We start from the raw sequence: 112204 nt of genomic DNA, 5'->3' as shown, positions 1-112204 counted from the left end.
CGGCGGCCTGGTTGGCATCGCCACCGAAGAGCCAGTCGTGATCGCTCGCCGAGCGTTGCCACTTGTGATCCCAGTTGCCGGCGGCGATCACCGCCGCGCCGGCCACCGGGGCCCAGACATCCGGGCTGACCAGTGCACGCTGCGCGGAGTCGCCCGCGCGCGACCAACTCATCTGAGGTGTGCCCGCACAACCAAGCAGGCCAGTGGTGACGGCCAGCGCCAGGGCCGTCAGCAGGGTAGGTTTCATCTTTCCCCCATGGCGCCCACTTCGTCCTGGAATGGACGCGTCAATGCATGAGCCTGGGACTATAGACACTGAGCATCTGGCAGACGTTGCCTTCAGTCAGGCTTGGTCGACTTACCGCTGGACTCAAACAGGCCCTTGAGCAACTCGATGGGCATGGGGAAAACGATGGTGGAGTTCTTGTCGCTGGCAATCGCACTCAACGTCTGCATGTAGCGCAACTGCATGGCGCCGGACTGGCGGCCGAGCATCTCGGCGGCCTGCATCAGCTTCTCGGACGCCTGCAACTCGCCCTCGGCATGGATGACCTTGGCCCGGCGCTCCCGCTCCGCCTCGGCCTGGCGCGCAATGGCGCGAATCATCGACTCGTTGAGGTCGACATGCTTGATCTCGACGTTGGCGACCTTGATGCCCCAGGCGTCGGTCTGCGCATCGAGGACCTTCTGGATGTCCAGGTTGAGGCGCTCGCGCTCGGCCAGCATCTCGTCCAGCTCATGCTTGCCCAGCACCGCGCGCAGGGTTGTCTGCGCCAACTGGCTGGTGGCGGCGAGGAAGTTCTCGACCTGGATGATCGCCTTCTGCGGATCGAGCACGCGGAAGTACACCACCGCATTGACCTTCACCGAGACGTTGTCGCGGGAGATCACGTCCTGCGGCGGCACATCGAGCACCACCGTACGCAGATCGACCCGGACCATCTGCTGCACCACCGGAATCACCAGCACCAGCCCCGGCCCTTTCACCTTCCAGAAGCGACCCAGCTGGAACACCACCCCGCGCTCGTACTCGCGCAGGATTCGCAGTGCGCTGAGCACCAGCAACAGCAGCAGGATCAGCGCCACCAAAAGTCCGAAGGGAAAGCCCATCACACACCTCCTGAATCGTCGTTGGCCGCCACTTCAAGGCTCAGGCCGTTGCGCGCCATTACCCGTACTCGCTGGCCGTCGTGCAGCGGTCGGTTGGCGTGGACCTGCCATTGCTCGCCCTGCAGCAATACCCAGCCGGCGCAGGGATCGTCATCGGCCACCCACTGGATGGTCGCAAGGCTGCCCACCAGGCCCGCCGAACCGCTGACCACGACGCGGCGCCGGGCCTTGAGCGCAATGCCGAGAACACCGGCGATGAACAGTGCGCTGACGGTCGCCAATGCCGCCACCAGCCCCAGGGGAATGCCGTAGCCGGGGGCGTCGGTGTCGACCAGGATCAGCGCCCCGACCACGAAGGCGGCGATACCTCCCAGCCCGAGCACACCGAAGCTGGGCATGAAGGCTTCGCCGACCATGAAGGCCAGGCCGAGCAGGATCAGCGCCGCCCCGGCGTAACTCACCGGCAGCATCTGCAACGCGTACAGCCCCAGCAGCAGGCAGATCGCACCCAGCACGCCGGGCAGCGCCATGCCGGGGTTGGCGAACTCGAAGATCAGCCCATAGATACCGATCATCATCAGGATCAGCGCCACACTGGGATCGGTAATCACCACCAGCAGCTGCGTCCGCCAGTCCGCCTGGCGCTCCACCAGCGCCGCGCCAGCCACCTGCAGGCGCACGTCGTGCCCCTCGACGCTGACACGGCGCCCATCGATCATCGTCAGCAGCTTGGGCAGGTCAGGCGCGATGACATCCACCACGTTCTGCTTCAGCGCCTCATCGGCCGACAGGCTGACCGCCTCGCGCACCGCGCGCTCAGCCCACTCCGCATTGCGCCCGCGCAACTGCGCCAGGCCACGGATATAGGCCGACGCATCGTTGATCTGCTTGCGTTCGAGAGTGCCAGCAGTGGCATCGGGCTTGTCGGCAGGCTTGCCCTGCGCGGGCTCGGGATTGGGCATACCGACCTGGATCGGCGTCGCAGCGCCCAGGTTGGTGCCCGCCGCCATCGCCGCGATGTGGCAGGCATAGAGAATGTAGGTGCCGGCGCTGGCGGCCCGCGCACCACCAGGAGCGACATAGCCGGCTACCGGCACCGGGCTGACCAGGATCGCCTTGACGATAGTGCGCATGGCGCTGTCCAGCCCGCCGGGGGTGTCCATGCGCAGCACCACCAGCACCGCGCCCTCATCGGCGGCGCGGCTGAGGCCGCGCACCACGTAGTCGGCGGTCGCCGGCCCGATGGCACCCTCCACCTCCAGCACCACCGCCGTGGGAGCCGCCAGTGCCCCACCTGCGCCAAGCAGCAGGAAACAGGCGAATAGACGAAGCAGCCTCGACATGGTGCCTCCCCGGTCGCAGCCGGCAGGCGTCACGGCGAATGAATGGACGACGCCCTTCCCTAAGCATAGCCCTCGGTGCCCCGCGCCCCGCCAGAAACGAAAAACCCCGCCGAAGCGGGGTTTCTCGTGAGCCGACGCGAATCAGCCGTTGAAGACGTCTTCGACGGACTTCAGCGGGTAGTGCTTCGGATACGGCAGGGTTGCCACGCCGGTCTCGATGGCGGCCTTGGCCACGGCATCGGAAACGACGGTGATCAGGCGCTTGTCCATCGGCTTCGGAATGATGTACTCGCGGCCAAACTCCAGCGCGCTCACGCCGTAGGCGTCGCATACGTCCTTGGGTACCGGCTGCTTGGCCAGGTCACGCAGAGCCAGGGCGGCGGCGATCTTCATCTCTTCGTTGATGCGGGTGGCGCGTACGTCCAGGGCACCGCGGAAGATGAAGGGGAAGCCCAGCACGTTGTTCACCTGGTTCGGGTAGTCCGAACGGCCGGTGGCCATGATCACGTCGTTGCGGGTGGCGTGGGCCAGTTCCGGCTGGATCTCCGGGTCCGGGTTGGAGCAGGCGAAGACGATCGGGTTCGGCGCCATGCGGGCGAGGTCTTCAGCGCTCAACAGGTTGGCGCCGGACAGGCCGACGAACACATCGGCGCCATTCAGGGCGTCGGACAGGGTGCGCTTGTCGGTCTCGGTGGCGAACACCGCCTTGTACTGGTTCAGATCGGTGCGGCCAGCGTGGATCACGCCCTGGCGGTCGATCATGTAGATGTTCTCGACCTTGCCACCCATGCTGACCAGCAGCTTCATGCAGGAGATGGCGGCAGCGCCGGCGCCCAGGCAGACGATCTTCGCGGTTTCCAGCTTCTTGCCGGCGATTTCCAGGGCGTTGAGCATGCCGGCGGCGGTCACGATGGCGGTGCCATGCTGGTCATCGTGGAACACCGGGATGTCGCACTGTTCGATCAGCGCGCGCTCGATCTCGAAGCACTCGGGTGCCTTGATGTCTTCCAGGTTGATACCGCCGAAGGTGATGGAGATGCGCTTGACGGTATCGATGAAGGCCTGCGGGCTTTCGGCGTCGACTTCGATGTCGAACACGTCGACACCGGCGAAGCGCTTGAACAGCACACCCTTGCCTTCCATGACCGGCTTGGAGGCCAGCGGGCCGAGGTTGCCCAGACCGAGGATGGCGGTGCCGTCGGAAATGACCGCGACCAGGTTGCCCTTGCCGGTGTACTTGAAGGCCAGTTCCGGATCACGCGCGATTTCGCGGACCGGCTCGGCGACACCCGGGCTGTACGCCAGCGACAGGTCGCGAGCGGTGGCGGTCGGCTTGGTCAGCTCGACGCTCAGTTTACCGGGGCGGGGTTGGGCGTGATATTCGAGGGCAGCGGTCTTCAGATCAGACATTTGGGCACTTCCGCTTTTGTTGCTTGTTGGACAGACGGGGGTCCGAGCATACGCACAAACCCCGCACCTGCCAAGGTAGCCCAAGCCCCTGCTGTCAAGACCTCTAGCGTACGACTTTCAGCCAGTCTCCAGCTTTTGGCTGACCAGTTGGATACAAGTCATTCAATAAACGTATACGATTTATCGAGTCAGTTTCCGGACCGGATTCAGCCTTCGCGAACTGCTCGACAGTCTGCCCGGATTTGACCTGAACGACGGCGATCCGGCGCGGTTGTGCGTACTTCTGCTCGTCCGCGCGCATGGGTCGGAAGCTGCGAATGACCTGCATGAACTGGTCGTCGACGCTTTCCAGGGAGGCGCGGCCTTTGACCGCACCGACGAAGAGGTAGGCGCGGTCTTTCTGGTAGACCACTGCCACCCGCCGCGCCGGCGAGCCGGGTACCACGCCGGTGGCAACCTGAAGGCCGGCTTGCTGGAAGCTTTCTTCGTTCGATAGCCGCCCACCGGTGCCCTTGCGCAGGTATTCCGCCGGGGTCAGCTGGCCCTCGCGCTGCACCAGCTTCATGCCGATATAGGCCTGCTGGTCGGCAGTAAAGCCCACCAGGGCGCTCGGCTGGTTGAGGATGCCCCAGCCGGCCGGGTAGGTCAGGGTGAAATCCAGTTCCGAGTGGTAGAAGCTCTGCCCACGGCGCACGCCACTGGAGGCGGAGTCGCCAAAGGGCATGCCGTCGATGGCCTTCAGGTAGCGCTCGGCGCCGACTTCCTGCTGGCCGTTGCCGGCCAGGGCCTGGGCAGGGCCGACCACCTGTTTCAGGCGCTGATCGTTGTCCGGGTGGGTGTCGAACAGCCCGTGGTAGCCGACCGGCTGGGCCGCCTGTCCCTTGCGCGCCGCTTCATCACGGGCGAAGTCTTCCTGGTTCTTCAGCACCCGCACCACCTGGATCATCGCAGTGGGGTCGTAACCGGCGCGGGCCAGGTACTTGGCGCCCAGGCCGTCGGCTTCCAGCTCCATGTCGCGACCGTAGCCACGCACGAAGGCGGTGCCGAGCACATTGGTGAGGTCGGCGGCGGCGCCGACGCCGGTGCCGATGGCCACGGCCTGGCCGAGAATGCCCCAGGCGCTGGACTGGCTCTGCTGCCGAACACTGTGCCGCGCCGTGACGTGGCCAACCTCGTGACCGAGTACGGCGGCGAGCTCGGCTTCCGAGCCCAGATACGCCATCAGCCCGCGGTGGATATAGATGTAGCCGCCAGGCAGGGCGAAGGCGTTGATGTCGGGGGTATCGATGACGGTGAAGTGGTATTGCAGGTTGGGCCGGTCGCTGGCGCGAGCAACCCGCTCGCCCACCTGTTGCACATAGGCCTGCAGCTTGCCGTCTGCGTAGCGTGGATACTGCTGGGCGATTTCCTGGCTGTACTTCTGCCCCATCTCCAGCTCGCTCTGCTCGCTCATCATTACGAAGTCAGACTTGCCGGTGGCGGGGTTGGTGGCGCAGCCGCCGAGCGCGCTCAAGAGCGCCAGCAGGGCCAGAATTCCGATCGAGCGCAAGCTCATGGCAATACCTCCATCATCGCCGGGTCGGTCACGGGCAGCATCCAGCGCGCCTGTCCGGGTTTCACGCTACCGCGCTCGGCACGGTCGATGACCCAACCGCGCGCCTCCACCTGTCGACCCTTGAGGTCGCGCAGGGTTGCATCATCGAAGTGCTTCACGAGTTTCGCCTCGATCCGCAGCACCAGCGGGCCGTCGAGATCGATCCACAGGCCGCCGCGATTGCGTTGTACCTGTTCGACCCGCCCCCGCACCACCGCAAAACCGCTTTCGTGAAGCTGTTCCGCCGTCTGCACCGGAGCGCGCTTCCACAGGCCGAGCTTGGCGCTGCGTGCTCCGCGCTCGGCGGCCTGCTGGCAGGCGGTGAGGTCGGTATTCGGCGCAATAGCTACAAGGTAGCCCAGGCCTTCGGCGAGCAACCGGGATTCGAGGTTATCGCCGCGCGCGCCGTAGGCGTGGGCCAGGGTGCGGCCGTACCTGTCCTTGGCCTGCCGGCCCAGGACCAAGCCGACTTCACCGTCATTGGCCGCCACCAGGGCCTGCAAGCGGCGCTGGGCGGCGACGGCAAAAGCCTCTTCGGAGCGCCCGTGATGGGCCAGTTCCGGGGCGTTCACACCGATCAGGCGGACGCTGCGGCCATCGGCCAGCTTGAGGGTGTCACCGTCCACCACCCGCGCCACGCGCACGGTTTCCGCCGCAGAAGGCTCCGGGCAAGCCGCGGCGCTGGCGTCCAGGGAAAAAAGGACAGCCATAAAAAAGGCGCCCACAAGGGGCGCCTTTTTCGAGATGCCGTGAAAAACCATCGCAGGCCTTTCCCGGAAATCGCTCTTACTTCTTGACGCCGAACTGGGCGAAGCGCTGGTTGAAGCGGTCGATACGGCCGCCGGTGTCCAGAACCTTTTGCTTACCGGTGTAGAAGGGGTGGCACTCGGAGCAGACGTCCAGGTGAATGCCCTTGCACAGGGTGGAACGGGTCTTGATCACGTTGCCACAGCTGCAGGTAGCTTCGATGTCTTCGTACGCGGGATGGATTTCCGGTTTCATGGTCTCTTCCTCTCGGTGGTGTGCCGCCACCCAGTCTCTGGCAGAAGCCGAGCCACGGCCATCGAGGACCGCGGGCGGGATCTTTTACCGGGCACCGCACGCAAATTAAGGGCGTGGATCATACCAGAGAACGTTTTCAACGCAAGATCAGGCATGACCGACCGTCGCATCGCCCATGCTACCATCCGACGCTCCTCGCCGCCCCGGAATCCGTCGCGTGCCCGCACCCTCCATCCTTCGTCTCGCCCTGCCCTCGCCGCTGCGCCGCCTGTTCGATTACCTGCCTCCGCGCGGGGTCGACGTGTCACACCTGCAGCCGGGCGTGCGCCTGCGCGTACCGTTCGGTCGTCGCGAAATGGTCGGCGTGCTGGTGGACAAGGTAGAGACCTCCGAGGTTCCGGCGGACAAGCTGCGCCCCGCACTGGCCGTGCTCGACCGCGAGCCGCCAATGCCGGCACACCTGCTCGAGCTGTGCCGCTGGACGGCGCAGTACTACCAGCACAGCCTGGGCGACACCTTTTCCTGGGCGTTGCCCAACCTGCTGCGCCAGGGCGATCCCGCCGAGGCGCGCCAGCAGCGTTTCTGGCATGCCGAACCCGGCGCCCGCGAGGACGACCCACGCCTGGCCCGCGCGCCGCGCCAGCGCGAGACGCTGAAAATAATCAAGCAGCATCCCCACGGCGTCGCCCACGAATTACTCAGCCAGTTGCAGATCAACAAGGACAGCCTCGACCTGCTGCAGGAAAAGGGTCTGGTCTCGCTGGAGGTCCGCGTCCACAACGTGCAGCCGCACCACGGCCCCTGGCTGGCGCAGGCGGAGCTGCCATTGAACGCCGAGCAGCGCGCGGCTTTCGAATCCGTGCGCGCCGGCTTCGGCAGCTTCCACAGCTTCCTCCTGGCGGGCGTCACCGGCAGCGGCAAGACCGAGGTCTACCTGCAGCTGATCCGTGAAACCCTCGAAGCCGGCAAGCAGGCGCTGGTGCTGATCCCCGAGATCAACCTCGGCCCGCAGACCCTGAGCCGCTTCGAGCGCCGCTTCAACGCGCGCATCGCCCTGCTGCACTCGGCGCTGACCGACCGCGAGCGCCTCGACGCCTGGCTGGCGGCCCGCGATGGCGAGGCGGACATCATCATCGGCACCCGTTCGGCGCTGTTCACCCCGCTGAAGCATCCGGGCCTGATCATCATCGACGAGGAACACGACGCCTCCTATAAACAGCAGGAAGGCCTGCGCTACCACGCCCGCGACCTGGCCATGGTGCGCGCGCGGCTAGAGAATGTGCCGATCCTGCTGGGCTCGGCCACACCGGCGCTGGAAAGCCTGCACAACGCCCAGAGCGGCCGCTACGGCCTGCTGCGCCTGACCCAGCGCGCCGGCGGCGCGCACCAGCCGAAATTCCACCGGCTGGATGTGAAAAGCCTGCCGCTGGACTCGGGCATTTCCATGCCGCTGCAACGCTCGATCAAGGAAACCCTGGCCGCCGGCCAGCAGGTGCTGGTCTACCTGAACCGCCGCGGCTTCGCCCCGACCCTGCTGTGCCACGACTGCGGCTGGATCAGCCAGTGCCCGCGCTGCGATGCGCGGATGACCGTGCACCAGGGCAGCGGCGAGCTGCGCTGCCACCACTGCGACCACCGTGAGCGGCCGCCGCGCAACTGCCCGAAATGCGGCACGGTGGACCTGCGCCCGGTCGGCGCCGGCACCGAGCGCGCCGAGGAGCGCCTGCGCATCCTCTTCCCGGATTACCCGGTGCTGCGCATCGACCGCGACAGTACTTCGCGCAAGCACGCCATGCGCGACCTGTTCGCCACTATCAACAAAGGCGAGCCGTGCATCCTGGTCGGCACGCAGATGCTCGCCAAGGGGCACCACTTTCCGCGCGTCACCCTGGTGGCGATCCTCGATGCCGACGGCGGGCTGTTCTCCGCCGACTTCCGCGCCAGCGAGCGCATGGCCCAGCAGATCGTCCAGGTCGCCGGCCGTGCCGGGCGTGCCGAGGAACCGGGCCGTGTACTGATCCAGACCCACCTGGCCGACCACCCGCTGCTGGTGCAGCTCACCGAGCAGGGCTACTTCGCCTTCGCCGACCAGGCCCTCACCGAGCGCCGCTCCGCCGGCCTGCCGCCGTTCTCGCACCTGGCGCTGCTGCGTGCCGAGGCGCACAAGCCAGGGCAGGCCGAAGGCTTCCTCGATGAGGCCTGCGCCGAGGCCGAGCGACTGCAAGCGACCCTCGGCCACGACGTCGAGCTCCTCGGCCCGGTGCCGGCTCCCATGGAGCGCCGCGCCGGTCGCTACCGTGCCCAGTTGCTACTGATGAGTACGGCCCGCGCACCGCTGCACCGTCTTCTCACGCCCTGGCTGCTGACACTCGAAGGCATGCCCAGCGGGCGCCAGGTGCGCTGGTCACTGGACGTGGACCCCATCGACCTGTTTTGACGAACCACCCCGACAAATCCAGCGGAGCGTCTGTTCTGACAGGCGATCCGTACGAACAAAACCGACCAGTCTTGCGCATCCGTCCTACATTGACTTCCATCAGTCGCGACAGACGGCGCAGCGGCGAGACTGAACAAGGAGCGCTCCGCGGTTGGCAAGCCATGCCCGGCCACGGATAATGCGCGGTTCTGAGCCCGATAACCGGTCGCGCGCGCCGGATGCACGCGAGCACGGAGAAAACCATGAAAGACACGATTCGCCACCTGATCCAGCAAGCCCTTGTCAGCCTCACCGAAGACGGCACCCTGCCGGCCGGCCTGACGCCTGACATCCAGGTGGAGAACACCAAGGACCGAACCCACGGGGACTTCGCCAGCAACATCGCCATGATGCTGGCCAAGCCGGCCGGCATGAAGCCGCGCGACCTGGCGACCAAGCTGGTCGCCGCGCTGCCGCAGAGCCCGGAAGTGGCCAAGGTCGAGATCGCCGGCCCCGGCTTCCTGAACTTCTTCCAGGATCAGGCCTGGCTCGCCGCCAGCCTCGACAAGGCCCTGGCCGACGGCCACATCGGCGTGCGCAAGGCCGGTGCCGCGCAACGCGTGGTGGTGGACCTGTCCTCGCCGAACCTGGCCAAGGAAATGCACGTTGGCCACCTGCGCTCGACCATCATCGGCGACGCCGTCAGCCGCGTACTGGAATTCCTCGGCGACACCGTGATTCGCCAGAACCACGTGGGCGACTGGGGCACCCAGTTCGGCATGCTGCTGGCCTACCTGGAAGAGCAACCGGTGGACGCCCAGGCCGAACTGCACGACCTGGAAGTCTTCTACCGCGCCGCCAAGAAGCGCTTCGACGAGTCCGCCGAGTTCGCCGACCGTGCCCGTGAGCTGGTGGTGAAGCTGCAGGCCAACGATCCCAAGTGCATCGCCCTGTGGACCCGCTTCAACGACATTTCCCTGTCGCACTGCCAGAAGGTCTACGACCTGCTGGGCGTGAAGCTGACCATGGCCGACGTCAAGGGCGAGAGCGCCTACAACGACGACCTCGCGCAGGTAGTGACCGACCTCACCGCCAAGGGCCTGCTGGTCGAGAGCGACGGCGCCCTGTGCGTGTTCCTCGACGAATTCAAGAACGCCGAAGGCGAGCCACTGCCGGTGATCGTGCAGAAGGCCGGCGGCGGTTACCTCTACGCCACCACCGACCTCGCCGCCATGCGCTACCGGCACAAGGTGCTGCACGCCGACCGCGTGCTGTACTTCGTCGACCAGCGCCAGGCCCTGCACTTCCAGCAGGTGTTCGAAGTCGCCCGCCGCGCCGGTTTCGTCCCGGCCAGCATGGAGCTGGAGCACATGGGCTTCGGCACCATGAACGGCGCCGACGGCAAGCCGTTCAAGACCCGCGACGGCGGCACCGTGAAGCTGATCGACCTGCTGATCGAGGCCGAGGAGCGCGCCTACACCCTGGTGAAGGGCAAGAACCCCGACTTCAGCGAGCAGGACCTGCACCAGATCGCCCACGCCGTCGGCATCGGCGCGGTGAAGTACGCCGACCTGTCCAAGCACCGCACCAGCGACTACAGCTTCAACTTCGAGCAGATGCTCAGCTTCGAGGGCAACACCGCGCCGTACCTGCTGTATGCGTACACCCGCGTGGCGAGCATCTTCCGCAAGTTGGGCAAGACCTATGACGAAGTGGGTGGCAAGATCGTCCTCCAGCAGCCGCAGGAAATCGCCCTGGCCGCGCAGCTGGCGCAGTTCACCGACCTGCTCAACAACGTCGCCGTGAAGGGTGTCCCGCACATCCTCTGCGCCTACCTGTACGAGCTCGCCGGCCTGTTCTCCAGCTTCTACGAGCACTGCCCGATCCTCACCGCCGAAGACCCGGCGCAACAGGAAAGCCGCCTGCGCCTCGCCGCGCTGACCGGCCGCACCCTCAAGCAGGGCCTGGAGCTGCTGGGCCTGGAAACCCTGGAGCGCATGTAAGCACCCATGGCGAAGAAGAAACCCGCTCCCAAGCGCGGCGCCAGCCGCTACCAGGCCCCGGCCAAGAAGACTTCGGTCCCCGGCTGGGTCTGGCTGGTCGCCGGCCTGGCCATCGGCGGCTTCATCATGTTCCTGATGAAGCTGGAGCCGGGTCGCAACGACGTCAAACGCGAGAAGCCAGAGGCGGCCAAGACCGTGGTTGGCTCCAACAAGCCCTCCGGCACCGTGCAGCCGCAACAACCGGCCGCGCCAACCGGGGTGAAGCCCAAGTACGACTTCTATACCCTGCTGCCGGGTTCGGAAGTCGCCGTGCCGCCGGAAGCCGTGCCGCCGCCGGCCAAGCCGCAGCCGCCAGCGACCGTGGTCGCGACCAAGGAAGAAGCCGAGAAGATCGACACCCAGCGCGCCCTGGCCGCCCTGAGCGGGCAGAACCCGCCGCCGCCCGCGGTGGTCAAGCCGGCGACCCAGGTGGCCAGTGCGCAGAAGCCGGCCCTGCCGCAAGCACCGGCCGCCGACGCCGCCAAGCCGACGCCGCCGCCGGCCGTGGCCGCGACCCAGTACTACCTGCAGGCCGGTTCGTTCCGCAAACAGACCGACGCCGACCACCTGCGCGCGCAGATCATCATGATGGGCCAGAACGCCCGCGTGGAGTCCGGCACCGTCCGCGACGAAACCTGGTACCGCGTCATGGTCGGCCCCTATGGCGACCGCGCCAAGGCCTCCGCCGCGCAGAAACAACTCGCCGGCAACGGTTTCAGCAACCTGCTGTTACAGCAGCGCCAGACCCGCTGAACCCCAGCTGCTCCAAGGCTTGCGCCGACGGGCGGCGCGCGAAATGCGCGCTACTCGTCCGGCGCAGGACTTGAACCCCGCCTTCCTAGTCCCCATCTGACTCTGCATTCGGGCACATCGCCCCGCTAGTGTGGAGTAAGACCCTTGACCACCATCGTATCTGTCCGCCGTAACGGCAAAGTCGTCATGGGCGGCGACGGCCAGGTTTCCCTGGGCAACACCGTGATGAAAGGCAACGCGAAGAAAGTCCGCCGCCTGTACCACGGTGAAGTGCTGGCCGGCTTCGCCGGCGCCACCGCCGATGCCTTCACCCTCTTCGAACGCTTCGAGCAGCAGCTGGAAAAACACCAGGGCCACCTGGTGCGCGCCGCTGTCGAGCTGGCCAAGGACTGGCGTACCGACCGCTCCCTGAGCCGCCTGGAAGCCATGCTGGCGGTGGCCAACAAGGACGCATCCCTGATCATCACCGGCAACGGTGACGTGGTCGAACCCGAGCACGGCCTGATCGCCATGGGCTCGGGCGGCGGCTTCGCCCAGGCAGCGGCCCTGGCCCTGCTGCAGAAAGGCAGCGACGACATGAGCGCCCGCGAGATCGCCGAGACCGCACTGAACATCGCCGGCTCCATCTGCGTGTTCACCAACCAGAACCTGACCCTTGAGGAGCTCGACAGCGCCATCTAAGCGCTGTCGTTCCGGAGTAGCACGTCAAATGTCCATGACTCCCCGCGAGATCGTCCACGAACTCAACCGTCACATCATCGGCCAGGACGACGCCAAGCGCGCCGTCGCCATCGCCCTGCGCAACCGCTGGCGGCGCATGCAGCTGCCCGCCGAGCTGCGCGCCGAAGTGACGCCGAAGAACATTCTGATGATCGGCCCGACCGGCGTCGGCAAGACCGAAATCGCCCGTCGCCTGGCCAAGCTGGCCAACGCGCCGTTCATCAAGGTGGAAGCGACCAAGTTCACCGAAGTCGGCTACGTCGGCCGTGACGTCGAGTCGATCATCCGCGACCTCGCCGATGCCGCGATCAAGATGCTCCGCGAGCAGGAAGTGCAGAAGGTGAAGTACCGCGCCGAAGACGCCGCCGAAGAGCGCATCCTCGACGCCCTGCTGCCGCCGGCGCGCACTGCCGGCTTCGGTGACGAGCCGGCGCGCGAGGACTCCAACACCCGCCAGCTGTTCCGCAAGCGCCTGCGCGAAGGCCAGCTGGACGACAAGGAAATCGACATCGAGGTCGCCGACATTCCTTCGGGCGTGGAAATCATGGCCCCGCCCGGCATGGAAGAGATGACCAACCAGTTGCAGAACCTGTTCTCCAACATGGGCAAGGGCAAGCGCAAGAGCCGCAAGCTGAAGGTCGCCGAGGCCATGAAGCTGATCCGCGACGAGGAAGCCCAGCGCCTGGTCAATGAAGAAGACCTCAAGGCCCGCGCCCTGGAAGCCGTGGAGCAGAACGGCATCGTCTTCATCGACGAGATCGACAAGATCGCCAAGCGCGGCAACGTCGGCGGTGCCGACGTTTCCCGCGAGGGCGTGCAGCGTGACCTGCTGCCGCTGATCGAAGGCTGCACGGTGAACACCAAGCTGGGCATGGTGAAGACCGACCACATCCTGTTCATCGCCTCGGGCGCGTTCCACCTGTCCAAGCCCAGCGACCTGGTGCCGGAACTGCAGGGCCGCCTGCCGATCCGCGTCGAGCTCAAAGCCCTGAGCCCGAGCGACTTCGAGCGCATCCTCAGCGAGCCGCACGCGTCGCTGACCGAGCAGTACACCGCTCTGCTGAAGACCGAAGGCCTGGACATCGAGTTCGCCGCCGACGGTATCAAGCGCCTGGCGGAGATCGCCTTCCAGGTCAACGAGAAGACCGAGAACATCGGTGCCCGTCGCCTGCACACCCTGCTCGAGCGCCTGCTCGAAGAGGTGTCTTTCGATGCTGCCGACCTTGCCAGCGAGCACAGCGACAAGCCGATCGTGATCGATGCGAGCTACGTCAACGGCCACCTGGGCGAGCTGGCCCAGGACGAAGACCTGTCCCGCTACATCCTGTAAGCGATCCACATCGCTGCGACGGGGCGCCTCAGGGCGCCCCGTTGTTTTTCCGCCGGCGCTACAATGCCGGGATCGCCGTTCAGGAGCCGTCCATGCGCATTCCTTCCGCCATCAAGCTGCACAAGGCCTCGAAAAAGCTTTCGCTGACCTATGGGGATCAGTCCTACGAGCTGCCCGCCGAATTCCTGCGCGTGCATTCGCCGTCGGCGGAAGTCCAGGGTCACGGCAACCCGGTGCTGCAGGTGGGCAAGCTGAATGTCGGCCTGAGCAACCTGGAGCCGGCCGGGCAGTACGCACTCAAGCTGACCTTCGACGACGGCCACGACAGCGGCCTGTTCACCTGGGACTACCTTTACGAGCTGTGCGTGCGCCATGACGAGCTGTGGGCCGACTACCTGGCGCAGCTGGAGAAAGCCGGCAAGTCGCGCGACCCGTCGGAGTCCGTCGTTAAACTCATGCTGTAGGCTTCCTCTGTAGGAGCGAGCAAGCTCGCGCCTACAAGATCAACACCCCTATCGCCTCGCCCCTCCAACTCGTTCGATCTTTCCTCCCCGTTTCACCCTCCGCACCAACCTTCGTCGGGCAATCGCTCCAGGGCACGCCATTTGCAACATTCCCGTTGCAGACTGCTGCGTGCGTGGACGCCACCACGGGATTGGCGAGACGCCCCCGCTCTAGGGCGCGTTTTCTAACTTTTCCCGACATACTCCTAGGAGATGGCCCACGCCGCACTAGCTTGCGCGGCGAAGGAAACTCGGGTAACCAAGGCAGTGCGTGCACGGAGCTTTTAGTGCGCAGAACTTGGGTCTCCCTGATTGACCAGTGATGCCGCCAAGTGATGAATCGCGTGGAGCCCTCTCCACGTTCCGCAACCTCGAGCAGTACTTGGCCCCCGTCACGAAAGGTGAGCCCCGCCAGTATGCGTCTCAGGACAATGGAGCGTCGCCGATGACCCAGAAGAACAATAGCGATCTACCCCAACAAGCCGCGGAAAACACCCTCAACCTCAGCCCGGTGATCGGCATTCAGGGCAAGGACCTGCTCACCTCTGCCCGCATGGTGCTGCTGCAAGCGATCAAGCAGCCGCTCCACAGCGCCAAGCACGTGACTCACTTCGGCCTGGAGCTGAAGAACGTCCTGCTCGGCCGATCCGAACTCAAGCCCTCGGACGACGACCGCCGCTTCAATGATCCGGCCTGGAGCCAGAACCCGCTGTACCGCCGCTACCTGCAGTCCTACCTGGCCTGGCGCAAGGAACTCCACACCTGGATCGGCGACAGCAACCTGTCCGCCCTGGACATCAGCCGCGGTCAGTTCGTCATCAACCTGATGACCGAGGCCATGGCGCCGACCAACACACTGTCCAACCCGGCAGCGGTCAAGCGCTTCTTCGAGACCGGCGGCAAGAGCCTGCTCGACGGACTCACCCATCTGGCCAAGGACCTGGTGAACAACGGCGGCATGCCCAGCCAGGTCAACATGGAAGCCTTCGAGGTCGGCAAGAACCTGGCCGTGACCGAAGGCGCGGTGGTGTTCCGCAACGACGTGCTGGAAGTCATCCAGTACAAGCCGATCACCGAGAGCGTGCACGAGCGCCCGCTACTGGTGGTGCCGCCGCAGATCAACAAGTTCTACGTGTTCGACCTGTCGCCGGAGAAGAGCCTGGCGCGCTTTTGCCTGCGCAACCAGGTGCAGACCTTCATCGTCAGCTGGCGCAACCCGACCAAGGCGCAGCGCGAGTGGGGCCTGACCACCTACATCGAAGCGCTGAAGGAAGCCATCGATGCGGTCCTGGCCATCACCGGCGCCAAGGACCTGAACATGCTCGGCGCCTGCTCCGGCGGCATCACCACCGTCACCCTGCTCGGCCACTACGCCGCGCTGGGCGAGAAGAAGGTCAACGCCTTCACCCAGATGGTCAGCGTGCTGGACTTCGAGCTGAACACCCAGATCGCCCTGTTCGCCGACGAGAAGACCCTGGAGGCCGCCAAGCGCCGCTCGTACCAGTCCGGCGTCCTCGAAGGCAAGGACATGGCCAAGGTGTTCGCCTGGATGCGCCCCAACGACCTGATCTGGAACTACTGGGTCAACAACTACCTGCTGGGCAACCAGCCGCCGGCCTTCGACATCCTGTTCTGGAACAACGACACCACGCGCCTGCCGGCCGCACTGCACGGCGAGCTGGTGGAGATGTTCAAGACCAACCCGCTGACCCGCGCCGGCGCGCTGGAAGTGGGCGGTACGCCGATCGACCTCAAGCAGATCACCTGCGACTTCTACTGCGTGGCCGGCTTGTCCGACCACATCACGCCCTGGGAAGCCTGCTACCGCTCCGCCCGTCTGCTGGGCGGCAAGTGTGAATTCATCCTCTCCAACAGCGGGCACATCCAGAGCATCCTCAACCCGCCCGGCAACCCCAAGGCCCGCTTCATGACCGGCCCCGAGCTGTCGGCCGATCCGAAGACCTGGCAGGAAAACGCCAGCAAGCACGCCGACTCCTGGTGGCTGCACTGGCAGAACTGGCTCGCCGAGCGTTCGGGCAAGACGCGCAAGGCACCGACCGCGCTGGGCAACAAGGCCCACCCGGCTGGCGAAGCCGCCCCTGGAACCTACGTACACGAACGATGAAAACAGAACTTCTCCCGCAGGCCGGCGCCGAGGACGACGCCAACACCCCAGAATCGTCGCAGGCCGTGGAAGCGGCCGCGCCGACGAGCCGGCGCGCGCGCAGCAAACGCAGCAGCGAGGAGATACTGCCGAGCAAGGCGCCGGCAGCGCAGCCCTTCGAGTTCCGCACCATCGAGCTCGACGGGCAGACCATCCGCACCGCCGTGCGCCCCGGCAAGAGGCACATGACGCCGCTGCTGATCTTCAACGGCATCGGCGCCAACCTGGAACTGGTCTTCCCCTTCGTCGCCGCGCTGGACCCGGACCTGGAAGTCATCGCCTTCGACGTCCCCGGCGTCGGCGGCTCGTCCACACCCAGCAAGCCATACCGCTTCCCCGGTCTGGCGAAGCTGGCGGCGCGCATGCTTGATTACCTGGACTATGGGCAGGTCACGGCGATTGGCGTGTCCTGGGGGGGCGCCCTGGCGCAGCAGTTCGCCCATGACTACCCCGAGCGCTGCAAGAAGCTGATCCTCGCCGCTACCGCCGCCGGGGCGGTGATGGTGCCAGGCAAGCCACGGGTGCTCTGGCGCATGGCCAGCCCGCGGCGCTACATCCAGCCGTCCTACGGCGTGCACATCGCCCCGGACATCTACGGCGGCGCCTTCCGCCGCGACCCGAAGCTGGCCATGGCCTTCGCCAGCAAGGTGCGTTCCTCCGGCAAGATGGGCTACTACTGGCAGTTGTTCGCGGGCCTGGGCTGGACCAGCATCCACTGGCTGCACAAGATCCGTCAGCCGACGCTGATCCTGGCCGGCGACGACGACCCGATCATCCCGCTGATCAACATGCGCATGATCGCGTGGCGTATTCCCAACTCCGAACTGCACGTGATCGACGACGGCCACCTGTTCCTGGTGACCCGCGCGGAAACCGTGGCGCCGATCATCATGAAATTCCTCCAGGAAGAACGGCAGCGCGCGGTCATTCACCCCCGCCCGTTCGCGCCAAAGGCCAGCTGAGGCCGGCGGGAGCATCACAGCATCGTCACAGTCGGCGGGCATCCTGCCTTGACCGATCGCTGCGCAGGCACTTTTTTTAAAGAGCCGAACAACAAACAGGCGTGTTCACGGGTATCGACACGTAGCGCCTGAATCGGGACCAGTGCTGCGGTCACCTTCCAGGGTGCCCGCAGGGCAACCCGGCTGCTGATCCACTGCCCTGTTTTCGGGCAGTCGCCCTCTCGCGTCGATACCCGTGCACACCCCTCGAACTGGCGGCAGGCGTCTGGCTCGGGGTCTTCCCGACTCCGGTACAGCCCTTGCTTCGCCTTTGGCAGGTCGGACCCTTTACGGAGTGCTGTTCATGCGAGAGAAAGCTGAGCCGGGTAGCGTCCCCGCCCCTACCGAATACATGAATGCGCAGAGCGCGATGGTCGGCCTGCGCGGCAAGGACATGCTGTCCACCCTGCGCCTGCTGGCGATGCAGGGAGTACGCCAGCCGATGCATTCGGCGAAACACCTGGCGGCCTTCGGCAAGCAGGTGGGCAAGGTGCTGATCGGCGATTCGCCGTTGCAGCCCAGCCCGCAGGATGCGCGCTTCCAGGACCCGTCCTGGCGCCTGAACCCGTTCTACCGGCGCACCGTGCAGACCTACCTGGCCTGGCAGAAACAACTGCTGGCCTGGGTCGACGAGAGCGACCTGAACCACGATGACCGCTCCCGCGCGCGCTTCCTGCTGTCGATCCTCTCCGACGCCGCCTCGCCGTCGAACACCCTGCTCAACCCGCTGGCTGTGAAGGAGCTGTTCAACACCGGTGGGCAGAGCCTGGTGAAGGGTGTGCAACACCTGCTCGACGACCTGATGCACAACGGCGGCATGCCCAGCCAGGTCAGCCGCAGCGCCTTCGAGATCGGCCAGAACCTGGCCACCACGCCGGGAGCCGTGGTGTTCCGCAACGAAGTGCTGGAGCTGATCCAGTACAAGCCGATGGGCGAGCACCTGCACGCCAAACCCCTGATGATCGTGCCGCCGCAGATCAACAAGTTCTACATCTTCGATCTCAGCCCGGAAAAAAGCTTCGTCCAGTACGCGCTGAAGAACAATCTGCAGCTGTTCATGGTCAGTTGGCGAAACCCCGACGCGCGCCACCGCGAGTGGGGTCTGTCGACCTACGTCAAGGCGCTGGATGAAGCCATCGAGGCCTGCCGCTCGATCAGCGGCAGCCGCAGCGTCAACCTGATGGGCGCCTGCTCCGGCGGGCTGACCATCGCCGCACTGCAGGGCCATCTACAGGCGCGCCGGCAACTGCGCAAGATCGCCAGCGCCACCTACCTGGTGAGCCTGCTGGACAGCCAGGTGGAAACCCCCGCCGCACTGTTCGCCGACGAGCAAACCCTGGAGAGCAGCAAGCGCCGCTCCTACCAGCACGGCGTACTGGATGGCCGCGACATGGCGAAGATCTTTGCCTGGATGCGCCCCAACGACCTGATCTGGAACTACTGGGTCAACAACTACCTGCTGGGCAAGCAGCCGCCGGCCTTCGACATCCTTTACTGGAACAACGACAACACCCGCCTGCCCGCCGCATTGCACGGGGACTTCCTCGACTTCTTCAAGCACAACCCGCTGGCCCGCCCTGGCGCCATGGAGGTCAATGGCACCGCCGTCGACCTGAAGAAAGTGGCCGTGGACAACTTCCACGTCGCCGGCATCACCGACCACATCACGCCATGGGATGCGGTCTATCGCTCGGCCCAGTTGCTGGGTGGCGACAGCCGCTTCGTGTTGTCCAACAGCGGGCACATCCAGAGCATCCTCAACCCTCCGGGCAACCCCAAGGCCTGCTATTTCGAGAACGGCAAGATCAGCTCCGATCCGCGCGCCTGGTACTACGACACCCAACGCCAGGAGGGCAGTTGGTGGCCGCTATGGCTGGAGTGGATCCAGCAGCGCTCGGGCGAGCGCCGGCCGGTGAACTTCGAGCTGGGCAACGCCGAGTACCCGCCCAAGGAAGCGGCGCCGGGGACTTACGTGCACGTGCGTTGATGCAACTATGGAACGGGCAACCCGTTGCGGGTTGTTCGCTGCGCGCCCACCACTGGTACTGTTCTGATCTTCGTAGGAGCGAGCTTGCTCGCGAACCGCTTGATGCCATGCACTCCCGGCGAGGTTCGCGAGCAAGCTCGCTCCTACAGGTCGGCCAACACCTCGAAAGTTTGCGCGTCGGCAATTGCGGGCCACGGCTCACCGAGGCTATCGTCGGGCCCACTGCGGCTGGAACCTGAACACGGATGAAAACGCGCGACCGGATTCTCGAATGCGCCCTGCAGCTGTTCAACGAGCAGGGCGAGCCCAACGTATCCACCTTGCAGATCGCCACCGAACTGGGCATCAGCCCCGGCAATCTCTACTACCACTTCCACGGCAAGGAGCCGCTGGTGCTGGTGCTGTTCGAGCGCTTCCAGGACGAATTGGCGCCACTGCTCGACCCGCCCGCCGACGTGCAGTTGGGTGCCGAGGACTACTGGCTGTTCCTGCACCTGATCGTCGAACGCCTGGCGCACTACCGCTTCCTCTTCCAGGACCTCTCCAACCTCGCCGGGCGCCTGCCCAAGCTCGCCCGTGGCGTACGCGCCTGGCTCAACCAGCTCAAGCGCACCCTGGCTATTCTGCTGGCACAGCTCAAGGCGCAGGATGAACTGGCCAGCGATACCGACGCACTCGGCCAGCTGGTGGAGCAGATCACCCTGACCCTGCTGTTCTCCCTCGACTACCAGCGCATCCTCGGCCACCAGGCCGACATCCGCCACGTGGTGTTCCAGGTGATGATGCTGGTGGCGCCGCACCTGCGCCCGGACTCGCAGTTGATCGCCGAGCGGCTCGCCAAACGCTACCTCGCGCCCTGACCCACCCCTTGGTTCACCCTTGATGGAATGAAAACGCCCGGCACGAGGCCGGGCGTGGGTGTTGCAGCAGACCGATCAGGCCTGGGACGACGGCGCGGCCGGAGCGGCGGCGGACGGCGTCACGGCCGGCGCAGCGGCAGGAGCCGACGGTGCCGGGGTGGCAGCCGGAGCAGCGGCCGGTTTGGCGGCAGCCTTGGGCGCAGCAGGCTTCTTCACGGCCGGCTTCTTCGCCGCGGCGGGCTTGGCTGCAGGTTTCGCAGCGGCAGGCTTGGCGGCAGCAGCCGGTTTTGCAGCGGGCTTGGCCGCGGCTTTGGCGGCCGGCTTCGCAGCGGCTTTCGCAGCAGCGGGTTTGGCAGCCGGTTTCGCGGCGGGCTTGGCCGCAGCCTTGGCAGCCGGCTTCGCAGCAGGCTTGGCGGCTGCTTTGGCTACCGGCTTGGCTGCAGGCTTCGCCGCAGGTTTGGCGGCCGCGGTCTTCGCAGCGGGCTTCGCAGCCGGTTTCGCGGCGGCTTTCGCTGCAGGTTTGGCGGCGGCCTTGGCAGCCGGTTTGGCGACGCTGACGCCGGTGAGTTTCTCGATCTGCTTGGTGAGGCTGTCGACCTTGCTGTGCAGGTCTTTCACTTCACGGCTGCTCGGTACGCCCAGGCGCGAGATCGCGCTGTTCAGACGCTTGTCGAAGGCCTCTTCGAGCTCGCCCCACTTGCCGATCGCGGCGCCCTTGACGGCATCGACGCGCGACTTCGCGGAACGGGCGGAGGTCTTCACCGCGCCCTCGACTTCGGTCTTGGCCAGCTTCTCAGCCTTCTCGCCGTCCTTGACCAGGGTCTCGAACACCTTGCTGCCATCCTTGCTGACCTTCGAGTAGGCCCCCAAGCCAGCCAGCCAGATCTGCCGCGAGTATTTCTCGACCTCGCCGATCCAGCCGGACTCTTTTTTATCGGTAGTTTTTTTGCCAGCCATCCCGCTCTCCTTATTGGATTTTCGCGACTCGCTCGAGCACTGCGCTCAGCTCATCCAGCTTAGCAGAGAGCGCCTCCACATCACGCCTGGAGGGAATGCCGATGCGATTGAGGGCGGAGGAGACGCGGGCGTCGAACGCCTCTTCGATCTTGTCGAAGTTGAGCTTGGCCTTGACGCTGTGCAGACGACCCTTGACGGTGTCATTGGCGGCATCGATCTGGGTGCTCACCAGGTCGCGGCCCTTCTTCTCCACGGACTCGCCAGCCTTCACCAGATCCCTGAAGTACTCGCTGCCTTCGACGCCCACGCGAGCATAGGTGCCCAGGCCTGCCAGCCAGATCTGCCGGGCGTAGTGCTTGGCATCGGTGTAGAGGGAGGATTCGAGTTCTACGACTTTCTTCTTGCTGACGGCCTTGGTCATGGTGATACCTCACAGGGTTCAGATTCGATGATGTCGAATAGCGGCCCGCATCAGGCGGGACTGTGAGCCAAGGTATCGGGGAAAATTAGAAAACACATACCAGGCTTTGTAGGAAAGCCTGCGCCGCTCGGAAAGCGGTAGGGCCCCACGGGGAGCGGGGCCGGAGGAAATCAGGCCAGGGCCTTGTCCAGCGCGCGTTCGATCTCGCCCTTGAGCAGGCCGCCCATGGCCGAGAGCATCAGGCCCAGCTTCACGTCCACCGCAACCTTGTCCGCACCCACTTCGATGCGCCCGTCCACGCCGCTGCGCTTGAACAGCAGGGTATCGCCCTGCCATTCGCTGCTCACGCCATGTTCGCGGGTGAGCTTGTCGGCGAGTTTTTCCGCCTTGGCGCGGGCAGCTTCAAGCCCGAGGGCGTGGGAACGTTCGACGTGGATACGGGACATGCTGGAACTCCGCGAATGACTGACTTTGCCGATCATACGCGCCGCGCCGTATCGCCGCACCCCGCCAGGGGCGTGACCGGGGCGGCGTTTTCCGTGCTTCCTGTTAGAATGCCCGCCACTGACTTCCAGGGTAGAAATGCCATGAGCGAACCGCGCAAGCCCCAAGCCGGCCAGGACAGCGCCGATCCCACCACGCACTTCGGCTACAAGACCGTGCGCGAGAGCGAGAAGGCCGAGAAGGTCGCCGAGGTGTTTCACTCGGTCGCCGCCAAGTACGACCTGATGAACGACCTGATGTCCGGCGGCGTCCACCGTCTGTGGAAGCGCTTCACCATCGAGCTGTCCGGCGTGCGCGCCGGCAACCGGGTGCTGGACATCGCCGGCGGCACCGGTGACCTGACCCGCCAGTTCTCCCGCCTGGTCGGCCCGACCGGCGAAGTGGTGCTGGCCGACATCAACGCCTCGATGCTCAAGGTCGGCCGCGACAAGCTGCTCGACAGCGGCGTCGCCGGCAACGTCAACTTCGTCCAGGCCGACGCCGAGAAGCTGCCGTTCCCCGACAACTACTTCGACGCGGTGACCATCGCCTTCGGCCTGCGCAACGTCACCCACAAGGACGAAGCCATCCGCTCCATGCTGCGAGTGCTCAAGCCCGGCGGTCGCCTGCTGGTGCTGGAGTTCTCCAAGCCCACCAGCAGCCTGCTGTCCAAGGCCTACGACGCCTACTCCTTCACCCTGCTGCCGCTGATGGGCAAGCTGGTGACCAACGATTCCGAGAGCTACCGCTACCTCGCCGAATCGATCCGCATGCACCCCGACCAGGAAACGCTGAAGTCGATGATGGTGGAGGCCGGTTTCGACCGTGTCACCTACCACAACATGACCGGCGGCGTGGTCGCCCTGCACCGCGGCATCAAGCCCTGATGACCCTGCTCCTGCAGGCCGCCCTGGCCAGCGCCGAAGCCACCGTCAACCGCGTGCTGCGGCTCGACGGCGTGGCGCTGCGGCGTCTTGGCCGGCTCGCCGGCAAGGTGCTGGAAGTGGACTGCCAGGCGCCTGCGCTCAGGCTGTTCATCCTGCCCGACGCCGACGGCCTGCACCTGGCCGCGCACCACGAGGCGCCGGCCGACTGCACCCTCGTCGCGCCGGCCGGCAGCCTGCTGCAACTGGCGCTGGCCAAGGACAAGACCCGCGTCCTGCACAGCCCTGAAGTGACCATGGGCGGCGACAGCGCGATGCTGCTGGAGCTGGCCGACATCCTCCAGAGCCTGGAGCTGGACTGGGAGTACGAAGTCTCCCGCTGGCTCGGCCCGGTGCCTGCGAGCCTGCTTGGCGCGCGTCTGCGCGGCGGCATGGCCTGGGCCGGCGACAGCCTGGAGAGCCTGCGCCTGAGCCTCGCCGATTATCTCGCCGAGGAAAGCCGCACCCTGGTCGGCCAGCATGAAGCCGAAGCACGCTTCGCCGAGCTGGACCAGTTGAAGATATCCCTCGACCGCCTCGACGCGCGGATCACCCGCCTGACCCAGAAGATCAAGCCCGACGCATGAAGCTGCTCGCCATCCGCCGTCTGCTGCGCATCCAGCGCGTAGCCATCCGCTACCGCCTGGACGACATGGTCCTCGAACTGCCCTTCCTGCCCTGGTGGCTGCGTTTGCTGGGCGGCCTGCTGCCGTGGCGCTGGCTGCCGCGCAAGCCGCTTGAACTCAGCCGTGGCGCGCGCATCCGGCTGGCGCTGGAAGACCTCGGGCCGATCTTCATCAAGTTCGGCCAGATTCTCTCTACCCGCCGTGACCTGCTGCCCGACGACATCGCCCTGGAGCTGGCCTTCCTCCAGGACAAGGTACCGCCCTTCCCGCCGGAACAGGCCGTGGCGCTCATCGAGCAGCAACTGGGGGCAAAGATCGAGCAGGTGTTCGCCCGCTTCGAGCGTGAGCCGCTGGCCTCCGCCTCGGTAGCGCAGGTGCACACCGCACAGTTGAAGACTGGCGAGGACGTGGTGGTGAAGGTCATCCGCCCGAACCTGGAGCCGGTGATCCGTTCCGACATCGCCTGGCTGCATATCCTCGCCCGCACCGCCGAGCGCATCTCCGCCGACGCCCGCCGCCTGCACCCGGCCGAAGTGGTCAGCGACTACGAGAAGACCATCTACGACGAGCTGGACCTGCTGCGCGAAGCGGCCAACTCCTCGCAACTGCGGCGCAACTTCGAAGGCTCGCCGCTGCTCTACGTGCCTCAGGTCTACTGGGACTGGTGCCGCCCCAAGGTGCTGGTGATGGAGCGCATCTACGGCATCCCGGTCACCGACCTGGACACCCTGCGCGACCAGCGCACCGACTTCAAGGCGCTGGCCGAACGCGGCGTGGAGATCTTCTTCACCCAGGTATTCCGCGACAGCTTCTTCCACGCCGACATGCACCCCGGCAACATCTTCGTCAGCACCCGCACGCCGTGGAGCCCGCAATACATCGCGGTGGACTGCGGCATCGTCGGCAGCCTCACCGACGAGGACCAGGACTACCTGGCGCGCAACCTGATCGCCTTCTTCAAGCGCGACTACCGCAAGGTCGCCCAGTTGCACATCGACTCGGGCTGGGTGCCGGCGGAAACCAAGGTCAACGACTTCGAAGCGGCCATCCGTACCGTCTGCGAGCCGATCTTCGAGAAGCCGCTCAAGGACATCTCCTTCGGCCAGGTGCTGCTGCGCCTGTTCCAGACCGCGCGGCGCTTCAACATGGAAGTGCAGCCGCAACTGGTGCTGCTGCAGAAGACCCTGCTGAACATCGAAGGCCTCGGCCGCCAGCTCTACCCGGAGCTGGACCTGTGGACCACCGCGCAGCCGTTCCTGGAGCGCTGGATGCGCGAGCGCGTCAGCCCCGGCACCCTGCTGCGCAACGCCCAGCAACACATCGAACAGATTCCCCACCTGGCGCAGATGACCCGCGACACGCTGGAGCGCCTGTCCCGCGAACCACAGCCCGAAGCGCGCCTGAACGGCGTCCAGGTCGGCATGGCCAACGCCTGGCCGGCGCGGCTGATTGGCGCAGTGCTGGTTGCCGGCGCCGCCGAAACCGGGCTGGCGACCCACAGTCTCGCGGCCTGGCCGGCCTGGGCGATGCTGGCCGGTGGTCTGTATCTGATTCTGCGCCGATAGCCAGTGGCCGCACCGGCTGGCACACTTAACCACTAGAGAAAAGTGGCTCCGGGCCCTGCATAGGCCCGCTGTACGGAACCCGAGATGAAAGACTGGCTGGACGAAATCAACTGGAATGCCGATGGACTGGTACCGGCGATCGCCCAGGACCATCGCACCGGCCGCGTGCTGATGATGGCCTGGATGAACCGTGAGGCCCTCACCCTCACCGCCGCCGAGCACCGCGCCATCTACTGGTCGCGCTCGCGCGGCAAGCTCTGGCGCAAGGGCGAAGAGTCCGGCCATGTGCAGAAGCTGCACGAACTGCGCCTGGACTGCGACGCCGACGTGGTGATCCTGATGGTCGAACAGCTGGGCGGCATCGCCTGCCACACCGGCCGCGAGAGCTGCTTCTACCGCGTGTTCGAGAACGGTACCTGGCAGACCGTCGACCCGGTCCTCAAGGACCCGGATGCCATTTACTCCCACGTAGGTACAGGAAAACCCCATGAGCACTGATACCCTCGCCCGTCTGGCGGAAGTCCTCGAAGCGCGCAAGAATGCCGCAGCGGACAGTTCCTACGTGGCCAGCCTGTATCACAAGGGCCTGAACAAGATTCTGGAGAAGGTGGGCGAGGAGTCGGTGGAAACCATTCTCGCCGCCAAGGATGCCGCCATCAGTGGCGACTGCTCGGACCTGATCTACGAAACGGCCGACCTCTGGTTCCACTCCCTGGTGATGCTCGCCTCCCTCGGCCAGCACCCACAGGCGGTACTGGACGAGCTGGACCGCCGCTTCGGCCTTTCCGGGCACGACGAGAAGGCGGCACGCCAGCCGTCGGCCTGAACGCTATTACTTCAAGGAGAACAACATGGGCATCTTTGACTGGAAACACTGGGTCGTCATCCTGATCGTCGTGGTCCTGGTCTTCGGCACCAAGCGCCTGAAGAACCTGGGTTCGGACGTCGGCGAAGCCATCAAGGGCTTCAAGAAGGCGATGAACACCGAGGAAGAAGAGAAGAAGGACCCGAACGCCGCCACCGGCAACCCGTCGCTGAACCAGCCGCACACCATCGACGCCCAGGCGCAGAAGGTCGAAGAGCCGGCGCGCAAGGACTGATTCATGTTCGGTATCAGCTTCAGCGAACTGCTGCTGGTGGGGCTCGTCGCCCTGCTGGTGCTCGGCCCCGATCGCCTGCCGGGTGCCGCGCGCACCGCCGGCCTGTGGATCGGCCGGCTCAAGCGCAGCTTCAACGCCATCAAGATGGAAGTGGAGCGTGAGCTGGGCGCGGATGAAATTCGCCGCCAGCTGCACAACGAGCACATCCTGCAGATGGAGCAGGACGCCAAGAAGCTGATGGCGCCGCTGACCGACCTGCAATCCCAGGTCGAGGAAAGCCTCAGCCCGCTGTCGCAGGCGCCGTCGGAGGGCCAGAGCCCGCCCGCCGCGCCCGCTGCAGCGCCGAGCATCGCGCCCAATAGCCGCCTGAACAGCCTGCCGGGAGCGGGCCTCGCGCCTGCCACCCCGCAAGCGCCCCCCGCCGCACCGGCCGAGCCCACTGCTGCGCCGCAAACGCAGGAGCCGAGCCAGCCGCCCGCATCGCCCGAGACGCCGCGTACCCCATGAGCGCCGAAAAGCCCGACCAGCCCGAACAAGACCAGGAAATGCCCCTGGTCTCGCACCTGACCGAACTGCGCAATCGCCTGCTGCGCTGCGTGATCGCGATCTTCGTGATCTTCATCGGCCTGCTGTACTTCTCGCAGAAGATCTACTCGCTGGCTTCCGAGCCGCTGCGGCGCTTCCTGCCCGAAGGCGCGACGATGATCGCCATCGACCCGGCGTCGGCCTTCCTCGCACCGCTCAAGCTGACCATGATCGTCGCCGTGCTGTTCGCCATGCCGGTGATCCTCGGCCAGGTCTGGGGCTTCATCGCGCCAGGGCTGTACAAGCACGAGAAGCGCGTCGCCCTGCCGCTGCTGGCCTCCAGCATCGTGCTGTTCTACGCCGGCATGGCCTTCGCCTACTTCCTGGTGTTCCCGTTGATGTTCCACTTCTTCCTCGGCTCGGCCCCGGAAGGGGTGACACCGATGACCGACATCAACAGCTACCTGGACTTCCTTACCCTGTTGTTCGCCTTCGGCCTCGCCTTCGAGATTCCCGTGGCCACCGTGCTGCTGGTATGGATCGGGGTGGTCAACGTGGCCTACCTGAAGAAGATCCGCCCGTACGTGATCATCGGCTGCTTTGTCGTCGGCATGATCCTCACCCCGCCGGACCCGCTGTCGCAGACCCTGCTGGCGGTGCCAATGTGGTTGCTGTTCGAGGCCGGCGTGCTGTTCAGCCACCTGATCCGCAAGCGCGGCCCGGAAGAAGACGAAGAAGAGTCCAAGGGCGACCAGCCTCCGGCCACTCGCCCGTGAACCTGCTGCTGCTCGACGACGCCGACTTCGTGGCGGCGGACCGCGTGATCCTGCGCGACCGCCGCCTGATCCATATGCAGGAAGTCCATCGCGCCGAAAGCGGCGACCGGATGCGTGTCGGCCGCCTCGGCGGCCTGATGGGCGAAGGCCACCTGCTGCGCCTGGAAGCCAACGAAGCCGAGTTGCAGGTCAACTTCGAGCAGCCCCCGCCGGCCAAGCTGCCGCTCACCCTGCTGCTCGCCCTTCCCCGCCCGAAGATGCTCCGCCGCGTGCTGCAGACCGTTGCTGCCATGGGCGTGCCGCGCCTGGTGCTGCTCAACAGCTACCGGGTGGAGAAAAGCTTCTGGCAAACCCCCTTCCTCGACCCCGAGGCCGTGCGCGAGCAACTGGTCCTTGGCCTGGAACAGGCCCGCGACACCGTGCTGCCCGAGGTGATCATCGAGAAGCGCTTCAAGCCCTTCGTCGAGGACCGCCTGCCTGCGCTGGCCGCCGGCAGCCTCGGCCTGATCGGCCATCCCGGCCCCTGGCCCGAGTGCCCGCGCGCGCTGAGCGAGCCGGTGACCCTGGCCATCGGCCCCGAAGGCGGCTGGATTCCCTACGAGGTCGACAAGCTGCGGGAAGCCGGGCTGAACCCCGTGCAACTGGGCGAACGCATTCTGCGCGTCGAGACTGCCGTGACCGCTCTCCTGGCACGACTGTTCTAACTCAAACCGACTACAGGCCAGTAACCACGCGGCCTCCAGCGTGAACCACCGGTCAAAAAAACAAAGTGCCACCACTCTAGTTCCGGGCAGAAACGCCGATATCGGCACTACCGGTCGTCCCCACTCTGCGCATTTCCTGCTCAGCCCTGCGTACCGGCCCTGTTCATCGCTGGAGCGCCCCTCATGTTTCGCTGGTTCAACAACCTGACTGTCAAACTCAAACTCGCCTCCGGCTTCGGCCTGGTGCTGCTGCTCACCCTGTTGATCGCCCTCACCGGCTGGATCAACCTGGGCAACGTGATCAGCCGTGGCGACAAGCTCGGCGAGATTTCCGAGCTGATCGCGATCGCCAAGGACCTGCGCATCGCCCGCCTGAAATTCCAGTCCACCCGCGCACCGGAAGACGCCAAGGCGGTGGTCGATACGCTGGACAAGCTCGACGCGCGCCACCGTTCGTTGAACGAGCGCTTCACCGAGCCCGAGGACCGTCGCGTCATCGACCAGCAGCATGAGCTGAGCGTGGAATACCGCCGCCTTTACGCCCAGTTGCTGAAGTCCTTCGAACTTCGCGATGCCGCCAAGCAGACCCTGATCCGCTCCGCTGGCGCCGTCAGCGAAGGCCTGGAGAAGGCCGAGAAGAAGCTGGTCAGCGGCGGCAGCCCGGAGAACCTGCAACACCTGCAGGACCTCGCCAACCTGGGTCGCCAGGTGATGCAGGCACGCCTGCAGGTCATGGCCTACACCAGCACCGACGCGCAGAACCTCGAACAGGGTGCTCTGGAGGCCATGCAGAAAGTCATTCAGGCCGTGCAGAGCGATATGAGCAGCTCGCCCGCCGAACTCAACGGCGAGTTCCGCAGCACCCTCGACGCACTGGAAAGCTACCGTAACGCGCTGACCGCCTACCGCAACGAAGTCAACGACAGCCAGGCCGCCCGCGACCGTATGCGCGACGCTGGCCAGCAGATCGAGAAGCTGAGCAACGAGCTGACGACCACCCAGACCGCCAAGCGCGACGCTGGCGTCGCCCAGGCCAAATCCCTCTTGGGCCTGGCCGCGCTGATCGCCCTGGTACTGGGTAGCATTGCCGCCTGGATCATCACCGGGCAGATCGTCAATCCGCTGCGCGACGTGCTGGGCCATGCCGAGCGCATTGCCGACGGCGACCTCAGCCGCGACATCCCGACCAATCGCCACGACGAGCTGGGCCAGCTGCAAAAGAGCATGCAACGCATGAACTTGTCCCTGCGCGAGCTGATCAGCCGCATCCATGATGGCGTGACGCAGATCGCCAGCGCCGCAGAAGAGCTGTCCGCAGTGACCGAGCAGACCAGCGCCGGGGTGAACAACCAGAAGACCGAGACCGACCAGGTCGCCACCGCCATGAACGAGATGGCCGCCACCGTGCAGGAAGTCGCGCGCAACGCCGAGGAAGCCTCCGAGGCTGCCTCCGCCGCCGACCGCGAAGCCCGTGAAGGCGAAGGGGCGGTGAATGAAGCCGTCGGCCAGATGGACCGCCTGGCTGGCGAAGTCGGCCGCACTAACGAGTCGGTGCTCAAGCTCAAGCGCGAAAGCGAGAAGATCGGCAGCGTGCTGGACGTGATCAAGGCCGTGGCCGAGCAGACCAACCTGCTGGCTCTCAACGCCGCCATCGAAGCGGCCCGCGCGGGCGATGCCGGGCGCGGTTTCGCCGTGGTCGCCGACGAGGTGCGCGGCCTGGCGCAGCGCACGCAGTCCTCCACCGAGGAGATCGAGGAACTGATCGCCGGCCTGCAAAGCGGCACCCAGCAAGCCGTGCAGATGATGGAAACCAGCCGCGACCTGACCGTCAGCACCGTCGACCTGACCCGCCGCGCCGGCGAGCGCCTGGGCGCCATTACCCGCACGGTGTCGACCATCCAGTCGATGAACCAGCAGATCGCCGCCGCTTCCGAGCAGCAGAGCGCCGTGGCCGAGGAGATCAACCGCAGCGTCATGAACGTCCGTGACATCTCCGAACAGACCGCTGCCGCCAGCGAGGAAACCGCCGCCTCCAGCGTGGAGCTGGCGCGCCTGGGCAACGAGCTGCAGGTGCTGGTCAGCCGCTTCCGCGTTTGAGCCACCCTGCAAGGAACAAGGCCCGCGCAATGCGGGCCTTTTCTTTGCCCTCACACGGACCTGTAGGAGCGAGCTTGCTCGCGAACCGATTCTGCTGCGGGGCCTGTTCGCGAGCAAGCTCGCTCCTACAAGAGCCCGCGCGCCGGAAACATCGCGACAAATTCGCGGCTTCAGTTTCGCTTTTCGCGGCCGATAGCCTCTGACGCACGAAGATGCGTCCCGACAATTCCGCCTCGCCTCTGCACCTTTCGCTGTTGCCAGCCACGGGCCGTCGATCCCGCGGCGACGCCTGCCTGGAGTATTCGACATGTACGATTGGTTAGTAGTACAGCTGGGACGCCTGAACGTCAGCCTGAAGCTGGTGGTGGGCTTCGGCATCCTCCTCTTCCTCACACTGCTGGTGCTGCTCAGTGGCCTGAACAGCCTGGAGAGCCAGGCCAGGCGCGGCGAGCAGATGGCGGCCATCACCGAGCTCAACGGCCTCAGCCAGCAGGCCAACCTGGCCCGACTGCAGTTCGAGCTGGGCGGCGACCGCAGCCAGGCCGAGCGCGTCGAACAGCACAGCAGCAGGATGCTCGAGCTGATCGAGCAGCGCCTCAAAGGCAGCGATATCGATGCCGCCCAACTGAACGCGGCACGCCAGGCCGTCAGCGAATACCGCGCAGCCTTTGCCGCCCTCACCCGCGCGGTGGACCAGCGCACCCAGGCCCGCAGCACCCTGGTGGGCAGCGCGCAGAGTGCCCTGCAGGCCTTCGAGGCGCTGGATAAGCAGCTCTTCGACCTGCTCGCCGAGCAGCCTGGCGACGCCCCGTTGCTGCACAGCGCCCAGGCCGTCGGCCAGTTGCACCAGCAATTGCTGGTGGTGCGCTATCAGGTGCGCGGTTATGTCTTCGAACAATCCGCCAGCGCCGAGCAGACTGCCTTCGCCGCCTTCGACAAGCTGCGTGATACCGGCAGCGCACTGCAGAACCAATTGCCTGGGATTGCAGCCGACGGACTGAGCAGCGCGCTCAAGGATCTGCAGAACTACCGTAGCGGCATCGAGCACTTCCGCGACGGCGTCAACGCCACCCAGCAGGCACGCAAGGGCCTGAACGGCGCCAGTGAAGCGCTGCTTGCGGCCGCCACTCGCCTTTACGATGACACCCTGGCACGCAACGAGGCAGAGACCGCTGCCGCCAAGACCCGGCAGATCCTCATCGCCGTGCTGGCCCTGGCCTTCGGCTTCCTTTCCGGATGGGCCATCAACCGTCAGATCGTCCGCCCGCTGCACGAGGCGCTGGAGCTGGCCGAGCGTATCGCCAGGGGCGACCTGTCCCAAGGGTTGTCGCGTGACCTCAACTTGCAGCGCAGCGACGAGCTGGGCCAGTTGCAGCGCGTGATGATGCGCATGCGCGAAAGCCTGGCGCAGTTGCTCAGCCACATAGGCGGCAGCGTCAATCAGTTGGCCACGGCTGCCGACGAGCTCTCCGCCGTCACCGAGCAGACCCGCGCCGGGGTCAACAGCCAGCGCGTGGAGACCGAGCAGGTCGCCAGCGCCATCCATGAAATGGCCGCCACCGTGCAGGAAGTCGCGCGCAATGCCGAGCAGGCCTCCGCTGCCGCCCAGCAGGCCGACCAGCAGGCCCGCGAGGGCGACCAGGTGGTGCAGGATGCGGTGAACCAGATCGACCGCCTGGCCACCGAGGTGGATCGCTCCGCCGAGGCCATGGAGCTGCTGCACAAGGAGAGCGAGAAAATCGGTAGCGTGCTCGACGTGATCAAGTCGGTGGCCGAGCAGACCAACCTGCTGGCGCTCAACGCCGCCATCGAGGCCGCCCGCGCGGGCGAGGCCGGGCGCGGTTTCGCCGTGGTCGCCGACGAGGTGCGTGGCCTGGCCCAGCGCACCCAGCAGTCCACCGCCGAGATCGAGGGCCTGATCGCCGGCCTGCAGCGCGGCGCCCAGGAAGCGGTGACGCGCATGGACGACAGCCGTCGCCTGACCGGCAGCTCGGTGCAGCTGACCCGCCGCGCCGGCGAGGCGCTGGGGGTGATCGCCCGTACCGTGGCCGACATCCAGGGCATGAACCTGCAGATCGCCTCGGCCGCCGAGGAGCAGAGCAGCGTCGCCGAGGAGATCAACCGCAGCGTGGTGCAGGTGCGCGAGATCGCCGACCAGTCCGCCGCCGCCAGCGAACAGACCGCCAGTTCCAGCACCGAGCTGGCGCGCCTGGGCAACGAGCTGCAGCAGCAGGTGGGCCGCTTCCGCCTGTGATCCGAGGACCGGTCGGCGCGCCCGCGCCGACCGGTATCGGCAGGACAGTTGTCATGCGCATGGCGTAGGATCGGTGGCTCGCCCTCTAGGGAAAGTGACCATGCGCCCACTGACCATCGACCTCGACGAACTGGCCTTCGCACTCGACACCCAGGGTATCGATCACTACCTCGACCTGTTCAGCGGCCAGGTGCTGCTGATTGCCGAAGAAGACCCCGACCCCGAACTGGCAGAACTGCTGCACCGCGAGCCGGAGCGCCTGCTGCCCATCGAGCCGCTGAGCAGCGGCCAGTCGCTGGAGCTGATGCGCGACTTCCTGCGCGAAGTGCCCGAACCCCACGCCTATTCCGCCCTGGCCAACGCCATCGAGGGGCGCAAGCCGTTCAAGGCCTTCCGCCATGTGCTGATGGGGTATCCGGAGCTGCTGCAGGCCTGGTACGTCTATCAGGGTGAGCGCCTGCGCGAGTGCGCGCTGGACTGGCTGGCGGATAACCAGATCCAGCCGGCGGGGCGTAGTGCGATGCTTTAGTCCGTGGGTTCGCGAGCAAGCTCGCTCCTACAAGGAACACACCGAGCGAGTCGGACATCTGTAGGAGCGAGCTTGCTCGCGAACCGTCCCAGACACTGCCCTACATTGTTGCCAACACAACACAAACAACAACGCCGCCCTTCGGGCGGCGTTGTTGTTTCCAGCCAGTGAAGATCAGCCTTTCGGCGCCTCGCTGGAGATCGGCTTGGCTTCTGCTGCGCTCGCCTGCCAGCCGCCGCCGAGGGCCTTGTACAGGTTGACCTCGCTGATCAGCTGGTTGAGGCGGTCGGTGATCAGCTGCTGCTGGGCACTGAACAGCGAGCGCTGCGCGTCGAGCACGGTGAGGTAGTTATCCACACCGGTGCGGTAGCGCTTGTCGGCCAGGCGGTAGTACTCGCTGGTGGCGTCCACCAGCGAACGTTGCGCCTGCAGTTGCTCGTTGAAGGTACCGCGCGCGGCGAGCCCATCGGCGACCTCGGAGAAGGCCGTCTGGATGGCTTTCTCGTACTGCGCCACGTTGATGTCCTTCTGCACCCTGGCCAGGTCCAGGCTCGCCTGCAGGCTGCCGGCGTTGAAGATCGGCAAGGTGATCGAAGGCTGGAACAGCCAGCTGCCGGAACCGCCATCGAACAGGCCGGAGAGGTCCGGGCTGAGGCTGCCGGCGTTGGCGGTCAGGCTGATGTTCGGGAAGAACGCCGCGCGCGCCGCGCCGATGTTGGCGTTGGCCGCCTTGAGCTGGTGCTCCGCCTGGAGGATGTCCGGGCGGCGTTGCAGCAGGTCGGAGGGCAGGCCGGAGGGCACGGTCGCCAGCAATTCGTCGGACAACTGGCGGCCCTGGGGCAGGTCGCCCGGCAGGCCGGAACCCAGCAGCAGCACCAGCGCATTCTGGTCTTGTGCGACGAGTCGGGTGTACTGGGCCAGGGTGGCCCGCGCACTTTCCACCTGGGTCTGCGATTGGCGCAGGTCCAGGGCGGAAGCGACGCCAACTTCGTAGCTACGCTTGGTCAGGTCGTAGCTCTTCTGGTAAGCGGCCAGGGTATTGCGGGTCAGCTCCAGCTGAGCCTGGTCGGCGCGCAGCGTCAGGTAGGCATTGGCAACGTTGGCCACCAGGCTGGTCTGGGTGCTGCGGCGGGCCTCTTCGCTGGCGAAGTAGGTTTCCAGCGCCTGGTCACGCAGGGCGCGCAGGCGGCCGAACAGGTCCAGCTCCCAGGACGTGACGCCCAGCGTCGCACCGTACTGGCTGCTGATCATCGAGTCGCCGGTGCTCGACAGGTCGGCTGGCAGGCGCTGGCGCGAGCCAGTGATGCCGGCGTCCACCGCCGGGAACAGGTCGGCCCGCTGGATGCGGTACTGCGCCCGGTAGGCTTCGATGTTCAGCGCGGCAACGCGCAGGTCACGGTTGTTTTCCAGCGACACTTCGACCAGTCGCTGCAGTTGCGGGTCCTTGAAGAACTCGCGCCAGCCGATGTCGGCGCCGGCGGTGGCCGGCTGCGCCGCATCGTAGGCATTGCCCTGCGGATAGGCCGCAGCCACGGGCGCCTCGGGGCGCTCGTAGTCGGGAATCAGCGAGCAGCCGGACAACACGGCTGCCGTGATAGCGAGGGACAGGAAGGACTTTCTCATATCAATGCCCCTTCTCGGTGGTTTCCTGTTCCTTGGACGCGGAGTCCTTGAACAGGGTACTGACCACCACATAGAACAACGGCACCCAGAAGATCGCCAGGACCGTGGCCGTGATCATGCCGCCGATCACGCCGGTACCGATCGCGTGCTGGCTGCCCGAACCTGCGCCAGTGGAAATCGCCAGCGGCAGCACGCCGAGGACGAAGGCCAGGGAGGTCATGACAATCGGGCGCAGACGCATCCGGCAGGCCTCGATGGCCGCCTCGACGATGCCCTTGCCCTGCTCGTGCAGTTCCTTGGCGAACTCGACGATGAGGATCGCGTTCTTCGCTGACAGGCCGATGGTCGTCAACAGGCCCACCTGGAAGAACACGTCGTTGGACAACCCGCGCATGGAAGTCGCCAACAGCGCACCGATGACGCCCAGGGGCACCACCAGCATCACCGAGAACGGGATCGACCAGCTCTCGTACAACGCTGCCAGGCAGAGGAACACCACGATCAGCGACAGGGCGTAGAGCGCGGGGGCCTGCGACCCTGACAGACGTTCCTCGTAGGACAGACCCGTCCAGGCATAGCCAACACCCTTGGGCAGTTGCTTGACGATGTCCTCGACCGCCGCCATGGCATCACCGGTGGAGCGCCCCGGGGCCGGTTCACCGAGGACTTCCATGGCCGGCACACCGTTGTAGCGCGCCAGTTTCGGCGAGCCGTAGCTCCACTCGCCGGTGGCGAAGGCGCTGAACGGTACCATCTCGCCGGAGCTGTTGCGCACGTACCACTTGTCCAGGTCTTCCGGGCTCATCCGCGCATTCGGCCGGCCTTGCAGGTAGACCTTCTTCACCCGACCACGGTCGATGAAGTCGTTGACGTAGTTCGAACCCCAGGCAATCGACAGAGTGCTGTTGATGTCCGCCAGCGAAACGCCCAGCGCACTGGCCTTCTCGTCGTCGATCAACAACTTGTATTGCGGCTCGTCGTTCAGGCCGTTGGGGCGCACGCGCTGCAGCACCGGGTTCTGCGCGGCCAGGCCGAGGAACTGGTTGCGCGCCTGCATCAGCACTTCGTGGCCGACGCCGGCCTGGTCCTGGAGGAAGATGTCGAAGCCCACGGCGTTACCCAGTTCGAGTACCGCCGGCGGGGCGAAGGCGAACACCATCGCATCCTTGAAGCTGAAGAAGTGCTGCTGGGCGCGCTGTGCCAGCGCGAACACGCTGTTCTCCGCGCCCGGACGCTCTTCCCAGGGCTTGAGCATGATGAACGCCATGCCCGAGCTCTGACCACGACCGGCAAAGTTGAAGCCGGTCACGGTGAACACCGAGGCCACTGTGCTGCTTTCCTGCTCCAGCAGGTATTCGCGCATGGAGTCCACCACCACCTGAGTGCGCTCGGCGGAAGAACCGGCCGGGGTCTGCACCTGGGCAAACAGCACGCCCTGGTCCTCGTCGGGGAGGAACGCGGTGGGGATACGGGTGAACAGATAGATCATGCCGCCGAGGATCAGCACATACATCAGCAGGTACGGCATACGGTGCTTGAGGATGGAGGTGACGCCGCGCTCGTAGCCTTGGGTGGTGGAGAGGAAGGCGCGGTTGAACCAGCCGAAGAAGCCGCGCTTGTGCTCGCCGTGGTCACCCTTCTCGATGGGTTTGAGCATGGTGGCGCAGAGCGCCGGGGTCAGCACCAATGCCACCAGCACCGACAGGGCCATGGCCGAGACGATGGTGATGGAGAACTGCCGGTAGATCACCCCGGTGGAGCCGCCGAAGAACGCCATCGGCAGGAATACCGCCGAGAGCACCAGGGCAATACCCACCAGCGCGCCCTGGATCTGGTCCATGGACTTGCGCGCCGCCTCGCGGGGAGACAGGCCTTCCTCGGCCATCACCCGCTCGACGTTTTCCACCACCACGATGGCATCGTCCACCAACAGGCCGATCGCCAGCACCATGCCGAACATGGTCAGGGTGTTGATCGAGAAGCCGAAGGCGGCGAGCACGCCGAAGGTGCCCAGCAGCACCACCGGCACGGCGATCGTCGGGATCAGCGTGGCGCGGAAGTTCTGCAGGAACAGGTACATCACCAGGAACACCAGCAGGATCGCTTCGCCCAGGGTCTTCACCACCTCATGGATCGAGGCAGAAACCACCGGGGTGGTGTCGTACGGGTAGACGATCTTCATGCCCTGCGGGAAGAACGGCTCCAGGCTGCCCAAGGTGGCGCGGATCGACTTGGCGGTATCCAGCGCGTTGGCGCCGGTGGCCAGCTTGATCGCGATACCCGAGGCCGGCTTGCCGTTGAACTGGGCGTTGATGCTGTAGTCCTGGCCGCCCAGGGCCACATCGGCGACATCCTTCAGGCGAACCTGGGAGCCGTCGGCGTTGACCTTGAGGAGGATGTTCTTGAACTGCTCGGCGCTCTGCAGGCGGGTCTTGCCGATGATGGTGGCGTTGAGCTGCTGGCCCTTGACCGCAGGCAGGCCGCCCAGCTGGCCGGAGGAGATCTGCACGTTCTGCGCCTGGATCGCCGTCTTCACGTCGCCAGGAGTCATCTGGAAGCTGTTGAGCTTCGCCGGGTCCAGCCAGATGCGCATGGCGTACTGCGAACCGAACACCTGGAAGTCACCCACACCGGCGGTCCGCGACAGCGGGTCCTGCATGTTGGAGACGATGTAGTTCGACAGGTCTTCCTTGGTCATGCTGCCGTCGGTGGAGACGACGCCGACCACCATCAGGAAGTTCTTCACCGCCTTGGTCACGCGGATGCCCTGCTGCTGCACTTCCTGCGGCAGGAGCGGCGTGGCCAGCTGCAGCTTGTTCTGCACCTGGACCTGGGCGATGTCAGGGCTGGTGCCCTGGTCGAAGGTCACGGTGATGGTCATGCTGCCGTCGGAGTTGGACTCCGAGGAGATGTAGCGCAGATGGTCGAGACCGTTCATCTGCTGCTCGATCACCTGCACCACGGTGTCCTGCACCGTTTCGGCGGAAGCGCCCGGATAGGCAACCTGGATGGCGATGGCCGGCGGCGCGATGGCCGGGTACTGGTTCACCGGCAGCTTGAGGATCGACAGACCGCCCGCCAGCATGATCACCAGAGCGATCACCCAGGCAAAGATGGGCCGGTCAATGAAAAACTTCGACATGACGAATCCCCTTGATTAACCCTGCTTGGCCGGTTGAGCGGCGGCGGGCTTGTCGGCGGCACCGGCGGTGGGCGCCACGTTCTTCGCGGGTACGGCCTTGGCCTGCGCGCCCGGCTGGACGTACTGCAGGCCCTCGGTGATCAGGCGATCGCCGGGCTTCAGGCCATCGCTGACCAGCCAATAGGCGCCGACGGTGCGCTCGGCCTTGATAGTGCGCAGCTCGACCTTGTCTTCGCCGTTGAGCACCAGCGCGGTCGCCATGCCACGGAAATCGCGGGTGACGCCCTGTTGCGGCGCCAGGATGGCCTGCTTCTTGATGCCTTCCTGCAGCTGCGCATGGACGAACATGCCCGGTAGCAGTTCCTTGTTCGGGTTGGGGAAGATGGCGCGCACGGTCACCGAGCCGGTGCCCTGGTCGACCGAGACTTCGGAGAACTCCAGCTTGCCCTCGACGGGGTATTCGGAGCCGTCTTCCAGGTACAGCTTGACCTTGGCGGCGTTGTCACCGGCCTTCTCCAGCTGCCCGGCGGCCAGCTCGCGGCGCAGGCGGATCAGCGAAGTGGAGGACTGGGTAACGTCGACATAGATCGGGTCCAGCTGCTGCACGGTGGCCAGTGCGTCGGCCTGGCCGTTCTGCACCAGCGCGCCTTCGGTAACCGAGGAGCGCCCGATGCGGCCGGAGATGGGCGAGTAGACCTTGGTGTAGCGCACGTTGATCTTGGCGCTGTCCACGGTGGCCTTGGCCTGCAAGTAGGCGGCCTGGGCGTCGGCGTATTGCTGCTTGCTCACCGCCTCGTCCTTCACCAGCTCCTTGTAGCGTTCGGCCTGCTGCTGGGTGGACATCAGGTTGGCCTGGGCACTCTGCAGGGTCGCGTCATAGGTGGCCGGGTCGATCTGGTACAGCTGCTGGCCTTCCTTGACGTCGCTGCCTTCCTTGAACAGGCGCTTGAGGATGATGCCGTTCACCTGCGGGCGAACTTCGGCGATGCGATACGCGGTGGTGCGGCCCGGCAGCTCGGTGCTCAGGGTCACCTCCTGCGACTGCAGGGTCACCACCCCGACCTCGGGGATCTGCTTCTCCTGCGGGGCCTGGGTCTTGTCGCAGCCGGCAAGAGTGGCCATGGCGACGAGCAGGGCCGGGACCAGGGCGCGCATGGCTGGCTTTCGTTGCATATCGTTGTCCTCGTGAGCAAAGCGTCCGGTTTGGCGGTGGGCTTGCCGGTCCGGAAAAGCTGGCAAAAATACTTACATTCAGCTGTGTTTGTAAACGTCCGAAAGCCCTGAGGGAAACCTGCTGAAACGTTTTAGCCAATGGCTGATATCGCAGTAGGTTTTCCGCAAGGCAGTCGCGGCGGCGAACAAAGTTGATAACATCAACTAAAATACGAAAAAATGGTTGAGCTGATCAACCTGATTTACACAAGGTTTACCGTGACCGAACCGATGACCCACAGCGTGAATCCCGACCTGCCACAGACCCTGATGAAGGTCCTCGATCACTTGCGCGAGAGCCTCCAGGACGAACTGTGCGCCGAGGGCATCGACCTTACCCCGCCGGACATCCGCCTGCTCGAACTGATCGGCGCCGATGCTGGCCAGAGCCTGCAGAGCCTGGGCCGCAAGATGTGCCGCGACAAGGCGCTGGTGACTCGCAAGATCCGTGAGATGGAAACCCTGGGCCTGGTCCGCCGCGAGCGCAACCCGGTTGATCAGCGCAGCTTCCAGCTGTTTCTCACCGAGGCCGGGAGCCGCATCGACGAGCGCACCCACGCCATCCTCGCACGGACCCATGACAGTCTGTTCGCGCCGCTGGACGACGACGAACAGCGTACCCTCGCCCAGCTCCTGCAGCAGTGCCTGCAGGGCCGCACAGACTGACGCCACAAACGAAAACGCCGGCATTCGCCGGCGTCTTCGCATGCCTGCGTCTTACTGACGCACCCCTTCCACCGACAGGGTCAGCTCGACTTCCTGGGAAGCCGGGCCGAGGTCGCGCTGGATGTTGAAGTCCTTCAGCTTGAGGGTGGTGGTGCCGAGGAAGCCGGCACGGTAGCCGCCCCACGGATCATCGCCCTGGCCGATCAGTTCAGCCTTGAGGGTGACCGGCTTGGTTACGCCGTTCAGGGTCAGGTTGCCGGTGATCTCGGCGTTCTTGCCATCGGCCTTCACCGAGGTGGACTCGAAGGTCGCGGTCGGGTTCTTGCCGACGTTGAGGAAGTCCGGGCTGCGCAGGTGCTTGTCACGCTCGGCGTGGTTGGAGTTCACGCTGTTGGTGTTGATGGTCACCTTGACCTTGTCGGCGGACGGGTTCTTCTCGTCGAAGGTGAAGGCACCGTCGAAGTCGTCGAAACGGCCGTACAGCCAGCTGTAACCCAGGTGCTTGATGCGGAACTCGATGAAGGCGTGCTGGCCTTCCTTGTCGATCTTGTAGTCCGCGGCCATGGCCTGGCCAGCGGAGAACAGGGCGGTACCCAGCGCCAGAGCGGCGAACGTCTTCTTCAGCATTGAAGCAATCTCCCTTTGAGGTGAGGTGTTATTTCGCGGCACGACCGAGCATGCGTACCAGGGTCGCATCACGGTCGAGGAAATGGTGTTTGAACGCCGCCAGGGCGTGCAGCACGGCCAGTACCACCAGAGCCCAGGCCAGGTAGAGGTGGATCACGCCGGCGATATCCGCCTGGTCGGTCAGGCCGCTCAGGGTGGCCGGCACATCGAACCAGCCGAACACACTGATGGGTTTGCCCTCGGCGGTGGAAATCAGGTAGCCGGCGATGATCACCCCGAACAGCAGCGCGTACAGCGCCAGGTGGCCGAGCTTGGTGGCCAGGCGGGTCATCTGTCCGTGGTTGGCCGGAGCCGGCGGCGCCGGGCTGATGAAGCGCCAGAGCACACGCACGATCAGCGCAATGGCCAGGAGAATGCCGATGCCTTTGTGGATTTCCGGGGCGCGGTGGTACCAGGTGTCGTAGTAGTCCAACTCGCGCATCCACAAGCCCAGGCCGAACAGCCCGAACACCACCAGCGCGCTGCCCCAGTGCAGGAACAGGCTGACCAGCCCATAGCGAGCGGGGGAATTACGCCATTGCATCGATCGAGATCCTTGAAAATGGGAGTTCAAGACTAGCGGTTAATCCATCGAAGAAAAGCAGAAAAACCTGCTTTGAAACATCGACTGACAAGATAGATCCCGCGCTGAAACGCCCGTCCCAGAGCCAGAAACGACAATGCCGGCTTTCGCCGGCATTGTGGATAGAACGGGTTCGATCAGAACGGCAGCCAGGACATGATGCCCTTCTTCTCGCCCTTGGCATCGGCCGGCTTGTCACTGGCGGCAGGAACAGCCGCCTTGGTTTCCAGCACCGGCGCCTTGCCCGATTGCAGGTCGCGCACCTGGCTCGCCGCGCGCTTGCCGCTGCGCAGTGCGCCTTCGATGGTGCCCGGGTACAGCGCATCGGTGTGCTCACCGGCGAACACCACGCGACCCACCGGACGCTCCCAGACGCGCCAGAAGTTGGTGACGTCGCCCGGGCCGTAGGTCACGTAGGAACCGCTCATACCCGCATCGGTGCTGTAGCGGCGCATTTCATAGCCGGAATAGGCACCGCGCATCTTCGGGTAGAACTTGTTCATGCGGATCAGCACCTGCTCCAGCACCTGGCGGTCGCCGAAGGCCTGCATCACGCGGGCGTTGTCGCCGGAGAGGTTGATCAGCACGTTGGCGCCGCCTTTCGCTGCCGGCTCGACCCAGATCATGCCCAGGCCCTGGTCGCTGAAGATTTCCCCGGACAGGCGCGACTTGTCGTCCCACACCGGCTGCTTGAACTTCATCAGGATCTGGTCGCGCCAGGCATAGGGCATGTTGCTGATCGACGACTGCTGCGGCGCGGTCAGGCCCGGAGTCATCGGGATCTTGCCGACGGCCGCCAGCGGCACGCTCAGCACCACGTAGTCGGCGGAATAGCCGGTGGCGCCGACCTTGACGGTCACGCCGTCCTTGTCCTGGGTGATGCCAGTGACCTTGGCGTTGGTCTTGATGGTCTTGACCTGCTTGGCGAAGGCCTGAGCCAGCACCTGGCTGCCGCCGGGCAGGCGCGAGGCGCGCATGTCGCGGTCGTCGACATTGCGGTACACGCGGCCCTGCTGGGCGAAGTACAGCAGCGACAGGCGCGAGGGCTCCTCGTAACGCGAGCGGATGCGCTGGTTGACCAGCAGGCGCGCGACAGGGGAAAGGTTCAGTTTGTCCAGCCAGCGTGCGACAGTCAGCGCGTCCAGGGCCTGGGTGGTCTTGGTTGCCAGCGGGTTGAGCGGATCGTCGATGGACGCCGAGAGGTCATCCAGGGATTTCTCGAAGCGCTCCAGGTCGGCGGCAACGGCGGGCATCTTGGCCTTCAGGTCGGCGCTGCTGTAGTAAACGCCGTCGATCAGGTAGCTCGGAGTACGGACGAAGTCCGGGGCCGGCACCGAATTCACCTTCAGGGTGCTCAGGTAGCCGTTGAGAGTCGGCTGCACCTTGTTGTTGCCGATCCACTCGCTGGTGGCCAGGCCCGAACGGCCACCCACCTGCGGCTTGGCTTCCAGCAGGGTGACCTGCCAGCCCGCCTGCTGCAGCTCGTAGGCCGAGGAAAGGCCGGCGAGACCGCCACCGATCACGATGGCCGTCGGTTGTTTGTCCTTGCCCAGCGCCACTACGCTGAAAGCCCCCAGAGCAAGCAGCGCGGCAGCGCGCAGCCATCCCATTTTCATCGCCAGGCATCCCAAGATGTGCAAAGGCGCGAAGCATACGTGAGCGCCTGAAGGCCGAATAGCCGTCTTGGTCGGCTACCTACGGCATGTGTCGTAGGACGTGTCCTTGTTCATCTCAGGAGCATTGAATAGGCTTGCCCGATCCAGGTGAGTCGACCGTCAGACGAACCATCATTTCAAGGAGCAGACCATGGGCCTGAACGCCGAGTGGATGCAGCGCGATCTCGAGGTGCTGTGGCACCCCTGCACTCAGATGAAAGACCACGAGCGCCTGCCCGTGATCCCGATCCGCCGCGGCGAGGGCATCTGGCTGGAGGACTTCGAAGGCAAGCGCTACCTGGACGCGGTCAGCTCCTGGTGGGTCAACGTCTTCGGCCACGCCAACCCGCGCATCAACCAGCGCATCAAGGACCAGGTGGACCAGCTGGAGCACGTGATCCTCGCCGGCTTCAGCCACCAGCCGGTGATCGAGCTGTCCGAGCGCCTGCTGCGCCTGGCGCCGGCCGGCTTCTCCCGGGTGTTCTACGCCGACAGCGGTTCGGCCGGCATCGAAGTGGCGCTGAAGATGAGCTACCACTACTGGCACAACCTCGGCCAGCCGGAGAAGAAGCGCTTCATCACCCTGACCAACAGCTACCACGGCGAAACCGTGGCGGCGATGTCGGTGGGCGACGTGGCGTTGTTCACCGAGACCTACAAGTCGCTGCTGATGGACACCATCAAGGTGCCGACCCCCGACTGCTACCTGCGCCCCGAAGGCGTGAGCTGGGAAGTGCACTCGCGGACGATGTTCGCCGCCATGGAGCAGGCGCTGGAGCAACACCATCAAGACGTCGCGGCGGTCATCGTCGAACCGCTGGTGCAGGGCGCCGGCGGCATGCGCATGTACCACCCGATCTACCTCAAGCTGCTACGCGAAGCCTGCGACCGCTACGGCGTGCACCTGATCCACGACGAAATCGCGGTCGGCTTCGGCCGCACCGGCACGATGTTCGCCTGCGAACAGGCCGGCATCACCCCGGACTTCCTCGTGCTGTCCAAGGCGCTGACCGGCGGCTACCTGGCGATGAGCGCGGTGCTCACCACCGACACGGTCTACCAGGCGTTCTATGACGACTACGCCACCCTGCGCGCCTTCCTCCACTCGCACACCTACACCGGCAATCCGCTGGCCTGCGCCGCCGCCCTGGCCACCCTGGACATCTTCGAGCAGGACAACGTCATCGAGGCCAACAAGGCCCTGGCGGCCAGGATGGCCAGCGCCACCGCGCACCTGGCCGATCACCCGCACGTCTCGGAAATCCGCCAGACCGGCATGATCCTCGCCATCGAGATGGTCCAGGACAAGGCCAGCAAGACCGCCTACCCGTGGCAGGAACGCCGCGGCCTGAAGGTCTTCCAGCACGGCCTGGAACGCGGCGCGCTGCTGCGACCGCTGGGCAGCGTGGTGTACTTCCTGCCGCCGTACATCATCACCCCCGAACAGATCGACTTCCTCGCCGAGGTCGCCAGCGAAGGCATCGACATTGCCACCCGCGACAGTGTGAGCGTGGCGGTCAGCGCACGCTTCCCCGAGCATCGCGATCCGGGCTGATCGGCTACAAGCGGCAGGCCGAAAGCTTTAAGCTTGCCGCTTTCCCCTTTTCTGTCGGCACCGCCATGCGCCTCTCCCGCTTCTTCATCGACGCCCCGCTCTCCCTCGGCCAGCACGAGCTGCCCGAAGCCCAGGCCCACTACATCGGCCGCGTGCTGCGGCACGCGGTTGGCGATGCCGTGCAGCTGTTCGACGGCTCTGGCCGCGAGTACCTGGGCGAACTGATCGAGGTGGGCAAGAAGAACGTCCGCGTGGAGCTGCGTGAAGCCTTCGACGGCCAGGCCGAATCGCCCCTGCGCGTGCACCTCGGCCAGGGCCTGTCCCGTGGCGAGCGCATGGACTGGGCGATCCAGAAGGCCACCGAACTGGGCGCCAGCGAGATCACCCCGATCGTCAGCGAACGCTGCGAAGTGCGCCTGAAGGACGAACGCGCCGACAAGCGCATGGCCCACTGGCGCCAGGTGGCGATCAGCGCCTGCGAGCAATGCGGCCGCTCGGTACTACCGGTGCTCAACGCGCCGGTCACCCTCGCCGAATGGCTGGAGGGCTGCGAAGCGCAGCTCAAGCTGGTGCTGCACCCAGTCGCTGAGCCGCTGACCAGCCATGACAAACCGTCCAGCCTGGCCTTCCTGATCGGCCCGGAAGGCGGGTTGAGCGATGCGGAAGTGGAACAGGCCAAGGGCGCCGGATTCCATGCCGCACGACTGGGGCCGCGTGTGCTGCGCACCGAGACCGCTCCGGTGGTTGCGCTGAGCGTGGCGCAGCAGCTTTGGGGTGATTTCTAAGGACGAGATTCGCGCTCGCCGAGAAGCCCCTCACCCCAGCCCTCTCCCAAGGGGAGAGGGGGCAGATTGTGCCGGCTGATGATGCGGTTCCCGCCTGCTCCGAACGGTCCCCTCTCCCTGCGGGAGAGGGGACGCCGGCAGCGCCGATGCCGCGCAGGTTCGCGAGCAAGCTCGCTCCTACAACTCGACGGTCCGCACGGCGTACTCTTCGTGGGGCGGCTTCGCGAGCAAGCTCGCTCCTACAGGTAGCCGGCTAGCTCGGAGCGCTCTTCGTCGGAGCGAGCTTGCTCGCGAACCACCCTGCTCCGGCGCATCCCGCCAACTCAGATCCCCCGCAACGCCAACCCCGCCAGCACCAACAACACCACTCCGCACAGCCCATGGCTAATCCGGTGCCAGCGTGGCGATGCATTGCGCCGCAGCCAGTCCACCAGCGCCGCGCAGAGGAAGCAGCAGAGCACCGAGGCGGTCATGAAGCCGGCGAAGAACACCAGCGAGTCCGCCAGCGACGGCACGCCGTTCACCAGCCCGGCCATGGCGCCGCCCAGCGCGCCCCAGTAGACGATGTTCTTCGGGTTGGAGAGCGACAACATGGCCCCGGAAGCGAAAGCCCCGGCGTTGTGTTCCTCGGCGTCACCCTCCTCCACCACGCCGACCTCACGGGCATCGCGCAGGCTCTGCAGACCCAGCCAGGCCAAATAAGCCGCGCTGGCGAGGGTCAGCGGCAGACGCAGGGTTTCATGGCCCAGCAGCAGTGCCAGCCCGGTCAGGCCGATCAGTGCCCACACTGCGTCGCCGATCAGCGAGCCGAACTGCACCAGCAGTGCCGGGCGGAAACCGCCTTTCAGGCCACGCCGCAGGGTTTCGGCGAGGACGGCGCCGGGAGACAGGCAGAAGACGATGCCGAACAGCAGCGCGGCGAAGAACAGGGTCATGAATCAGCTCTCGAACAAAAAGGCGATGGCGCGATTCTGCCTGGATATCGGTGGCCGAACTTGGACCGGATTGCTCAGCGCAGGGCGCGCTGGAAGCTCCCCGGCGACACGCCGTAGGCCGCGCGGAAGTGCCGGTTCAGGTGGCTCTGGTCGGCGAAGCCCAGTTCGTGGGCCACCTCGGTAGCCGGCAGGCCGGCGCGCAGCAACGCCTGGGCGCGGCGGGTACGCAGTTGCATAGCCCACTGCCGGGGACTGAGCCCGACCTGCTTCTGGAAGCTGCGCAGCAGGTGGAAGCGCGAGAGCCCGAGATAGGCCGCCATCTCGTCGAGGCTGGGTTGCCGCGCGAGGTCGGCAGCCAGCCAGTCCTGCAGGTTGGCAATCCGACCACCGCCCTCCAAAGCCTCGTGCGGCAGACGTCCGCCCATGGCACAGGCGATCTCGGCGAGCAGCAGGGTCAGCCGCTCCTCGCCGCGCTGGCGCACGAAGGCATCATCCCCCAGCACACGCTCGACGGCTTCAGCCAGGGCGCCGGCGAGTGCCGGCTGGCGGCCGCTGGGGCACTCGAACTCCAGGCGCTGCAGGCCAAGCATCTCGGCCAGCGAACCGGGGGCGATGTAGAGGCTGACGAACTGCCAGGGCTGATCTTCGGCCACGCCGCCCCCCTGGATCTGGCCGGGGTTGTAGCAGGTGATGGCGCCAGGGCCGGCATCGAAGGTGCGGCCGTCCAGCCAGACGCGTTCCTCGCCGCGCAGGTTGGCGCTGATAACGAACTCGTCGTGACTGTGGCGCTCGAAACGGTGGCCGCCGAGAGTCGCGCTGGCGACCTCGAAGCCAGGTTGGTCCCCCAGCTGGGCAAGGCGCAGGCCAGCGCTCATGGGCGGGTCAGATCAGGCCGGAGTCGGCCAGCTTCTGTTCCAGCGCGGCCAGGTCGGGGATGCGTGCCTGGGCGTCGCCCAGGTCCACCGCATCCAGCTCCAGCGGCGAGAGCGGTACGTCGGCGCGCTTGAGGTCACTGCCGACCTTTACCGAGCGCGGAATGCCCTGCACCAGCAGGGCGAAGAATTTCACGTTGGGCCGGCCGCCCAGGGCGTTGATCACGATCACCCGCGCGCCAGGGCTGACTTCGGCCTGGCCGCCGGACGCCGCCTCGAAGGACAGCAGCGGCAGGCGCAGGTCGCGCCAGGCTACCTGGCCCAGGTACCAGGACGGCAGGCCGGCCACCGGTTGCGGGGCGCGGTAGGTGATCAGCTCGGCCACCGCGACGTTGGGCAGCAGCAGGTTGCGGTCGGCCAGCGGCACCAGCAGGCCGGTCAGGCTGCTGGGGGCGGCGTTGGCCGCGGCAGCATTGGCAACGGCGGTAGTGGCAACGCCGGCATTGGCGACGGGAAGATCACTCATCGGGCCTTATCTCACTGCGTAACGACGCCGACGCATTGCTCGGCGAGATGATTGACCAGCGCCGCCGCGAGCTCGCGCGGGTCGCCGGAGAGGGTGCTGTAGCCACCTTCGCGCAGGCTGTCGGGCATGCTCGAGCAGGCGCAGCTGTCGGCGCGCTGGGTCCAGATGGGCGCGCCCTGGCGGCGTACGTAGGCCGCGGCGGCACTGCCGTCGCTGCACATGCCGCTGAACACGATCACCCCACAACGCCCGCCGTACTGCTGGGCGAGGTTGAGCATCATCTGGTCGATGGACGGGCTGTAGGGTTCCGGCCAGCTGCGGGCCTCCACGCGCATCCGCGCCGAGGCATCGAAGCCCAGTTCCTGGGTGATCGGCACTACCACCACTTCACCGCAGCGCACCGGATCACCGTCGCGCACGGTGTTGACGTGCCACTGGCTGTGGCGGCCGACCGCTTGCGGCAGGTTGGCCTCGAACGCAGGATCGATGTGCTGGGCATACAAAAAGCCCACTGGCAGGCCGCCGGGCAGCGCATCGAGGAAAGTCTTCACCGCCGCAGGGCCGCCCAGCGAGGCGGCCAGCAGCCAGACCTGCGCCGCCGGTTCACCGGCCTTCAGCGGGGATGCCGCGAGGTCCTCGGGCAGCGTCACGCGGGTCGGCCGCTGCGCTTCGTCGAGCAGCGCAGCCAGGCTGCGGCCAACACCGGCGCTAGGGTCGCCCACCAGCTTGCGCAGCTTGGAGACCAGCCGCCGCTCCCAGCGCGGGTAATGTTCGGAATGCCGCTCGGGCGCATGGCCTTCGCCGAACAGCACGGGCACCCGCGACTGTTCCAGCAGGTTGTCCACCAGCGGCGAGTCTTCCTGTTGCGCCAGGTCCACCAGCCACAGGTCAGTCTCGCAGGCGTCCAGCTGATCGCTTTCAAGGCGCGCCGGGTCCGCGTTGAGCACCACCTGGTAGCCGTGACCGGCCAGCGCCTGCGCCAGTACATGGCGCTGCAACGAGGTATCGGCAATCACCGCGATCCGCGGCGTGCTCTGCTCAGACATGAGCCTTCACCAGCTTGTGGATGTTCTCCAGCAGCTCGGATTCCTGGTACGGCTTGCCCAGGTACTGGTTGACGCCGATGGCCAGGGCACGGTCGCGGTGCTTCTCGCCGGTACGGGAGGTAATCATGATGATCGGCAGGTCCTTCAGCTGTTCATCGTGGCGCACCAGGGTGGCCACCTCGAAGCCGTCCATGCGCGGCATCTCGATGTCCAGCAGCATGATGTCGGGCTTGTGCTCCTGCAGCTGGGCGATGGCGTCCACCCCGTCCTTGGCGGTGAGCACGTTCATGCCGTTGCGCTCCAGCAGGCGGCTGGTGACCTTGCGCACGGTGACCGAGTCGTCCACCACCATGACCAGGGTCGGGCGCTGGTGCTCGATCTCCGCCACGCTGGGCCCGGACAGCTGGCGGCGCGGGGCGTGATGCAGGAGTTGCGCGTGGAGTACGCGGATGGTCGCCAGCAGGTCGAGAATCACCACCACGCGGCCGTCACCCAGGATGGTCGCACCGGAGATGCCGCTGACGCCGGCGAACTGCGCGCCGAGGCCCTTCACCACGATCTCGCGCGAGCCCGCCAGGGCATCCACCTGCACTGCCACGGCGTGGTCCGCCGAGCGCACGAGGATCACCGGCAGCGGCAGCGACTGCCCGACCAGCTTGGGATGCTGGCCGTTGTTGAGCAGGTCGCCCAGGTATTTCAGTTCATAGCTCTGGCCGGCGTACTCGAAGCTCGGCGCGGCGCCGGTTTCGTCGGCGGCGGCCTGCTCGTAGAGCGCCTCCAGCTCGTACGGGGAGACCCGCACGATGCCTTCGATGGTGTTCAGCGGCAGGGCGTACAGGTCCTCGCCGGAGAGCACCATCAGCGCGCGGTTCACCGACACGGTGAACGGCAGGCGGATGTCGAAGCGCGTGCCTTCGCCGACGCTGGAATGGATGCTCATGGAGCCGCCGAGCTGTTTCACCTCGGAGTTCACCACGTCCATGCCCACACCACGGCCGGAAATCTGCGTGACCTTCTCGGCGGTACTGAAGCCGGCCTCGAGGATGAACTGCAGCACCTCGTGATCGGTCAGCTCGCTGTCGTCGGCCATCAGGCCGCGTTCGACGGCCTTGCGACGCACCGCTTCGAGGCGAATGCCGGCACCGTCGTCGGCGAGGGTCAGGAGGATGTCGCCACCCTCGCGACCGAGGGTCAGGCGGATGGTGCCCTGCTCGGCCTTGCCAGCGATGCGGCGGGCTTCGCCGGATTCGATGCCATGGTCGACCGCGTTGCGCAGCATGTGCTCCAGCGGCGCGACGATGCGTTCGAGCACGGTGCGGTCCATCTCGCCTTCGGCGTTGCTGACCACGAACTCCACCTGCTTGCCCAGCTCGCTCGCCACCTGGCGGACGATCCGGCGCAGGCGCGGCACCAGGCGGTCGAAGGGCACCATGCGGGTGCGCATCAGGCCTTCCTGCAGCTCGGTGTTGACCCGCGCCTGTTGCAGCAGCAGGGTCTCGGCGTCGCGGTTCTTGGCGGCGAGGGTTTCCTTCAGGTCGAACAAGTCGGAAGCGGATTCGAACAGCGCGCGGGAGAGCTGCTGCAGCTGCGAGTAGCGGTCCATTTCCAGCGGGTCGAATTCTTCGTAGCCGGCGCGCTCGGCGTCGGCCTGGTGGCGCGAGAGGATCTGCGCCTGGGTTTCGGTATCGAGGCGGCGCAGCTGGTCGCGGACCCGTTCGATGGTGGCATCCATCTCGCCCAGGGTCGAACCGACGTCGCTCACCTGCTGCTCGACGCGACCACGGAAGATCGAGGTCTCACCCGCGAGGTTGACCAGGCCTTCGAGCAGTTGCGCGGGCACCTTCACCAGTTCCTGCGGCGCGCGGCGCGCGGCGGCTTCCTGGGCGGCTTCCTGGGCGCGGCGGACGAAGGGCAGCACCACTGGTGCATCGATGCGCTGCGGCACGGCTGCAGCCATGATGGCTGCCGGCAGCGTCGGCAGGTTCACCGGTGCCGGCTCTTCGACGACCGGGTCGATGATCTCCGCTTCGCTGATCTCGACCTCACCCAGGTGCAGGCGCAGCTGGTCGACCTCGGCCTGCAGGCCTTCGAAGCCGGACTGCACGTCCAGCAACAGGCTTTCCGGCCAGGGCGCACCCTGCTGCTGGGCTTCGCCCAGGTGCTGTTCGAGGTCATGGGCGAGGTCGCCGAGGCTGGACTGGCCAGCCAGGCGCGCACCGCCCTTGAGGGTGTGGAGGATGCGCAGCAGTTCGTCCAGCGCACCGTTTTCGCGTTCGCCGTCCCAACGTCCCAGCGCCTGCTCCATGCCTTCGAGCAGGTCGTCGGCCTCTTCCAGGAAGATATCCAGGATGTCGGCTTCCGGGCCTTCCGACCCGGCGTAGGACGAGCTGATGGCGTGCAGGCTGACGCTGCTGGGGATGCTCAGCTGCTCTTCGGGATTGGCACGAAATCGGTGGATCGCGTCGATCAGCGATTCACCTCCCGGAATCCGGCGATGCTGCTGGACCGCCTCGAGCATCTCGGCGAGACGGTCGTGGCAGCGCTGCAGCAGCTCGAAGAGCGTCGGGCTGGCGCGCAGGCGCCCGCCGCAGAGGCCTTCGTAGAGGAATTCCAGCTCGTGGGCGAGGTCGCCGATGGGGCGAATCTCGGCCATCCGCGCGCCGCCCTTGAGGGTGTGCAGGTCGCGCTGCAGCGATTCCAGCTCGAGGCTGTTGTCGGGGTTTTCCATCCAGCGCTGCAAGGCGCCGGAGGAGCTTTCGAGAATGTCGAAACCTTCCTCGAGGAAGATTTCCACCAGCTCCTGGTCGCGGTCTTCGCTCAGTTCGTACTCGCTGTCCTGCACACCCGGTGCTTCAGGGACAAGAGCGGCCGGCTCAATGGCTTGCGGCTCGACCTGCGATGGCCCGGCGATCCCGGCTTCGACTTCGGCTTCTTCGAGGAAGGCCTGCAGGTCGATCTCTTCGGGTGTGGAATCCAGTACCGGCTCGGCGGCTACTTCACGATCAGCGCCTTCAAGATCGATGTCGTCGAGGGAGATGGCTTCCAGGTCGATGCTGTCGAGGGCGATAGCGTCCAGGTCAGCCGCTTCCAGCTCTTCAGCGACTTCGGCCTTCGCTGCCGCTTCAGCGGGCAGCTCCAGTTCGATGTCGTCTTCGATGACCTGCGGCTGCTCGGCGACCTCGCCTTCTCCGGCAGTGGCTTCGTCGGCGAGCAGGTCCTGCTGCGGCTGCGCGGCCAGGGCCTGCGGCACGTTCAGGCCAGCGGCCGGGTTCTGGCGGAAGGTGCGGATGGTCTGCACCAGGTCGGCCGGGTCGGCCAGCGCCTGGCCAGCCTGCAACTGGTCGAGCTGGGTCGCCAGGCGGTCGTGGCAGGTGCGCAGCAGGTCGCCCAGCGGCTGGCTGTGCTGGAAGCGATGGTCCAGCAGGCCTTCGTAGAGCGATTCGAGTTCGTGGGACAGGTCGCCGATCTCGCGGATTTCCGCCATGCGCGCGCCACCCTTGAGGGTGTGCAGGTCGCGCTGCAGAGTCGAGAGCGCGGCGAGGCCTTCGGGTGAGGCCAGCCACTGGTCCAGCGCCTGACCGGCGTTGTCCAGGATGTCGACGGCTTCCTCGAGGAAGATCGCCACCATTTCCTCGTCCAGCGCCCGCGGTGGCTGCTGCGGGGAGGGATAGGCGTGCGGGGTCTCGGCAGTGATGACGTCATCGTCGTCATCATCGGCAGCGCCGCGCGGGGCGCCGTCGTTGTCACCCCGCGCCGACCAGCTCAGGCCGTCGGGCAGGTTGTCGTCGTCCACCGGGCGACTATCGAGGAGGAATTCCTCGTCCTCGGCCGGGAAGTCCTCGGCGGTCAGGCTTTCCAGGTCGACGAACTCGATGCCCGAATCATCCTGCGGCTCGTCCTGAGGTACGCCGACGGGCGCATCGAGCAGACGGTGCAACGCTTCGACCAGTTCCGGACGGGCGCTGACCTGCAGCGCGGCAGCCACCTGGTCCATCATGCCGATCAGCGCCTCGTGGGCGGCCTCCGAAGCGGAGAAGAAGGCGTCGTCGGTTTCCAGATGGCCCTGGCGCACGGCACCGTAGACCGCCAGCAGCGCATCGGCCAGCTCGGCCATCTGTGGCAGTTCGGCCATCTGCGCACCACGGCTGAGGGTTTCCAGCTCGTCGTAGAGAGCCCCCAGTTCGTGGCGCTCCTGCGGGTGCTCGCGCCAACGACGCAGCAGATCCTCGGCGTCCAGCAGAATATCCATGCCCTCGGCGAGGAACATGCCGATCATCTGCGGGTCATTGCCGCTGCCGTCGCCACTTTCGCCGCGACGCTTGGCCTCGGCGGCTTCCAGGCGCTCCTGGTGAACCTGCGCGATGCGCGCCAGCAGTTCCGGGCTGCCCGGAATGGACGCCAACGGGTGGCCGGCGACGAGTTGGTCGAGGCCCACGCGGAACAGGCCTTCGGCGGCATGCAGCAGCTCGGCCTCGCGCAGGTCGACCTGCAGCAGGTTGGTCTTGAATTCCTTCACCAGCCGCTCCAGCGGCGTGGCGATTTCGGCGATCGGCAGAATGCCGGCCATGTGCGCGCTGCCCTTGAGCGTGTGCAGGGCGCGCTGCAAGTCGTCGGTCACCGGCTGCGGCAGCTGCTGCGCGCAATCGGCGAGGAAGCCGACCAGGGTCTGCAGATGGGCTTCCGCCTCGTTGCGGAAGATTTCCAGCAGTTGCGGATCGAGGCTTTCGTCGAGACCTTCGTTGGCGGCTTGCGCGGCAATCTCTTCGACATCCGCCAACTCGGGGGTGATGTCTTCGATCTGCGGCGTTGACTCCGGCAGCCCGCCACCGGGCGGCGGCACCGGCTGCCCCTTGGCCAGGGCGTGGGCGGTGGCGGCCAGGCGGTCGACGTCATCGCGCTGGCGCTGGGCGCTGGCGGCGTATTCATCGACCAGTTCGGGCATCAGTGCGACCACATCCTGGATCACCTGCAGCACGGCCGGAGAGGCCGAAATGCTGCGATCCAGCACGCGATTGAGCAGGTTTTCTATGGACCAGGCCAGCTCGCCGATCACCAGCGCGCGAACCATCCGGCCACTGCCCTTGAGGGTGTGGAAGGCGCGGCGGATCTCGGTCAACGCGTCGCGGTCGTCGGTGTTGGCGAGCCAGGTCGGCAGGTGTTCGCCGATGGTTTCCAGCACTTCGCCGGCTTCTTCGATGAAGACTTCGCGCAGCTCTTCGTCGATCGGTTCTTCGTCGGCGGGCGGCGGCAGCAGGCTGGGCGGCACGTCCTGGGCAGGCGGGTTGATCGCCTGGACCGGGGCAGCCATGACTTCGGCCAGGGACAGCGGCTTGGTCGGCGCCTCGGCGACCGGCTCGGGCTCTGCCGGCGGGCTGGGCAGCTCGACTTCCGGCAGGTCCAGGTCGGCAATGTTTTCATCGCTCCAGGCCTCGGCCTGGAAGGCCGGCTCCTCGGCTTCGGCCAGCGGTTCCAGCGGTTCCAGCGGTTCCAGCGGTTCCAGCGGGGCATCGAGGCTGAGGTCGACGCCAACATCCAGCGCGGTGGGTTCGTTCAGCTCGCCCAGGGTCCAGTTGTCATCGCTGACCAGCGAGGCTTCCTGCGCCGCTTGCCCTGCGGTGACCGGCTGGGCGTCGAAGCTCAGATCGTCCAGTGACTCCAGGGTGGCGGGCAGTTCGGCTTCGCGGTTTTCCAGACTGGCGAAGCTTTCGTCCAGCGCCAGGGACGGCTCGGGCGTTTCGCTGGCCGGCTGGCTGAGGTCGACGCTGAACCAATCCTCTGTGGCTCCTGCATCCGCTGCCTCCAGCGGAGCGAGGGTTTCCAGACTCCAGCTCAACTCATCGGCGACTGCCGGGGCAGGAGTGGCTTCCAGCGTCTCGAGGCTGAACTCGATGCTGTCGGCCTTGTGGCTGTCGTCCAGCGACCAGCCTTCATCGGCCAGGGTGGTATCGGTGATCGGTGCGGCCGGCTCCAGCTCGATATCCCAACTGAGGTTTTCCGGCTCCACAGGCGCTGCGGGCAACTCCGGCTCGGCGGCCAGCGGCGCAACCTCGTCCAGGGTCCAGGCGCCCGCTTCGGCGCTGGGCTCGGCAACCGGCAAGGCAGAGTCCAGCTCCAAGTGCTCGAAGGTGAAGTCCTGCAAGGTTTCACTGGCGGTTGGCGCTTCCGGTGCGGCGGCCGGTTCGAAGTCGGCCAGCAGCAGAGGCTCTTCCGCCGCAGCCGCTTCGACGACCGGCTCGAGGGATTCAAAGGTGAAGCTGTCTTCGCTGTCGGCGGTTGGTGGCACGTCGAAATCGGCCAGGTCCAGGGCCGGTTCTGCGGCCGGGGACGGCTCTACGGGCTGTTCGAGCGACAACGCCTCTACCGCAACCGCTTCGAAGCGGTCGGCGATGTCCAGCGGTGCGGCCAGCTCCGGCGCGTCCTCCACTGGCACCGACACGATCGGCTCGGCCAGCGGCTGCGCAGCCAGCACGTCGATTTCGTCCAGCGGGTTGTCCAGAGGAGCGGGCGCGAAGGCGCTCGGCTCGGCGTCGAGAATCGACGGACGCGGCTTGAGCGAGTAGCCCAGGCTGTCCAGGCTCTCCTCGGCCACGTCGAGGATCATGTCGCCCGGTGTGTTGTGGTCTTCCGACAGGCGCTCGAGGTAGTACTCGACGCTGGTGATGGCGTCAGCCAGGGTGTCCAGGCTGTGCCAGTCCGGCACGGCCTGACGCACCAGCAGTTGTTCCTGGATGTAGCGATTGCAGTTTTCCAGCAGTTTCGCCGCACGTTCCTGGGAGATCATTGCCAGGCCGCCGCGAACCTGCGTCAGCAGTTCCGGCACGCGGGCCAGGTGTTCGTGGTTCCACTGCGAGGCGATGAACTCGATGATCGCGTCCTTGGCCAGTTCCAGGCCATTGCGCGCTTCCTTGATCACCACCTGGTGGATCTGCTCGACGTCGGTGGTCGGCAGGACGTTCTCTTCGCGGCCCGGCTCCTCGCTCGGACCGACCATGCCGGCCAGAGTCGCCTCGACGTAGAGCAGTGCACCGGCGACGTCCATCAGGGCGGCATCGTTGGGCTCGCGTTGGCCACGGGAGAGTGCGCTGACCACGTCGATCTGGTCGAGGATGACCTTGCGCGGCTGGCCAAAGCCCAGCACAGCGAGGGTGTCCGCGATCTGCTTGAGCGGCGCGAGCAGGCTGCCCAGCTCGCTGAAGGCACTGCGGTCGCTGCGTACGAAGAGGTCAAGGCTGTCCTTGACCCGCACCAGCTCCTCGCACAGCGCACCGACAACCGAGCGCATGGCATCGCGGTCGGGGCCGGCGAGGCGGGCGCGTTCCTCGTCTACCAGGGCGGCGCCCGGCAGGGCGTCGTCGAGGCGGTACTCGTCCTTCACCGCACGCACGCGCGGCGACTGGTCGGAGGCCTTGGCCACGTAGAACAGCAGGTTCTTGATCAGTTCTTCCGGCGCCGGCTGGTTCATGGCGTCGGCGCCCTGGTCGACCAGGCGCTTGAATTCGCGGTCGACCTGGCGCAGCAGGTTACGTACCGAGGTGCCATTGGCGATGCTGCCGTTGGCCAGGCCTTCGATCATCGCCGAGGCGATCACCCACAGGCGGCCCAGCGGAGCGTCCTTGCACAGGGATTCCAGACGGGCGAAGACGCGCGCCAGGTAGCCCAGGTTGGTCGGCAGGTCCTGGTTGCGGATGACGCCAACCAGCGCGACCTGCAACATCTGCCGCAGCTTGCGCAGCAGGGCCGGCAGTTCGGCGGTGCGCAGGCGCGCCAGGGCGTCCACTGGCAGTACCGAGGAGGGCCGGGACAGGTCCGGGGAGAACAGGCTGGTTTCCGACAGCAGCTTCTCGCCACGGGCGGTACGCAGGTCATTGAGCAGTGGCAGCACGACCATCGGCAGGTCGCGGCGGGCGCTCTGGATTCGCTCAAGGTAGGCCGGCAGCTGCAGGATGGCCTGCATCAGCACTTCCAGCGCCTCGCTTTCGCTTGCGACGTTGCCGTCGATCAGAGCCTGGACCAGGTACTCCATTTCTTCGGCGAGCAGCGCTGCGCCGTAGAACTCCACCATCTGCAGGGTGCCACGCACCTGGTGGATATAGGCCAGGCAAAAGCCCATCCGCGTCGGGTCCTGGGGGTTCTCGACGTAGGATTCGAGGGCTTGCCGCGCCTGCTTGAGCGTTTCGGCAATCTCGCCTTTTACCCATTCCAGGGCGACATAATCGTGCCGATCACCCATAGCCACTCCACTCATGTGTCTGTGTCATCCCTTCCGGGTAAAAGCCAGAACGCGCTCATCGGCGACCGGTTCGAGCAGCGGGTGGTGCCAATCGGCCACCTCGCCCACGCCGATCACCAGCAGTCCCCCAGGCGCCAGCCGCTCGGCCAGGCGATTGAGGATGTCCCGCCGCCGCCAGCGGCGGAAATAGATCAGCAGGTTCTGGCAAAAAATCACGTCCATGCCGGACATTGGCGCCTTGGCCAGTTCCAGCACATTCAGCCGGGCGCAACAGACGCGCTCGGCGAGATCGGGTATCACACGGTATCGACCGTCATCCTGCGCGCTGAAGTAGCGCGTGGCCAGTTCCGGGTCGATATCCGCAAGCTTGCGCGCCGCATAGGTGGCTTCGCGAGCACGGCTCAGGGCATTCAGGCTGATATCGGTGCCGGTCACGCCGAACAACGGCGCAAGGCCTGCCGATTCCAGTACCTGGGCTGTGACCATGGCCAGGGAATAAGGCTCCTCGCCGCTGGAACAGCCAACACTCCACAAGGCCAGCGGCCGGCTCGGGCCGACCTGTTCGAGGCGCTGGAGCAGGTAGCTTGCCAGCACGTCGAACGAAGCCTTGTGACGAAAGAAACGGGTTTCCTGAACGGTGAGACGGTCCAGCAGGTTCGACCACTCGACCGCGCCGCGCGGGCCGTCGGTGACCTGTCGGTAATAGGTGCCGTAGTCGCTGATGCCCAGCTCGCGCATCCGCGCGCCCAGGCTGGTCTGCAGGAAGGCACGGCGTTGTTCGTTGACGACGACGCCGGTGCGGTCTTCCAACAGTGCCTGCCAGTCGCGGAAGTCCGCAGCCGACATGTCGGCCAACGGCTGCAACGACCAGACGCCACTTGCCTGCATGTCGCGCCCCTCGCTCAAGATTGTCGTGCGCTACCCGGTAAAGAGCAGCGCACCTCCTCTGCTCAGGCCTGTTCGGCGATGTCCGGCAGTTTGAAGCCGGATACGGAGTGGCGCATCTCGCCGGCCATCTTGGCCAGGTTACCAATGCTGCGCGCGGTGGCGGTGGTACCGGCGGAGGTCTGCGAGGTGATCTCCTGGATCACGTTCATGGTGTTGGAAATGTGGCCGGCGGAGGAGGCCTGCTGACGGGCGGCGTTGGAGATGTTCTGGATCAACGCGGCCAGGGTCTTGGATACCTTCTCGATCTCTTCCAGGGACACACCGGCGTCCTGCGCCAGGCGGGCACCGCGTACCACCTCGGAGGTGGTCTGCTCCATCGAGATCACCGCTTCGTTGGTGTCGGTCTGAATGGTCTTCACCAGCGCCTCGATCTGCTTGGTCGCCGCGGAGGAACGTTCCGCCAGGCGCTGTACTTCGTCCGCAACCACGGCGAAGCCACGGCCCGCGTCGCCCGCCATGGACGCCTGGATCGCGGCGTTCAGGGCGAGGATGTTGGTCTGGTCGGCAATGTCGTTAATCAGGCTAACGATGTCACCGATCTCCTGGGACGACTCACCGAGGCGTTTGATCCGCTTCGAAGTGTCCTGGATCTGCTCACGGATGTTGTCCATGCCGGTGATGGTGTTGTGCACCACTTCGTTGCCCTTGTTGGCGATGGCTACGGAACGTTCCGCTACCGCCGAGGACTCGGAGGCGTTCGCCGATACCTGGTCAATGGACACGGCCATTTCGTTGATCGCGGCGGAGGCGCCGGCGATTTCCTGGGCCTGGTGCTCGGACGCCTCGGCCAGGTGCATGGCAGTGGCCTGGGTTTCCTGGGCGGCGGCGGCCACCTGCACAGCGGTCAGGTTGATGGTTTCCACCAGCTCGCGGAGCTGGTCGATGGAGTAGTTGATGGAGTCCGCGATCGCACCGGTGAAGTCCTCGGTCACGGTCGCGGCCACCGTCAGGTCACCGTCGGCGAGGTCGGCAATTTCGTCGAGCAGTCGCAGAATCGCCGCCTGGTTTCGTTCGTTCTTCTCAGCGGTCTCGGCCAGTCGGCGGTTGGTTTCACGCACCATCACCAGGCCGATGAGGATGATCGCGCCCAGGGCGAGAATACCCAGCGCGGCGCTGGCGACCTGGTTGAACACTCGGCCTTCGGCCAGGTTCTCGAAGCCGGCGGCGAGGTTGGAAGCCTTGTCCAGCAGGGTCTGCGAGCCACCGAAGATGGTGTTGGCGGCTTCACGGACCTGGAACAGTTCCGGGGAGGTTTCGAGGATCTCGTCCACCGAACCGGAGACGAATTCGAAGAGTTCGGAAATCTCGTTGAGGCGGTCGACGGCCTCGGCGTTGGTCACCTTGGAGATGCTCATCGCCGCGTTGCCGTCCTTCATGCCCTTGAGCACGCGGCCGAAGAGGCTGGCGTCACGGCCGAAGCTGTCGGCGGCCTGCACCGAGTTCTCGTCACCGGCGAGCACCTTGTTCACCGAGCCGAGGATACGTTCGGCCAGCAGCGACTGGCGCTGGGCTACCGCAACCTGGTCGGCCGGGGCGCCGTTCTCCAGCAGGATGTCGACGACCTCTTCGTATTCCACCTGCAGCTGCGGGATGGTTTCGGCGAGGGTCGCGGCTACCTGGTGCAGGGACAGTACGGTCTGTTCGCTGGCGAGGATGGAGTCGGCGTTCTTGCGCAGGGTGTCCCAGTCCTTCTGTACTTCCGCCATCTGCGGTTGTACCGAATCCGGGCTCGGCGGCAGGCCGGTGCTCTCGTCACCCTTGGAAAGGATGTTCCAGCGCTTCTCGAAGTCGTTGCGCGCCTCTTTCAGCAGCTTGAACGCCTCCGCCTTGCCCGCCGCCGCTTCCGTGGCGTTCTTGGCGATACGCTGGGACAGCACCCGCAGTTCGCCGGCGTGGCCGATGTACTGCTTGTCGTGGTTCGACTGGGTGTTGAGGTAAGCGAAGTTGGCGAACAGCAAGACGATCGCCACGATCAGGACCACGAAGAGTCCGAGGATCAGCGAGCTGCTACGCGCACCCGAAAAAAGACTGCCTGCCTTTATATTTTTCATATTCGGCCCCCGCCTGGACCCACCACGATTACGGTTTCCATGTCACAACAAGGGCCGGCAAAACCGGCCCAACCGGTCAAACTCTAGCTGGCGACATCCAGGAACCCGGGGTGCTCAGCCAGCGCATGCGGGCTGAACACGAGCCAGGGTTGCTCCCGGTGGAAGACGCCATGGATAAAGGGTTGCAGGACCGCTTCGAGGGGCGGCAGCTGCTCGGAGAAGGTGTCCACCGGGAAGTGCTGCATGCCGAACACTTCATCGACGATGAGTCCGGCGAAAACTTCCTGGTGTTCCACGACGAGCACGCGCCGTTGCTTGCGTAGAGGCGACAGCTCCACGCCGAGGAAACCGCACAGATCCATGACCGGCAGCAGGCGGCCGCGCACGTTGGCGACCCCCTTGACCCAGTCACGGACACCGGGCAGCAGTGTGTAGCGCGGTTCGTGAAGAACCTCGCCGACCTCCCCCATGGGCGCCACGAACAGGCGCCCAGCCATGCGAAAGCCGATACCGTTCCAGCTCTGCACCACCTCGCGCTGGGCGGGCAAACCCGCGGCCAGCTGACGACAGCGCTGATCGATCTGGACGAGAACCTCGAAAGGACTCTGGACTTCCGCCATGCCGGCCCTGGCCTTCTCTAATAATTATGTTCAGGTGTGCAGGCAGGCTGTATCAGCCGGCCAGCACCGAATTGATGGTCTTGAGCAGTGTTTCTTCGTCCACCGGCTTGGTCAGGTAGTCGCGAGCGCCCTGGCGCTTGCCCCAGACCTTGTCGGTCTCCTGATCCTTGGTGGTGACGATGATCACCGGAATGGCGCTGGTTTCCGGGTCCTTGGACAGCTGACGGGTCGCCTGGAAGCCGTTCAGGCCGGGCATGACGATGTCCATCAGGACGACGTCGGGCTTTTCCTGGCGAGCCAGGGCCACACCATCGGCGCCATTTTCGGCCTTGAGTACCTGGTGCGAGTGCTTTTCCAGCATCGCGGTCAGCTTGTACATCTCGGTCGGCGAGTCATCAACAATCAGAATTCGAGCCATTGTGGTCCCCATACGGAATAGGCGTCACCGGCGCTTGCGCCGGACTTCAGGAAGCGTGCTCCACCGGGGTGAAGTCGGGCACATGGGTCTTGATGGCGCCGAGCAGTTCTTCCTTGCTGAAAGGCTTGGTGAGGTACTGATCGGAACCAACGATGCGACCCTTGGCCTTGTCGAACAGACCGTCCTTGGAGGACAGCATGATCACCGGCGTGGATTTGAAGGCACTGTTGTTCTTGATCAGGGCGCAGGTCTGATAGCCATCCAGGCGCGGCATCATGATGTCGACGAAGATGATGCTGGGATGGGTATCGGCGATCTTGGCCAGCGCGTCGAAGCCGTCGATGGCTGTAATGACATCGCAGCCGACTTTCTTCAGCAGGGTTTCAGCCGTGCGACGAATCGTCTTGGAATCGTCGATCACCATTACTTTCAAACCGTCGGAATGCTGTTCCATGTTCGCCCTTACCATCTCGGTGAGTCGTTTTTTCCGCTTTTTATTTCAGTGCGCTAGCGCCCTGCCACCGTCGGGCTGCGACCCAATCGTGGGAACCTTTTACCACAATCGTCAGAATCTTTACCACGCCCAGTAAATTCAGGCCATAAGACCCCGAACGCGCAGGCTTTTTCCTTGACCGAGCGCACATCCAGCGCCACCCTGAGCGTCCATTTTCAGCCTTGGCGGCGCGGCTCAAAGTCGCAGCCTCAAGCCCACCGACTCCCCCCAGGAGGACATCCCATGAGCGTACGCCTCGGGATCGTGATGGACCCCATCGCGCAGATCAGCTTCAAGAAGGACAGCTCGCTGGCCATGTTGCTCGCAGCCCAGGCCCGTGGCTGGCAGCTCTTCTATATGGAACAGCAGGATCTTTACCAGAAAGAGAACGTCGCCCGCGGCCGCATGCGCCCGCTCAAGGTGTTCTACGATCCGGCCCACTGGTACGAGCTGGAAGAGGAAGTCGACCAGCCGCTGTCGGACCTGGACGTGATCCTGATGCGCAAGGACCCGCCCTTCGACAACGAGTTCGTCTACTCCACCTACCTGCTGGAACAGGCTGAAACCGCCGGCACGCTCGTCGTCAACAAGCCGCAGAGCCTGCGTGACTGCAACGAGAAGTACTTCGCCACGCTGTTCCCGCAGTGCGCGCCACCAACGGTGGTGAGCCGCCGGTCCGACATTCTCCGCGAATTCGCTGCGGAGCATCGTGACATCATTCTCAAACCCCTGGATGGCATGGGCGGATCGATGATCTTCCGCCACCGCGAAGGCGACCCCAACCTCTCGGTGATCCTCGAGACCCTGACCCGTCACGGCCAGGAGCAGGTCATGGCGCAGCGCTACCTGCCGGCCATCAAGGACGGCGACAAGCGCATCCTGATGATCGACGGCGAACCGGTGGAATACTGCCTGGCGCGCATCCCGGCGCAGGGCGAGACACGCGGCAACCTGGCTGCCGGCGGCCGTGGCGTGGCCCAGCCGCTGACCGAGCGCGACCGCTGGATCGCCGCGCAAGTCGGCCCGGAGCTGCGCAAGCGCGGCCTGCTGTTCGTCGGCCTCGACGTGATCGGCGAGAACCTCACCGAGATCAACGTCACCAGCCCGACCTGCATCCGCGAGATCGATGCGGCCTACGACACACACATCGGTGAGAGACTGATGGCAGTCATCGACGAAAAGCTCAAGGCGCGCAGTGCGTCATAGACTTTTATAAGCCTCGTCGGCAGACTTCCGCCCCTCCCTGGCCTACGCGACCCGCAATGAACGCTGCAACCCACCAAGACTTCCCCGTGCCCTCCGGCGTACGTCCGGCGGACCGTCTGGGTTTCACCCTGTTCATTGCGGCCATCCTGCATGTGGCCGTGCTGCTGGGCGTGGGCTTCACCATGCCCTCGCCCAGCCAGTTGAGCAAAACCCTGGAAATCACCCTGGCCAGCTTCAAGAGCGACAAAGCGCCCGAGAAGGCCGACTACCTCGCCCAGATGAACCAGCAGGGCAGCGGCACCCTGGAACACAAGGCGGTCCCCAAGACCACCGAGCAGGCGCCGTTCCAGGACACCGAGGTCAAAAAGGTCTCCCCGCCGGCCACCCCGCGCCAGGCCAAGAGCCCGGAAGCGCCCAAGACTGCCATTGCCACGCGCAGCCCGCGCCCGGACAAGGTGCAGACCAAGCAGCAAACGCCCAAGGCTGAGACCGTCGCCAAGCCGGCGCCGCAGTTCGACTCCGCCCAACTCTCGGCGGAAATCTCCAGCCTCGAAGCCGACCTTGCCCGCGACCAGCAGGCCTACGCCAAGCGGCCGCGCATCCACCGCCTGAGCGCCGCCTCGACCATGCGCGACAAGGGCGCCTGGTACAAGGAAGAGTGGCGCAAGAAGATCGAGCGCATCGGCAACCTCAACTACCCGGACGAAGCCCGCCGCCAGCGCATCTATGGCAACCTGCGGTTGCTGGTATCGATCAACCGCGACGGCTCCCTGTATGAAGTGCAGGTGCTGGAATCCTCCGGGCAACCCCTGCTCGACCAGGCTGCCCAGCGCATCGTCCGCCTGGCCGCGCCCTTCGCCCCCTTCTCCGGCGACCTCAAGGACATCGACCGTCTGGAAATCATCCGCACCTGGCGCTTCGAGCGCGGCGACCGCCTGTCCAGCAACTGAACCGGCGCGCCGGATGGCGCCGTATGGCCTCCGCTGACGTTTTCAAGTCTTGTCCCTTTGGCCCCCAGGCCTGACACTAGCCGGCATGAAAAGCACAGCCGTCAGCTACCTCAAGCACCACTTCCTCATCGCCATGCCGCACATGGCGGACTCGAATTTTGCCCAGACCGTCACCTATCTCGTGGAACACAACGAGCAGGGCGCCATGGGCCTGATCATCAACCGCCCCAGCGGCCTGAGCCTTGCCGACGTGCTCGAACAGCTGCGCCCGGACGAACTGCCGCCGGTGCGCTGCCAGGGCGTGACCATCTACAACGGCGGCCCGGTGCAGACCGACCGTGGCTTCGTCCTGCACCCCGCCGGGCGCAGCTACCAGGCCACTCTGGAACTGGGCGAGCTGTCGCTGTCCACCTCCCAGGACGTGCTGTTCGCCATCGCCGACGGCAGCGGCCCGGCGCAGCACCTGATCACCCTCGGCTATGCCGGCTGGGAAGCCGGCCAGCTGGAAGCAGAACTGGCCGATAACGCCTGGCTGACCTGCCCCGCCGACCCGGCGGTGCTCTTCGAGGTGCCGGCCGAGCAGCGCCTTTCGGCGGCCGCCGAGCGCCTGGGGGTCAACCTCAGCCTGCTGACCGCCCAGGCCGGGCACGCCTGATGAGCGCCAAGCCACTGCGCCTGCTCCTCGGCTTCGACTACGGCACCAAGCAGATCGGCGTCGCCGTCGGCCAGGCCATCACTGGCCAGGCCCGCGAACTGTGCGTGCTCAAGGCGCAGAACGGCGTGCCGGACTGGAACCGCGTCGAAGCGCTGATCAAGGAATGGCAGCCGGACGCCATCGTCGTCGGCCTGCCGCTGAACATGGACGGCACCCCCAGCGACATGAGCGAGCGCGCCGAGAAATTTGCCCGCCGCCTGCACGGCCGCTACAACCTGCCGGTGCATACCCACGACGAACGCCTGACCACCTACGCCGCCAAGGGCGAGCGCCTGGCCCAGGGCCAGCGCGACGGCTACCGCGAGCGCCCGGTGGACGCCCTGGCTGCCGCCCTGCTGCTGGAGGGCTGGCTGGCCGACAACGCCCCTGCCTGATCCGAGACCGGCTCTCCTTGACCTGAAGCAGCGCCAGGGGAGCGAAAGCCACTAAGCTTGCCGGACCACTCCTCGCGGAAGCGGTCCGCCCCGATCGCCGCCCGCGCCGGGTGGCCTCGCCAACCGAACCGGAGACGTCATGACCCTGCCCAATCCCGCCGAACTCATTTCACGCATGGCCACCGACCTGCGCAGCTACCTGGCGCAGCGCGGCATCGACGCCCCGCGCTTCGTCGGCATCCACACCGGCGGCATCTGGGTCGCCCAGGAATTGCTCAGGGAACTGGGCAGCAGCGAGATCCTCGGCATCCTCGACGTGTCCTTCTACCGCGACGATTTCACCCGCAACGGCCTGCATCCGCAGGTCCGTCCGTCGGAACTGCCTTTCGAGATCGACGGCCAGCACCTGGTCCTGGTGGACGACGTGCTGATGAGCGGCCGGACCATCCGGGCCGCGCTCAACGAGCTGTTCGACTACGGCCGTCCGGCCAGCGTGACCCTGGTCAGCCTGGTGGACCTGAACAAGCGCGAACTGCCGATTCGCCCGGATGTCGTCGGCGAAACCCTGTCATTGGCACCCAACGAGCGGGTAAAATTGCGCGGTCCCGCACCACTCGTCCTCGAGCGCACGCTTCTCAGCACCGCGCTGTAACCCCGCGCGCCCGGACCTCCACCTCCAACTTTCAGGGCCTGCCACATGCCGACCGACGCCAAGCGCCCGCTGCAGCTCAACGACCTGGGCCAGCTGCGCCACTTCCTCTCGCTCGACGGGTTGTCCCGCGAACTGCTGACTGAAATCCTCGATATCGCCGACTCCTTCCTCGAAGTCGGCGCGCGCGCGGTGAAGAAAGTCCCGCTGCTGCGCGGCAAGACCGTGTGCAACGTGTTCTTCGAGAACTCCACGCGCACCCGCACCACCTTCGAGCTGGCCGCCCAGCGCCTGTCCGCCGACGTCATCTCGCTGAACGTGTCGACCTCCTCGACCAGCAAGGGCGAGACACTCACCGACACCCTGCGCAACCTCGAAGCCATGGCCGCCGACATGTTCGTCGTGCGCCACAGCGACTCGGGCGCCGCGCACTTCATCGCCGAGCACGTCAGCCCCAACGTCGCCGTGATCAACGGCGGCGATGGCCGCCACGGCCACCCGACCCAGGGCATGCTCGACATGCTCACCATCCGCCGGCACAAGGGCAGCTTCGAGAACCTCTCGGTGGCCATCGTCGGCGACATCCTGCACTCGCGCGTGGCGCGTTCCGACATGCTGGCGCTGAAGACCCTGGGCTGCCCGGACATCCGCGTCATCGCCCCGCGCACCCTGCTGCCGGTGGGCCTGGAAGAGCAGTACGGAGTGAAGGTCTACACCAACGCTGACGAAGGCCTGAAGGACGTCGACGTGGTGATCATGCTGCGCCTGCAGCGCGAGCGCATGGCCGGCGGCCTGCTGCCCAGCGAAGGCGAGTTCTTCAAGCTCTACGGCCTGACCCAGAAGCGCCTGAAGCTGGCCAAGCCCGACGCCATCGTCATGCACCCCGGCCCGATCAACCGCGGCGTGGAGATCGAATCCGCCGTGGCCGACGGCGAGCAGTCGGTGATCCTCAACCAGGTCACCTACGGCATCGCCATCCGCATGGCCGTGCTGTCCATGGCCATGAGCGGGCAGAACGCCCAACGCCAGCTGGAACAGGAGGACGCGCAATGACCGTCAGTATTCGTGGCGCCCACCTGATCGACCCGGCCAGCGGCCTGGACAAGGTCTGCGACCTGCACATCGAGGCCGGCCGCATCATCGCCGTCGGCGACGCCCCGGAAGGCTTCCACGCCGCCCAGGAAATCGACGCCGCCGGCCTGATCGCCGCGCCTGGCCTGGTGGACCTGAGCGTCGCCCTGCGCGAGCCCGGCTACAGCCGCAAGGGCAACATCGAAAGCGAAACCCGCGCCGCCGCCGCCGGTGGCGTCACCAGCCTGTGCTTCCCGCCGCAGACCAAACCGGTGCTGGACACCTCGGCGGTTGCCGAGCTGATCCTCGACCGCGCCCGTGAAGCCGGCAACGCCAAAGTCTTCCCCATCGGTGCGCTGACCAAAGGGCTCGCCGGCGAACAGTTGTCCGAACTGGTTGCCCTGCGCGACGCCGGCTGCGTGGCCTTCACCAACGGCCTGGCGCCGATGGCCAGCAATCGCGTGCTGCTGCGCTCGCTGGAATACGCGGCAACCTTCGACCTGACGGTGATCTTCACTTCCCAGGATGCCGAACTGGCGGCCGACGGCATCGCCCACGAAGGCCCGACCGCCAGCTTCCGCGGCCTGGCCGGCATCCCGGAAACCGCCGAGACCGTGGCCCTGGCCCGTAACCTGCTGCTGGTGGAGCAGTCCGGCGTGCGCGCGCACTTCAGCCAACTGACCAGTGCCCGTGGTGTCGAGATGATCGCCCAGGCCCAGTCCCGTGGCCTGCCAGTCACCGCCGACGTGGCGCTGTACCAGCTGATCCTCACCGATGAGGCGCTGGCGGACTTCTCCAGCCTCTACCACGTGCAGCCGCCGCTGCGCTCGCGCAAAGACCGCGACGCCCTGCGCGAAGCGGTGAAGAGCGGCGTGATCCAGGCCATCGCCAGCCACCACCAGCCCCACGAGGCGGACGCGAAGAACGCCCCGTTTGCCGCGACCGACCCCGGCATCAGCAGCGTCGAACTGCTGCTGCCGCTGGCCATGACGCTGGTGCAGGACGGCCTGCTCGACCTGCCGACCCTGCTTGCGCGCCTGTCCAGCGGCCCCGCCGCCGCCCTGCGCCTGCCGGCTGGCAAGCTGGCGATTGGTGCGGCCGCCGACGTGGTGCTGTTCGAGGCCGACGGCCAGACCCTGGCAGGTGAAACCTGGCACTCGCGCGGCGAGAACTGCCCGTTCCTCGGTCACTGCCTGCCGGGGGTGGTGCGCTGCACCCTGGTGGACGGGCATATCGTCCACGCGGTGTAACGCTGCGCTGCTCCACGAAAAAGCCCGCCAATTGGCGGGCTTTTTCATGCTTCCTGTAGGAGCGAGCTTGCTCGCGAACCCGCATAACGCCGAAGCTCGGGATGTTCGCGAGCAAGCTCGCTCCTACGAAAAGCGCGTCAGTTGCGTAGGGCGCATAACCCGGAACGGGTTATCCGCCGGTAATGCCACGGCGTATAACGCTGGCGCGTTATACGCCCTACCCGAGCTGGCCGGAGAGGGTGATCAGATCATCGCCAACGCCTTGGCCAGGTCGGTGCGCAGGTCTTCCACGTCTTCCACCCCCACCGACAGGCGAATCAGCGAATCGCCGATCCCCAGCGCCGCGCGGTTCTCCGGCGGGATGCTGGCGTGGGTCATGATCGCCGGGTGCTCGATCAGGCTTTCCACGCCGCCCAGGCTCTCTGCCAGGGCGAACAGCTGGACGTTCTCCAGGAAACGCCGCGAGCCAGCCAGGTCAGTGTCCAGGTCCAGCGAAATCATCCCGCCGAAGCCTTTCATCTGCGTGCGCGCCAGCTCGTGCTGCGGGTGTGACGGCAGGCCGGGGTAATACACACGCTTCACCTGTGGTTGCTGCTCCAGCCACTTGGCCAACTCCAGCGCGTTGGCGCAGTGCCGTTCCATGCGCAGTGCCAGGGTCTTCACCCCGCGCAGGGTGAGGAAGGCGTCGAACGGGCCGGCGATGGCGCCCACCGAGTTCTGCAGGAAGCCCAGGCGTTCGGCGAGATCGGGGTTGTCGCCGACGATGGCGATGCCGCCGATGACGTCGGAGTGGCCGTTGAGGTACTTGGTGGTGGAGTGCACGACGATGTCGAAGCCCAGGTCGAGCGGGCGCTGCACGTAGGGGCTGGCGAAGGTGTTGTCGGCCACGCAGAGGATGCCGCGCTCGCGGCAGGTGCGGGCGATGGCAGCCAGGTCGGTCAGGCGCAGCAGCGGGTTGCTCGGGGTTTCCACCCAGACCATGCGGGTCTTGTCGGTCAGCGCCGCTTCCAGCGCACCGGGCTGGGTCAGGTCGGCGAAGTGAAAGTCATGCCCGGCACTGCGTCGGCGCACCCGCTCGAACAGGCGGAAGGTGCCGCCATAGAGGTCGTTGCCGGAGACGACGTGCGAGCCGGTGTCGAGCAGCTCCAGCACCGCCGAAATCGCCGCCAGCCCCGAGGCGAAGGCGAACGCTTTGCTGCCGCCTTCCAGGTCCGCCACGCAGCGTTCCAGCGCCCAGCGCGTGGGGTTGTGCGAGCGGCCATAGTCGAGGCCCTTGTGCACGCCGGGGCTGTCCTGACGGTAGGTGGAGTTGGCGTAGATCGGCGGCATGATCGCCCCGGTGGAAGGGTCCGGCTCCTGCCCGGCGTGAATCACGCGGGTGGCGAATCCGAGGCGGTCGTCGTGCTGGCTCATGCGAGGGTCCTCCGCAAATGGTTGAGCAGGTCGAATCTTGTGATCAGGCCGTGGAAGCCCGCGGCGTCGGCGATGATGGCCACCAGGCCGCGCCCGAGCACCGCTTCCAGCTCGGCGAGGCTGGCGCCGGGGGCGAGGGTTTCCGGGGCGTCGCTCATGGCGCTGGAGACTTCGCAGCGGTAGTGCGCCGGGTCGTCATGCACACCCATGAGGATGTCGGACTCGTCGATCACGCCCACCAGGCGCTGGCCGTCGAGCACGGGGAGCTGGGAGATGTCCGCCAGGCGCATGCGCTGGAAGGCGGTGAGCAGGGTGTCGCCGGGACCAACGCTGACCACCCGCCCCTCCTCGAAACGCCGCGCGATGATGTCGCGCAGGTCGCCGTAGTGCTTGCGTTGCAGCAGGCCTTGGTCGGTCATCCACTGGTCGTTGTAGATCTTCGACAGGTAGCGCGTGCCGGTGTCGCAGACCAGGCTGACGACGCGCTTGGGCACTTTCTGCTCGCGGCAGAAGCGCAGTGCGGCGGCCAGCAGCGTGCCAGTGGACGAACCGGCGGCGATGCCTTCGTTGCGCAGCAGTTCGCGGGCGGTGGCGAAGCTCTCCTCGTCGCTGATCGAGTAGGCGTGGCGCACGCTGGAGAGGTCGGCAATCGAAGGCACGAAGTCTTCACCAATGCCCTCCACCGCCCAGGAACCAGGCGTGCCGATGGCGCCGGAGCGCGAGTACTCGGCCATGATCGAGCCCACCGGGTCGGCCAGGACCATTTCCAGCGCGGGCTGGACCTTCTGGAAGAAGCGTGTCAGGCCAGTCAGGGTGCCGGCAGAGCCGACGCCGACCACCACGGCGTCGAGGTCGTGACCAGTCTGTGCCCAGATTTCCGGCCCGGTGCCGGTCTCGTGGGCCAGCGGGTTGGCGGGGTTGTTGAACTGGTCGGCGAAGAAGGCATCGGGCAGGTCCCTGGCCAGCCGTGCAGCGACGTCCTGATAGTACTCGGGGTGGCCCTTGCCGACGTCGGAGCGGGTGATGTGCACCTCGGCGCCCATGGCGCGCAGGTGCAGGACCTTCTCGGTGGACATCTTGTCCGGCACCACCAGCACCACCCGGTAGCCCTTGGCGCGACCCACCAGCGCCAGTCCCAGGCCGGTGTTGCCGGCGGTGGCTTCAACGATCACGCCGCCGGGCTTGAGCCGGCCGTCGCGCTCGGCGGCCTCGATCATGGCGACGCCGATGCGGTCCTTGATGGAGCCGCCGGGGTTCTGCGATTCGAGTTTGAGGAACAGGGTGCAGGGTCCGGTATCGAAGCGCGTCACGCGGACCATGGGGGTATTGCCGATCAGGTCGAGTACGGCAGGGCGGGATTCGTTGCTCATGGCAGCCACTCCTTCTGCGGCGCCCTGGGGATCGCCCGGCGGCGCCTGCTACTGTCCTCCTGACCTTAGGCGGCAGGCACAGCTCGCGCCAGGCGGTGCGACGAAAGACGGCGGTGAAGGAGTGGCGACTACCCGCGGACTCGCCCCTACAGTGATACGACGTGGCGAAGCGGTTTTATGTAGGAGCGAGCTTGCTCGCGAACAGACCTGGCGCCATGCGGTTCGCGAGCAAGCTCGCTCCTACAGGGAAAGACCGGCGCGAGATGCCGCCCACTCCCCCGCCCTGGCTGCGCGCCCCGCTCCGCAGGGAGAGGGAGCCGTTCGGTGTGCTCGGCTAGCTCCATGCTCGCCGGTAACGCAGAAGAGCGCGCCAGGCACGGATGTCCCCTCTCCCTTCAGGGAGAGGGTCAGGGAGAGGGAAATCCAAAGCTCGGACCATCAAGGAATGACAACAGCCCGACAGGGCGTGACAACGCGTCAGATCCGCTGCGGCCCGTTGCGCTCGGATATCTGGCTGTTCAGGGTCCAGAAGTCATAGAGCACGCCCACCAGGAACAGGCCGCCGGTGAACAGGTAGATGATCCCGGTGATCCACTTGCCCATGTACATACGGTGCACGCCGAACACGCCGAGGAAGGTCAGCAGGATCCAGGCGACGTTGTAATCCACGCCGCCGGCGCGATAACGCTGGTCCGCTGCGTCATCCATGGAAGGGATGAGGAACAGGTCGATGATCCAGCCGATGAAGAACAGGCCGAGGGTGAAGAACCAGATGGTGCCGGTGATCGGCCGACCGTAATAGAAGCGGTGCGAGCCAGTGAAGCCGAAGATCCACAGCAGGTAACCGATGACCTTGCTGTGGGTGTCAGGGTTGGCGGACATGCCTTTCTCCCGTTGCGTTACGTGGTTTCCAGCATAAACGAAAAGCCCGCGCGGGGCGGGCTTCTCGGGCAAAGCGGGATCAGCGGAAGCGGCGGTTGGGATCGTCGTCGCTCATCTCCAGAGTCAGGCCCTGGGTCATGGTGCTCAAGTGGTCGGCGTCGGTCTCCGAGCCCAGCTTGATCATCAGGCGCAGGTCGTTCGCCGAGTCGGCGTAGGCCAGCGCATCTTCGTAGGTGATCTCGCCCTGGACGTAGAGCTGGTACAGCGCCTGGTCGAAGGTCTGCATACCCTGCTCGGTGGAGCGCTTCATCAGCGGCTTGAGCTCGTGGACTTCGCCCTTGCGGATCAGGTCGGCGGCCAGCGGGGTGTTCAGCAGCACCTCGATCACCGCGCGGCGGCCCTTGCCGTCCGGGGTCGGCACCAGTTGCTGGGCGACGATGGCCTTGAGGTTGAGCGAGAGGTCCATCCACACCTGGCCATGCCGGTCGGCCGGGAAGAAGTGGATGATCCGTTCCAGCGCCTGGTTGGCGTTGTTGGCGTGCAGGGTCGCCAGGCACAGGTGGCCGGTTTCGGCGAAGGCCACGGCGTGGTCCATGGTCTCGCGCGAGCGCACCTCGCCGATCATGATCACGTCCGGCGCCTGGCGCAGGGTGTTCTTCAGCGCCACCTCGAAGGTATCGGTATCCAGACCCACCTCACGCTGGGTGACGATGCAGCCCTGGTGTTGGTGGATGTATTCGATAGGGTCTTCGATGGAGATGATGTGGCCGGTGGAGTTCTTGTTGCGGTAGCCGATCATCGCCGCCAGTGAGGTGGACTTACCGGTACCGGTGGCGCCGACGAAGATCACCAGGCCGCGCTTGGTCATCGCCAGCTTCTTGAGGATTTCCGGCAGCTTCAGGTCGTCGATGGTCGGGATGGTGGTCTCGATGCGGCGCAGCACCATGCCCACCAGGTTGCGCTGATAGAAGGCGCTGACGCGGAAACGACCGACGCCACGGGCGCTGATGGCGAAGTTGCATTCGTGGTTCTCGGCGAAATCGCGGCGCTGTTGCTCGTTCATCACCGACAGCACGGTCTCGCGGGTCTGCTCCGGCGACAGCGCGGTCTTGGTCACCGGCAGCACCTTGCCGTTGACCTTCATCGACGGCGGCACGCCGGCCGTGATGAACAGGTCAGAGGCCCCCTTTTCCACCATCAGGCGCAACAGCTTCTCGAATTCCATGATCTTTCTCGCCGAGTTCACGCTGACTACGACAGGGCTGTCGGATCACGAAGCGGGTGCGTGTGGCGCGCTCCGTGCGCCGGGCCGCAGGGCCCGGTGGGGTTAGAAGTTTTCCGGGATCTTGGCTTTTTCTTTCGCCGCATCGCGGGAGACCAGGCCTTTGGCGACCAGGCCCTTGAGGCACATGTCCAGGGTCTGCATGCCGATCGCGCCGCCGGTCTGGATCGCCGAATACATCTGCGCGACCTTGTCCTCACGGATCAGGTTACGGATCGCCGGGGTGCCGATCATGATCTCGTGGGCCGCAACACGGCCACCCCCGATCTTCTTCAGCAGGGTCTGGGAGACCACCGCCTGCAGGGATTCGGAGAGCATGGAGCGAACCATGGATTTCTCCTCGGCGGGGAACACGTCGACGATACGGTCGATGGTCTTGGCCGCCGAGGTGGTGTGCAGGGTGCCGAACACCAGGTGACCGGTTTCCGCGGCGGTCAGCGCCAGGCGGATGGTCTCCAGGTCTCGCATCTCGCCCACCAGGATGATGTCCGGGTCCTCACGCAGGGCCGAGCGCAGTGCCTCGTTGAAGCCAAGGGTATCGCGGTGCACCTCGCGCTGGTTGACCAGGCACTTCTTCGATTCGTGGACGAATTCGATCGGGTCTTCGACGGTAAGGATGTGGCTGTACTTGGTGTTGTTCAGGTAGTCGAGCATCGCCGCCAGCGAGGTGGACTTGCCCGAACCGGTCGGGCCGGTGACCAGCACCAGGCCGCGCGGCACGTCGGAAACACGCTTGAACACTTCTCCCATCCCCAGGTCCTCCATCGTGAGTACCTTGGAGGGAATGGTCCGGAACACGGCGCCAGCGCCGCGGTTCTGGTTGAAGGCGTTGACCCGGAAGCGCGCCACACCCGGCACTTCGAAGGAGAAGTCGGTTTCCAGAAACTCTTCGAAATCCTTGCGCTGTTTGTCATTCATGATGTCGTAGATCAGCGCGTGGACCTGCTTGTGCTCGAGCGGCGGCAGGTTGATGCGGCGAACATCGCCGTCAACGCGGATCATCGGCGGCAACCCTGCCGAGAGGTGCAGGTCCGAAGCGCCCTGCTTGGCGCTGAAGGCGAGCAACTCGGTAATATCCATGGGACTCCCCAATCAAGAACAAGCAGGTAGAATGCCGCAGAACTCGCAGCAGCCGGGCGGAAAAGCGACGGTAATGTCCACGATAGCAGAGAATATTGCAAAGGTTCGCGTACGAATCCGTGAGGCGGAACAAGCGAAAAATCGCACGCCGGAATCGGTGCAGTTGCTTGCCGTCAGCAAGACCAAACCCGCCTCCGACATCCGCGAGGCGTACGCCTGTGGCTTGGTCGACTTCGGCGAGAACTACCTGCAGGAAGCACTGGCCAAGCAGATCGAATTGGCCGACCTGCCTTTAACCTGGCATTTCATCGGCCCCATCCAGTCCAACAAGACCCGCCCCATCGCCGAGCACTTCCACTGGGTGCACTCGGTGGACCGCCTGAAGGTCGCCCAGCGCCTCTCCGAACAGCGCCCGGCGAACCTGCCGCCGCTCAACGTGCTGCTGCAGGTGAACGTCAGTGGCGAGGACAGCAAATCCGGCTGCTCGCCCGAGGAGCTGCCCGCCCTCGCCCAGGCGATTTCGCAACTGCCCCACTTGAAACTGCGTGGTTTGATGGCCATACCTGAGCCAACCGAAGACGTTGCCGCGCAGCACGCAGCATTCGCCCGCCTGCGCGAGCTGATGCAAGCCCTGAACCTCGGCCTGGACACCCTGTCCATGGGCATGAGCCACGACCTCGAAGCCGCTATCGGCGAAGGCGCCACCTGGGTGCGGATCGGTACCGCGCTGTTCGGCGCCCGCGACTACGGCGCATCGCACTGAATAAAGGAAGAGACTCCATGAGCAGCACCCGCATTGCCTTCATCGGCGCCGGCAACATGGCCGCCAGTCTCATCGGCGGCCTGCGCGCCAAGGGCGTCGCCGCGAGCGACATCCGCGCCAGCGACCCAGGCGCCGAGCAACGCGCGAAAATCGCCGCCGAACATGGCATTGAAGTAGTTGGCGACAACGCCAGCGCCGTGGCCGGCGCCGACGTGGTGGTCCTGGCGGTCAAGCCGCAGGTCATGAAGGACGTCTGCCTCGCGTTGGCACCGTCGCTGTCCGAGAACGCACTGATCGTCTCCATCGCCGCCGGTATCCCCTGCGCCAGCCTCGAGCGCTGGCTGGGCACCGCGAACGGCCAGCCGCGCGCCATCGTCCGCTGCATGCCCAACACCCCGGCGCTGGTCGGCCTGGGCGCCAGCGGCCTGTACCCCAACGCCAGCGTCAGCTCCGTCCAGCGCGAGCAGGCGCAGCAGCTGTTGAGCGCCGTGGGCATTGCCCTGTGGCTGGACGAAGAACGCCAGATCGATGCAGTCACCGCCGTTTCCGGTAGCGGCCCGGCCTACTTCTTCCTGCTGATGGAAGCCATGACCGCCGCCGGCGAGAAGCTCGGCCTGCCGCGCGAAGTCGCCGGTCAGCTGGCCCGCCAGACCGCCCTGGGCGCCGCGCAGATGGCCACCAGCAGCGATGTCGAGCCGGCCGAACTGCGCCGCCGCGTGACCTCGCCCAAGGGCACCACCGAAGCGGCCATCACCACTTTCCAGGCCAACGGATTCGAGGCGCTGGTGGAGAAGGCGGTCAGCGCCGCCGACCACCGCTCCGCCGAGCTGGCCGAACAACTGGGTCAATGACGAGGAGCCCTCAATGACCGGTCTTTCCAACGCTGCCATCTATGTCATCCAGACCCTGGGCAGCCTCTACCTGCTGATCGTCCTGCTGCGCTTCATCCTGCAGCTGGTCCGCGCCGACTTCTACAACCCGCTCAGCCAGTTCATCGTGCGCGCCACCAAGCCGCTGCTGAACCCGCTGCGCAAGGTCATCCCCGGTTTCGGCGGCATCGACTTCGCCTCGCTGGTGCTGGCGATCCTGGTCCAGCTGGTGCTGATGGTCATCACCCTGTCGCTGATGGGCTATGGCGTGGGCGGCTACATCCTGCAACTGCTGGTGTGGTCGATCATCGCGGTCACCTCGCTGTTCCTGAAGGTGTTCTTCTTCGCCCTGATCATCAGCGTGATCCTTTCCTGGGTCGCTCCGGGCAGCCACAACCCCGGCGCCCAACTGGTGAACCAGATCTGCGAGCCGTTCCTGGCGCCGTTCCGCAAGCTGCTGCCGAACCTGGGCGGGCTGGATATCTCGCCAATCTTCGCCTTCATCGCGCTGAAGCTGATCGACATGCTGGTGATCGGCAACCTGGCCGCGATGACCGGGATGCCGCAGATCCTCAGCCCCTTCATGTAACTGACCCGGGAGCTCGCCCGCGCGGCGAGCTCCGAGAGTCCTCAAGACAGATGAGCTTTTATTTCTGGGACGGCGAGGACCTGATCCTCGACTGCCACCTGCAGCCCAAGGCGAGCCGCGACGAGTTCGCCGGGCTGCACGGTGAGCGCCTGAAGATCCGCCTCACCGCGCCGCCGGTGGAGGGCAAGGCCAATGCGCACCTGTTGGCGTTCCTCGGCAAGGCTTTTGGCGTACCGAAAAGCCGCGTGACGCTGGAAAGCGGCGAGCTGAATCGCCAGAAGCGCATACGGATTCCCAGCCCCACGAAGTTTCCTGCAGAACTTGGGATAGCCGCTCGGTAGCCTTGGCCGACCTTACATGTAGGAATGTGCTGTAGGCCAATTGCTATTCCTACACGCCATCGCATAATCCACGCCATCCAATTCCCGCGCAGGACGCGCCAGCCCAAGGACCGCCCGGATGAGCATGGAACGTCTCAGTCAGCAGATCGACGCCTACGTCACCTGGAAGCGCGAGCTGGTCCGCGAGATCACCCGCTATCGCAGTTGGCTTGAGCGCGCCCGGCTGAATACTCCGGAAATCGAGAACCGCCTCGAACGCACCCTGCGCCTGCTGCGCATCGACCACATCACCCTGGCCTTCGTCGGCGAGTACTCGCGCGGCAAGACCGAGCTGATCAACAGCCTGTTCTTCGCGGGGTTCGGCCGCCGCATGCTGCCGTCCCAGGCCGGGCGCACCACCATGTGCCCCACCGAGCTGTTCTTCGACCCACGCTCGGAACGCCCCTACGTCCGCCTGCTGCCCATCGAGACCCGCGTCGCCGACGCCAGCGTGGCGCAGTTCAAGCGCATCCCGCGGCACTGGGTGAACATTCCCCTGGATACTTCGGACCCGGCGAACATGGCCGAGGCCTTCGCCCAGGTCGCCAAGACCAAGCCGCTGCCGGTGGAACAGGCGATCCAGCTGGGCTTCCACCCGGACATGCTCGAAGCCACCGACAAGCCCGGCATCGTGCTGGTGCCGGCGTGGCGCCACGCGCTGGTCAACTTCGACCACCCGCTGCTGCGCCAGGGCCTGCGCATCCTCGACACGCCCGGTCTGAACGCCCTGGGCAGCGAGCCCGAGCTGACCCTGTCGATGCTCCCCAGTGCGCAGTCGATCCTCTTCCTGCTGGCCGCCGACACCGGCGTCACCGCCTCCGACATGGCCATCTGGCAGGACCATGTGCGCCAGCTCGGCGACGACGGCCACACCACGCTCTACGCCGTGCTGAACAAGATCGACGTGCTCTGGGACGACCTGGCCGGCGATGCCTTCGTGCAGAACGCCATCCGCCACATCCAGGACACCACCGCTCGCCAGCTGGGCATCGCCCGCGAGGACGTACTGCCGCTTTCCGCCAAGCAGGCACTGCTGGCCAAAGTCCGCGGCGACCGCGAGCTGCTCGTGCGCAGCCAGATGGAATCCCTGGAAGAACTGCTCTGCGAGCGCATCGTCGCGCAAAAGGAACGCCTGCTGGAGAACGCCGTGGTCGGCCAGGTGCTGGCGCTGGTCAACAACAGCCAGCACAGCCTGCGTGTGCGCCTGGACAAGGTGAAGGAGCAGCAGGCGCTGCTCAACGATCAGCAGCAGGACAGCGGCCAGTTGCTGTTCGAGCTGACCGCGCGGACCAAGGACGACCACAACCTGCACCACAAGCGCCTGCTCAGCCTGAAGACCAACCAGCGCCTGCTGCGCCACCAGGGCGAGCAGCTACGCGAGGCGGTGCGCGCCGAACGCCTGGAACAGCACCTGAAGAAGGTCCACGACAAGCTGCGCGGCAGCTGGACCACGGTCGGCATCCACCAGGCCATCCTGCAATTCTTCCGCACCGTGGAAGGCGACCTGGTTGCCCTCGGCCATGAAGCGGAAACCGCTAACCGCATGGTCGCGGCCATCTACTTGCGGCATAACGAGGAAAACCCGCTCAACGCCCTGGACGCCCCGCAGTTCCGTGTCCAACGCTACCTGCGCGACCTCGCCAAGCTGCAGGAGAAAGCCGACCGCTTCCGTCTGCACCTGAAGACCCTGCTCACCGAGCAACGCCTGCTGACCCGGCGCTTCTTCGCCACCGTCGCCCAGGAAGTCATCGGCCTGCACCAGCGCCTGCGCGAAGAGGCCGAGCAATGGGCCGCCGACGCCCTGATGCCATTGATGCAGTACAGCCTGGAACACAAGCAGATGCTGGAAACCCACATGCTGCGGCTCAAGGCCCTGGCCCAGGAAACCCAGCAGGCGCGGCAACGCTCTCTGCTGCTGGGGCGCTATACCGAGGAGCTGGAACAGCAGCTCGCCGAGGCCACCGACATCCTCCGCCAGCTGCGCCGCCCGGCACCGTTGCAACGTCAGGCCAAGGTCGTCACCCTGCCCACCTCCCAGCGCGCCTGAAACCCGCGCCACGCCAGCACCATCACCGCTCCCGACGTGCTTGCCGCAGGGGGCGGCGCTCTTTAGACTGGCCGTCCTTTTTTATTCATGAGCTGGGTCGATGCCAACAGTCTTCCCCGAAGATTCCGTCGGTCTGGTCACCCCCCAGACGCTGCAGTTCGACGAACCGCTGCCCCTGGCCTGCGGCAAGACGCTGCCCGAATACCAGTTGGTGATCGAGACCTACGGCGAGCTGAATGCCACGGCGAGCAATGCCGTGCTGATCTGCCACGCGCTCTCCGGCCACCACCACGCCGCCGGCTACCACAGCGAAGACGAACGCAAGCCAGGCTGGTGGGACAGCTGCATCGGTCCGGGCAAGCCCATCGACACCCGCAAGTTCTTCGTCGTCGCGCTGAACAATCTGGGCGGCTGCAACGGTTCTACCGGCCCCACCAGCCTCAACCCCGCCACCGGCAAGACCTACGGCGCGGATTTCCCGGTCGTCACCGTGGAGGACTGGGTCAACAGCCAGGCACGCCTGGCCGACCGCCTCGGCATCCACAGCTGGGCCGCCATCGTCGGCGGCAGCCTGGGCGGCATGCAGGCGCTGCAGTGGACCATCAGCTACCCCGAGCGCGTGCGCCATTGCCTGTGCATCGCTAGCGCCCCCAAGCTGTCGGCGCAGAACATCGCCTTCAACGAAGTCGCGCGCCAGGCGATCCTCTCCGACCCGGAGTTCTGCGGCGGGCACTTCCAGGAACACGACGTGATCCCCCGCCGCGGCCTGCGCCTGGCACGGATGGTCGGGCACATCACCTACCTCTCCGATGACGCCATGGGCGCCAAGTTCGGCCGCGACATGAAGTCGGAGAAGCTCAACTACGACCTGCACAGCGTCGAGTTCCAGGTAGAAAGCTACCTGCGCTACCAGGGCGAGGAGTTCTCCACCCGCTTCGACGCCAATACCTACCTGCTGATGACCAAGGCGCTGGACTACTTCGACCCGGCTGCCGCCCACGGCGACGACCTGGCGCGCACCCTTTCCGGGGTGAAGGCGGACTTCTGCCTGATGTCGTTCACCACCGACTGGCGTTTCTCCCCGGCACGTTCGCGGGAGATCGTCGACGCGCTGCTGGCGGCGAAGAAGAACGTCAGCTACCTGGAAATCGACGCACCGCAGGGCCACGACGCCTTCCTGATGCCGATTCCACGCTACCTGCAAGCCTTCAGCGGTTACATGCACCGCATCAGCGTATAAAAGGACACCCATGCGCGCCGACCTGGAAATCATCCAAGACTGGATCCCCGCCGGCAGCCGCGTGCTCGACCTGGGCTGCGGCGACGGCGAGCTGCTCGCCTGGCTGCGCGACCACAAGCAGGTCGGCGGCTATGGCCTGGAGATCGACCCCGACAAGATCGCCAAGTGCATCGAACGTGGCGTGAACGTCATCGAACAGGACCTCGACAAGGGCCTGGGAAACTTCGCCAGCAACAGCTTCGACGTGGTCGTGATGACCCAGTCGCTGCAGGCCCTGCGCTACCCGGACAAGGTGCTGGCGGAGATGCTGCGCGTGGGCAAGACCTGCATCATCACCTTCCCCAACTTCGGCCACTGGCGCTGCCGCTGGTACCTCGCGCGCAATGGCCGCATGCCGGTGTCGGAGTTCCTTCCGTACACTTGGTACAACACGCCGAACATCCACTTCTGCACCTTCCGCGACTTCGAGGCACTCTGCCGCGAGCAGCACGCGCGGGTGCTTGACCGCCTGGCGGTAGACCACGAGCACCAGCATGGTTGGGCCTCGCGAATCTGGCCTAATCTGTTGGGTGAGATCGGCATCTACCGGATCAGCGGCGCTGGCGTGCAAGACCACCGCATCGCCGTCTGATCGCGGCTATCTGATAGAGCCCGGGAGAAACATCATGCGCCGCCTGCTTACCTTCCTCGCCTGCCTGGTCCTCGCCGTCCCCGCCTTCGCCGAACAGGTGAAGCGCCTGGGCGACCTGCAGGTGCACTACAGCGTGTTCAACTCCAGCTTCCTCCAGCCCAATGTCGCGCAAGCGGTGGGCGTGGTGCGCAGCAAGGCCCAGGGCGTGATCAACATCGTGCCGCTGGACGCCAGCGGCAAGCCGGCCAACGCCACCGTGGCCGGCAGCGCGAAGAACCTGATGGGGCAGACCATCCCCCTGACCTTCAAGCGCGTGGTCGAGGAAGGCGCCGTCTACAACCTGGCGCAATTCCCCATCGAAGGCCGCGAAACCCTGACCTTCTCCATCCAGGTCCAGTCCGGAAGCGAAGCGCCGCAGAGCTTCGACTTCATGCAGGAAATCTTCCCAGACGAATGATCAAGCTCGAACAACTGGTGCTGGCCAGTCACAACGCCGGCAAGCTCAAGGAACTCCAGGCCATGCTCGGAGCCCACGTGAAGGTGCGCTCCATCGGTGAGTTCAGCGACGTGGAGCCCGAAGAGACCGGCCTGTCCTTCGTCGAGAACGCCATCCTCAAGGCCCGCAATGCCGCGCGCCTCTCCGGGCTGCCGGCGCTGGCCGACGACTCCGGCCTGGCGGTGGATTTCCTTGGCGGGGCGCCGGGCATCTATTCCGCGCGCTACGCCGACGGCCAGGGTGACGCGGCGAACAACGCCAAGCTGCTGGGCGCCTTGAAGGACGTACCGGACGAGGCGCGCGGCGCCCAGTTCGTCAGCGTGCTGGCCCTGGTCCGCCACGCCGACGACCCGCTGCCGATCCTCTGCGAAGGCCTCTGGCACGGCAGCATCCTGCGCGAAGCCCGCGGTGAGCACGGCTTCGGCTACGACCCGCTGTTCTGGGTACCGGAAGCAGAATGCTCCAGTGCCGAACTGCCACCCGAGCGCAAGAACCAGATCAGCCACCGCGCCCGTGCGATGGCCCTGCTGAAGCAGCGGCTGGGTCTATGAGCCAGGCAGGAAGCCACGGGCTCGACGCAGGGCCGGTGGTTTCCGGCTTCCGCCTGCCACCGCTGTCCGCGTACGTGCACATCCCCTGGTGCGTGCGCAAATGCCCCTATTGCGACTTCAACTCCCACGCCGCCGGCCCGGAGCTGCCCGAGGACGCCTACGTCGAGGCGCTGCTGGACGACCTGGCTGCTGACTGCGGTTACGTATACGGCCGCAAGCTGACCTCGATCTTCTTCGGCGGCGGCACGCCCAGCCTGTTCTCCGCTAAAGCGCTGGGCCGCATCCTCGAAGGCCTGGAGCGGCAAGTCGGGTTCGAGAGCGACATCGAGATCACCCTGGAAGCCAATCCGGGCACCTTCGAGCAGGCCAAGTTCGCCGACTATCGGGCGCTGGGCATCAACCGGCTGTCGATTGGCATCCAGAGCTTCCAGGCCGAAAAGCTCAAGGCGCTGGGCCGCATCCATGATGGCGAGGAGGCTATCCGTGCTGCCGACATGGCTCGCCGCGCCGGCTTCGACAACTTCAACCTGGACCTGATGCACGGCCTGCCGGAGCAGAGCGTCGCCGACGCCCTGGCCGACTTGCAGCAGGCCATCGCGCTGGCGCCGACGCACCTGTCCTGGTACCAGCTGACCATGGAACCGAACACGGTGTTCTGGAGCCAACCGCCAGAACTGCCCGAGGACGACCAGCTGTGGGAAATCCAGGAAGCCGGCCAGGCGCTGCTCGCCCAGGCGGGCTACGTCCAGTACGAAACCTCGGCCTATGCCCGTGACGGCAAGCGTGCGCGGCACAACCTGAACTACTGGACCTTCGGCGACTTCCTCGGCATCGGCGCGGGCGCCCACGCCAAGCTGAGCACACCGCAAGGCCGCATCCTGCGCACCTGGAAGACCCGCCTGCCGAAGGACTACCTGAACCCGGAGAAACCCTTCCAGGCCGGCGAGCGCGACCTGGAGGCGGGCGACCTGCCGTTCGAGTTCATAATGAACGCCCTGCGCCTCACCGAGGGCGTTCCCGCTGCGACCTTCGCCGAGCGTACCGGCCTGTCGCTGGCGCTCATCGAGGAAGCCTGCCGCCAGGCGCGCCAGGACGGCCTACTGCTGGATGACCCACAGCGCCTCGCCCCCACCGAGCGCGGCCAACTGTTCCTCAACGACCTGCTGCAGCGCTTCCTGCCCTGAGCCTTTGACGCGAGTACGAGCGGGCGACGTTGCTGTCGCCCGCCGTGTACACTCCCCGGCGACTCTGAATCCCAAGGAGCCCCAATGGACTTCGCGCTCGACCTGATTGCCAACGTCTCCCGCTGGTGCCGCGGCCACCTGTCCGATATCGCCCTGGCGATCATGGCCACCGTGCTGGTGCTGTTCGGCCCGGCGATCAACGCCTGGGTACAGCAGCGCATCGGCAGCCTCAACTTCGTCTTCCGCACTCTGCTGTTCGTGCTGATCTGCGCCGTGGGCTACGGCCTGGCGATGGTCTTCGTCACCCCATGGCTGGCCAAGGGCCTGGGTTATTTCAACAACTACACCCTGGCGCCTGTCCTGCTGCTAGTGTTCTTCGTGATTGGCATGATCGCCGACCGCAGCTGACCTGCGGCCCTCCGGCGGTTGGCCAGCAACCCACCGGAGGGCACATGAAGCCGATCAAGCATCTCTACCTGCATTTCGCCGATGGCCAGCGCCTGGCGCTGCGCTTCCCGCAACAGAGCGACGACCCCGCTGAAGTGGCTCGCGGCATCCGCAAACAGATGGAATCGCCGGTCATCAGCATCGAGGTGGACGGCGATCTGCTGATCATTCCGCGCAACAGCATCAAGTACCTGCAGATCAGCCCGGCGCCGATGCGCATGCCGGAGACCACGGTGATGGGGGCGGAGCTGATCGAATAACACTCGCTGTGCGACGGGGCGCCAGATGCGCGCTTTTTTGTAGGAGCGAGCTTGCTCGCGAACCGCCCAACGCAGGAGCTGCCGGGTAGCACGTTCGCGAGCAATAACAATGGCGTCCCCCTCACTCCTGCAGAATCTTCCCACTGACAGACAAAGGCCGCCTCGCGGCGGCCTCTGCTGGACTCAGTTGCCCTCGCGGCGCAAGGCCTGCGGGGTGAAGTCGCGCGGCCCGAGCGGGGCCTTGAAGTCGTACATCGCCTCGTTGTTGTCCAGGCCGTCGACGAAGTAGCGCGCCCCTTCGAAGTCGTACAGCGCCTCCAGGGTGCTGAGCACCATGGGCACGTCGTAGTAGTTGATCGGGTGCACTTCCTGGGCGCGGATCAGCTTGCCGTCGGCGTTGTAGATGTCCGAGGCGAGGATCTGCCAGCTGTCTTCATCCAGGTAGAAACGACGCTTGGCGAACGGATGGCCCATGCCCTTGCGCAAGGTTGCCTCGACCACCCAGACGCGGTGCGGCTCGTAGCGCAGCAGCTCGGGGTTGAGGGTCTTGGTGCGCAGGATGTCGGCGTAGGGAATGCCCTTCTGGTGCACGGCGTAGCTGTTGTACGGCACCAGCATCTCGCGCTTGCCCAGCAACTGCCACTCATAGTGGTCCGGTGCGCCGTTGTAGACGTCCACGGTGTCGGCGGTAGCCAGGCCGTTGGTGTCCGGCTGCAGGGTGTCGTAAGCCAGGCTCGGCAGGCGGCGCACGCGGCGCTCGCCGCTGTTGAAACGCCAGGCCTTGCGGATCGACAGCACCTGGTCGAGGGTCTCCTGCACCACCAGCGCGGAGCCGGCGAGCTTGGCCGGGGCGACGATGTTGTACTTGTAGTAGAACAGCGTGTTGTTCAGGTCCTGCGGGGTCATGCCCTCGCGGCCGTAGTTGAAGTACACGTAGCGGTCGAGCTTGAGCAGGTTGTAGCTGCCATTGGCGAGCACGGCGGCCTGGTTGGTCACCATGTGAATCTGCTCGCCACGGTAACGCATGATGTGGTTCCAGATGGCTTCCAGGCCGGTCTTCGGCATCGGGAACGGCACACCGGCGGCGGCGCCCTGCACGCCATTGCCGTCGGCGATCAGCTCGGCGTTCTCGGCGTTGAAGCGAGTGGCGTCATAGAGGCGCTGGGGCAGCGAGGCACTGCGACGGCTGGGGAAGACGCGCAGGTAGTAGTCCGGGTTCTCCTGCAGCAGCGCCTGGGTGCCCGGCGTAAGCAGCGCCTGGTACTGCGCCAGGTTCTTGCTGTCGATCTTGTACTGCACCGCATCGGCAGCATACGGATCGAGGTGATGGGTACCGGGCTGGTAGCCCGCCGGGGCGCTGGTGATGCCGCCGGTCCACGCGGGGATGGTGCCACTGGCGTTGCCGGCCATTTCCGCCCCCATCGGCGTCAGGTCGCGGCCCAGTCGAGCGGCCTCGGTGGCATCGACTTTCGCCTGCGCCGGCAGGACCCACGCCCCCGCCATCAGCAGTACAGCAAGTTTCTTCAACACAGCAGACTCCTTTGCGACGGACTCCTGTCCATCACTCTTATTTTCGTCCGCGGCGGATGCCGCTTTTTATTCAGGAGGTGAGGGTGGCCTTGGCGGCCTGCCGGGTTATCCCGGTCTGATAGGGGTACAGCCTTGAAAAAGGCCTGCTGCGCAGGCCCTTCCGGTCTCTCAGTCGACGCGCTCGAACTTCAGGTCCCAGACGCCATGCCCGAGTCGCTCCCCGCGACGTTCGAACTTGGTGATCGGGCGCTCTTCCGGGCGCGGCACATAGGTATTGTCCGCCGACAGGTTGCGGTAGCCGGGAGCGGCATTCATCACTTCCAGCATGTGCTCGGCATATTGCTCCCAGTCGGTGGCCATGTGCAGCACACCGCCGACCTTCAGCTTCTGCCGTACCAACTCGGCCCAGGCCGGCTGCACGATGCGGCGCTTGTGGTGGCGCGACTTGTGCCACGGGTCCGGGAAGAACAGCAGCAGGCGATCGAGGCTGGCATCGGCCACGCAGTCACGCAGCACCTCGAGGGCGTCGCAGCTGTAGACGCGGATATTGGTCAGGTCCTGGGTCAGCATGCCGTTGAGCAGTGCGCCGACACCGGGACGGTGCACTTCCACGCCGATGAAGTCCTGGTCCGGCGCGGCAGCGGCCATCTCCAGGGTGGCGTGGCCCATGCCGAAACCGATCTCGAAGGTACGCGGCGCCTGGCGCCCGAACTCCTGGTCGAAGTCCCGCAGACCATCGGCCAGCTCCAGGCCGAACTTCGGCCAGCCCTGATCGAGGCCGCGTTGCTGACCCTCGGTCATGCGACCGGCGCGCATCACGAAGCTCTTGATGGCGCGCATCGGCCGGTTGTCGGCGACGGGCTGGTTTTCGGGCTGATTCTCGGGAATGTCACTCATGACTCGGACCTTGCGGGTAAATGCACGCGCGGGCCGGTTGCCCCTGGCAATCCGGCCCGCGCGTCGAAGTGGAAACGTTAGTTGATCAGGCCGGACATCGGCGACGACGCGCTGGCGTAAAGCTTGCGCGGCATGCGGCCAGCCAGGTAGGCCAGGCGGCCAGCAACGATGGCGTGCTTCATGGCCTCGGCCATCATCACCGGGTTCTGCGCGTGGGCAATGGCGGTGTTCATCAGCACGGCCTCGCAGCCCAGCTCCATGGCAATGGTGGCGTCGGAGGCAGTGCCCACGCCGGCATCCACCAGCACCGGAACGGTAGCTTCTTCGAGGATGATGCGCAGGTTGTACGGGTTGCAGATGCCCAGGCCAGAGCCGATCAGACCGGCCAGCGGCATCACCGCGATGCAGCCGATTTCGGCCAGCTGACGCGCGATGATCGGGTCGTCACTGGTGTACACCATGACGTCGAAGCCGTCCTTGACCAGCACTTCGGCGGCCTTGAGGGTTTCGACGACGTTGGGGAAGAGGGTCTTCTGGTCGGCCAGGACTTCCAGCTTGACCAGGTTGTGGCCATCCAGCAGCTCGCGGGCCAGGCGGCAGGTACGCACGGCCTCGACGGCGTCGTAGCAGCCGGCGGTGTTCGGCAGAATGGTGTAGCGGTCCGGCGGGATCACGTCCAGCAGGTTCGGCTCGCCCGGGTTCTGGCCGATGTTGGTGCGGCGCACAGCCACGGTGACGATCTCGGCGCCGGAGGCCTCGATGGCCACTCGGGTCTCTTCGAGGTCCTTGTACTTGCCGGTGCCGACCAGCAGGCGCGAATTGTAGGTACGGCCAGCCAGGGTGAAGGGCTTGTCGACCGGCAGGTTGGAGTTGGTTTGGCTCATCGGATCACTCCTGAAGGGAAGGCGGGCGGGGCCTGAAAGTCTGGGAGGCGGCGGCTAGCCGCCGCCAATGGCATGCACCACTTCCACCTGGTCGCCTTCGCTCAGAGCGGTGGCGGCGTGCTGGCTGCGCGGCACGATGTCCTGGTTGAGCTCGACCGCGACACGCTTGCCGGTGAGGTCGAGACGCTCGAGCAGGTTGGCGACGCTGTGGCCGTCGGGCAGCTCGAAGGGTTCGCCGTTCAACTGAATACGCATGGGCGGGTCGGTCATGGCTGGAGGGGGTCGGCATTCTAGCCCGATAGCGGCGGATGACCAAGGTACCGGAGCGTCGCACTCGGGCTTTTCTGACGCTCGGGTCAACCCAGACGGAAGGCTGCGGCCAGCAGCAGCGCCCAGCCGATCAGGAAGAACAGCCCGCCGATCGGGGTAATGATGCCCACGCCCAGGCCCGCCAGGGTCAGCAGGTAGAGGCTGCCGGAAAACAGCAGGATGCCGACGGTGAAGGCCCAGCCGGCAAGGCTGACCAGGGTGCCGCCGATGTGCGCCGAGAGCAGCGCCACGCCGAACAGCGCCAGGGCATGCAGCATCTGGTAATGCACGCCGGTCTGGAACACCGCCAGGTACTCGGGGGTGAGCTTGCTCTTCAGGCCGTGGGCGGCGAAGGCACCGAGGGCGACTCCGGTGAAACCGAAGAAGGCGGCAAGCATCAGGAAAGTACGCAGCATCGGAAAGCTCCAGACAGGTGAGTGCCGCTATAATGGCCCGCTCATCCGCCCAGTCAAAGCCTCGAATGCCCAAGCTGCTCCGCCGCCTGCTGAAGATCACGCTCTGGTTCGTCGCCATCAGCGTCGGGCTGGTCATCGTCCTGCGCTGGGTGCCGCCGCCGGGAACCATGGTGATGGTCGAGCGCAAGATCGAGTCCTGGTTCAACGGCAAACCCATCGACCTGCAACGCAGCTGGCGTTCCTGGGACGAGTTACCGGACAGCCTCAAGCTCGCGGTGATCGCCAGCGAGGACCAGAAGTTCGCCGAGCACCACGGCTTCGACCTGCCGGCGATCCAGAAGGCCCTGGCGCATAACGAACAGGGCGGCAAGGTGCGCGGCGGCAGCACCATCAGCCAGCAGGTGGCGAAGAACGTCTTCCTCTGGTCCGGCCGCAGCTGGGTACGCAAGGGCTTCGAGGCCTGGTTCACCCTGCTGATCGAGACCTTCTGGTCCAAGCAGCGGATTCTCGAGGTCTACCTCAACAGCGTGGAGTGGGATGCCGGCGTATTCGGCGCCCAGGCCGCTGCCCAGCACCACTTCGGCGTCGACGCCAAGCGGCTGTCGCAGCAACAGGCCAGCCTGCTCGCCGCTGTGCTGCCCAACCCGCGCAAGTGGAGCGCCGGCAAACCCGGCCCCTACGTACGCCAGCGCGCCTCGTGGATTCGCCAGCAGATGTGGCAGCTGGGCGGCAGCGACTACCTCGAACGCCTTTAAGGCGTCTGGCTGGTCTTGAGGGTGTTGCGCGGCACCACGCGGATCCATTGCAACGTGCCGTCGCGATGCAGCAGGGTCATGCCCTTCTCCGGATAGACCCAGGCTTCCCCGCCATCCACCTGCAGGCGCAGGCGAGGATCACCCAGGCTCACCGCCAGGCGCCCGACCGCCAGGTCTTCCTGCGGCGCCAGCGCCAGCTCGGACACCGGTTTGTTGCCCAACTGACCCATGAGTTCAGCGCTCAGCGGCTGGTCCTTGCTGGTGGGCTGCATGCCGGTCGCCTTGGCCAGGCTGGCGTGCTCGGCCTCGCTCAGCGCCAGCTCCGCCTCGACGTGCCAGGGCCCCTCTTCCGTCACCAGCCGGCCACGGTAATGCAACTGGGGGCCATCCTGGCTGGCGGTCAGCCAGAGTTCTCCAGGCTGCAGACCCTGCAGCTCATCCAGGCTCAGGCGGTCGTTGGCCAGCGGCTCGAAGATCTTTTCCCTCCAGTCGTTGAACCACTGCGGCGGCTTGGGCGGTGCCGAGGTGCGGGCCACCCAGGTACCCAGGCCGAAGGCCAGCAGGGCGATGACCAGGAAGAACATCCCGTGGACGGGACGCAGGCGCGGCATGGGTCTCTCCAGACTCAAAAAGGCGGACAGAAAAAAACCGCACCAGGGTGCGGTTCGCGCTCTCGACGGATGCGCATCGAAGCCGGTCAGGCTTCGATGCGCCCCTTGAGCTTGTTCATCGCGTTCTTTTCCAACTGACGGATCCGCTCGGCGGATACGTTGTACTTGGCCGCCAGGTCGTGCAGCGTTGCCTTTTCCTCGGCCAGCCAGCGCTGGTGGAGAATATCGCGACTGCGGTCGTCCAGGCCTTCCAGCGCTTCGTGCAGGCTGGCGCTGGAGCTGTCGCTCCAGTCTGCGTCCTCCAGCTGGCGAGCCGGATCGTAGCGATGGTCTTCCAGGTAGTGCGCCGGCGACTGGTAGGCGCTTTCGTCGTCGGCATCCGCCGCCGGATCGAAGGCCATGTCATGCCCGGTGAGACGGCTTTCCATCTCGCGGACTTCGCGGGCCTCGACACCGAGGGTTTCCGCGACGCGGTGCACTTCGTCATTGCTCAGCCAGGCCAGTTTCTTCTTCTGGCTGCGCAGGTTGAAGAACAGCTTGCGCTGCGCCTTGGTGGTCGCGACTTTCACGATCCGCCAGTTGCGCAGGATGAACTCGTGGATCTCCGCCTTGATCCAGTGGACGGCGAACGACACCAGGCGCACACCCATTTCCGGGTTGAAGCGCTTCACGGCCTTCATCAGGCCAACGTTGCCTTCCTGGATCAGATCGGCCTGGGGCAGGCCGTACCCGGAATAACTCCGGGCGATGTGCACAACGAAGCGCAGGTGCGCCAGAACCATTTGCCGTGCCGCTTCCAGATCTTGCTCATAGAAGAGGTGTTCGGCCAGTTCGCGCTCCCGCTCCGGCGTCAGCAGCGGAATGCTGTTCACCGAGTGCACATAGGCTTCCAGGTTCGCACCGGGAGCCAGGGCATAAACAGGTTGCAGAGAAGTGGTCATGCGAATCCTCCGATTCACGAAACTCGCGCAGTGTAGCACTGCGAAATCTGACTGCAAGCGGGTGTAAAAGTTCCTTTACACCCGTTTAACCCCCAATGAAATCAGGGGCTTCAGCGCGGCGCCAGCTCGCGCAGGTGGCGGGCCACGGCCAGCCAGGCGCCGATCCAGCCCAGCAGCACCGCGCCGATGGTGAGCGACAGACCGTCGTCGATCGGTACGCCCGCCAGGCCGAAATCGCTGCCATACAGCCCGGCCAGGTTGACCACGGAGCTGTTCAGCCAGTCCAGCCCGAAGGCCAGCAGAGCCCAGGACAGGATGCCCGCGCCCAGGCCGTACAGCGCGCCCATATAGAGGAAGGGGCGGCGCACGTAACCGTCCGTCCCGCCGACCAGCTTGATGACTTCGATTTCGTTACGGCGGTTTTCGATGTGCAGACGGATGGTGTTGCCAATCACCAGCAGCAGGGTCAGCACCAGCAGGAGGGTCAGGCCAAAGACGAAGCGGTCGCCCAGCTTGAGGATCGCCGACAGCCGCTCGACCCAGACCAGGTCCAGCTGCGCCTGTTGTACACCCGGCAGCTCCGACAACCTTTGACGCAAGGCATCCAACTGGGCCTTGTCGATCTGCTTGGGCGTCACCGAGATGACCGCCGGCAGCGGGTTGTCAGGCAATTCTTTCAAGGCTTCGCCCAGGCCGGACTGTTCCTGCAGCTCTTTCAGCGCATCGTCTCGACTGATCAGTTGTGCCTCGATCACATCGGGCATTTTCTCGATCTGTTCGCGCAGGTCCTGGCCCTGGGCCTCGCTGGCCTTCAGGTCGAGGAACAGCGAAATCTGCGCGGCGCGCTGCCAGGAGCCACCGAGGCGTTCGACATTGTTCAACAGCAGCGACAGCCCCATGGGCAGGCTCAGGGTGATACCCATCACCAGGCAGGTGAAGAAGCTGCCGAAAGGGTGGCTGACCAGACGGTGCAGGCTGTCCATCAGGCTGGCGCGATGGTTTTCCGCGTAGGCCGAGAGCGAGGCGCTGTGGTCCTGGTGTTCGTTGTCTTCCGGGCGCTCGCGCGTATTGCGCGTCGGAGTGCCCTCTTCGTCGCCGCGAGGCAGGTCGTTGGCGCTCATCAGGCGTTCTCCTCGCGGTCGGCAATGATGCGGCCGCGCTGCAGGGTGATCATCCGGTGGCGCATGCGCGCGATCAGCGCCAGGTCGTGGCTGGCGATCAGCACGGTAGTACCCAGGCGGTTGATGTCTTCGAACACGGACATGATTTCCGAGGCCAGGCGCGGGTCGAGGTTGCCGGTCGGCTCATCGGCGAGCAGCAAGGCTGGGCGGTGTACCACCGCACGGGCGATGCCGACGCGCTGTTGCTGGCCGGTGGAGAGGTCCGACGGACGGTCCTCGGCCTTCTCCGCAAGGTTCACTCTGTCCAGCGCCGCCTCGACGCGGTAGGCGATGTCCGCCTTGGGCAGGCCGAGAATCTGCATGGGCAGGGCGACGTTGTCGAACACGCTGCGATCATCGAGCAACTGGTGGTTCTGGAACACCACGCCAATCTGCCGGCGCAGGAAGGGAATCTGCGCAGTAGAGATGCGCGAGACGTCCTGCCCGCCAAGCAGCAGCTTGCCGGAGGTGGGCCGCTCCATCGCCAGGATCAGGCGCAGCAGGGTGCTCTTGCCGGCGCCGGAGTGGCCCGTGACGAACATGATCTCGCCGCGCGGCACGCGGAATGAAATCTCGTGCAGGCCGACATGGCCATTGGAATAGCGTTTGCCAACCTGCTCGAAACGGATCATGCGATTTCCCGGGTCTCGAAGAGTGCGCGGACGAAAGCGTCGGCCTCGAAGGTTCGAAGATCGTCGATCCCTTCGCCGACACCGATGTAGCGGATCGGCAAGCCGAACTGCTTGGCCAGGGCGAAGATCACCCCGCCCTTGGCGGTGCCGTCCAGTTTGGTCAGGGCCAGGCCGGTGAGCTCCACGGCGTTGTTGAACTGCTTGGCCTGGTTGATGGCGTTCTGCCCGGTGCCGGCATCGAGTACCAGCAGGACTTCGTGGGGAGCCGTCTCGTCCAGCTTGCCGATCACCCGGCGCACCTTCTTCAGCTCTTCCATCAGGTTGTCCTTGGTGTGCAGGCGACCAGCGGTGTCGGCGATCAGCACATCCACGCCACGCGCTTTGGCGGCCTGCACGGCGTCGAAGATCACCGAGGCGGAGTCCGCACCGGTGTGCTGGGCGATCACGGCGATATTGTTGCGCTCGCCCCAGACCTGCAGTTGCTCGACGGCGGCAGCGCGGAAGGTGTCGCCGGCGGCCAGCATGACTTTCTTGCCGTCCTGCTGCAGCTTCTTCGCCAGCTTGCCAATCGTGGTGGTCTTGCCGGCGCCGTTCACGCCAACCACCAGGATCACGTAGGGCTGCTGGTCGGCGGTGATGTTCAGCGGCTGTTCGACCGGGCGCAGCAGGCCGGCCAGCTCTTCCTGCAGCGCCTTGTACAGCGCTTCGCTGTCGGCCAGTTCCTTGCGCGCCACGCGCCGGGTGAGATTCTGCACGATGGTGGTGGTGGCCTCGACGCCGACGTCGGCAGTCAGCAGGCGGGTTTCGATCTCGTCCAGCAGGTCGTCATCGATGGCCTTCTTGCCCAGGAACAGGCTGGCCATGCCTTCACCGAGGCTGGCGCTGGTCTTCGACAGGCCCTGTTTGAGGCGAGCGAAGAAGCCGAGCTTGCTCGGCTCGTTGGCGGCGGGCTTGGCCTGCGGCTCGGGTTCGGGCTGCGGGGCAGGTTCGGGCTCGACCACCACGGCGGGAGCTTCGGCCACAGGTTCGGGCTGAACGACAGGCGCAGGCTCGACTGGCAGCACAGCCGGCTGCGGCGCCTCGGCAACGACGGGCTGCGGCTCGGGCTGCACCAGCGGCTCGACCGGTACGCTGGCCGGCACTACCTCGACTATCGGTTCGGGCGTCGGCTCGACGCGCAGGGATACCGGCTCGGCCTGGGCGGCAGGGGCCTGCCCGGAAACCGGAACGGGTTCGGCGACGACAGGCTGTTCAACCTGCGGCGCAACTTCGGCGGCGGGCTGCTCCTCGGCCTGCGGCTTCTTGCGCAGCCAGCCGAACAGACCCTTCTTCTCCCCGGCTGGCGGGGCCTTCTTGTCGTCGTTGGAACCAAACATGTAGGGATCGAATCTCTAGGGGACGCCACGGAAACAGGCCGTAAAAAAGCTTCGAAACAGCTTTGAGAAGCCCTGAACGTGGCCGCCCGGAAAACGGATGGGTATCCTAGCATCTCCTCGCCCGCCGGGGTTAAGAGGCAGGCCGCCAGCCTGCATAGACCCCGCGGACAGCCCGAAAGGTTCAGTCCACGATGAAAACCCTTGCACGCCGTCACGCCGGCCTGCTGCTCGGCTCCCTGTTGCTGCCCTTGATGGCGACAGCCGCAGAGCCACAGCCCACCCACGAATACACCCTGGACAACGGCCTGAAGGTCGTCGTCCGCGAGGACCACCGCGCCCCCGTGGTGGTCTCCCAGCTCTGGTACAAGGTCGGCTCCAGCTACGAGACGCCCGGCCTCACCGGCCTCTCCCACGCCCTGGAGCACATGATGTTCAAGGGCAGCCGCAAGCTCGGCCCCGGCCAGGCTTCGCTGGTGCTGCGCGACCTCGGCGCGGAAGAGAACGCCTTCACCACCGACGACTACACCGCCTATTACCAGGTACTGGCCCGCGACCGCCTGCCGGTGGCGCTGGAGCTGGAAGCCGACCGCATGGCGCACCTTGCCCTGCCGGCCGACCAGTTCAAGAGCGAGATCGAGGTGATCAAGGAAGAGCGCCGCCTGCGCACCGAGGACAAGCCCAGCGCGCTGGCCTTCGAGCGCTTCAAGGCCGCCGCCTACCTCGCCAGCGGCTACCGTACGCCGACCATCGGCTGGATGGCCGACCTGCAGCGCATGACCATCGACGACCTGCGCCACTGGTACCAGGCCTGGTACGCACCGAACAACGCCACCCTGGTGGTGGTCGGCGATGTCACCGGCGACGAGGTGAAGGCCCTGGCCGAGAAGTACTTCGGCGAGATCCCCAAGCGCGACCTGCCTTCCGCGCGCAAGCCGCTGGAACTGGCCGAGCCCGGCGAACGCCGCCTGAAGCTGCACGTGCGCACCCAGCTGCCCAGCCTGATCATGGGCTTCAACGTGCCGACCCTGGGCAGCAGCGAGGATTCGAAACAGATCAACGCCCTGCGCCTGATCTCGGCGATCCTCGACGGCGGCTACAGCGCACGCCTGTCCGCGCGCCTGGAGCGTGGCGAGGAAATCGTCGCCGGCGCCTCGGCGTCCTACGACGCCTTCTCCCGCGGCGATGGGCTGTTCTTCCTCTCGGCCACGCCCAACGTGCAGACCGGCAAGACCCTCGACCAGGTCGAGGCGGCGCTGTGGAAGCAACTGGAAGACCTCAAGCAGAACCCGCCGAGCAAGGAAGAGCTGGAGCGCGTGCGCGCCCAGGTCATCGCCGGGCTGGTCTATGAACGCGACTCCATCGCCGGGCAGGCCAGCACCATCGGCGAGCTGGAAAGCGTCGGCCTCGGCTGGCGCATGGCCGACCAGGACCTGGAAGCCCTCCAGGCAGTCACCGCCGAGGATATCCAGAAAGCCGCCCGTACCTATTTCACCCGCTCCCGCCTGACCCTCGCCCAGGTTCTGCCGGAAGTCGCCACCGACAAGGAGCCGAGCCATGAGTGAACGCAATGGCCTGCGCTACGGCCTGGTCGGGCTGATCGTCATCGCGCTGATCGCCGGACTGGTGCTGTTCGTTTCCCGCCCGGCCGCCGAGACTGCGGCAGCCGCGACACAACCGGCAGCCGCCGAGACCGCCGCGCCCACCGGCCTGCAATCGCTGGCCGAAGCCGCCGGCAAGGCGCCCAGCCACCGCAAGCTGAACATCCAGCAATGGCAGACCGCTGAAGGGGCGCGCGTGCTCTTCGTCGAAGCCCATGAGTTGCCGATGTTCGACCTGCGCCTGACCTTTGCCGCCGGCAGCAGCCAGGACGGCGACGCCTACGGCCTGGCCATGCTGACCAACGCCATGCTCAACGAAGGCGTGCCCGGCAAGGACACCAGCGCCATCGCCGCCGGCTTCGACGACCTCGGCGCCAACTTCGGCAACGGTTCCTACCGCGACATGGCCGTGGCCAGCCTGCGCAGCCTGAGCGAGCCAGCCAAGCGCGACGCCGCGCTGGCGCTGTTCGACCAGGTGATCGGCCAGCCGACCTTCCCCGAGGAGGCTTTGGCGCGCATCAAGAACCAGGTCATGGCCGGTTTCGAGTACCAGAAGCAGAACCCCGGCAAGCTGGCGGGCCTGGAGCTGTTCAAGCGGCTCTACGGCGACCACCCCTACGCCCACTCCAGCGACGGCAACGAGAAGTCGGTGCCGAAGATCAGCGTCGCCCAACTGCGCGCGTTCCACCAGAAAGCCTATGCCGCCGGCAACGTGGTCATTGCGCTGGTCGGCGACCTGACCCGCGAGCAGGCCGAAGCCATCGCCGGTAGCGTCTCCAAGTCCCTGCCCAAGGGTCCTGCCCTCCCCGCACCGGGCGAGCCGCAGACGCCCAAGGCCGGTGTCACTCACATCGAGTTCCCGTCCAAGCAGACCCAGCTGATGCTCGCTCAGTTGGGCATCACCCGTAACGACCCGGACTACGCTGCTCTCTATCTGGGCAACCAGATCCTCGGCGGCGGCGGCTTCGGCACCCGGCTGATGGACCAAGTGCGCGAGAAGCGCGGGCTGACCTACGGCGTGTACTCCGGCTTCACCGGCATGCAGTCGCGCGGGCCGTTCACCATCGGCCTGCAGACCCGCGCCGAAATGAGCGAAGGCACCCTCAAGCTGGTTCAGGACATCGTCCGCGACTACCTCGACAAGGGCCCAACGCAGAAGGAACTGGACGACGCCAAGCGTGAGCTGGCCGGCAGCTTCCCGCTGTCCACCGCGAGCAACGCCGACATCGTCGGCCAACTGGGCGCCATCGGCTTCTACAACCTGCCGCTGGACTACCTGGAAACCTTCCTCGGCCAGGTCCAGGGCCTGAGCGTGGAACGGGTGAAGCAGGCCATGCGCCGCCACCTCGACCCGGACGCCTTCGTCATCGTCACCGCCGGCCCCACCGTGCCGCAGCAACCGCTGCCGCCGCCCACCGACAAACCCGCCGCGCAACCTGCCGGCGTACCGGAGCACTGATGAGCAAACGACCCGGCGGCGCCCCGCGCACCACACAGAAGCCCCACGGCGGCCAGGGCCAACTGCGCATCATCGGCGGCGAATGGCGCAGCCGACGCTTCGCTTTCCCCGACGGCCCGGGCCTGCGCCCGACGCCCGACCGCGTGCGCGAAACCCTGTTCAACTGGCTCGCACCCTACGTTCCCGGCGCCCGCGTGCTTGACCCGTTCGCCGGCAGCGGCGCGTTGTTCCTCGAAGCGCTGTCCCGTGGCGCCAGCGCGGGCCTCGCGCTGGACACCAACGGCGAAGCCGTGGCCGCCCTGCGCAGCACCCTCGACACCTTGAAGTGCGCCAACGGCCAATTGCTGATGACCGACGCCCTGCGCTACCTGGACAACCAGGCCGCGCAGCCTTTCGACCTGATCTTCCTCGACCCGCCCTTCCACCAGGACCTGCTGCAGAACGCCTGCCGCCTGCTGGAAGAACGCGGCTGGCTGGCCAAGGATGCGTGGGTCTACACCGAAAGCGAGGCCGTCCCCTCCAGCCTTGGCCTGCCAACCAACTGGCGGCTGCACCGGGAGAAGAAGGCGGGCTCGGTGCATTACGCGTTGTGGCAGCGCGAAGGCTGATCGTTCAGATCGACTTGCCGATATCGACGGTGCTGGTGCGCACCAGCTCCACGCCGTCGACCACCATCTTCCATTGGCCGCCCTCCTGATAGGGCGGCCTGGACACGTCGAAGTGCGTGTCGAACGGCCCGATGCCGACGCTGAAGCCATCGGCGTCATAGCTTTTGATCGGCGCGTCGATGGAGCGCGAGTTGCTGCCCACGAGCCGTTTGTAGGCGACGCGGCCATCGGCCGTGATCAACAGGCTCATCTGTGGCGCGGTCCAGTAACCCACGTAGGCCTTGTGCTCCTGCGGCACCGGATCGCCGCACGCGGCCAGCCAAACGACCAGGCTCAACGCCGCGATTCTCTTCCACATCCCATCCCCTCCTTTGCGTGGGTTTTCCTGACGGCGGATGCATGAGGCATCCATCGCACGGCCGACTTGGCGTTACTATCACAGCTCGTCGGCCCCATTCGATCCGTGATGACTATACCCGCCCCGTTCAAACCCGCCTGGTGGCTACCCGGCCCGCACCTGCAGACCCTGTACGGCTCGCTCCTGCGCAAAGGGCCAACCCTTGAACGCACCCGCGAGCGCCTGTGGCTGGAAGATGGTGATTTCATCGACCTCGACTGGCACGGCCCGCACCAGGCAGATGCACCGCTGGTACTGGCGCTGCACGGGCTGACCGGCTCATCGTCCTCGCACTACATCCTTGGAGTGCAACAGCAGTTGGCGGCGCAGGGTTGGGCCAGCGTGGCGCTGAACTGGCGCGGCTGCTCGGGCGAGTCGAACCTGCTGCCGCGCGGCTACCACTCCGGGGTCAGCGAAGACCTGGCCTCGGTGGTCGCCCACGTCCGCGCCAAGCGGCCAATGGCTCCTCTGTACGCCGTGGGCTATTCGCTGGGTGGCAACGTGCTGCTCAAGTACCTGGGCGAATCCTCGGACACCAGTCCACTGCAAGGCGCGGTGGCGGTGTCGGTGCCCTTCCGCCTGGACCAGTGCGCCGATCGCATCGGCATCGGCTTTTCCAAGGTCTACCAGGCGCATTTCATGCGCGAACTGGTGGCCTACGTGCAGACCAAACGCCAGGCCTTCGCCGCCGGCGGCCACGCGGAAAACCTCGCCGTGCTGGAGCGCCTCGGCCCGCTGGACGGCATGCGCACGTTCTGGGACTTCGACGACCGGGTGACCGCACCGCTGCACGGCTTCACCGATGTGCACGACTATTACCGGCGCGCCTCCAGCCGCTACTACCTGGGCGGCATTCGCGTGCCGACGCTGATCATCCAGTCCAGTGATGACCCTTTCATCCACGCCAACAGCGTGCCGCAAGTAGACGAGCTTTCCGCGTCGACGCAGTTGGAACTGCTGCCCCACGGCGGCCATGTCGGCTTCATCGGCGGCTCGCCTGCACGCCCGGACTACTATCTGGAGCGCCGTATCCCGCAGTGGCTGTGGGAACGGCGGAAAGCCTGACTGAGCTGGATCAGCCCGCGGCGGCGACAATGAGGCAGACTGGAGTTACATCAGGAAGGAAACGCCAGAAGGGAGCGCCGCTATGCACGACACACCACTGACGATTCTGCACAACCCAACACTGAGCAATGCCCAGTGCGCCGGCATCGCCGCACTGTATCGTGCCGTGGGCTGGGGCTCGCCCAGCACCACCTCGGAACTGCGTGATGTCTACGAGTTCTCCAGCTACTTCCTCCTCGCCCTGGACGGTGAGCAGGTGGTCGGCCTGCTGCGCGCGGAAAGCGAGACAGCGCAGACCACCTGGCTGGCGGAGATTGCCGTGCTGCCGAGGCTTCAGTCGAGGGGGATCGGCCTGGCGCTGATGGCGCGCTTCCTCGCCGATCACCCGAACCGCACGCTTTATACGGACGCCACCGAGGGCGTGGAGGAATTCTTCCTGCGCCACGGCATCGCCCTGCGCCGGCCGCGGGTACCGGGGCCGCGCCAGGTGGATGCATAACCTCTTGGGCGGAGCGGTCGGCGGATAACGCTGGCGCGTTATGCGCCCTACGTGATGGTTGGGTGTAGGGCGGATAACCGTTCACGGTTATCCGCCGGCTGAAGGTCAGCCTTCCAGCGGCACGTACAACCGGTCGAACACCGCCGCCACCGCCTCACGGAACGGAGGGGCGATGTGGCCGCTTTCCAGCGCCAGCACCTGATAGATGCCACGCCGCATCAGCGCCTCGCTGAGGTCGCCGGCCACTTCGCGGGTGGTGCACAGGTAGCGCACCCAGGAGGTGAGGATGATCCAGGCGTTGAGGGTCAGGGCTTCGAGCTGGGGTTCGTCCATCTGCAGGATGCCGGCGTCGACGAAACCGCGGTAGATCCCCTTGGCGTTGTCCATGGCGCGGCGGGCGAAGGCGCGGTAGGCCGCGGCCAGCTCCGGGTCGGAGTCCAGCAGGTGCTCGAGATCGCGGTGCAGGAAGCGGTAATACCACATCGCGGCGAGCAGCGCCTCCAGGTAGAAGGTCTTGTCCTCCACCGTCAGCGCACGGCCCTCGGGCGGGTGCAGGAACTGGTCGACGTGGCTTTCGTACTCGGCGAACAGCTGGGCGATGATCACCTGCTTGTTGCGGTAGTGGTAGTACAGGTTGCCCGGCGAGATACCCAGGTGCGCGGCGATGTGGTTGGTGGTGACGCTGCGCTCGCCCTGAGCGTTGAACAGCTCCAGGCTGGCCTGGGCGATGCGGTCACGGGTGTTGATGCGTGGTGCCATTGCCAAAACTCATCGAAGCGGATTGCGCGGACGCAAAGGTACACCGATTGCTACCACCTGACACAACTCTCGGGCCCACCCAACTTTTCGTTGGCTGGGCTTGGCGGCGCGGAAACGGCATGCTGATTGACACTCTAGAGCAATTGCTCTAAAAAACCAGCGACAGCATAAAAACGTGAAGCATCCGGGATTCGTGTACGAATCATCGGAGAGCTTCCCCACCACGCTTGCGCCAGGAGCCCGTCATGGTTGCCGATATCGCCTACCTGCAGCAGACCCAGCAGCAGATCAGTCAGCTGGAAACCCTACTCGAACGCCAGCGCCAGGCGTACCGCGCCAACCCGATGCCCGAGGCTGGCCAGCGCATCCAGTGGCTGAAAAGCCTCGCCAACCTGCTGGTGACCGAGCAGAAGGCAATCATCGAGGCGATCAACAGCGACTTCAGCAACCGCTCCGCCGACGAGACCCTGCTCGCCGAGGTGATGCCCAGCCTGCACGGCGTGCACTACGCGGCCAAGCGCGTGAAGAAGTGGATGAAACCGTCCCGGCGCAGCGTCGGCATGCAGTTCATGCCGGCCTCGGCCAAGGTCATCTACCAGCCGCTGGGTGTGATCGGTGTGATCGTGCCGTGGAACTACCCGCTGTTCCTCGCCATCGGCCCGCTGGCCGGCGCCCTGGCCGCCGGTAACCGGGTGATGATCAAGATGAGCGAATCCACCCCGGAATCCGCCCGCGTGCTGAAAGAACTGCTGGGCAAGGTGTTCCCCGAAGACCTGGTCGCGGTGGTGCAGGGTGAAGTGGATGTCGGCGTGGCCTTCTCCAAGCTGCCCTTCGACCACCTGCTGTTCACCGGCGCCACCAGCGTCGGCAAGCATGTGATGCGCGCCGCCGCCGAGAACCTCACCCCGGTCACCCTGGAGCTGGGCGGCAAGTCGCCGGCAATCATCTCCGCCAGCGTGCCGATGAAGGACGCCGCCGAACGCATCGCCTTCGGCAAGTCGCTCAACGCCGGCCAGACCTGCGTGGCGCCGGACTACGTGCTGGTGCCGCAGAACCGCGTCGACGAGTTCGTCGAAAGCTACCGTCAGGTGGTGCAGGGCTTCTTCCCGAAACTGGAGAACAACCCCGACTACACCGCGATCATCAACGAGCGCCAGCTGGCGCGCCTGAACAGTTATCTCGCCGATGCCCAGGCACGCGGCGCCACCGTCGTCCCGCTGTTCCCGCAGGCCCAGGGCCGCCGCCTGCCGCAGGCGCTGGTGCTGAACGTGAACGACGAGATGAAGATCATGCAGGAAGAGATCTTCGGCCCGCTGCTGCCGGTGATCCCCTACCAGAACCTCGATCAGGCGCTCAGCTACGTCAACGAACGCGACCGTCCGCTGGCGCTGTACTTCTTCGGCTACGACAAGCGCGAACAGGACCACGTACTGGCCCAGACCCATTCGGGCGGTGTGTGCCTGAACGACACCCTGCTGCACGTCGCCCAGGACGACATGCCCTTCGGCGGTGTCGGTCCCTCCGGCATGGGCCACTACCACGGCCACGAAGGCTTCCTGACCTTCAGCAAGGCCAAGGGCGTGTTCAGCAAACCGCGCTTCAACGCTGCGCGGGTGATCTATCCGCCCTACGGCAAGTCGCTGCAGAAGCTGGTCTACAAGCTGTTCATTCGCTGACCCGCCCCTCCAAGACACAGGTGAAAGAATAAGAATGACAGACACCTCCCTGAGCGCGCCGGGACTCTCCCGGCGCGGCGTGCTCAAGATCGGCCTGCTGGGCGGGGCTTTCCTCGCCACGGCGGGCGTTACCGCCAGCCTGAGCGGCTGTTCGGCCAACACCCCGGCTAACGGTTTCGCCGTGCTGCGTGATTCCGACATGCCCTTCCTGCGCGCGCTGATCCCGGTGATGCTGGCCGGTGCCGTGCCCGCCGAACGCATGGCCGAGGCCGTCAAAGGCACCCTCGAAAGCCTGGACAGCAGCCTCAACCACCTCTCCCCGGAGATGCTCAAGCTCACCGTGCAGCTGTTCGACGTGCTTGCCCTGCCGATCACCCGAGGGCCGCTCACCGGCATCTGGGGCAGTTGGGACAACGCCGGCGCCGACGACGTGAAGCACTTCCTCCACCGCTGGCAGAACAGCTCCCTCTCCCTGCTGAAGATGGGCCACAGCTCGTTGCTGCAGCTGGTGTTGATGGCCTGGTACGGCCGCCCGGAATCCTGGGGCCACTGCGGCTACCCCGGCCCGCCAAAGATCTGATGTCGCCAGAACAACAAGCATTCGCCTGAGAGACTCCCGATGCCCGTACCCGATCTGTTCGCCGAGGGCCTGGCCCGCGGCTGGAAAGTCCATAACGGCTCGCGCCTGGACAAGGACCTGACCCTGGAGGCCGACGTCGTCATCGTCGGCACCGGCGCCGGCGGCGGCACCACTGCCGAAACCCTCAGCGCCGCCGGCTACAAGGTGCTGCTGGTGGAAGAAGGCCCGCTCAAGACCAGCACCGACTTCAAGATGCAGGAAGCCGACGCCTACCCGAGCCTGTACCAGGAAGGCATCGGCCGGATGAGCAAGGATGGCGCCATCACCATCCTTCAGGGCCGCGCCGTGGGCGGCACCACCCTGGTCAACTGGACCTCCAGCTTCCGTACCCCCGACCCGACCCTGGAGCACTGGGCCAAGGAACACGACGTGAAGGGCCACAGCGTCGCCGAGATGGCGCCCTGGTTCGAGAAGATGGAGCAGCGCCTGGGCGTCGCGCCCTGGGCCATGCCACCCAACGCCAACAACGACGTGATCCGCAACGGCTGTGAAAAGCTCGGCCTGCACTGGAAGGTCATTCCGCGCAACGTCCGTGGTTGCTGGAACCTGGGCTACTGCGGGATGGGCTGCCCGACCAACGCCAAGCAGTCGATGCTGGTAACCACCATTCCGGCGACCCTGGAGAAAGGCGGCGAACTGCTGTTCCTCGCCCGCGCCGACCGCCTGCTGCTGGACGGCAACAAGGTCAGCGGCCTGGAATGCTCGGCCATGGACGAACGCTGCGTCGCTCCCACCGGCCGCAAGATCACCATCAAGGCGCGCCACTACGTGCTCTCCGGCGGTGGCATCAACACCCCGGCAATCCTCCTGCGCTCCAAGGCGCCGGACCCGCACAGCCGCCTCGGCCAGCGCACCTTCCTGCATGTGGTGAACTTCAGCGCCGCCCTGTTCGATGAGGTGATCAACCCCTTCTACGGCGCGCCGCAGTCGATCTATTCCGACCACTACCAATGGGACGACGGCGCCACCGGGCGCATGTCCTACAAACTCGAAGTACCGCCGCTGCAACCGGCGCTCAGCGCCACCCTGCTCGGTCGCTTCGGCGAGGACAACGCCCTGCGCATGGAGCAACTGCCGCACACCAACGTGATCCTGGCGTTGATGCGCGACGGCTTCCATCCGGAGAGCGCGGCGGGCAGCGTCAGCCTGCGCGGCGATGGCACTCCGGTGCTCGACTACCAGATGACCGACTACACCTGGGACGGCATCCGCCGCGCCTTCCACACCATGGCCGACGTCCAGTTCGCCGCCGGCGCCAAGGCCGTGCTGCCAATGCATGCCGACGCGGACTATGTGAAGAGCGCCAAGCAAGCCCACGCCCTGATCGACGGCCTGAGCCTGGAGCTGTACCGCACCCGCCTGGGCAGCGCCCACGTAATGGGCGGCTGTGCCATGGGTGAAGATCCGAAGCAGGCGGTGTGCGACAGCCTCGGCCGCCACCACCAACTGGAGAACCTGTCGATCCACGATGGATCGCTGTTCCCCACCAGCATCGGCGCCAACCCACAGCTCTCGGTCTACGGCCTCACCGCACAACTGGCCGATGCCCTCGCCAAGCGCCTGGGCCAGGCCTGAAGCGTTTCCCCGAACGGCTCTTCGTAGGAGCGAGCTTGCTCGCGAACCAAGGTTCGCAACCCAGCGGTTCGCAAGCAAGCTCGCTCCTACAGGGGAAAAACCGGGCAAACCGCACGCGCAGCCTCTGGCACGGGGCCTGCGCGTGACCCATCGGTCTCTCGCCGGTTATCTCAGGTAGTCCGTTCACAGAAGCACTACCAAGGTCGCTTGGCCCCACGGACATGCTGCGTTACCATCCGCCCGCTATTGCACCAGCCTGCCAACAAGAGCCGACCAGGACGCCGCGATGAATCGAGTGTTGTACCCGGGTACCTTCGACCCCATCACCAAAGGCCATGCCGATCTGGTCGAACGCGCCTCGCGACTGTTCGACCAGGTGATCATTGCCGTCGCCGCCAGCCCCAAGAAGAATCCCCTGTTCCCGCTGGAACAGCGCGTAGAACTGGCCCGCCAGGTCACCTCGCACCTGCCCAACGTGGAAGTCGTCGGTTTCTCGACGCTGCTCGCGCATTTCGCCAAGGAGCAGAACGCCAACATCCTGCTGCGCGGCCTGCGCGCGGTGTCGGACTTCGAGTACGAGTTCCAGCTGGCCAACATGAACCGCCAGCTCGCACCCGACCTGGAAAGCATGTTCCTCACGCCGTCGGAGAAGTACTCCTTCATCTCCTCCACCCTGGTGCGCGAGATCGCGGCGCTGGGCGGCGACATCACCAAGTTCGTGCATCCCGCGGTGGCCAGCGCCCTGGCCGAGCGCTTCAAGCGCTGACCGCCGAGCCGCCAAGGATGGCGGTTTCCGTCCACTGACTCCCCCTTCGCGTGCACTAAACGCGCCGATGCGGCACAATTTCACCATTGTGCTACCGATCGCCATGGCCGCCGCCCTGGTTGGAGTTGTTCGATGTCCCTGAAAATCACTGACGATTGCATCAACTGCGACGTCTGCGAACCCGAGTGCCCCAACGCTGCGATCTCCCAGGGCGAGGAGATCTACGTCATCGACCCGAACCTGTGCACCGAGTGCGTCGGTCACTATGACGAGCCGCAGTGCCAGCAGGTCTGCCCGGTCGACTGCATTCCCCTCGACGACAGCAACGTCGAAAGCAAGGATCAGCTGATGGAAAAGTACAAGAAGCTCACCGGCAAAGCCTGACTTCGCGCGTTTCGACACTTTTTCATTGAGCTCTCACAAACCCGGGGCGTTGTGGATTGTCTATCCTCCACCTTCGCCCCATTTGGTTTTCCAGCCGGCCCTGCCGGCGGTTCGTGAGATGCCATGTCCCTGTTGAACTCCCGCTCCCGCGCCTCCCTGCTCGGCTTCTGCAGCCTCCTGCTGCTGAGCTTCGCCCTGCACGCTGCGGAACATCCGGCCCAGGCCAGCGTCGCCACGGCGCACCCTTCGGCGACCGTAGCCGGCCTGGAGACCCTCGCCGACGGCGGTAACGCCTTCGATGCCGCCGTGGCCATCGCCGCTGCGCTGGCGGTGGCCGAACCCTACGGCTCCGGCCTGGGCGGCGGCGGTTTCTTCCTGCTGCGCAAGGCTGGCAGCCCGCCGACCTACCACTTTATCGACGCCCGCGAGCGCGCCCCGCTGGCCGCCCACGCGCGGATGTACGAGCGCAATGGCAAGGTCGATCCGCAGCTGTCGCTCAACGGCCCGCTGGCGGCCGGCATTCCTGGCCTGCCCGCCGCCCTGGCGGACATCACCAGCCGCTATGGCAAGAAGACCCTGGCCAATAACCTGGTGCCGGCGATCCGCCTGGCCACCGATGGCGTGTCCATCGACCGCGTCTACATCGACCGCGCCTCCTGGCGCCTCGACGCCATGCGCCAGGATCGTGAGACCGCGCGCATCTTCCTCGACCAGGGCAACCTGCCCGAGGAATACAGCCTGATGCGCCAGCCGCAGCTGGCCAACACCCTGGAGAAGCTGGCGCGCTATGGCCGCATCGGTTTCTACGAAGGCGAGACTGCCGACAAACTGGTGGAGGGCGTGCGCGCCGCCGGCGGCATCTGGAGCCTGGAGGATCTCGCCAGCTACCGCACCGTCGAACGCCCCGCGCTGCGTTACCCGCTGGCCGACGGCAAGGAACTGATCAGCGCCCCGCCGCCCTCCGCCGGCGGCGTGGCCCTGGCCCAGAGCCTGGGCATGCTGCAGCAGTTGCCCTGGCAGAAGGCCGAACCGGTACAACGCACGCATTACGTGGTGGAAGCCCTGCGCCGCGCCTATCGTGACCGCGGCCTGCTGGGCGACCCGGACCGCGTCGCCAACCCGATCAACCAGTTGCTCGCGCCGGACTACCTGAAGCGCCTGGCCGCCGGTATCGACCCACAGCGCGCCACGCCCAGTTCTTCCCTACCACCGGCGCCGGCCTGGCGCGAAGGCGACCACACCACCCACTTCGTGGTGATGGACGCCGATGGCAATGCCGTCGCCGCCACGCTCTCGGTCAACCTGCCCTTCGGCGCGGCCTTCACCGTGCCCGGTACCGGCGTGCTGCTCAACGACGAAATGGACGACTTCGCCACCGACATCAGCGGCGCCAACGCCTACCAACTGGCCGGCAGCCAGGCCAACGCCGTGGCCGCCGGCAAGCGGCCGCTGTCGAGCATGAGCCCGAGCTTCATCGAAAGCCCCACCGAACTGGCCGCCTTCGGCACGCCCGGCGGCAGCCGGATTCCCAGCATGGTGCTGCTGGCGATGCTGGACTACCTGGACGGCAAGCCGGTGCAGCGCTGGGTGTCCTCGCCGCGATACCACCACCAATACCTGCCGGACGTGATCGAGCACGAGCCGCGCACCTTCACCACCGCCCAGATGACCGACCTGCAACGCCGTGGCTACACGCTCAAGGATGTCGGTCGCGCCTATGGCAACCAGCAGGTGCTGCTGTGGAACAAAAAATCCGGCGAGGTGCAGTCCGCCAGCGACCCACGCGGCATTGGCCTGGCGACCGAACTGGCAGCGCCGCTGCGCTGATCAGGAAAGGATGACGGAGGGCGCGTCATCCTCATGGGCATCGAACAGGCCATGTTCGGTGCCCAGCTGCAGCACGTTGCGCAAGCTCTGGATGATGCGGCTGACGTAGCCCAGATCGTTCATCAGCGAACTCATCTGCAGGCCATCCAGCTCCTGACGGCGTACCGCAGCGAACAGGCGCTGGCGGAGCGTCGCATCGAATTCCGCGGCGCTCTCGTCGAGCAGTTGCAAGCGCGCCACCAGCGCCTCTTCCGGCAGGTCGCCGCCGAGCAGCGGGACCAGTTCTCGAACCTCCCGCAGCATGCCAATCAGGTGCCGGCGCAGTTCGACATAGGTATCGCGCAGCGTCGAAGGATCACCCTGTAGCGCCAGGCCGAGGTTTTTCTGCAGGTGCTTGGCGTCCTTCACGGCGTCCACCAGTTGCAGCGCCACGACCTGGCAGGACAGCCAGAAACGCTGGTGTTCTTCGTCCAGCGGCACTTCCAGGCGGCTCATGAAGCTCAGCAGGTCGCCGTAGACACCCTTGATATGACGTTGGTAGAGCACTTCCGCGCTGAGCGCGTGGCGATCCGGCGCGGCCCGCAGTTCGCCCTCATCGATGCGCGGCTGGGTGAGCGTGTCCACCGGCAGGTACAGCGCGTGGCAGATCACCTCGATGCTCAGTCGGCCAAGGTGACGCAACTCCTGCAACACCGCACTGGCAGCGGCGTCGGCGGAATCCAGCGCGCGGTCATTGAGGTAGCGCGCATGGGTGCGTTCGATGGCCGGCAAGGCCGGCGCCATGTCGGTGATCAGTACCGCTGGCTCTTCCACCTCCGGCAGCCAGCGTACCAACGCGTTGGCCAGCGCGCCCTGCAAGGGCCAGAACAACAGCACGCCCATGCCGTTGAACAGGGTGTGGAACAGCGCCAGCTGGATCATCGGGTTGTCCGCCAGCCCCAGCGGCGTCACCAGCCAATGCACCAGCCAGGTCAGCGGTGCGAGCAACAGGAACGTCAGCACCCCGGTCACCACGTTGAACAACACGTGCGCCAGCGCCAGGCGCTGCCCGCTACGGTTGCCGCCCAGCGAGCCGACGAAGGCCGTGGTCACGCTGCTGCCGACGTTGGAACCGATGGCGATCGCCAGGCTCTGGCCCAGCTCCAGTTGGCCGCCGGCCAGGGCGGCGAGGGTCAGCATCAAGGTCGCATGGCTGGATTGCAGCACCACGGTAATGAGGATGCCGAAGGTGACGAACAGCAGTGCGCCAAGCATGCCTTCCGAGCGCAGTTCGCTCATGTCCATGGCGTCGCCGAAGCTGCCGAAGCCATCCTTGATCTGGTCGATGCCCAGGAAGATGAACGCGATGCCCAGCAGGATGCGCCCGGCGGCCTTGCTCTTGGCACCGTTGAAGCCCATCAGCACACCGAACACCAGCAACGGCAGCGCCAGGGGGCTCAGGCTGAGGTTCTGCCCGGCCAGCGCCAGCAGCCAGATGCCGCTGGTGGCGCCGAGATTGGCGCCGAAGAGAATCGCGATACCGCCCGCGAGCTGGATCAGCCCGGTACTGATGAAGGCGATGGTGAGCAGGGAAACCAGGGTGGAGGATTGCAGCAGGAACGTGCCGAAGAGACCGAACAGCAGGCTCTTGCCACGGGTCGCGGTGCTCTTCTCCAGCCAGCGTTCCAACTGGCTGCCGGCGAGGTCGCGCAGGCCCTCTTCCAGGCACTGCATGCCGAACAGGAACAGCGCCAGGCCCGCTCCCAACTGCAGCAGGCCGGCGCTGGACCAGAAGGTGTAGCCCAGGATGACGGCGACCAGCAGCAGAAGCAGCGGACGCAGATGCTTCTTCAGGCCGGTCAGGTTCATCGGCTATCCACAGGAATCACTCGGCAAGCCGAGCTGGCGAGGCGGTCGCGCCGCCCCGAATCAGGACGCTTGATCAGTCCTTCTTGTAGCCGCTGGTGGTGCAGCCCAGGCAACGCACGAAGGCGGCCTTGCCCGGCTCGACAACCAGTGCCTTGCCCGCTTCACCAATGTTGCCGCCGGCCGCGCTGAACGGCAGGGTCACCACGAAGGCCGCGGCCCCTACCACGGTGGCGGCGATCAGCAGCGGACGGGCAATCAGCAGATCACCAATCATCGAATAGAACGGCGGGGCTCCGACGGTGTAGGCCGGATCGCCGCTGACGTTGCTCACCGCATCCTGAGCAACAGCCGGCAGCACCGAGAATGCACAGGTCAGTGCCATTGCAGTAACGGTGGTGCGGAACAGGGTCATGGAAGGAAGTCCTTTTTTGTTTAGTTGGGCAGGCAGACTGCCATAACTATAACAGCGCTCCATGACTTGTCGCGTGACCGCCTTCAATCGCCGAAGAATGCGTATTCGGGCTTTTTCGGTACAAAAGGTCTGTAGAAGTCCAGCATCCTGCGCAGGTCGGCGGATTCGTCGCCCGTGGGCCAGAACGGCTCGCCGATGACAATGCGACGTCCCGGGTAGTCCAGCGCCGCCAGCACGATGGGCACGCCGGCGCCACGGGCGATGTGGTAGAAGCCCATCTTCCAGCGTTCGACCTTCTTGCGCGTGCCCTCCGGGGAGAGGATCAGCATCATCTCGGGGTTATCGCGGAAGGCCTGGATCGCCTGCTCCACGGTGTTCAGCTTGAGGTGGCGCTGGATCGGAATACCGCCCCAGCGACGCATCAGGCCGCCGAAGGGCCCGCGAAACAGAGTGTGCTTGGCGAACCAGCGGGCGTTCAGGCGCAGCACGAACTTGGTGGCCAGGAAGAGCACGAAATCCCAGTTGGAGGTGTGGTGCGCGCCGATCACCACGAACTTGTCGAGCTTGGGCAGCGCGCCTTCGATACGCCAGCCGGCTGCGCGCAGCATGCTGTGGCCGAGCGCCTCGGCGAACGGGTTGCGGGGCAGATAATTGCCGGACATGGATCACCTGAAGGCCCCTCGACGGGGGCCATTGTTGTTATGGCGGAAGGTGTTACGAGCAGAAAAGTGCTGGCAGGCTAGCGGCGCGCGCCGCCTTCAGCGTTGGCAGCGCGCGCAGTAGACGCTGGCGCGCTGGCCGAGGCGCACTTCGCGCAAGATCGATCCGCAGACCTTGCACGGTTCGCCACCGCGCCCGTAGACGAAGAGTTCCTGCTGGAAGTAGCCGGGCTGGCCATCGCCACCGACGAAGTCGCGCAGCGTGGTGCCGCCCCGCTCGATGGCGATGGCGAGGATGCGTTTGATCTCCTGGGCGAGCTTCACGTAGCGCGCCCGCGAGAGGGTTCCGGCCTCGCGGCGCGGGTCGATGCCGGCGGCGAACAGCGCCTCGGTGGCGTAGATATTGCCCACCCCGACCACGACTGCGTTGTCCATGATGAAAGGCTTCACCGCCATGCTGCGGTTGCGCGACAGCTGGAACAGACGCTCGCCTTCGAAGGCGTCGGTCAACGGCTCCGGGCCGAGATGGCGCAGCAGTTCGTGCTCCAGCGGTGCCAGGCTCCAGAGCAGCGCACCGAAGCGGCGCGGGTCGGTATAGCGCAGCGCCATGCCCGATTCCAGCTCGATATCCACATGCTCGTGGCGCGCCGCCGGCGTGCCGCATTCCACCAACCGCAAGCTGCCGGACATGCCCAGGTGGCTGATCAGCGTCCCCACCTCGGCATTGAGCAGCAGGTACTTGGCGCGCCGCTCCACCTTCACGATGTGCTGCCCGGACAGGCGTACGTCCAGGTCCTCGGGGATCGGCCAGCGCAAACGGCGCTCGCGGACGATCACGCGGCTGACGCGCTGGCCTTCCAGGTGGGGTGCGATGCCCCGGCGGGTGGTTTCGACTTCAGGTAATTCAGGCATGGATCACGATATCTGAGGAGCTATCTGTAGGAGCTATCTGTAGGAACGAGCTTGCTCGCGAACGAGTTAACCGGCAACACCCATGCGGGGAGGATTCGCGAGCAAGCTCGCTCCTACGAAGAGCCAGAATGCCAATCAGTCCAGCGCGCGAGCCAGCCGGATCAGATCTTCGCGCCAAGGTGCCGCCTTGGGCAGCGCCAGGAAGGACTCGTTGAGCAGGCTCTCCCGCGCCTCATAGGTGAAGGGCTCGCCACGCACGTCGAGCACTTCGCCGCCGGCGCCTTCCAACACGCCCTGGGCGGCAGCCGTGTCCCACTGGCTGGTCGGCGCCAGGCGCGGGTAGCAGTCGGCCGAGCCTTCGGCCAGCAGGCAGAACTTCAACGAGCTGCCAATGCTGGCCAGGTTCAGGTTGCCGAAGCGCTGCGCCAGGCCCGCCAGCAGGCTTTCCTGTTGCGGGCTGGAGTGGCGTTTGCTGGCCACCACGGTGAAGACGTCTTCCGGGCTGGTGCGCACCTCGATGGCTTCAGGCTCGTCATCACGGTCCTCGCGCCAGGCGCCCAGGCCAGTACCGCCATAGTAGCAGCGGCCGCTGGCGGGAATGCCGACCACGCCGAAGACCACCCGACCCCGGTCGATCAGCGCCACGTTGACGGTGAATTCGTCGCTGCCGGAGATGAACTCCTTGGTGCCGTCCAGCGGGTCCACCAGCCACCAGCGAGTCCACTGGGCGCGCTGCTCCAGCGGGATATCGCAATCTTCCTCGGAGAGCACCGGCACGTCCGGCGCCAGCGCGCGCAGGCCGTCGGCCAGCACGCGATGGGCGGCCAGGTCGGCGGCAGTCACCGGCGACTCGTCAGCCTTGCTCTGCACATCCAGGTCACCCTGCCAGAACGGCAGGATCACATCACCCGCCTTGTGCACCAGGTCGATCACAGCGGGAAGAAGAGCATTCATCACGGTTGGAACTCCCCTCGTTGGGTCAGCAGGTCACGCACCAGATAGAGCGCCGCCAGGGCCCGCCCTTCACTGAACTGGGCGTTCTGCGCGAGGCTGGAAAGCTCGCGCAGGCTGATCTTGTCCACGCCCATTGGCTCCGGCTCGTCGCCAGGCAGCGATTCCTCGTAGAGATCGCGGGCGAGCACCACCTGGATGCGCTGGCTCATGTAGCCGGGGGACAGCGACAGCTCGGTGATGTACTCAAGCTGGCGGGCGCCGTAGCCGGCCTCCTCCTTCAGCTCGCGGTTGGCGGCTTCGAGGATGTCCTCGCCCGGTTCCACCAGGCCCTTGGGCAGCGATAGCTGATACTCGTCGACCCCCGCGCAGTACTCTTCCACCAGCACGGCGTGCTCGGCATCGAGCATGGCGATCACCATCACCGCGCCGTAGCCCTGCCCCTTGCCCACCAGGCGCTCGTAGGTACGCTCGACGCCATTGGAGAAGCGTAGCTGCAGCTCCTCGACGGCGAAGAGTCGGCTTCTGGCAACGATCTCTCGGGCGAGGACCGTGGGTTTCTGACGCATGGGGCGACTCCTGGGGGTGGCCGGGTCGGCTATGATAACCCGCCTTTTCCGATTCTCCGTGTCAGATATCGCGCCGATTCCGCCCACCGGCGGCGCAATTGCGACACCCTTTTGCGAAAGCCCAGCATGCCACGCCTGCCCTGGAACCAGATCGACACCGTCCTGCTCGACATGGACGGCACCCTGCTCGATCTGCATTTCGACAATCATTTCTGGCTCGAACACCTGCCGCAACGCTACGCCGAGCACCACGGCATCAGCCGAGCCCAGGCCGATGCGGAGCTACTGCCGTTGTTCCGCGACCATGCCGGCCAGCTCAACTGGTACTGCCTGGATTTCTGGAGCCGTGAGCTGAAGCTGTCGGTCCTCGACCTCAAGCACGAGGTCGCCGACCTCATCGCCCTGCGTCCGGATGCCGACCTGTTCCTCGCCGAGCTACGCCACCATGGCAAGCGCGCGGTGCTGATTACCAATGCGCACCGTGATTCGCTGTCGCTGAAGCTGCAGCGGGTGGAACTGTCGCCGTGGTTCGACCGACTGATCAGCTCCCACGACTACGGCTTCCCCAAGGAAGACCAGCAGTTCTGGCAGGCGCTGCATGCGGATGTCGGCTTTGACCCGGCGCGCAGCCTGTTCATCGACGACAGCCTGCCGATCCTGCGTGCCGCGCGAAACTTTGGCGTCGCACACCTGCTGGCGGTGCGCCAGCCGGACAGCCGCCAGGAGCCGAAGGACACCGAGGAATTCGCTGCCCAGGAAGACTACCGGGCGCTGATACAGGGGCTGTAGAACCCTGTAGAAACGGAGAGCCCGGCGCTGGGCCGGGCTCTCTGACATCACGCCGGAATCCGCAGCACCTGGCCGGGATAGATCTTGTCCGGATGGCCAAGCATCGGCTTGTTCGCCTCGAAGATCTTCATGTAGGCGTTGGCATTGCCATACTCGGCCTTGGCGATGGCGCTCAGGGTGTCGCCCTTCTTCACGGTAACGAAGCGCGCTTCCGGCGCCGGGGTGGCGACGGTGATGTGGTCTTCCACGCCGGAAACGCCCGCGACGTTGCCCAGTGCGAGCAGGATCTTCTCCTTCTCCTCCTGGCTGGCCACTTCACCGGTGGCGATCACCTTGTCGCCCTCGACGCTGACCTGGATGTTCGGGTTGCCCAGGCCGAC

General features: G+C 65.8%; 107 protein-coding genes (2 of these 107 cut by a window edge). 57 read left to right on the top strand and 50 right to left on the bottom strand.

Translation table 11 applies throughout. The annotated features are described in order from the left end of the window. The 7 genes from CTR55_RS16450 to rpmE all read right to left on the bottom strand — a co-directional run. Positions 1 to 247: the 5' portion of a phosphatase PAP2 family protein gene (locus tag CTR55_RS16450; RefSeq protein WP_296287734.1), read on the bottom strand. Its footprint begins 527 nt before the window's first position; the window shows 247 of its 774 coding nt (coding positions 1-247); its start codon is at positions 245 to 247; its stop codon lies off the left edge, out of view. A 92-nt stretch (positions 248 to 339) separates the two neighbouring features. After that, positions 340 to 1113 carry a slipin family protein gene (locus CTR55_RS16445; protein WP_296287733.1) on the bottom strand — a complete coding sequence of 258 codons (774 nt, stop codon included), beginning with the start codon at positions 1111 to 1113 and terminating at the stop codon, positions 340 to 342. Continuing rightward, entirely contained in the window at positions 1110 to 2453 is a 1344-nt protein-coding gene (locus CTR55_RS16440) for a nodulation protein NfeD (protein ID WP_296287731.1), read from the bottom strand. The genes CTR55_RS16445 and CTR55_RS16440 overlap by 4 nt, the downstream gene beginning before the upstream one ends. A 141-nt stretch (positions 2454 to 2594) precedes the next feature. Beyond that, positions 2595 to 3863 carry a malic enzyme-like NAD(P)-binding protein gene (locus CTR55_RS16435; RefSeq protein WP_296287729.1) on the bottom strand — a complete coding sequence of 423 codons (1269 nt, stop codon included), beginning with the start codon at positions 3861 to 3863 and terminating at the stop codon, positions 2595 to 2597. Between the two features lie 103 nt (positions 3864 to 3966). Continuing rightward, a complete protein-coding gene (locus CTR55_RS16430; protein WP_296288001.1) occupies positions 3967 to 5412 on the bottom strand; it encodes a M48 family metalloprotease in 1446 nt (481 codons plus the stop codon). Between the two features lie 2 nt (positions 5413 to 5414). After that, positions 5415 to 6167, bottom strand: coding sequence for a thermonuclease family protein (locus tag CTR55_RS16425; RefSeq protein ID WP_296287727.1), 753 nt, complete (start codon positions 6165 to 6167; stop codon positions 5415 to 5417). A 76-nt stretch (positions 6168 to 6243) separates the two neighbouring features. Continuing rightward, entirely contained in the window at positions 6244 to 6459 is a 216-nt protein-coding gene (gene rpmE, locus CTR55_RS16420) for a 50S ribosomal protein L31 (RefSeq protein ID WP_296287726.1), read from the bottom strand. Between the two features lie 175 nt (positions 6460 to 6634). On the opposite strand from rpmE, the gene CTR55_RS16415 reads away from it, so the two are divergent. From CTR55_RS16415 to CTR55_RS16370, 10 genes are all read left to right on the top strand, one after another. After that, positions 6635 to 8896 carry a primosomal protein N' gene (locus CTR55_RS16415; RefSeq protein WP_296287724.1) on the top strand — a complete coding sequence of 754 codons (2262 nt, stop codon included), beginning with the start codon at positions 6635 to 6637 and terminating at the stop codon, positions 8894 to 8896. A 242-nt stretch (positions 8897 to 9138) separates the two neighbouring features. Continuing rightward, positions 9139 to 10878 (top strand): arginine--tRNA ligase, encoded by a 1740-nt coding sequence (gene argS / locus CTR55_RS16410; RefSeq protein ID WP_296287723.1) that lies wholly within the window; start codon positions 9139 to 9141, stop codon positions 10876 to 10878. 6 nt (positions 10879 to 10884) lie between these two features. Then, the gene (locus CTR55_RS16405) at positions 10885 to 11670 is read left to right on the top strand and encodes an SPOR domain-containing protein (RefSeq protein WP_296287722.1); all 786 of its coding nucleotides are present in this window, start codon (positions 10885 to 10887) and stop codon (positions 11668 to 11670) included. Between the two features lie 144 nt (positions 11671 to 11814). Beyond that, positions 11815 to 12351, top strand: a complete 537-nt coding sequence (gene hslV, locus CTR55_RS16400) for an ATP-dependent protease subunit HslV (protein ID WP_015475179.1) — start codon at positions 11815 to 11817, stop codon at positions 12349 to 12351. 28 nt (positions 12352 to 12379) lie between these two features. After that, positions 12380 to 13720, top strand: a complete 1341-nt coding sequence (gene hslU, locus CTR55_RS16395; RefSeq protein WP_296287721.1) for an ATP-dependent protease ATPase subunit HslU — start codon at positions 12380 to 12382, stop codon at positions 13718 to 13720. A 92-nt stretch (positions 13721 to 13812) separates the two neighbouring features. Next, a complete protein-coding gene (locus CTR55_RS16390; RefSeq protein WP_296287720.1) occupies positions 13813 to 14184 on the top strand; it encodes a DUF971 domain-containing protein in 372 nt (123 codons plus the stop codon). 484 nt (positions 14185 to 14668) lie between these two features. After that, on the top strand, positions 14669 to 16348 hold the full coding sequence (gene phaC / locus CTR55_RS16385) for a class II poly(R)-hydroxyalkanoic acid synthase (RefSeq protein ID WP_296287719.1): 1680 nt from the start codon (positions 14669 to 14671) through the stop codon (positions 16346 to 16348). After that, complete coding sequence (gene phaZ / locus CTR55_RS16380; protein ID WP_296287717.1) at positions 16345 to 17349, top strand: poly(3-hydroxyalkanoate) depolymerase; 1005 nt, start codon at positions 16345 to 16347, stop codon at positions 17347 to 17349. The genes phaC (CTR55_RS16385) and phaZ overlap by 4 nt, the downstream gene beginning before the upstream one ends. A 343-nt stretch (positions 17350 to 17692) precedes the next feature. Further along, positions 17693 to 19375, top strand: coding sequence for a class II poly(R)-hydroxyalkanoic acid synthase (phaC, locus tag CTR55_RS16375; RefSeq protein ID WP_296287715.1), 1683 nt, complete (start codon positions 17693 to 17695; stop codon positions 19373 to 19375). Positions 19376 to 19620: 245 nt separating this feature from the next. Beyond that, positions 19621 to 20235 (top strand): TetR/AcrR family transcriptional regulator, encoded by a 615-nt coding sequence (locus CTR55_RS16370; protein WP_296287714.1) that lies wholly within the window; start codon positions 19621 to 19623, stop codon positions 20233 to 20235. Between the two features lie 75 nt (positions 20236 to 20310). Here the strand turns inward: CTR55_RS16370 and CTR55_RS16365 are convergent, their stop codons facing one another. The 3 genes from CTR55_RS16365 to CTR55_RS16355 form a co-directional block, all read right to left on the bottom strand. After that, complete coding sequence (locus CTR55_RS16365; protein WP_296287712.1) at positions 20311 to 21192, bottom strand: phasin family protein; 882 nt, start codon at positions 21190 to 21192, stop codon at positions 20311 to 20313. A gap of 10 nt (positions 21193 to 21202) precedes the next feature. After that, positions 21203 to 21613 carry a phasin family protein gene (locus CTR55_RS16360; protein ID WP_296287711.1) on the bottom strand — a complete coding sequence of 137 codons (411 nt, stop codon included), beginning with the start codon at positions 21611 to 21613 and terminating at the stop codon, positions 21203 to 21205. 170 nt (positions 21614 to 21783) lie between these two features. Beyond that, on the bottom strand, positions 21784 to 22059 hold the full coding sequence (locus tag CTR55_RS16355) for a polyhydroxyalkanoic acid system family protein (protein WP_296287709.1): 276 nt from the start codon (positions 22057 to 22059) through the stop codon (positions 21784 to 21786). Between the two features lie 141 nt (positions 22060 to 22200). Here CTR55_RS16355 and ubiE point away from each other — a divergent pair, with 141 nt between their 5' ends. From ubiE to CTR55_RS16295, 12 genes are all read left to right on the top strand, one after another. Beyond that, entirely contained in the window at positions 22201 to 22983 is a 783-nt protein-coding gene (gene ubiE, locus CTR55_RS16350; protein WP_151189072.1) for a bifunctional demethylmenaquinone methyltransferase/2-methoxy-6-polyprenyl-1,4-benzoquinol methylase UbiE, read from the top strand. After that, a complete protein-coding gene (locus CTR55_RS16345) occupies positions 22980 to 23606 on the top strand; it encodes an SCP2 sterol-binding domain-containing protein (RefSeq protein WP_296288000.1) in 627 nt (208 codons plus the stop codon). Before ubiE ends, CTR55_RS16345 begins: the two co-directional genes overlap by 4 nt. Further along, positions 23603 to 25210 carry a ubiquinone biosynthesis regulatory protein kinase UbiB gene (gene ubiB, locus CTR55_RS16340; RefSeq protein ID WP_296287704.1) on the top strand — a complete coding sequence of 536 codons (1608 nt, stop codon included), beginning with the start codon at positions 23603 to 23605 and terminating at the stop codon, positions 25208 to 25210. Before CTR55_RS16345 ends, ubiB begins: the two co-directional genes overlap by 4 nt. Before the next feature lie 84 nt (positions 25211 to 25294). Continuing rightward, positions 25295 to 25708 carry a phosphoribosyl-AMP cyclohydrolase gene (hisI, locus tag CTR55_RS16335; RefSeq protein WP_296287703.1) on the top strand — a complete coding sequence of 138 codons (414 nt, stop codon included), beginning with the start codon at positions 25295 to 25297 and terminating at the stop codon, positions 25706 to 25708. Then, positions 25698 to 26036 (top strand): phosphoribosyl-ATP diphosphatase, encoded by a 339-nt coding sequence (locus CTR55_RS16330; RefSeq protein ID WP_296287702.1) that lies wholly within the window; start codon positions 25698 to 25700, stop codon positions 26034 to 26036. The genes hisI and CTR55_RS16330 overlap by 11 nt, the downstream gene beginning before the upstream one ends. A 25-nt stretch (positions 26037 to 26061) precedes the next feature. Then, positions 26062 to 26310, top strand: coding sequence for a twin-arginine translocase TatA/TatE family subunit (locus CTR55_RS16325; RefSeq protein ID WP_296287700.1), 249 nt, complete (start codon positions 26062 to 26064; stop codon positions 26308 to 26310). Between the two features lie 3 nt (positions 26311 to 26313). Beyond that, entirely contained in the window at positions 26314 to 26817 is a 504-nt protein-coding gene (gene tatB, locus CTR55_RS16320) for a Sec-independent protein translocase protein TatB (protein ID WP_296287699.1), read from the top strand. Further along, on the top strand, positions 26814 to 27611 hold the full coding sequence (gene tatC, locus CTR55_RS16315; RefSeq protein ID WP_296287697.1) for a twin-arginine translocase subunit TatC: 798 nt from the start codon (positions 26814 to 26816) through the stop codon (positions 27609 to 27611). The genes tatB and tatC overlap by 4 nt, the downstream gene beginning before the upstream one ends. After that, positions 27608 to 28315, top strand: coding sequence for a 16S rRNA (uracil(1498)-N(3))-methyltransferase (locus CTR55_RS16310; protein WP_296287696.1), 708 nt, complete (start codon positions 27608 to 27610; stop codon positions 28313 to 28315). The genes tatC and CTR55_RS16310 overlap by 4 nt, the downstream gene beginning before the upstream one ends. Before the next feature lie 183 nt (positions 28316 to 28498). After that, complete coding sequence (locus CTR55_RS16305; protein ID WP_296287695.1) at positions 28499 to 30412, top strand: methyl-accepting chemotaxis protein; 1914 nt, start codon at positions 28499 to 28501, stop codon at positions 30410 to 30412. A 307-nt stretch (positions 30413 to 30719) separates the two neighbouring features. Continuing rightward, positions 30720 to 32666: a methyl-accepting chemotaxis protein gene (locus CTR55_RS16300; RefSeq protein ID WP_296287694.1), complete on the top strand. Its 1947-nt coding sequence runs from the start codon at positions 30720 to 30722 to the stop codon at positions 32664 to 32666. Positions 32667 to 32766: 100 nt separating this feature from the next. Continuing rightward, complete coding sequence (locus tag CTR55_RS16295; protein ID WP_296287693.1) at positions 32767 to 33195, top strand: UPF0158 family protein; 429 nt, start codon at positions 32767 to 32769, stop codon at positions 33193 to 33195. A gap of 174 nt (positions 33196 to 33369) precedes the next feature. Here CTR55_RS16295 and CTR55_RS16290 read toward each other — a convergent pair whose 3' ends face one another. From CTR55_RS16290 to mexA, 3 genes are read right to left on the bottom strand one after another with little or no spacing between them, the layout of a single operon-like run. After that, entirely contained in the window at positions 33370 to 34818 is a 1449-nt protein-coding gene (locus CTR55_RS16290) for an AdeC/AdeK/OprM family multidrug efflux complex outer membrane factor (protein WP_296287692.1), read from the bottom strand. Between the two features lies 1 nt (position 34819). Further along, a complete protein-coding gene (locus tag CTR55_RS16285) occupies positions 34820 to 37960 on the bottom strand; it encodes an efflux RND transporter permease subunit (RefSeq protein ID WP_296287690.1) in 3141 nt (1046 codons plus the stop codon). A 15-nt stretch (positions 37961 to 37975) separates the two neighbouring features. Continuing rightward, a complete protein-coding gene (gene mexA, locus CTR55_RS16280; protein ID WP_296287689.1) occupies positions 37976 to 39133 on the bottom strand; it encodes a multidrug efflux RND transporter periplasmic adaptor subunit MexA in 1158 nt (385 codons plus the stop codon). A 270-nt stretch (positions 39134 to 39403) separates the two neighbouring features. On the opposite strand from mexA, the gene CTR55_RS16275 reads away from it, so the two are divergent. After that, a complete protein-coding gene (locus CTR55_RS16275) occupies positions 39404 to 39838 on the top strand; it encodes a MarR family transcriptional regulator (protein WP_296287999.1) in 435 nt (144 codons plus the stop codon). Between the two features lie 51 nt (positions 39839 to 39889). Here CTR55_RS16275 and CTR55_RS16270 read toward each other — a convergent pair whose 3' ends face one another. From CTR55_RS16270 to CTR55_RS16260, 3 genes are all read right to left on the bottom strand, one after another. After that, positions 39890 to 40465: a YceI family protein gene (locus CTR55_RS16270; protein WP_296287687.1), complete on the bottom strand. Its 576-nt coding sequence runs from the start codon at positions 40463 to 40465 to the stop codon at positions 39890 to 39892. A 28-nt stretch (positions 40466 to 40493) separates the two neighbouring features. Then, complete coding sequence (locus CTR55_RS16265; protein WP_296287686.1) at positions 40494 to 41048, bottom strand: cytochrome b; 555 nt, start codon at positions 41046 to 41048, stop codon at positions 40494 to 40496. Between the two features lie 176 nt (positions 41049 to 41224). Further along, positions 41225 to 42703, bottom strand: coding sequence for a flavin monoamine oxidase family protein (locus CTR55_RS16260; protein WP_296287685.1), 1479 nt, complete (start codon positions 42701 to 42703; stop codon positions 41225 to 41227). A gap of 190 nt (positions 42704 to 42893) precedes the next feature. Here CTR55_RS16260 and CTR55_RS16255 point away from each other — a divergent pair, with 190 nt between their 5' ends. Beyond that, positions 42894 to 44297 (top strand): adenosylmethionine--8-amino-7-oxononanoate transaminase, encoded by a 1404-nt coding sequence (locus CTR55_RS16255; RefSeq protein ID WP_296287683.1) that lies wholly within the window; start codon positions 42894 to 42896, stop codon positions 44295 to 44297. Between the two features lie 65 nt (positions 44298 to 44362). After that, positions 44363 to 45082, top strand: coding sequence for a 16S rRNA (uracil(1498)-N(3))-methyltransferase (locus tag CTR55_RS16250; protein ID WP_296287681.1), 720 nt, complete (start codon positions 44363 to 44365; stop codon positions 45080 to 45082). 323 nt (positions 45083 to 45405) lie between these two features. Here the strand turns inward: CTR55_RS16250 and CTR55_RS16245 are convergent, their stop codons facing one another. The 10 genes from CTR55_RS16245 to pilG form a co-directional block, all read right to left on the bottom strand. Beyond that, positions 45406 to 46017, bottom strand: coding sequence for a LysE family transporter (locus CTR55_RS16245; RefSeq protein ID WP_296287680.1), 612 nt, complete (start codon positions 46015 to 46017; stop codon positions 45406 to 45408). A gap of 74 nt (positions 46018 to 46091) precedes the next feature. After that, on the bottom strand, positions 46092 to 46892 hold the full coding sequence (locus CTR55_RS16240) for an AraC family transcriptional regulator (RefSeq protein WP_296287679.1): 801 nt from the start codon (positions 46890 to 46892) through the stop codon (positions 46092 to 46094). 7 nt (positions 46893 to 46899) lie between these two features. After that, on the bottom strand, positions 46900 to 47415 hold the full coding sequence (locus tag CTR55_RS16235) for a chemotaxis protein CheW (protein ID WP_296287678.1): 516 nt from the start codon (positions 47413 to 47415) through the stop codon (positions 46900 to 46902). Positions 47416 to 47426: 11 nt separating this feature from the next. After that, positions 47427 to 48461: a chemotaxis protein CheB gene (locus CTR55_RS16230; protein WP_296287677.1), complete on the bottom strand. Its 1035-nt coding sequence runs from the start codon at positions 48459 to 48461 to the stop codon at positions 47427 to 47429. Continuing rightward, positions 48454 to 56691 carry an Hpt domain-containing protein gene (locus CTR55_RS16225; protein WP_296287676.1) on the bottom strand — a complete coding sequence of 2746 codons (8238 nt, stop codon included), beginning with the start codon at positions 56689 to 56691 and terminating at the stop codon, positions 48454 to 48456. The genes CTR55_RS16230 and CTR55_RS16225 overlap by 8 nt, the downstream gene beginning before the upstream one ends. Positions 56692 to 56715: 24 nt before the next feature. Beyond that, positions 56716 to 57579, bottom strand: coding sequence for a protein-glutamate O-methyltransferase (locus tag CTR55_RS16220; protein ID WP_296287674.1), 864 nt, complete (start codon positions 57577 to 57579; stop codon positions 56716 to 56718). 62 nt (positions 57580 to 57641) lie between these two features. Beyond that, a complete protein-coding gene (locus tag CTR55_RS16215) occupies positions 57642 to 59690 on the bottom strand; it encodes a methyl-accepting chemotaxis protein (RefSeq protein WP_296287673.1) in 2049 nt (682 codons plus the stop codon). Positions 59691 to 59773: 83 nt separating this feature from the next. After that, positions 59774 to 60310 (bottom strand): chemotaxis protein CheW, encoded by a 537-nt coding sequence (locus CTR55_RS16210; protein WP_296287672.1) that lies wholly within the window; start codon positions 60308 to 60310, stop codon positions 59774 to 59776. Between the two features lie 52 nt (positions 60311 to 60362). After that, positions 60363 to 60728, bottom strand: a complete 366-nt coding sequence (pilH, locus tag CTR55_RS16205; protein WP_024766237.1) for a twitching motility response regulator PilH — start codon at positions 60726 to 60728, stop codon at positions 60363 to 60365. A gap of 46 nt (positions 60729 to 60774) precedes the next feature. Next, complete coding sequence (gene pilG / locus CTR55_RS16200; protein WP_015475142.1) at positions 60775 to 61182, bottom strand: twitching motility response regulator PilG; 408 nt, start codon at positions 61180 to 61182, stop codon at positions 60775 to 60777. 282 nt (positions 61183 to 61464) lie between these two features. On the opposite strand from pilG, the gene gshB reads away from it, so the two are divergent. The 7 genes from gshB (at position 61465) to CTR55_RS16165 (ending at position 67436) form a co-directional block, all read left to right on the top strand. Then, positions 61465 to 62427 carry a glutathione synthase gene (gshB, locus tag CTR55_RS16195; RefSeq protein ID WP_296287670.1) on the top strand — a complete coding sequence of 321 codons (963 nt, stop codon included), beginning with the start codon at positions 61465 to 61467 and terminating at the stop codon, positions 62425 to 62427. A 56-nt stretch (positions 62428 to 62483) separates the two neighbouring features. Further along, positions 62484 to 63377 (top strand): energy transducer TonB, encoded by an 894-nt coding sequence (locus tag CTR55_RS16190; RefSeq protein WP_296287669.1) that lies wholly within the window; start codon positions 62484 to 62486, stop codon positions 63375 to 63377. A gap of 85 nt (positions 63378 to 63462) precedes the next feature. Beyond that, positions 63463 to 64032, top strand: coding sequence for a YqgE/AlgH family protein (locus CTR55_RS16185; protein ID WP_296287668.1), 570 nt, complete (start codon positions 63463 to 63465; stop codon positions 64030 to 64032). Then, a complete protein-coding gene (gene ruvX, locus CTR55_RS16180; protein WP_296287998.1) occupies positions 64029 to 64466 on the top strand; it encodes a Holliday junction resolvase RuvX in 438 nt (145 codons plus the stop codon). Before CTR55_RS16185 ends, ruvX begins: the two co-directional genes overlap by 4 nt. Positions 64467 to 64605: 139 nt before the next feature. Beyond that, on the top strand, positions 64606 to 65118 hold the full coding sequence (pyrR, locus tag CTR55_RS16175; RefSeq protein WP_296287666.1) for a bifunctional pyr operon transcriptional regulator/uracil phosphoribosyltransferase PyrR: 513 nt from the start codon (positions 64606 to 64608) through the stop codon (positions 65116 to 65118). A gap of 45 nt (positions 65119 to 65163) precedes the next feature. Beyond that, a complete protein-coding gene (locus CTR55_RS16170; protein ID WP_296287663.1) occupies positions 65164 to 66168 on the top strand; it encodes an aspartate carbamoyltransferase catalytic subunit in 1005 nt (334 codons plus the stop codon). Then, entirely contained in the window at positions 66165 to 67436 is a 1272-nt protein-coding gene (locus CTR55_RS16165) for a dihydroorotase (RefSeq protein ID WP_296287662.1), read from the top strand. The genes CTR55_RS16170 and CTR55_RS16165 overlap by 4 nt, the downstream gene beginning before the upstream one ends. 243 nt (positions 67437 to 67679) lie before the next feature. Here the strand turns inward: CTR55_RS16165 and CTR55_RS16160 are convergent, their stop codons facing one another. The 5 genes from CTR55_RS16160 to pilT form a co-directional block, all read right to left on the bottom strand. Further along, entirely contained in the window at positions 67680 to 68849 is a 1170-nt protein-coding gene (locus CTR55_RS16160; RefSeq protein ID WP_296287661.1) for a PLP-dependent aspartate aminotransferase family protein, read from the bottom strand. After that, positions 68846 to 70219 carry a cystathionine beta-synthase gene (locus CTR55_RS16155; protein WP_296287660.1) on the bottom strand — a complete coding sequence of 458 codons (1374 nt, stop codon included), beginning with the start codon at positions 70217 to 70219 and terminating at the stop codon, positions 68846 to 68848. Before CTR55_RS16155 ends, CTR55_RS16160 begins: the two co-directional genes overlap by 4 nt. A gap of 477 nt (positions 70220 to 70696) precedes the next feature. Further along, positions 70697 to 71101 carry a TM2 domain-containing protein gene (locus CTR55_RS16150; protein WP_138519695.1) on the bottom strand — a complete coding sequence of 135 codons (405 nt, stop codon included), beginning with the start codon at positions 71099 to 71101 and terminating at the stop codon, positions 70697 to 70699. A 79-nt stretch (positions 71102 to 71180) separates the two neighbouring features. After that, entirely contained in the window at positions 71181 to 72326 is a 1146-nt protein-coding gene (pilU, locus tag CTR55_RS16145) for a type IV pilus ATPase PilU (RefSeq protein WP_296287658.1), read from the bottom strand. A gap of 102 nt (positions 72327 to 72428) precedes the next feature. Further along, a complete protein-coding gene (gene pilT / locus CTR55_RS16140) occupies positions 72429 to 73463 on the bottom strand; it encodes a type IV pilus twitching motility protein PilT (protein ID WP_296287656.1) in 1035 nt (344 codons plus the stop codon). 73 nt (positions 73464 to 73536) lie between these two features. Between pilT and CTR55_RS16135 the strand changes: the two genes are divergently transcribed. The 12 genes from CTR55_RS16135 (at position 73537) to CTR55_RS16080 (ending at position 82920) form a co-directional block, all read left to right on the top strand. Then, on the top strand, positions 73537 to 74226 hold the full coding sequence (locus CTR55_RS16135) for a YggS family pyridoxal phosphate-dependent enzyme (protein WP_296287655.1): 690 nt from the start codon (positions 73537 to 73539) through the stop codon (positions 74224 to 74226). Positions 74227 to 74243: 17 nt separating this feature from the next. After that, positions 74244 to 75077, top strand: coding sequence for a pyrroline-5-carboxylate reductase (gene proC, locus CTR55_RS16130; RefSeq protein ID WP_296287653.1), 834 nt, complete (start codon positions 74244 to 74246; stop codon positions 75075 to 75077). 13 nt (positions 75078 to 75090) lie between these two features. Beyond that, entirely contained in the window at positions 75091 to 75684 is a 594-nt protein-coding gene (locus CTR55_RS16125; protein WP_296287651.1) for a YggT family protein, read from the top strand. Between the two features lie 50 nt (positions 75685 to 75734). Beyond that, positions 75735 to 76025: a DUF167 domain-containing protein gene (locus tag CTR55_RS16120; RefSeq protein WP_296287649.1), complete on the top strand. Its 291-nt coding sequence runs from the start codon at positions 75735 to 75737 to the stop codon at positions 76023 to 76025. Between the two features lie 118 nt (positions 76026 to 76143). Next, positions 76144 to 78111: a dynamin-like GTPase family protein gene (locus CTR55_RS16115; RefSeq protein WP_296287648.1), complete on the top strand. Its 1968-nt coding sequence runs from the start codon at positions 76144 to 76146 to the stop codon at positions 78109 to 78111. A gap of 100 nt (positions 78112 to 78211) precedes the next feature. Then, complete coding sequence (locus tag CTR55_RS16110; protein WP_296287647.1) at positions 78212 to 79351, top strand: homoserine O-acetyltransferase; 1140 nt, start codon at positions 78212 to 78214, stop codon at positions 79349 to 79351. 10 nt (positions 79352 to 79361) lie between these two features. Continuing rightward, complete coding sequence (gene metW, locus CTR55_RS16105; RefSeq protein ID WP_296287646.1) at positions 79362 to 79982, top strand: methionine biosynthesis protein MetW; 621 nt, start codon at positions 79362 to 79364, stop codon at positions 79980 to 79982. Positions 79983 to 80016: 34 nt separating this feature from the next. Beyond that, a complete protein-coding gene (locus CTR55_RS16100; protein WP_037013512.1) occupies positions 80017 to 80439 on the top strand; it encodes a DUF4426 domain-containing protein in 423 nt (140 codons plus the stop codon). Further along, positions 80436 to 81029, top strand: a complete 594-nt coding sequence (rdgB, locus tag CTR55_RS16095; RefSeq protein ID WP_296287644.1) for an RdgB/HAM1 family non-canonical purine NTP pyrophosphatase — start codon at positions 80436 to 80438, stop codon at positions 81027 to 81029. Before CTR55_RS16100 ends, rdgB begins: the two co-directional genes overlap by 4 nt. Then, complete coding sequence (gene hemW, locus CTR55_RS16090) at positions 81026 to 82213, top strand: radical SAM family heme chaperone HemW (protein ID WP_296287642.1); 1188 nt, start codon at positions 81026 to 81028, stop codon at positions 82211 to 82213. The genes rdgB and hemW overlap by 4 nt, the downstream gene beginning before the upstream one ends. Positions 82214 to 82297: 84 nt before the next feature. Further along, positions 82298 to 82621: a DUF3392 domain-containing protein gene (locus CTR55_RS16085; protein ID WP_017520106.1), complete on the top strand. Its 324-nt coding sequence runs from the start codon at positions 82298 to 82300 to the stop codon at positions 82619 to 82621. Positions 82622 to 82665: 44 nt separating this feature from the next. Beyond that, positions 82666 to 82920 carry a hypothetical protein gene (locus CTR55_RS16080; RefSeq protein ID WP_296287640.1) on the top strand — a complete coding sequence of 85 codons (255 nt, stop codon included), beginning with the start codon at positions 82666 to 82668 and terminating at the stop codon, positions 82918 to 82920. A 183-nt stretch (positions 82921 to 83103) separates the two neighbouring features. Here the strand turns inward: CTR55_RS16080 and CTR55_RS16075 are convergent, their stop codons facing one another. The 5 genes from CTR55_RS16075 to CTR55_RS16055 form a co-directional block, all read right to left on the bottom strand. Beyond that, the gene (locus CTR55_RS16075; protein WP_296287638.1) at positions 83104 to 84450 is read right to left on the bottom strand and encodes a DUF1329 domain-containing protein; all 1347 of its coding nucleotides are present in this window, start codon (positions 84448 to 84450) and stop codon (positions 83104 to 83106) included. Between the two features lie 168 nt (positions 84451 to 84618). Then, the gene (trmB, locus tag CTR55_RS16070) at positions 84619 to 85290 is read right to left on the bottom strand and encodes a tRNA (guanosine(46)-N7)-methyltransferase TrmB (protein ID WP_296287997.1); all 672 of its coding nucleotides are present in this window, start codon (positions 85288 to 85290) and stop codon (positions 84619 to 84621) included. 134 nt (positions 85291 to 85424) lie between these two features. Beyond that, positions 85425 to 86231, bottom strand: coding sequence for a thiazole synthase (locus CTR55_RS16065; RefSeq protein WP_296287636.1), 807 nt, complete (start codon positions 86229 to 86231; stop codon positions 85425 to 85427). Between the two features lie 54 nt (positions 86232 to 86285). Then, complete coding sequence (thiS, locus tag CTR55_RS16060; RefSeq protein ID WP_017520101.1) at positions 86286 to 86486, bottom strand: sulfur carrier protein ThiS; 201 nt, start codon at positions 86484 to 86486, stop codon at positions 86286 to 86288. Positions 86487 to 86587: 101 nt separating this feature from the next. Next, positions 86588 to 86956: a DUF423 domain-containing protein gene (locus CTR55_RS16055; protein WP_045213015.1), complete on the bottom strand. Its 369-nt coding sequence runs from the start codon at positions 86954 to 86956 to the stop codon at positions 86588 to 86590. Positions 86957 to 86988: 32 nt separating this feature from the next. Between CTR55_RS16055 and mtgA the strand changes: the two genes are divergently transcribed. Continuing rightward, on the top strand, positions 86989 to 87711 hold the full coding sequence (gene mtgA / locus CTR55_RS16050; RefSeq protein ID WP_296287633.1) for a monofunctional biosynthetic peptidoglycan transglycosylase: 723 nt from the start codon (positions 86989 to 86991) through the stop codon (positions 87709 to 87711). Here mtgA and CTR55_RS16045 read toward each other — a convergent pair. From CTR55_RS16045 to ftsY, 5 genes are all read right to left on the bottom strand, one after another. After that, positions 87708 to 88322 carry a hypothetical protein gene (locus tag CTR55_RS16045; protein WP_296287632.1) on the bottom strand — a complete coding sequence of 205 codons (615 nt, stop codon included), beginning with the start codon at positions 88320 to 88322 and terminating at the stop codon, positions 87708 to 87710. The genes mtgA and CTR55_RS16045 overlap by 4 nt on opposite strands. Positions 88323 to 88408: 86 nt before the next feature. Next, positions 88409 to 89263 carry an RNA polymerase sigma factor RpoH gene (gene rpoH, locus CTR55_RS16040; RefSeq protein ID WP_296287630.1) on the bottom strand — a complete coding sequence of 285 codons (855 nt, stop codon included), beginning with the start codon at positions 89261 to 89263 and terminating at the stop codon, positions 88409 to 88411. 110 nt (positions 89264 to 89373) lie between these two features. Further along, complete coding sequence (gene ftsX / locus CTR55_RS16035) at positions 89374 to 90384, bottom strand: permease-like cell division protein FtsX (protein WP_296287629.1); 1011 nt, start codon at positions 90382 to 90384, stop codon at positions 89374 to 89376. Then, positions 90384 to 91055 (bottom strand): cell division ATP-binding protein FtsE, encoded by a 672-nt coding sequence (gene ftsE, locus CTR55_RS16030; RefSeq protein WP_296287628.1) that lies wholly within the window; start codon positions 91053 to 91055, stop codon positions 90384 to 90386. The genes ftsX and ftsE overlap by 1 nt, the downstream gene beginning before the upstream one ends. Next, complete coding sequence (gene ftsY, locus CTR55_RS16025) at positions 91052 to 92431, bottom strand: signal recognition particle-docking protein FtsY (protein WP_296287627.1); 1380 nt, start codon at positions 92429 to 92431, stop codon at positions 91052 to 91054. The genes ftsE and ftsY overlap by 4 nt, the downstream gene beginning before the upstream one ends. A gap of 191 nt (positions 92432 to 92622) precedes the next feature. Between ftsY and CTR55_RS16020 the strand changes: the two genes are divergently transcribed. From CTR55_RS16020 to rsmD, 3 genes are read left to right on the top strand one after another with little or no spacing between them, the layout of a single operon-like run. After that, a complete protein-coding gene (locus CTR55_RS16020; RefSeq protein WP_296287625.1) occupies positions 92623 to 93993 on the top strand; it encodes a pitrilysin family protein in 1371 nt (456 codons plus the stop codon). Next, entirely contained in the window at positions 93986 to 95488 is a 1503-nt protein-coding gene (locus tag CTR55_RS16015) for a pitrilysin family protein (RefSeq protein ID WP_296287623.1), read from the top strand. Before CTR55_RS16020 ends, CTR55_RS16015 begins: the two co-directional genes overlap by 8 nt. Then, on the top strand, positions 95488 to 96096 hold the full coding sequence (gene rsmD, locus CTR55_RS16010) for a 16S rRNA (guanine(966)-N(2))-methyltransferase RsmD (protein WP_296287622.1): 609 nt from the start codon (positions 95488 to 95490) through the stop codon (positions 96094 to 96096). The genes CTR55_RS16015 and rsmD overlap by 1 nt, the downstream gene beginning before the upstream one ends. A 4-nt stretch (positions 96097 to 96100) precedes the next feature. Here rsmD and CTR55_RS16005 read toward each other — a convergent pair whose 3' ends face one another. Further along, positions 96101 to 96454: a hypothetical protein gene (locus CTR55_RS16005; protein WP_296287620.1), complete on the bottom strand. Its 354-nt coding sequence runs from the start codon at positions 96452 to 96454 to the stop codon at positions 96101 to 96103. Between the two features lie 108 nt (positions 96455 to 96562). Between CTR55_RS16005 and CTR55_RS16000 the strand changes: the two genes are divergently transcribed. Together CTR55_RS16000 and CTR55_RS15995 are read left to right on the top strand one after the other, a co-directional pair. Then, positions 96563 to 97558 carry a hydrolase gene (locus CTR55_RS16000; protein ID WP_296287619.1) on the top strand — a complete coding sequence of 332 codons (996 nt, stop codon included), beginning with the start codon at positions 96563 to 96565 and terminating at the stop codon, positions 97556 to 97558. Between the two features lie 82 nt (positions 97559 to 97640). Then, on the top strand, positions 97641 to 98057 hold the full coding sequence (locus CTR55_RS15995; protein ID WP_296287618.1) for a GNAT family N-acetyltransferase: 417 nt from the start codon (positions 97641 to 97643) through the stop codon (positions 98055 to 98057). 105 nt (positions 98058 to 98162) lie between these two features. Here CTR55_RS15995 and CTR55_RS15990 read toward each other — a convergent pair whose 3' ends face one another. Beyond that, on the bottom strand, positions 98163 to 98816 hold the full coding sequence (locus tag CTR55_RS15990) for a TetR/AcrR family transcriptional regulator (protein ID WP_296287616.1): 654 nt from the start codon (positions 98814 to 98816) through the stop codon (positions 98163 to 98165). Between the two features lie 245 nt (positions 98817 to 99061). Here CTR55_RS15990 and CTR55_RS15985 point away from each other — a divergent pair, with 245 nt between their 5' ends. The 6 genes from CTR55_RS15985 (at position 99062) to CTR55_RS15960 (ending at position 105684) form a co-directional block, all read left to right on the top strand. Further along, the gene (locus CTR55_RS15985) at positions 99062 to 100492 is read left to right on the top strand and encodes a coniferyl aldehyde dehydrogenase (protein ID WP_296287614.1); all 1431 of its coding nucleotides are present in this window, start codon (positions 99062 to 99064) and stop codon (positions 100490 to 100492) included. Between the two features lie 34 nt (positions 100493 to 100526). Next, positions 100527 to 101072 (top strand): twin-arginine translocation pathway signal protein, encoded by a 546-nt coding sequence (locus CTR55_RS15980; RefSeq protein WP_296287612.1) that lies wholly within the window; start codon positions 100527 to 100529, stop codon positions 101070 to 101072. 39 nt (positions 101073 to 101111) lie between these two features. Beyond that, entirely contained in the window at positions 101112 to 102707 is a 1596-nt protein-coding gene (locus CTR55_RS15975) for a GMC family oxidoreductase (RefSeq protein WP_296287610.1), read from the top strand. Between the two features lie 286 nt (positions 102708 to 102993). Further along, on the top strand, positions 102994 to 103473 hold the full coding sequence (gene coaD, locus CTR55_RS15970; protein WP_024767001.1) for a pantetheine-phosphate adenylyltransferase: 480 nt from the start codon (positions 102994 to 102996) through the stop codon (positions 103471 to 103473). Positions 103474 to 103605: 132 nt separating this feature from the next. Further along, positions 103606 to 103857, top strand: coding sequence for a YfhL family 4Fe-4S dicluster ferredoxin (locus tag CTR55_RS15965; RefSeq protein WP_138213142.1), 252 nt, complete (start codon positions 103606 to 103608; stop codon positions 103855 to 103857). A gap of 123 nt (positions 103858 to 103980) precedes the next feature. Then, a complete protein-coding gene (locus tag CTR55_RS15960; RefSeq protein ID WP_296287606.1) occupies positions 103981 to 105684 on the top strand; it encodes a gamma-glutamyltransferase family protein in 1704 nt (567 codons plus the stop codon). On the opposite strand, the gene CTR55_RS15955 is transcribed toward CTR55_RS15960, so the two are convergent. The 6 genes from CTR55_RS15955 to nudE all read right to left on the bottom strand — a co-directional run bounded on the left by CTR55_RS15955 (position 105685) and on the right by nudE (position 111035). Further along, on the bottom strand, positions 105685 to 107532 hold the full coding sequence (locus tag CTR55_RS15955) for a Na/Pi symporter (RefSeq protein ID WP_296287604.1): 1848 nt from the start codon (positions 107530 to 107532) through the stop codon (positions 105685 to 105687). Between the two features lie 73 nt (positions 107533 to 107605). Continuing rightward, positions 107606 to 107944 (bottom strand): multidrug transporter, encoded by a 339-nt coding sequence (locus CTR55_RS15950; RefSeq protein WP_296287602.1) that lies wholly within the window; start codon positions 107942 to 107944, stop codon positions 107606 to 107608. Positions 107945 to 108027: 83 nt separating this feature from the next. Next, a complete protein-coding gene (locus CTR55_RS15945) occupies positions 108028 to 108606 on the bottom strand; it encodes a lysophospholipid acyltransferase family protein (protein ID WP_296287601.1) in 579 nt (192 codons plus the stop codon). A gap of 96 nt (positions 108607 to 108702) precedes the next feature. Continuing rightward, positions 108703 to 109515: a bifunctional DNA-formamidopyrimidine glycosylase/DNA-(apurinic or apyrimidinic site) lyase gene (mutM, locus tag CTR55_RS15940; protein WP_296287599.1), complete on the bottom strand. Its 813-nt coding sequence runs from the start codon at positions 109513 to 109515 to the stop codon at positions 108703 to 108705. Between the two features lie 135 nt (positions 109516 to 109650). Beyond that, on the bottom strand, positions 109651 to 110469 hold the full coding sequence (gene cysQ / locus CTR55_RS15935) for a 3'(2'),5'-bisphosphate nucleotidase CysQ (RefSeq protein WP_296287598.1): 819 nt from the start codon (positions 110467 to 110469) through the stop codon (positions 109651 to 109653). Then, positions 110469 to 111035: an ADP compounds hydrolase NudE gene (gene nudE / locus CTR55_RS15930; RefSeq protein ID WP_296287596.1), complete on the bottom strand. Its 567-nt coding sequence runs from the start codon at positions 111033 to 111035 to the stop codon at positions 110469 to 110471. Before nudE ends, cysQ begins: the two co-directional genes overlap by 1 nt. 126 nt (positions 111036 to 111161) lie before the next feature. On the opposite strand from nudE, the gene yrfG reads away from it, so the two are divergent. Continuing rightward, positions 111162 to 111824 carry a GMP/IMP nucleotidase gene (yrfG, locus tag CTR55_RS15925; RefSeq protein WP_296287594.1) on the top strand — a complete coding sequence of 221 codons (663 nt, stop codon included), beginning with the start codon at positions 111162 to 111164 and terminating at the stop codon, positions 111822 to 111824. 47 nt (positions 111825 to 111871) lie between these two features. On the opposite strand, the gene lysM is transcribed toward yrfG, so the two are convergent. Beyond that, positions 111872 to 112204, bottom strand: the 3' portion of a protein-coding gene (lysM, locus tag CTR55_RS15920) for a peptidoglycan-binding protein LysM (RefSeq protein WP_296287593.1). It continues 105 nt past the right edge of the window; only the last 333 of its 438 coding nucleotides appear in the window; its start codon lies beyond the right edge, outside the window; the stop codon is at positions 111872 to 111874.

Source organism: Pseudomonas sp., from assembly GCF_002796985.1.
In the GTDB taxonomy this organism is placed as follows: Bacteria; Pseudomonadota; Gammaproteobacteria; order Pseudomonadales; family Pseudomonadaceae; genus Pseudomonas.
This window is presented reverse-complemented; position numbering and strand designations above follow the sequence as displayed.

What these genes read in the sequence shown, in the direction of transcription:
- CTR55_RS16355 (WP_296287709.1), bottom strand. Translation starts at nt 22,059, where the DNA reads ATGTCCCGTATCCACGTCGAACGTTCCCACGCCCTCGGGCTTGAAGCT.
- tatB (WP_296287699.1), top strand. Translation starts at nt 26,314, where the DNA reads ATGTTCGGTATCAGCTTCAGCGAACTGCTGCTGGTGGGGCTCGTCGCC.
- CTR55_RS16405 (WP_296287722.1), top strand. Translation starts at nt 10,885, where the DNA reads ATGGCGAAGAAGAAACCCGCTCCCAAGCGCGGCGCCAGCCGCTACCAG.
- CTR55_RS16135 (WP_296287655.1), top strand. Translation starts at nt 73,537, where the DNA reads ATGTCCACGATAGCAGAGAATATTGCAAAGGTTCGCGTACGAATCCGT.
- CTR55_RS16425 (WP_296287727.1), bottom strand. Translation starts at nt 6,167, where the DNA reads ATGGCTGTCCTTTTTTCCCTGGACGCCAGCGCCGCGGCTTGCCCGGAG.
- pilH (WP_024766237.1), bottom strand. Translation starts at nt 60,728, where the DNA reads ATGGCTCGAATTCTGATTGTTGATGACTCGCCGACCGAGATGTACAAG.
- metW (WP_296287646.1), top strand. Translation starts at nt 79,362, where the DNA reads ATGCGCGCCGACCTGGAAATCATCCAAGACTGGATCCCCGCCGGCAGC.
- CTR55_RS15985 (WP_296287614.1), top strand. Translation starts at nt 99,062, where the DNA reads ATGGTTGCCGATATCGCCTACCTGCAGCAGACCCAGCAGCAGATCAGT.
- argS (WP_296287723.1), top strand. Translation starts at nt 9,139, where the DNA reads ATGAAAGACACGATTCGCCACCTGATCCAGCAAGCCCTTGTCAGCCTC.
- CTR55_RS16265 (WP_296287686.1), bottom strand. Translation starts at nt 41,048, where the DNA reads ATGCAATGGCGTAATTCCCCCGCTCGCTATGGGCTGGTCAGCCTGTTC.
- tatC (WP_296287697.1), top strand. Translation starts at nt 26,814, where the DNA reads ATGAGCGCCGAAAAGCCCGACCAGCCCGAACAAGACCAGGAAATGCCC.
- mutM (WP_296287599.1), bottom strand. Translation starts at nt 109,515, where the DNA reads ATGCCTGAATTACCTGAAGTCGAAACCACCCGCCGGGGCATCGCACCC.
- CTR55_RS16300 (WP_296287694.1), top strand. Translation starts at nt 30,720, where the DNA reads ATGTACGATTGGTTAGTAGTACAGCTGGGACGCCTGAACGTCAGCCTG.
- CTR55_RS16150 (WP_138519695.1), bottom strand. Translation starts at nt 71,101, where the DNA reads ATGTCCGCCAACCCTGACACCCACAGCAAGGTCATCGGTTACCTGCTG.
- CTR55_RS15965 (WP_138213142.1), top strand. Translation starts at nt 103,606, where the DNA reads ATGTCCCTGAAAATCACTGACGATTGCATCAACTGCGACGTCTGCGAA.
- yrfG (WP_296287594.1), top strand. Translation starts at nt 111,162, where the DNA reads ATGCCACGCCTGCCCTGGAACCAGATCGACACCGTCCTGCTCGACATG.
- CTR55_RS16325 (WP_296287700.1), top strand. Translation starts at nt 26,062, where the DNA reads ATGGGCATCTTTGACTGGAAACACTGGGTCGTCATCCTGATCGTCGTG.
- ftsY (WP_296287627.1), bottom strand. Translation starts at nt 92,431, where the DNA reads ATGTTTGGTTCCAACGACGACAAGAAGGCCCCGCCAGCCGGGGAGAAG.
- CTR55_RS16110 (WP_296287647.1), top strand. Translation starts at nt 78,212, where the DNA reads ATGCCAACAGTCTTCCCCGAAGATTCCGTCGGTCTGGTCACCCCCCAG.
- CTR55_RS16330 (WP_296287702.1), top strand. Translation starts at nt 25,698, where the DNA reads ATGAGCACTGATACCCTCGCCCGTCTGGCGGAAGTCCTCGAAGCGCGC.
- pilT (WP_296287656.1), bottom strand. Translation starts at nt 73,463, where the DNA reads ATGGATATTACCGAGTTGCTCGCCTTCAGCGCCAAGCAGGGCGCTTCG.
- rdgB (WP_296287644.1), top strand. Translation starts at nt 80,436, where the DNA reads ATGATCAAGCTCGAACAACTGGTGCTGGCCAGTCACAACGCCGGCAAG.
- proC (WP_296287653.1), top strand. Translation starts at nt 74,244, where the DNA reads ATGAGCAGCACCCGCATTGCCTTCATCGGCGCCGGCAACATGGCCGCC.
- CTR55_RS15955 (WP_296287604.1), bottom strand. Translation starts at nt 107,532, where the DNA reads ATGAACCTGACCGGCCTGAAGAAGCATCTGCGTCCGCTGCTTCTGCTG.
- pilU (WP_296287658.1), bottom strand. Translation starts at nt 72,326, where the DNA reads ATGGAATTCGAGAAGCTGTTGCGCCTGATGGTGGAAAAGGGGGCCTCT.
- CTR55_RS16285 (WP_296287690.1), bottom strand. Translation starts at nt 37,960, where the DNA reads ATGTCGAAGTTTTTCATTGACCGGCCCATCTTTGCCTGGGTGATCGCT.
- CTR55_RS16005 (WP_296287620.1), bottom strand. Translation starts at nt 96,454, where the DNA reads ATGTGGAAGAGAATCGCGGCGTTGAGCCTGGTCGTTTGGCTGGCCGCG.
- CTR55_RS16210 (WP_296287672.1), bottom strand. Translation starts at nt 60,310, where the DNA reads ATGGCGGAAGTCCAGAGTCCTTTCGAGGTTCTCGTCCAGATCGATCAG.
- CTR55_RS16160 (WP_296287661.1), bottom strand. Translation starts at nt 68,849, where the DNA reads ATGAGCCAGCACGACGACCGCCTCGGATTCGCCACCCGCGTGATTCAC.
- CTR55_RS16170 (WP_296287663.1), top strand. Translation starts at nt 65,164, where the DNA reads ATGCCGACCGACGCCAAGCGCCCGCTGCAGCTCAACGACCTGGGCCAG.
- hemW (WP_296287642.1), top strand. Translation starts at nt 81,026, where the DNA reads ATGAGCCAGGCAGGAAGCCACGGGCTCGACGCAGGGCCGGTGGTTTCC.
- pilG (WP_015475142.1), bottom strand. Translation starts at nt 61,182, where the DNA reads ATGGAACAGCATTCCGACGGTTTGAAAGTAATGGTGATCGACGATTCC.
- CTR55_RS16190 (WP_296287669.1), top strand. Translation starts at nt 62,484, where the DNA reads ATGAACGCTGCAACCCACCAAGACTTCCCCGTGCCCTCCGGCGTACGT.
- gshB (WP_296287670.1), top strand. Translation starts at nt 61,465, where the DNA reads ATGAGCGTACGCCTCGGGATCGTGATGGACCCCATCGCGCAGATCAGC.
- CTR55_RS16240 (WP_296287679.1), bottom strand. Translation starts at nt 46,892, where the DNA reads ATGAGCGCTGGCCTGCGCCTTGCCCAGCTGGGGGACCAACCTGGCTTC.
- CTR55_RS16435 (WP_296287729.1), bottom strand. Translation starts at nt 3,863, where the DNA reads ATGTCTGATCTGAAGACCGCTGCCCTCGAATATCACGCCCAACCCCGC.
- CTR55_RS16225 (WP_296287676.1), bottom strand. Translation starts at nt 56,691, where the DNA reads ATGGGTGATCGGCACGATTATGTCGCCCTGGAATGGGTAAAAGGCGAG.
- CTR55_RS16290 (WP_296287692.1), bottom strand. Translation starts at nt 34,818, where the DNA reads ATGAGAAAGTCCTTCCTGTCCCTCGCTATCACGGCAGCCGTGTTGTCC.
- thiS (WP_017520101.1), bottom strand. Translation starts at nt 86,486, where the DNA reads ATGCGTATTCAGTTGAACGGCGAACCCTTCGAGCTGCCCGACGGCCAC.
- CTR55_RS16125 (WP_296287651.1), top strand. Translation starts at nt 75,091, where the DNA reads ATGACCGGTCTTTCCAACGCTGCCATCTATGTCATCCAGACCCTGGGC.
- CTR55_RS15950 (WP_296287602.1), bottom strand. Translation starts at nt 107,944, where the DNA reads ATGACCCTGTTCCGCACCACCGTTACTGCAATGGCACTGACCTGTGCA.
- CTR55_RS16045 (WP_296287632.1), bottom strand. Translation starts at nt 88,322, where the DNA reads ATGCCGCGCCTGCGTCCCGTCCACGGGATGTTCTTCCTGGTCATCGCC.
- CTR55_RS15960 (WP_296287606.1), top strand. Translation starts at nt 103,981, where the DNA reads ATGTCCCTGTTGAACTCCCGCTCCCGCGCCTCCCTGCTCGGCTTCTGC.
- coaD (WP_024767001.1), top strand. Translation starts at nt 102,994, where the DNA reads ATGAATCGAGTGTTGTACCCGGGTACCTTCGACCCCATCACCAAAGGC.
- CTR55_RS16255 (WP_296287683.1), top strand. Translation starts at nt 42,894, where the DNA reads ATGGGCCTGAACGCCGAGTGGATGCAGCGCGATCTCGAGGTGCTGTGG.
- CTR55_RS16235 (WP_296287678.1), bottom strand. Translation starts at nt 47,415, where the DNA reads ATGAGTGATCTTCCCGTCGCCAATGCCGGCGTTGCCACTACCGCCGTT.
- CTR55_RS16115 (WP_296287648.1), top strand. Translation starts at nt 76,144, where the DNA reads ATGAGCATGGAACGTCTCAGTCAGCAGATCGACGCCTACGTCACCTGG.
- trmB (WP_296287997.1), bottom strand. Translation starts at nt 85,290, where the DNA reads ATGCGCGCCATCAAGAGCTTCGTGATGCGCGCCGGTCGCATGACCGAG.
- ftsE (WP_296287628.1), bottom strand. Translation starts at nt 91,055, where the DNA reads ATGATCCGTTTCGAGCAGGTTGGCAAACGCTATTCCAATGGCCATGTC.
- CTR55_RS16250 (WP_296287681.1), top strand. Translation starts at nt 44,363, where the DNA reads ATGCGCCTCTCCCGCTTCTTCATCGACGCCCCGCTCTCCCTCGGCCAG.
- nudE (WP_296287596.1), bottom strand. Translation starts at nt 111,035, where the DNA reads ATGCGTCAGAAACCCACGGTCCTCGCCCGAGAGATCGTTGCCAGAAGC.
- CTR55_RS15945 (WP_296287601.1), bottom strand. Translation starts at nt 108,606, where the DNA reads ATGTCCGGCAATTATCTGCCCCGCAACCCGTTCGCCGAGGCGCTCGGC.
- CTR55_RS16370 (WP_296287714.1), top strand. Translation starts at nt 19,621, where the DNA reads ATGAAAACGCGCGACCGGATTCTCGAATGCGCCCTGCAGCTGTTCAAC.
- CTR55_RS16065 (WP_296287636.1), bottom strand. Translation starts at nt 86,231, where the DNA reads ATGAGCCAAACCAACTCCAACCTGCCGGTCGACAAGCCCTTCACCCTG.
- ubiB (WP_296287704.1), top strand. Translation starts at nt 23,603, where the DNA reads ATGAAGCTGCTCGCCATCCGCCGTCTGCTGCGCATCCAGCGCGTAGCC.
- mtgA (WP_296287633.1), top strand. Translation starts at nt 86,989, where the DNA reads ATGGCCCGCTCATCCGCCCAGTCAAAGCCTCGAATGCCCAAGCTGCTC.
- rpoH (WP_296287630.1), bottom strand. Translation starts at nt 89,263, where the DNA reads ATGACCACTTCTCTGCAACCTGTTTATGCCCTGGCTCCCGGTGCGAAC.
- CTR55_RS16015 (WP_296287623.1), top strand. Translation starts at nt 93,986, where the DNA reads ATGAGTGAACGCAATGGCCTGCGCTACGGCCTGGTCGGGCTGATCGTC.
- CTR55_RS16080 (WP_296287640.1), top strand. Translation starts at nt 82,666, where the DNA reads ATGAAGCCGATCAAGCATCTCTACCTGCATTTCGCCGATGGCCAGCGC.
- CTR55_RS16415 (WP_296287724.1), top strand. Translation starts at nt 6,635, where the DNA reads ATGCTACCATCCGACGCTCCTCGCCGCCCCGGAATCCGTCGCGTGCCC.
- CTR55_RS16215 (WP_296287673.1), bottom strand. Translation starts at nt 59,690, where the DNA reads ATGAAAAATATAAAGGCAGGCAGTCTTTTTTCGGGTGCGCGTAGCAGC.
- CTR55_RS16085 (WP_017520106.1), top strand. Translation starts at nt 82,298, where the DNA reads ATGGACTTCGCGCTCGACCTGATTGCCAACGTCTCCCGCTGGTGCCGC.
- ftsX (WP_296287629.1), bottom strand. Translation starts at nt 90,384, where the DNA reads ATGAGCGCCAACGACCTGCCTCGCGGCGACGAAGAGGGCACTCCGACG.
- CTR55_RS16165 (WP_296287662.1), top strand. Translation starts at nt 66,165, where the DNA reads ATGACCGTCAGTATTCGTGGCGCCCACCTGATCGACCCGGCCAGCGGC.
- CTR55_RS16440 (WP_296287731.1), bottom strand. Translation starts at nt 2,453, where the DNA reads ATGTCGAGGCTGCTTCGTCTATTCGCCTGTTTCCTGCTGCTTGGCGCA.
- CTR55_RS16260 (WP_296287685.1), bottom strand. Translation starts at nt 42,703, where the DNA reads ATGAAAATGGGATGGCTGCGCGCTGCCGCGCTGCTTGCTCTGGGGGCT.
- CTR55_RS16100 (WP_037013512.1), top strand. Translation starts at nt 80,017, where the DNA reads ATGCGCCGCCTGCTTACCTTCCTCGCCTGCCTGGTCCTCGCCGTCCCC.
- CTR55_RS16230 (WP_296287677.1), bottom strand. Translation starts at nt 48,461, where the DNA reads ATGTCTGAGCAGAGCACGCCGCGGATCGCGGTGATTGCCGATACCTCG.
- CTR55_RS16055 (WP_045213015.1), bottom strand. Translation starts at nt 86,956, where the DNA reads ATGCTGCGTACTTTCCTGATGCTTGCCGCCTTCTTCGGTTTCACCGGA.
- hslU (WP_296287721.1), top strand. Translation starts at nt 12,380, where the DNA reads ATGTCCATGACTCCCCGCGAGATCGTCCACGAACTCAACCGTCACATC.
- CTR55_RS16220 (WP_296287674.1), bottom strand. Translation starts at nt 57,579, where the DNA reads ATGCAGGCAAGTGGCGTCTGGTCGTTGCAGCCGTTGGCCGACATGTCG.
- CTR55_RS16365 (WP_296287712.1), bottom strand. Translation starts at nt 21,192, where the DNA reads ATGGCTGGCAAAAAAACTACCGATAAAAAAGAGTCCGGCTGGATCGGC.
- CTR55_RS16295 (WP_296287693.1), top strand. Translation starts at nt 32,767, where the DNA reads ATGCGCCCACTGACCATCGACCTCGACGAACTGGCCTTCGCACTCGAC.
- CTR55_RS15995 (WP_296287618.1), top strand. Translation starts at nt 97,641, where the DNA reads ATGCACGACACACCACTGACGATTCTGCACAACCCAACACTGAGCAAT.
- phaC (WP_296287719.1), top strand. Translation starts at nt 14,669, where the DNA reads ATGACCCAGAAGAACAATAGCGATCTACCCCAACAAGCCGCGGAAAAC.
- CTR55_RS15975 (WP_296287610.1), top strand. Translation starts at nt 101,112, where the DNA reads ATGCCCGTACCCGATCTGTTCGCCGAGGGCCTGGCCCGCGGCTGGAAA.
- CTR55_RS16360 (WP_296287711.1), bottom strand. Translation starts at nt 21,613, where the DNA reads ATGACCAAGGCCGTCAGCAAGAAGAAAGTCGTAGAACTCGAATCCTCC.
- CTR55_RS15980 (WP_296287612.1), top strand. Translation starts at nt 100,527, where the DNA reads ATGACAGACACCTCCCTGAGCGCGCCGGGACTCTCCCGGCGCGGCGTG.
- CTR55_RS16155 (WP_296287660.1), bottom strand. Translation starts at nt 70,219, where the DNA reads ATGAGCAACGAATCCCGCCCTGCCGTACTCGACCTGATCGGCAATACC.
- ubiE (WP_151189072.1), top strand. Translation starts at nt 22,201, where the DNA reads ATGAGCGAACCGCGCAAGCCCCAAGCCGGCCAGGACAGCGCCGATCCC.
- mexA (WP_296287689.1), bottom strand. Translation starts at nt 39,133, where the DNA reads ATGCAACGAAAGCCAGCCATGCGCGCCCTGGTCCCGGCCCTGCTCGTC.
- CTR55_RS16020 (WP_296287625.1), top strand. Translation starts at nt 92,623, where the DNA reads ATGAAAACCCTTGCACGCCGTCACGCCGGCCTGCTGCTCGGCTCCCTG.
- hisI (WP_296287703.1), top strand. Translation starts at nt 25,295, where the DNA reads ATGAAAGACTGGCTGGACGAAATCAACTGGAATGCCGATGGACTGGTA.
- CTR55_RS16270 (WP_296287687.1), bottom strand. Translation starts at nt 40,465, where the DNA reads ATGCTGAAGAAGACGTTCGCCGCTCTGGCGCTGGGTACCGCCCTGTTC.
- phaZ (WP_296287717.1), top strand. Translation starts at nt 16,345, where the DNA reads ATGAAAACAGAACTTCTCCCGCAGGCCGGCGCCGAGGACGACGCCAAC.
- CTR55_RS16390 (WP_296287720.1), top strand. Translation starts at nt 13,813, where the DNA reads ATGCGCATTCCTTCCGCCATCAAGCTGCACAAGGCCTCGAAAAAGCTT.
- CTR55_RS16000 (WP_296287619.1), top strand. Translation starts at nt 96,563, where the DNA reads ATGACTATACCCGCCCCGTTCAAACCCGCCTGGTGGCTACCCGGCCCG.
- CTR55_RS16185 (WP_296287668.1), top strand. Translation starts at nt 63,463, where the DNA reads ATGAAAAGCACAGCCGTCAGCTACCTCAAGCACCACTTCCTCATCGCC.
- pyrR (WP_296287666.1), top strand. Translation starts at nt 64,606, where the DNA reads ATGACCCTGCCCAATCCCGCCGAACTCATTTCACGCATGGCCACCGAC.
- cysQ (WP_296287598.1), bottom strand. Translation starts at nt 110,469, where the DNA reads ATGAATGCTCTTCTTCCCGCTGTGATCGACCTGGTGCACAAGGCGGGT.
- CTR55_RS16245 (WP_296287680.1), bottom strand. Translation starts at nt 46,017, where the DNA reads ATGACCCTGTTCTTCGCCGCGCTGCTGTTCGGCATCGTCTTCTGCCTG.
- phaC (WP_296287715.1), top strand. Translation starts at nt 17,693, where the DNA reads ATGCGAGAGAAAGCTGAGCCGGGTAGCGTCCCCGCCCCTACCGAATAC.
- CTR55_RS16275 (WP_296287999.1), top strand. Translation starts at nt 39,404, where the DNA reads ATGACCCACAGCGTGAATCCCGACCTGCCACAGACCCTGATGAAGGTC.
- rsmD (WP_296287622.1), top strand. Translation starts at nt 95,488, where the DNA reads ATGAGCAAACGACCCGGCGGCGCCCCGCGCACCACACAGAAGCCCCAC.
- CTR55_RS15990 (WP_296287616.1), bottom strand. Translation starts at nt 98,816, where the DNA reads ATGGCACCACGCATCAACACCCGTGACCGCATCGCCCAGGCCAGCCTG.
- CTR55_RS16120 (WP_296287649.1), top strand. Translation starts at nt 75,735, where the DNA reads ATGAGCTTTTATTTCTGGGACGGCGAGGACCTGATCCTCGACTGCCAC.
- CTR55_RS16305 (WP_296287695.1), top strand. Translation starts at nt 28,499, where the DNA reads ATGTTTCGCTGGTTCAACAACCTGACTGTCAAACTCAAACTCGCCTCC.
- rpmE (WP_296287726.1), bottom strand. Translation starts at nt 6,459, where the DNA reads ATGAAACCGGAAATCCATCCCGCGTACGAAGACATCGAAGCTACCTGC.